105 protein-coding genes, 1 tRNA gene and 1 pseudogene (1 of these 107 running past the window's edge) are annotated in these 112,702 nt (G+C 70.5%); 71 read left to right on the forward strand and 36 right to left on the reverse strand.

Annotation, left to right across the window (positions count from 1 at the left end):
* The first annotated feature begins 162 nt into the window (after positions 1-162).
* From ACZ6CL_RS02760 to ACZ6CL_RS02770, 3 genes are all read left to right on the forward strand, one after another.
* Positions 163-1,395: an NAD(P)-dependent malic enzyme gene (locus tag ACZ6CL_RS02760; RefSeq protein WP_468930284.1), complete on the forward strand. Its 1,233-nt coding sequence runs from the start codon at positions 163-165 to the stop codon at positions 1,393-1,395.
* Between the two features lie 167 nt (positions 1,396-1,562).
* The gene (locus tag ACZ6CL_RS02765; RefSeq protein WP_468930286.1) at positions 1,563-2,525 is read left to right on the forward strand and encodes a zinc-binding dehydrogenase; all 963 of its coding nucleotides are present in this window, start codon (positions 1,563-1,565) and stop codon (positions 2,523-2,525) included.
* A 172-nt stretch (positions 2,526-2,697) separates the two neighbouring features.
* Positions 2,698-5,466 (forward strand): type 1 periplasmic-binding domain-containing protein, encoded by a 2,769-nt coding sequence (locus tag ACZ6CL_RS02770; RefSeq protein ID WP_468930288.1) that lies wholly within the window; start codon positions 2,698-2,700, stop codon positions 5,464-5,466.
* 23 nt (positions 5,467-5,489) lie between these two features.
* On the opposite strand, the gene ACZ6CL_RS02775 is transcribed toward ACZ6CL_RS02770, so the two are convergent.
* The 3 genes from ACZ6CL_RS02775 to ACZ6CL_RS02785 form a co-directional block, all read right to left on the reverse strand.
* Positions 5,490-5,942 carry a TIGR03668 family PPOX class F420-dependent oxidoreductase gene (locus ACZ6CL_RS02775; RefSeq protein ID WP_468930291.1) on the reverse strand — a complete coding sequence of 151 codons (453 nt, stop codon included), beginning with the start codon at positions 5,940-5,942 and terminating at the stop codon, positions 5,490-5,492.
* Positions 5,943-6,015: 73 nt separating this feature from the next.
* Positions 6,016-7,140, reverse strand: a complete 1,125-nt coding sequence (locus tag ACZ6CL_RS02780) for a helix-turn-helix transcriptional regulator (RefSeq protein ID WP_468930294.1) — start codon at positions 7,138-7,140, stop codon at positions 6,016-6,018.
* The gene (locus tag ACZ6CL_RS02785; protein WP_468930296.1) at positions 7,140-8,069 is read right to left on the reverse strand and encodes a DUF4097 family beta strand repeat-containing protein; all 930 of its coding nucleotides are present in this window, start codon (positions 8,067-8,069) and stop codon (positions 7,140-7,142) included. Before ACZ6CL_RS02785 ends, ACZ6CL_RS02780 begins: the two co-directional genes overlap by 1 nt.
* Before the next feature lie 254 nt (positions 8,070-8,323).
* Between ACZ6CL_RS02785 and ACZ6CL_RS02790 the strand changes: the two genes are divergently transcribed.
* Genes ACZ6CL_RS02790 through ACZ6CL_RS02800 form a run of 3 tightly spaced genes read left to right on the forward strand, consistent with a single transcriptional unit; the run spans position 8,324 to position 12,551 of the window.
* Positions 8,324-11,143: an AMP-binding protein gene (locus tag ACZ6CL_RS02790; RefSeq protein ID WP_468930299.1), complete on the forward strand. Its 2,820-nt coding sequence runs from the start codon at positions 8,324-8,326 to the stop codon at positions 11,141-11,143.
* Complete coding sequence (locus ACZ6CL_RS02795) at positions 11,140-12,147, forward strand: NAD-dependent epimerase/dehydratase family protein (protein ID WP_468930302.1); 1,008 nt, start codon at positions 11,140-11,142, stop codon at positions 12,145-12,147. Before ACZ6CL_RS02790 ends, ACZ6CL_RS02795 begins: the two co-directional genes overlap by 4 nt.
* Before the next feature lie 5 nt (positions 12,148-12,152).
* The gene (locus tag ACZ6CL_RS02800; RefSeq protein ID WP_468930305.1) at positions 12,153-12,551 is read left to right on the forward strand and encodes a nuclear transport factor 2 family protein; all 399 of its coding nucleotides are present in this window, start codon (positions 12,153-12,155) and stop codon (positions 12,549-12,551) included.
* A gap of 159 nt (positions 12,552-12,710) precedes the next feature.
* Here ACZ6CL_RS02800 and ACZ6CL_RS02805 read toward each other — a convergent pair whose 3' ends face one another.
* Complete coding sequence (locus ACZ6CL_RS02805; protein WP_468930308.1) at positions 12,711-13,331, reverse strand: malonic semialdehyde reductase; 621 nt, start codon at positions 13,329-13,331, stop codon at positions 12,711-12,713.
* Positions 13,332-13,463: 132 nt separating this feature from the next.
* Between ACZ6CL_RS02805 and ACZ6CL_RS02810 the strand changes: the two genes are divergently transcribed.
* Positions 13,464-14,126: a TetR/AcrR family transcriptional regulator gene (locus ACZ6CL_RS02810; RefSeq protein ID WP_468930309.1), complete on the forward strand. Its 663-nt coding sequence runs from the start codon at positions 13,464-13,466 to the stop codon at positions 14,124-14,126.
* A 20-nt stretch (positions 14,127-14,146) separates the two neighbouring features.
* A complete protein-coding gene (locus ACZ6CL_RS02815; protein ID WP_468930311.1) occupies positions 14,147-14,962 on the forward strand; it encodes an AfsR/SARP family transcriptional regulator in 816 nt (271 codons plus the stop codon).
* A gap of 3 nt (positions 14,963-14,965) precedes the next feature.
* Here ACZ6CL_RS02815 and ACZ6CL_RS02820 read toward each other — a convergent pair whose 3' ends face one another.
* Positions 14,966-15,568: a TetR/AcrR family transcriptional regulator gene (locus ACZ6CL_RS02820; protein WP_468930314.1), complete on the reverse strand. Its 603-nt coding sequence runs from the start codon at positions 15,566-15,568 to the stop codon at positions 14,966-14,968.
* 99 nt (positions 15,569-15,667) lie between these two features.
* Here ACZ6CL_RS02820 and ACZ6CL_RS02825 point away from each other — a divergent pair, with 99 nt between their 5' ends.
* Positions 15,668-16,411 carry a 3-oxoacyl-ACP reductase family protein gene (locus ACZ6CL_RS02825; protein ID WP_468930316.1) on the forward strand — a complete coding sequence of 248 codons (744 nt, stop codon included), beginning with the start codon at positions 15,668-15,670 and terminating at the stop codon, positions 16,409-16,411.
* A gap of 18 nt (positions 16,412-16,429) precedes the next feature.
* Here the strand turns inward: ACZ6CL_RS02825 and ACZ6CL_RS02830 are convergent, their stop codons facing one another.
* Positions 16,430-16,612: a DUF6104 family protein gene (locus tag ACZ6CL_RS02830; protein ID WP_468930319.1), complete on the reverse strand. Its 183-nt coding sequence runs from the start codon at positions 16,610-16,612 to the stop codon at positions 16,430-16,432.
* A gap of 64 nt (positions 16,613-16,676) precedes the next feature.
* The gene (locus ACZ6CL_RS02835; RefSeq protein ID WP_468930322.1) at positions 16,677-17,417 is read right to left on the reverse strand and encodes a tetratricopeptide repeat protein; all 741 of its coding nucleotides are present in this window, start codon (positions 17,415-17,417) and stop codon (positions 16,677-16,679) included.
* A 584-nt stretch (positions 17,418-18,001) separates the two neighbouring features.
* Here ACZ6CL_RS02835 and ACZ6CL_RS02840 point away from each other — a divergent pair.
* From ACZ6CL_RS02840 to ACZ6CL_RS02850, 3 genes are all read left to right on the forward strand, one after another.
* A complete protein-coding gene (locus ACZ6CL_RS02840) occupies positions 18,002-19,111 on the forward strand; it encodes a methyltransferase domain-containing protein (protein WP_468930324.1) in 1,110 nt (369 codons plus the stop codon).
* Positions 19,112-19,133: 22 nt separating this feature from the next.
* The gene (locus tag ACZ6CL_RS02845; protein WP_468930327.1) at positions 19,134-19,691 is read left to right on the forward strand and encodes a tetratricopeptide repeat protein; all 558 of its coding nucleotides are present in this window, start codon (positions 19,134-19,136) and stop codon (positions 19,689-19,691) included.
* An 85-nt stretch (positions 19,692-19,776) separates the two neighbouring features.
* A complete protein-coding gene (locus tag ACZ6CL_RS02850; protein ID WP_468930329.1) occupies positions 19,777-20,022 on the forward strand; it encodes a hypothetical protein in 246 nt (81 codons plus the stop codon).
* Between the two features lie 71 nt (positions 20,023-20,093).
* Here ACZ6CL_RS02850 and ACZ6CL_RS02855 read toward each other — a convergent pair whose 3' ends face one another.
* The 4 genes from ACZ6CL_RS02855 to ACZ6CL_RS02870 all read right to left on the reverse strand — a co-directional run bounded on the left by ACZ6CL_RS02855 (position 20,094) and on the right by ACZ6CL_RS02870 (position 26,994).
* On the reverse strand, positions 20,094-23,939 hold the full coding sequence (locus tag ACZ6CL_RS02855; protein WP_468930332.1) for a multifunctional oxoglutarate decarboxylase/oxoglutarate dehydrogenase thiamine pyrophosphate-binding subunit/dihydrolipoyllysine-residue succinyltransferase subunit: 3,846 nt from the start codon (positions 23,937-23,939) through the stop codon (positions 20,094-20,096).
* 233 nt (positions 23,940-24,172) lie between these two features.
* Positions 24,173-25,381 carry a sensor histidine kinase gene (locus tag ACZ6CL_RS02860; RefSeq protein WP_468930335.1) on the reverse strand — a complete coding sequence of 403 codons (1,209 nt, stop codon included), beginning with the start codon at positions 25,379-25,381 and terminating at the stop codon, positions 24,173-24,175.
* Entirely contained in the window at positions 25,378-26,118 is a 741-nt protein-coding gene (locus tag ACZ6CL_RS02865; protein WP_358623761.1) for a response regulator transcription factor, read from the reverse strand. The genes ACZ6CL_RS02860 and ACZ6CL_RS02865 overlap by 4 nt, the downstream gene beginning before the upstream one ends.
* A 141-nt stretch (positions 26,119-26,259) precedes the next feature.
* Positions 26,260-26,994, reverse strand: coding sequence for a spermidine synthase family protein (locus ACZ6CL_RS02870; protein ID WP_468930338.1), 735 nt, complete (start codon positions 26,992-26,994; stop codon positions 26,260-26,262).
* 291 nt (positions 26,995-27,285) lie between these two features.
* On the opposite strand from ACZ6CL_RS02870, the gene ACZ6CL_RS02875 reads away from it, so the two are divergent.
* The 3 genes from ACZ6CL_RS02875 to ACZ6CL_RS02885 all read left to right on the forward strand — a co-directional run bounded on the left by ACZ6CL_RS02875 (position 27,286) and on the right by ACZ6CL_RS02885 (position 31,058).
* Positions 27,286-27,882, forward strand: coding sequence for a rhomboid-like protein (locus ACZ6CL_RS02875; RefSeq protein WP_468930340.1), 597 nt, complete (start codon positions 27,286-27,288; stop codon positions 27,880-27,882).
* Between the two features lie 107 nt (positions 27,883-27,989).
* Positions 27,990-30,398: an endopeptidase La gene (gene lon, locus ACZ6CL_RS02880; protein ID WP_468930343.1), complete on the forward strand. Its 2,409-nt coding sequence runs from the start codon at positions 27,990-27,992 to the stop codon at positions 30,396-30,398.
* 108 nt (positions 30,399-30,506) lie between these two features.
* On the forward strand, positions 30,507-31,058 hold the full coding sequence (locus tag ACZ6CL_RS02885) for an NAD(P)H-dependent oxidoreductase (protein ID WP_468930345.1): 552 nt from the start codon (positions 30,507-30,509) through the stop codon (positions 31,056-31,058).
* 68 nt (positions 31,059-31,126) lie between these two features.
* Here ACZ6CL_RS02885 and ACZ6CL_RS02890 read toward each other — a convergent pair whose 3' ends face one another.
* Positions 31,127-31,705 (reverse strand): TetR/AcrR family transcriptional regulator, encoded by a 579-nt coding sequence (locus ACZ6CL_RS02890; protein ID WP_468930348.1) that lies wholly within the window; start codon positions 31,703-31,705, stop codon positions 31,127-31,129.
* Positions 31,706-31,812: 107 nt separating this feature from the next.
* Positions 31,813-32,700: a lysozyme gene (locus ACZ6CL_RS02895; protein ID WP_468930350.1), complete on the reverse strand. Its 888-nt coding sequence runs from the start codon at positions 32,698-32,700 to the stop codon at positions 31,813-31,815.
* Positions 32,701-32,916: 216 nt separating this feature from the next.
* Here ACZ6CL_RS02895 and ACZ6CL_RS02900 point away from each other — a divergent pair, with 216 nt between their 5' ends.
* Entirely contained in the window at positions 32,917-33,450 is a 534-nt protein-coding gene (locus ACZ6CL_RS02900) for a MarR family winged helix-turn-helix transcriptional regulator (RefSeq protein ID WP_468930353.1), read from the forward strand.
* A 141-nt stretch (positions 33,451-33,591) separates the two neighbouring features.
* On the opposite strand, the gene ACZ6CL_RS02905 is transcribed toward ACZ6CL_RS02900, so the two are convergent.
* Complete coding sequence (locus tag ACZ6CL_RS02905) at positions 33,592-34,365, reverse strand: protein phosphatase 2C domain-containing protein (RefSeq protein WP_468930356.1); 774 nt, start codon at positions 34,363-34,365, stop codon at positions 33,592-33,594.
* 318 nt (positions 34,366-34,683) lie between these two features.
* On the opposite strand from ACZ6CL_RS02905, the gene ACZ6CL_RS02910 reads away from it, so the two are divergent.
* The 5 genes from ACZ6CL_RS02910 to ACZ6CL_RS02930 all read left to right on the forward strand — a co-directional run bounded on the left by ACZ6CL_RS02910 (position 34,684) and on the right by ACZ6CL_RS02930 (position 40,671).
* Positions 34,684-37,818 carry a sensor histidine kinase gene (locus tag ACZ6CL_RS02910; RefSeq protein ID WP_468930359.1) on the forward strand — a complete coding sequence of 1,045 codons (3,135 nt, stop codon included), beginning with the start codon at positions 34,684-34,686 and terminating at the stop codon, positions 37,816-37,818.
* Positions 37,815-38,300, forward strand: coding sequence for a roadblock/LC7 domain-containing protein (locus tag ACZ6CL_RS02915; RefSeq protein WP_468930361.1), 486 nt, complete (start codon positions 37,815-37,817; stop codon positions 38,298-38,300). Before ACZ6CL_RS02910 ends, ACZ6CL_RS02915 begins: the two co-directional genes overlap by 4 nt.
* On the forward strand, positions 38,297-38,701 hold the full coding sequence (locus ACZ6CL_RS02920) for a DUF742 domain-containing protein (protein ID WP_468930363.1): 405 nt from the start codon (positions 38,297-38,299) through the stop codon (positions 38,699-38,701). Before ACZ6CL_RS02915 ends, ACZ6CL_RS02920 begins: the two co-directional genes overlap by 4 nt.
* 4 nt (positions 38,702-38,705) lie before the next feature.
* Positions 38,706-39,347 carry a GTP-binding protein gene (locus ACZ6CL_RS02925; protein ID WP_468930366.1) on the forward strand — a complete coding sequence of 214 codons (642 nt, stop codon included), beginning with the start codon at positions 38,706-38,708 and terminating at the stop codon, positions 39,345-39,347.
* 76 nt (positions 39,348-39,423) lie between these two features.
* Positions 39,424-40,671 carry a styrene monooxygenase/indole monooxygenase family protein gene (locus ACZ6CL_RS02930; RefSeq protein WP_468930369.1) on the forward strand — a complete coding sequence of 416 codons (1,248 nt, stop codon included), beginning with the start codon at positions 39,424-39,426 and terminating at the stop codon, positions 40,669-40,671.
* Here ACZ6CL_RS02930 and ACZ6CL_RS02935 read toward each other — a convergent pair.
* The 4 genes from ACZ6CL_RS02935 to ACZ6CL_RS02950 form a co-directional block, all read right to left on the reverse strand.
* Positions 40,668-41,939 (reverse strand): C40 family peptidase, encoded by a 1,272-nt coding sequence (locus ACZ6CL_RS02935; protein ID WP_468930371.1) that lies wholly within the window; start codon positions 41,937-41,939, stop codon positions 40,668-40,670. The genes ACZ6CL_RS02930 and ACZ6CL_RS02935 overlap by 4 nt on opposite strands.
* Positions 41,940-42,270: 331 nt before the next feature.
* Positions 42,271-42,534 (reverse strand): hypothetical protein, encoded by a 264-nt coding sequence (locus ACZ6CL_RS02940; protein WP_468930374.1) that lies wholly within the window; start codon positions 42,532-42,534, stop codon positions 42,271-42,273.
* A 10-nt stretch (positions 42,535-42,544) separates the two neighbouring features.
* The gene (locus ACZ6CL_RS02945; protein WP_468930375.1) at positions 42,545-43,366 is read right to left on the reverse strand and encodes a TetR/AcrR family transcriptional regulator; all 822 of its coding nucleotides are present in this window, start codon (positions 43,364-43,366) and stop codon (positions 42,545-42,547) included.
* Between the two features lie 74 nt (positions 43,367-43,440).
* Positions 43,441-44,367, reverse strand: coding sequence for an AurF N-oxygenase family protein (locus tag ACZ6CL_RS02950; RefSeq protein ID WP_468930377.1), 927 nt, complete (start codon positions 44,365-44,367; stop codon positions 43,441-43,443).
* A 117-nt stretch (positions 44,368-44,484) separates the two neighbouring features.
* Here ACZ6CL_RS02950 and ACZ6CL_RS02955 point away from each other — a divergent pair, with 117 nt between their 5' ends.
* Positions 44,485-45,594 carry a ferritin-like domain-containing protein gene (locus tag ACZ6CL_RS02955; protein WP_468930379.1) on the forward strand — a complete coding sequence of 370 codons (1,110 nt, stop codon included), beginning with the start codon at positions 44,485-44,487 and terminating at the stop codon, positions 45,592-45,594.
* 6 nt (positions 45,595-45,600) lie between these two features.
* Here ACZ6CL_RS02955 and ACZ6CL_RS02960 read toward each other — a convergent pair whose 3' ends face one another.
* A complete protein-coding gene (locus tag ACZ6CL_RS02960) occupies positions 45,601-46,170 on the reverse strand; it encodes a hypothetical protein (protein WP_468930382.1) in 570 nt (189 codons plus the stop codon).
* Positions 46,171-46,274: 104 nt separating this feature from the next.
* Between ACZ6CL_RS02960 and ACZ6CL_RS02965 the strand changes: the two genes are divergently transcribed.
* Positions 46,275-47,114: an isocitrate lyase/PEP mutase family protein gene (locus ACZ6CL_RS02965; protein ID WP_468930383.1), complete on the forward strand. Its 840-nt coding sequence runs from the start codon at positions 46,275-46,277 to the stop codon at positions 47,112-47,114.
* A gap of 19 nt (positions 47,115-47,133) precedes the next feature.
* Here ACZ6CL_RS02965 and speB read toward each other — a convergent pair whose 3' ends face one another.
* Positions 47,134-48,138: an agmatinase gene (gene speB, locus ACZ6CL_RS02970; protein ID WP_468930386.1), complete on the reverse strand. Its 1,005-nt coding sequence runs from the start codon at positions 48,136-48,138 to the stop codon at positions 47,134-47,136.
* Between the two features lie 323 nt (positions 48,139-48,461).
* Here speB and ACZ6CL_RS02975 point away from each other — a divergent pair, with 323 nt between their 5' ends.
* The gene (locus ACZ6CL_RS02975) at positions 48,462-48,977 is read left to right on the forward strand and encodes a GNAT family N-acetyltransferase (RefSeq protein WP_468930389.1); all 516 of its coding nucleotides are present in this window, start codon (positions 48,462-48,464) and stop codon (positions 48,975-48,977) included.
* 88 nt (positions 48,978-49,065) lie between these two features.
* Here ACZ6CL_RS02975 and ACZ6CL_RS02980 read toward each other — a convergent pair whose 3' ends face one another.
* On the reverse strand, positions 49,066-50,049 hold the full coding sequence (locus tag ACZ6CL_RS02980; RefSeq protein WP_468930391.1) for a LysR family transcriptional regulator: 984 nt from the start codon (positions 50,047-50,049) through the stop codon (positions 49,066-49,068).
* Between the two features lie 101 nt (positions 50,050-50,150).
* Between ACZ6CL_RS02980 and ACZ6CL_RS02985 the strand changes: the two genes are divergently transcribed.
* Both ACZ6CL_RS02985 and ACZ6CL_RS02990 read left to right on the forward strand, forming a co-directional pair.
* The gene (locus ACZ6CL_RS02985) at positions 50,151-51,383 is read left to right on the forward strand and encodes an MFS transporter (protein WP_468930394.1); all 1,233 of its coding nucleotides are present in this window, start codon (positions 50,151-50,153) and stop codon (positions 51,381-51,383) included.
* Positions 51,384-51,435: 52 nt separating this feature from the next.
* Positions 51,436-51,666 carry a hypothetical protein gene (locus ACZ6CL_RS02990; RefSeq protein WP_468930397.1) on the forward strand — a complete coding sequence of 77 codons (231 nt, stop codon included), beginning with the start codon at positions 51,436-51,438 and terminating at the stop codon, positions 51,664-51,666.
* A 293-nt stretch (positions 51,667-51,959) separates the two neighbouring features.
* On the opposite strand, the gene ACZ6CL_RS02995 is transcribed toward ACZ6CL_RS02990, so the two are convergent.
* Positions 51,960-54,287 carry an MFS transporter gene (locus tag ACZ6CL_RS02995; protein ID WP_468930400.1) on the reverse strand — a complete coding sequence of 776 codons (2,328 nt, stop codon included), beginning with the start codon at positions 54,285-54,287 and terminating at the stop codon, positions 51,960-51,962.
* A gap of 113 nt (positions 54,288-54,400) precedes the next feature.
* Between ACZ6CL_RS02995 and ACZ6CL_RS03000 the strand changes: the two genes are divergently transcribed.
* From ACZ6CL_RS03000 to ACZ6CL_RS03015, 4 genes are all read left to right on the forward strand, one after another.
* Complete coding sequence (locus ACZ6CL_RS03000; RefSeq protein ID WP_468930401.1) at positions 54,401-54,898, forward strand: MarR family winged helix-turn-helix transcriptional regulator; 498 nt, start codon at positions 54,401-54,403, stop codon at positions 54,896-54,898.
* A gap of 34 nt (positions 54,899-54,932) precedes the next feature.
* On the forward strand, positions 54,933-55,322 hold the full coding sequence (locus ACZ6CL_RS03005) for a DUF427 domain-containing protein (RefSeq protein ID WP_468930403.1): 390 nt from the start codon (positions 54,933-54,935) through the stop codon (positions 55,320-55,322).
* A gap of 102 nt (positions 55,323-55,424) precedes the next feature.
* On the forward strand, positions 55,425-55,907 hold the full coding sequence (locus tag ACZ6CL_RS03010; RefSeq protein WP_468930406.1) for a hypothetical protein: 483 nt from the start codon (positions 55,425-55,427) through the stop codon (positions 55,905-55,907).
* 187 nt (positions 55,908-56,094) lie between these two features.
* Positions 56,095-56,316: a hypothetical protein gene (locus tag ACZ6CL_RS03015; protein ID WP_468930408.1), complete on the forward strand. Its 222-nt coding sequence runs from the start codon at positions 56,095-56,097 to the stop codon at positions 56,314-56,316.
* Between the two features lie 6 nt (positions 56,317-56,322).
* On the opposite strand, the gene ACZ6CL_RS03020 is transcribed toward ACZ6CL_RS03015, so the two are convergent.
* From ACZ6CL_RS03020 to ACZ6CL_RS03030, 3 genes are all read right to left on the reverse strand, one after another.
* Complete coding sequence (locus ACZ6CL_RS03020) at positions 56,323-57,192, reverse strand: SCO4651 family lipoprotein (protein ID WP_468930411.1); 870 nt, start codon at positions 57,190-57,192, stop codon at positions 56,323-56,325.
* A 110-nt stretch (positions 57,193-57,302) separates the two neighbouring features.
* Complete coding sequence (locus tag ACZ6CL_RS03025) at positions 57,303-57,974, reverse strand: lytic polysaccharide monooxygenase auxiliary activity family 9 protein (RefSeq protein ID WP_468930414.1); 672 nt, start codon at positions 57,972-57,974, stop codon at positions 57,303-57,305.
* Positions 57,975-58,084: 110 nt separating this feature from the next.
* Positions 58,085-58,906, reverse strand: coding sequence for a hypothetical protein (locus tag ACZ6CL_RS03030; RefSeq protein WP_468930417.1), 822 nt, complete (start codon positions 58,904-58,906; stop codon positions 58,085-58,087).
* 79 nt (positions 58,907-58,985) lie between these two features.
* On the opposite strand from ACZ6CL_RS03030, the gene ACZ6CL_RS03035 reads away from it, so the two are divergent.
* Positions 58,986-59,867 (forward strand): DUF72 domain-containing protein, encoded by an 882-nt coding sequence (locus ACZ6CL_RS03035; protein ID WP_468930420.1) that lies wholly within the window; start codon positions 58,986-58,988, stop codon positions 59,865-59,867.
* Positions 59,868-59,973: 106 nt separating this feature from the next.
* On the opposite strand, the pseudogene ACZ6CL_RS03040 reads toward ACZ6CL_RS03035, so the two are convergent.
* Positions 59,974-60,060 (reverse strand): annotated as a pseudogene (locus tag ACZ6CL_RS03040) (CopG family transcriptional regulator); the annotation flags it as partial.
* A 150-nt stretch (positions 60,061-60,210) separates the two neighbouring features.
* Here ACZ6CL_RS03040 and ACZ6CL_RS03045 point away from each other — a divergent pair.
* The 3 genes from ACZ6CL_RS03045 (at position 60,211) to ACZ6CL_RS03055 (ending at position 63,530) form a co-directional block, all read left to right on the forward strand.
* Complete coding sequence (locus ACZ6CL_RS03045; protein WP_468930422.1) at positions 60,211-60,480, forward strand: hypothetical protein; 270 nt, start codon at positions 60,211-60,213, stop codon at positions 60,478-60,480.
* Complete coding sequence (locus ACZ6CL_RS03050) at positions 60,473-61,108, forward strand: DUF6879 family protein (protein WP_468930425.1); 636 nt, start codon at positions 60,473-60,475, stop codon at positions 61,106-61,108. The genes ACZ6CL_RS03045 and ACZ6CL_RS03050 overlap by 8 nt, the downstream gene beginning before the upstream one ends.
* Before the next feature lie 502 nt (positions 61,109-61,610).
* Positions 61,611-63,530 carry an ATP-binding protein gene (locus ACZ6CL_RS03055; protein WP_468931256.1) on the forward strand — a complete coding sequence of 640 codons (1,920 nt, stop codon included), beginning with the start codon at positions 61,611-61,613 and terminating at the stop codon, positions 63,528-63,530.
* A 1-nt stretch (position 63,531) separates the two neighbouring features.
* Here the strand turns inward: ACZ6CL_RS03055 and ACZ6CL_RS03060 are convergent, their stop codons facing one another.
* A complete protein-coding gene (locus ACZ6CL_RS03060) occupies positions 63,532-64,011 on the reverse strand; it encodes an ATP-binding protein (RefSeq protein ID WP_468930428.1) in 480 nt (159 codons plus the stop codon).
* Positions 64,012-64,150: 139 nt separating this feature from the next.
* Here ACZ6CL_RS03060 and ACZ6CL_RS03065 point away from each other — a divergent pair, with 139 nt between their 5' ends.
* Together ACZ6CL_RS03065 and ACZ6CL_RS03070 are read left to right on the forward strand one after the other, a co-directional pair.
* On the forward strand, positions 64,151-65,029 hold the full coding sequence (locus ACZ6CL_RS03065) for a helix-turn-helix domain-containing protein (protein WP_468930431.1): 879 nt from the start codon (positions 64,151-64,153) through the stop codon (positions 65,027-65,029).
* Complete coding sequence (locus tag ACZ6CL_RS03070; RefSeq protein WP_468930433.1) at positions 65,026-65,220, forward strand: DUF397 domain-containing protein; 195 nt, start codon at positions 65,026-65,028, stop codon at positions 65,218-65,220. Before ACZ6CL_RS03065 ends, ACZ6CL_RS03070 begins: the two co-directional genes overlap by 4 nt.
* A 529-nt stretch (positions 65,221-65,749) precedes the next feature.
* On the opposite strand, the gene ACZ6CL_RS03075 is transcribed toward ACZ6CL_RS03070, so the two are convergent.
* Positions 65,750-66,751, reverse strand: a complete 1,002-nt coding sequence (locus ACZ6CL_RS03075) for a DUF3800 domain-containing protein (RefSeq protein ID WP_468930435.1) — start codon at positions 66,749-66,751, stop codon at positions 65,750-65,752.
* A gap of 447 nt (positions 66,752-67,198) precedes the next feature.
* Here ACZ6CL_RS03075 and ACZ6CL_RS03080 point away from each other — a divergent pair, with 447 nt between their 5' ends.
* The 3 genes from ACZ6CL_RS03080 (at position 67,199) to ACZ6CL_RS03090 (ending at position 73,681) form a co-directional block, all read left to right on the forward strand.
* Positions 67,199-68,719 carry a type I restriction-modification system subunit M gene (locus ACZ6CL_RS03080; RefSeq protein WP_468930438.1) on the forward strand — a complete coding sequence of 507 codons (1,521 nt, stop codon included), beginning with the start codon at positions 67,199-67,201 and terminating at the stop codon, positions 68,717-68,719.
* Positions 68,716-69,882 (forward strand): restriction endonuclease subunit S, encoded by a 1,167-nt coding sequence (locus tag ACZ6CL_RS03085; RefSeq protein ID WP_468930440.1) that lies wholly within the window; start codon positions 68,716-68,718, stop codon positions 69,880-69,882. The genes ACZ6CL_RS03080 and ACZ6CL_RS03085 overlap by 4 nt, the downstream gene beginning before the upstream one ends.
* Positions 69,883-70,084: 202 nt before the next feature.
* Entirely contained in the window at positions 70,085-73,681 is a 3,597-nt protein-coding gene (locus ACZ6CL_RS03090) for a DEAD/DEAH box helicase family protein (RefSeq protein WP_468930443.1), read from the forward strand.
* Positions 73,682-74,021: 340 nt separating this feature from the next.
* Here ACZ6CL_RS03090 and ACZ6CL_RS03095 read toward each other — a convergent pair.
* Positions 74,022-74,093: transfer RNA gene (locus ACZ6CL_RS03095), tRNA-Arg, on the reverse strand.
* 227 nt (positions 74,094-74,320) lie between these two features.
* Here ACZ6CL_RS03095 and ACZ6CL_RS03100 point away from each other — a divergent pair.
* The 26 genes from ACZ6CL_RS03100 to ACZ6CL_RS03225 all read left to right on the forward strand — a co-directional run bounded on the left by ACZ6CL_RS03100 (position 74,321) and on the right by ACZ6CL_RS03225 (position 101,329).
* Positions 74,321-74,752, forward strand: coding sequence for a response regulator (locus tag ACZ6CL_RS03100; RefSeq protein ID WP_468930445.1), 432 nt, complete (start codon positions 74,321-74,323; stop codon positions 74,750-74,752).
* A 114-nt stretch (positions 74,753-74,866) separates the two neighbouring features.
* Positions 74,867-75,775 (forward strand): ArgS family protein, encoded by a 909-nt coding sequence (locus ACZ6CL_RS03105; protein WP_468930447.1) that lies wholly within the window; start codon positions 74,867-74,869, stop codon positions 75,773-75,775.
* Between the two features lie 17 nt (positions 75,776-75,792).
* The gene (lysA, locus tag ACZ6CL_RS03110) at positions 75,793-77,184 is read left to right on the forward strand and encodes a diaminopimelate decarboxylase (protein WP_468930450.1); all 1,392 of its coding nucleotides are present in this window, start codon (positions 75,793-75,795) and stop codon (positions 77,182-77,184) included.
* Between the two features lie 160 nt (positions 77,185-77,344).
* Positions 77,345-78,637 (forward strand): homoserine dehydrogenase, encoded by a 1,293-nt coding sequence (locus tag ACZ6CL_RS03115; protein ID WP_468930453.1) that lies wholly within the window; start codon positions 77,345-77,347, stop codon positions 78,635-78,637.
* 70 nt (positions 78,638-78,707) lie between these two features.
* Positions 78,708-79,814, forward strand: coding sequence for a threonine synthase (thrC, locus tag ACZ6CL_RS03120; RefSeq protein WP_468930455.1), 1,107 nt, complete (start codon positions 78,708-78,710; stop codon positions 79,812-79,814).
* A 455-nt stretch (positions 79,815-80,269) separates the two neighbouring features.
* Complete coding sequence (gene thrB, locus ACZ6CL_RS03125) at positions 80,270-81,184, forward strand: homoserine kinase (RefSeq protein ID WP_468930457.1); 915 nt, start codon at positions 80,270-80,272, stop codon at positions 81,182-81,184.
* Positions 81,185-81,584: 400 nt separating this feature from the next.
* The gene (rho, locus tag ACZ6CL_RS03130; protein WP_468930459.1) at positions 81,585-83,723 is read left to right on the forward strand and encodes a transcription termination factor Rho; all 2,139 of its coding nucleotides are present in this window, start codon (positions 81,585-81,587) and stop codon (positions 83,721-83,723) included.
* Positions 83,724-84,039: 316 nt separating this feature from the next.
* Positions 84,040-85,164 carry an LCP family protein gene (locus ACZ6CL_RS03135; protein WP_468930462.1) on the forward strand — a complete coding sequence of 375 codons (1,125 nt, stop codon included), beginning with the start codon at positions 84,040-84,042 and terminating at the stop codon, positions 85,162-85,164.
* A gap of 160 nt (positions 85,165-85,324) precedes the next feature.
* Positions 85,325-85,549, forward strand: coding sequence for a 50S ribosomal protein L31 (rpmE, locus tag ACZ6CL_RS03140; RefSeq protein ID WP_385440252.1), 225 nt, complete (start codon positions 85,325-85,327; stop codon positions 85,547-85,549).
* Positions 85,550-85,684: 135 nt separating this feature from the next.
* Positions 85,685-86,755: a peptide chain release factor 1 gene (gene prfA, locus ACZ6CL_RS03145; RefSeq protein ID WP_468930466.1), complete on the forward strand. Its 1,071-nt coding sequence runs from the start codon at positions 85,685-85,687 to the stop codon at positions 86,753-86,755.
* Positions 86,756-86,802: 47 nt separating this feature from the next.
* Positions 86,803-87,648 carry a peptide chain release factor N(5)-glutamine methyltransferase gene (gene prmC, locus ACZ6CL_RS03150; protein ID WP_385440248.1) on the forward strand — a complete coding sequence of 282 codons (846 nt, stop codon included), beginning with the start codon at positions 86,803-86,805 and terminating at the stop codon, positions 87,646-87,648.
* 49 nt (positions 87,649-87,697) lie between these two features.
* Positions 87,698-88,345 (forward strand): L-threonylcarbamoyladenylate synthase, encoded by a 648-nt coding sequence (locus tag ACZ6CL_RS03155; protein WP_468930469.1) that lies wholly within the window; start codon positions 87,698-87,700, stop codon positions 88,343-88,345.
* Positions 88,342-89,004 (forward strand): arsenate reductase/protein-tyrosine-phosphatase family protein, encoded by a 663-nt coding sequence (locus ACZ6CL_RS03160; RefSeq protein WP_123099801.1) that lies wholly within the window; start codon positions 88,342-88,344, stop codon positions 89,002-89,004. The genes ACZ6CL_RS03155 and ACZ6CL_RS03160 overlap by 4 nt, the downstream gene beginning before the upstream one ends.
* A gap of 82 nt (positions 89,005-89,086) precedes the next feature.
* Positions 89,087-90,361: a serine hydroxymethyltransferase gene (locus ACZ6CL_RS03165; protein ID WP_468930471.1), complete on the forward strand. Its 1,275-nt coding sequence runs from the start codon at positions 89,087-89,089 to the stop codon at positions 90,359-90,361.
* Positions 90,362-90,427: 66 nt separating this feature from the next.
* Positions 90,428-91,105, forward strand: coding sequence for an O-methyltransferase (locus ACZ6CL_RS03170; RefSeq protein WP_468930472.1), 678 nt, complete (start codon positions 90,428-90,430; stop codon positions 91,103-91,105).
* Positions 91,106-91,381: 276 nt separating this feature from the next.
* Positions 91,382-92,734, forward strand: coding sequence for an MraY family glycosyltransferase (locus ACZ6CL_RS03175; RefSeq protein ID WP_468930474.1), 1,353 nt, complete (start codon positions 91,382-91,384; stop codon positions 92,732-92,734).
* 233 nt (positions 92,735-92,967) lie between these two features.
* On the forward strand, positions 92,968-93,423 hold the full coding sequence (locus ACZ6CL_RS03180) for a hypothetical protein (protein ID WP_468930475.1): 456 nt from the start codon (positions 92,968-92,970) through the stop codon (positions 93,421-93,423).
* A gap of 262 nt (positions 93,424-93,685) precedes the next feature.
* Complete coding sequence (gene atpB, locus ACZ6CL_RS03185) at positions 93,686-94,495, forward strand: F0F1 ATP synthase subunit A (protein WP_468930477.1); 810 nt, start codon at positions 93,686-93,688, stop codon at positions 94,493-94,495.
* Positions 94,496-94,573: 78 nt separating this feature from the next.
* Entirely contained in the window at positions 94,574-94,822 is a 249-nt protein-coding gene (atpE, locus tag ACZ6CL_RS03190; protein ID WP_450880814.1) for an ATP synthase F0 subunit C, read from the forward strand.
* Between the two features lie 43 nt (positions 94,823-94,865).
* Complete coding sequence (locus ACZ6CL_RS03195) at positions 94,866-95,429, forward strand: F0F1 ATP synthase subunit B (RefSeq protein ID WP_468930479.1); 564 nt, start codon at positions 94,866-94,868, stop codon at positions 95,427-95,429.
* Positions 95,426-96,241, forward strand: coding sequence for a F0F1 ATP synthase subunit delta (locus ACZ6CL_RS03200; protein WP_468930482.1), 816 nt, complete (start codon positions 95,426-95,428; stop codon positions 96,239-96,241). Before ACZ6CL_RS03195 ends, ACZ6CL_RS03200 begins: the two co-directional genes overlap by 4 nt.
* Before the next feature lie 90 nt (positions 96,242-96,331).
* On the forward strand, positions 96,332-97,903 hold the full coding sequence (atpA, locus tag ACZ6CL_RS03205) for a F0F1 ATP synthase subunit alpha (protein WP_468930484.1): 1,572 nt from the start codon (positions 96,332-96,334) through the stop codon (positions 97,901-97,903).
* Positions 97,904-97,905: 2 nt separating this feature from the next.
* Positions 97,906-98,820 (forward strand): F0F1 ATP synthase subunit gamma, encoded by a 915-nt coding sequence (locus ACZ6CL_RS03210; protein WP_468930487.1) that lies wholly within the window; start codon positions 97,906-97,908, stop codon positions 98,818-98,820.
* A gap of 4 nt (positions 98,821-98,824) precedes the next feature.
* Positions 98,825-100,267 (forward strand): F0F1 ATP synthase subunit beta, encoded by a 1,443-nt coding sequence (gene atpD, locus ACZ6CL_RS03215; protein ID WP_468930489.1) that lies wholly within the window; start codon positions 98,825-98,827, stop codon positions 100,265-100,267.
* 114 nt (positions 100,268-100,381) lie between these two features.
* The gene (locus tag ACZ6CL_RS03220) at positions 100,382-100,759 is read left to right on the forward strand and encodes a F0F1 ATP synthase subunit epsilon (RefSeq protein ID WP_385440221.1); all 378 of its coding nucleotides are present in this window, start codon (positions 100,382-100,384) and stop codon (positions 100,757-100,759) included.
* A 120-nt stretch (positions 100,760-100,879) separates the two neighbouring features.
* Complete coding sequence (locus ACZ6CL_RS03225; protein WP_385440220.1) at positions 100,880-101,329, forward strand: DUF2550 domain-containing protein; 450 nt, start codon at positions 100,880-100,882, stop codon at positions 101,327-101,329.
* Between the two features lie 21 nt (positions 101,330-101,350).
* Here the strand turns inward: ACZ6CL_RS03225 and ACZ6CL_RS03230 are convergent, their stop codons facing one another.
* Positions 101,351-101,995 (reverse strand): response regulator, encoded by a 645-nt coding sequence (locus ACZ6CL_RS03230; protein WP_468931258.1) that lies wholly within the window; start codon positions 101,993-101,995, stop codon positions 101,351-101,353.
* A 45-nt stretch (positions 101,996-102,040) separates the two neighbouring features.
* Complete coding sequence (locus tag ACZ6CL_RS03235) at positions 102,041-103,270, reverse strand: sensor histidine kinase (protein ID WP_468930492.1); 1,230 nt, start codon at positions 103,268-103,270, stop codon at positions 102,041-102,043.
* A 151-nt stretch (positions 103,271-103,421) separates the two neighbouring features.
* Between ACZ6CL_RS03235 and ACZ6CL_RS03240 the strand changes: the two genes are divergently transcribed.
* Positions 103,422-103,973 carry a hypothetical protein gene (locus ACZ6CL_RS03240; RefSeq protein WP_468930493.1) on the forward strand — a complete coding sequence of 184 codons (552 nt, stop codon included), beginning with the start codon at positions 103,422-103,424 and terminating at the stop codon, positions 103,971-103,973.
* 8 nt (positions 103,974-103,981) lie between these two features.
* Here the strand turns inward: ACZ6CL_RS03240 and ACZ6CL_RS03245 are convergent, their stop codons facing one another.
* The 3 genes from ACZ6CL_RS03245 to ACZ6CL_RS03255 are packed head-to-tail and all read right to left on the reverse strand — an operon-like array spanning position 103,982 to position 106,130.
* Positions 103,982-104,554 carry a cob(I)yrinic acid a,c-diamide adenosyltransferase gene (locus ACZ6CL_RS03245; RefSeq protein ID WP_468930495.1) on the reverse strand — a complete coding sequence of 191 codons (573 nt, stop codon included), beginning with the start codon at positions 104,552-104,554 and terminating at the stop codon, positions 103,982-103,984.
* A 23-nt stretch (positions 104,555-104,577) separates the two neighbouring features.
* Entirely contained in the window at positions 104,578-105,333 is a 756-nt protein-coding gene (locus ACZ6CL_RS03250; RefSeq protein ID WP_468930498.1) for an ABC transporter permease, read from the reverse strand.
* A gap of 14 nt (positions 105,334-105,347) precedes the next feature.
* Positions 105,348-106,130, reverse strand: a complete 783-nt coding sequence (locus tag ACZ6CL_RS03255; RefSeq protein ID WP_468930501.1) for an ABC transporter ATP-binding protein — start codon at positions 106,128-106,130, stop codon at positions 105,348-105,350.
* Positions 106,131-106,210: 80 nt separating this feature from the next.
* Between ACZ6CL_RS03255 and ACZ6CL_RS03260 the strand changes: the two genes are divergently transcribed.
* From ACZ6CL_RS03260 to ACZ6CL_RS03275, 4 genes are all read left to right on the forward strand, one after another.
* Positions 106,211-106,852 (forward strand): TetR/AcrR family transcriptional regulator, encoded by a 642-nt coding sequence (locus ACZ6CL_RS03260; RefSeq protein WP_468930503.1) that lies wholly within the window; start codon positions 106,211-106,213, stop codon positions 106,850-106,852.
* Between the two features lie 82 nt (positions 106,853-106,934).
* The gene (locus tag ACZ6CL_RS03265; RefSeq protein ID WP_468930505.1) at positions 106,935-107,783 is read left to right on the forward strand and encodes a 3-hydroxyacyl-CoA dehydrogenase family protein; all 849 of its coding nucleotides are present in this window, start codon (positions 106,935-106,937) and stop codon (positions 107,781-107,783) included.
* A 161-nt stretch (positions 107,784-107,944) separates the two neighbouring features.
* Positions 107,945-108,268 carry an STAS domain-containing protein gene (locus tag ACZ6CL_RS03270; protein WP_358623993.1) on the forward strand — a complete coding sequence of 108 codons (324 nt, stop codon included), beginning with the start codon at positions 107,945-107,947 and terminating at the stop codon, positions 108,266-108,268.
* A 136-nt stretch (positions 108,269-108,404) separates the two neighbouring features.
* A complete protein-coding gene (locus tag ACZ6CL_RS03275) occupies positions 108,405-111,062 on the forward strand; it encodes an ATP-binding protein (RefSeq protein WP_468930507.1) in 2,658 nt (885 codons plus the stop codon).
* Positions 111,063-111,184: 122 nt separating this feature from the next.
* Here the strand turns inward: ACZ6CL_RS03275 and nucS are convergent, their stop codons facing one another.
* Entirely contained in the window at positions 111,185-111,847 is a 663-nt protein-coding gene (nucS, locus tag ACZ6CL_RS03280) for an endonuclease NucS (protein ID WP_398294935.1), read from the reverse strand.
* Between the two features lie 211 nt (positions 111,848-112,058).
* On the opposite strand from nucS, the gene ACZ6CL_RS03285 reads away from it, so the two are divergent.
* Positions 112,059-112,451 (forward strand): SCO5389 family protein, encoded by a 393-nt coding sequence (locus tag ACZ6CL_RS03285; protein WP_468930510.1) that lies wholly within the window; start codon positions 112,059-112,061, stop codon positions 112,449-112,451.
* Positions 112,452-112,488: 37 nt separating this feature from the next.
* Here ACZ6CL_RS03285 and ACZ6CL_RS03290 read toward each other — a convergent pair whose 3' ends face one another.
* A protein-coding gene (locus tag ACZ6CL_RS03290; protein WP_468930512.1) for an LLM class flavin-dependent oxidoreductase crosses the window boundary here: on the reverse strand, positions 112,489-112,702 show its 3' portion. It continues 818 nt past the right edge of the window; the window shows 214 of its 1,032 coding nt (coding positions 819-1,032); the start codon falls outside the window, past its right edge; its stop codon occupies positions 112,489-112,491.

The raw sequence follows: 112,702 nt of genomic DNA on the forward strand, positions 1-112,702 counted from the left end.
GTTACACCCCTCATCCGGGGCTCAGGGCGCGAGTGCGACGCGCCCGGCGTCCGTATCTGATTCCGCGAGGCAGGAATCTGCCGCGCTGGACCGGATGCGGTGCCCGCCCGCTCCCAACCCGGGGCGGTTACCCTCGACAGAAAACGACAAAGGGGTCTAAAAGTGGCAGCGGAGATGGTGAATCCTCGCAGCGACAACGCAAGCGACAGCGGCGAAGGAGCCGACGGAGTGACCGACGGAGAGCCCTTCGACCCCGCGTTCGCGCTGCACCGCGGCGGCAAGATGGCCGTGCAGGCGACCGTGCCCGTGCGCGACCGGGACGATCTGTCCCTCGCCTACACGCCGGGCGTCGCGAAGGTCTGCAGCGCGATCGCCGAGCAGCCCGAACTCGTTCATGACTACACCTGGAAGTCCCAGGTCGTGGCCGTGGTGACGGACGGCAGCGCCGTCCTCGGGCTCGGCGACATCGGTCCGGAGGCATCCCTTCCGGTCATGGAGGGCAAGGCGATCCTCTTCAAGCAGTTCGGCGGTGTGGACGCGGTGCCGATCGCGCTCGACTGCCGGGACGTGGACGAGATCGTCGAGACCGTCGTCCGGCTCGCGCCCTCGTTCGGCGGCGTCAATCTGGAGGACATCTCCGCGCCTCGCTGCTTCGAGATCGAGCGCAAGCTCCAGGAGCGCGTCGACATCCCGATCTTCCATGACGACCAGCACGGCACGGCGGTCGTCACGCTGGCCGCGCTGCGCAACGCGGCCAAGCTGACCGACCGCTCCCTCGGCCAGCTGCGCGCCGTCATCTCCGGCGCGGGTGCCGCCGGTGTGGCCATCGCCCGGATCCTCACCGAGGCGGGCATCGGAGACGTCGCGGTCTGCGACCGCAAGGGCGTCGTCTCCGCGGACCGCGACGACCTGACCGAGGTCAAGCGCGAGCTGGCGGGCTTCACCAACAAGGCGGGGCTCACCGGTTCGCTGGAGGCCGCGATGGACGGCGCCGACGTCTTCATCGGCGTCAGCGGTGGCACGGTGGCGGAGGAAGCGGTCGCGAAGATGGCGCCCGGCGCCTTCATCTTCGCGATGGCCAACCCCAACCCGGAGATCCACCCCGAGGTCGCGCACCAGCACGCGGCCGTGGTCGCCACCGGGCGCAGCGACTTCCCGAACCAGATCAACAACGTGCTCGCCTTCCCCGGCATCTTCGCCGGTGCCCTCCAGGTCCGGGCCTCCCGGATCACCGAGGGCATGAAGCTCGCCGCCGCCGAGGCGCTGGCCTCCGTCGTGGCCGACGAGCTGAGCGCGGACAAGGTCATCCCGTCGCCGTTCGACGAGCGGGTCGCCCCGGCCGTGACCGCGGCCGTGGCCGCCGCCGCCCGCGCGGAGGGCGTGGCACGCCGCTGACCCAGCGGCAGTGCCGGAGCAGCTGTACGGGCCGGGCCGTCCATCGGGGCGGCCCGGCTCCGCTGTCGCGGGGCGGGGGTACGGCTTCGCCTGTCGTGGGGGCGGGCGGTGTGACTCACATCGCGGTGTGGTTCCGTCGCTTCTTCCCGCGGCCTATGGTCGGGATCATGTTCGCTGCCTACGCCGCACGTATCGACCGCGACCAGCCGCTCAGCGGCCTCGAACTGGGCGAGCGCCCCGAGCCGGAGACGCGCCCAGGCTGGACGACCGTCAACGTCAAGGCCGCCTCGCTCAACCACCACGACCTGTGGTCGCTGCGCGGGGTCGGTCTCGGCGAGGAGTCGCTGCCGATGATCCTCGGCTGTGACGCCGCCGGGATCGACGAGGACGGCAACGAGGTCGTCCTCCACTCGGTCATCGGCCAGAGCGGTCACGGCGTCGGACCGCGTGAGCCCCGCACCATCCTCACCGAGCGCTACCAGGGCACGTTCGCGGAGAAGGTCACCGTCCCCACCTGGAACCTGCTGCCCAAGCCCAAGGAGCTGTCGTTCGAGGAGGCCGCCTGCCTCCCGACGGCCTGGCTGACCGCCTACCGCATGCTGTTCACCAACGCTGGCGTACGGCCCGGCGACAGCGTGCTGGTGCAGGGCGCGGGCGGCGGCGTGGCCACCGCCGCGATCGTGCTGGGCGCCGCCGCCGGGCTGCGGATGGTCGCGACCAGCCGGGACGAGGCCAAGCGCAAGCGCGCGGTCGAGCTGGGCGCCGAGGGGGCGTACGAGCCGGGGGAGCGGCTGCCGCGACGGGTGGACGCGGTGATCGAGACGGTCGGCGCCGCGACCTGGTCGCATTCGGTGAAGTCGCTCAAGCCGGGCGGCACCCTGGTCATCTCGGGCGCCACCAGCGGCCCCAACCCGCAGGCCACCGAGCTGAACAGGATCTTCTTCCTGGAGCTGAAGGTCGTCGGGTCGACGATGGGCGGCAAGGACGAGCTGGAGGACCTGCTGAGCTTCTGCGCCGCGCGGGGAGTGCGGCCGGTGATCGACTCGGCGCTGCCGCTGGACCGGGCGCGCGAGGGGTTCGAGAAGATGGCGGGCGGGGATCTCTTCGGCAAGGTGGTGCTGACGGTCTGACCGCCGGGCAGGCTGACGGGCGGTCATTTTCGGCGCGTATTGCACAGCGGTTCGATCGTTCGAAGTCGAGAGCGATGCATTGCCGTCACTCTGAGTAAAAGGTCTGGTGCTCTCCGGAGTTGGCGCGGATAATCGTGCCGGGGGGATGCACATGACTGCTTCAGTACCGCCTTTGCCCAGAATCGAGTTGCTGGTCGACGCGCTCGAACAGCTCGTCACCCTGCCGCCGGGCCGCCGCGGCCCGGCGCCGCAGATCCTGCTCACCCAGTTGGCCGAGGGGCCCGAGGCCGGGCGGATCGCGGACGGCCTGTGCGCGCGCTTCAGCGCGGGCGGCCGCGCCCGCGTTCCGTTCGCGCAGGTGGCGGGCGAGGCCGAGGCCCCGCGCCAGGAGCACGTGGGGGTGACGTTCCAGAAGATCGAGGAAGAGCTGCTGCGCAACCGGCCGGGCGGCTTTGGCCGACTGCGGCTGCCTCAGTTCCGGCTGATGTGCGGCATCGTCGAGTCCGACCTCGCCGGATGCCCGCCCGGAGCACAGGCCACCGCGTTGCGCGACCGGAGCTACGAGGCGCGCTGCGCCGGGTCGGTCTTCCTGCGTGCCCTGCAGGCCGTGAGCGGCGGGGAGGAGCCGCCGCCGAGCATTCCGGGCACCGCCTGGTACTGGCTGCGCCGCCCGCTGTTCGGCCTGCTGCCGCGCTGGTGGTACGGGCGGCGCCATGCCCGCCGGATGACCCGCAAGGGCAGCTGGTACCGCGCCTGGGCCGAACTGCCCGAGGGCGGGCCCGGGTTCTTCGCCGACGCCTGTCGGCTGACCGTGGGCGCGCCCGGCGCCGCGCGGCGCGAGCCGATCGTCGATGTGCTGCTGCGGGCCCTGCTCGCCGACCTTGAGCGGGCCTTCCGCCATCCCCGGCTCTCGCCCTGGGGGCGGCGCCGCCGCCATCGCCTCGTGCTCGTCTTCCCGCAGCCCCCGGCCATCGGTGACGACACCGGGCGGCTGCTGGAGCAGTTCCCCCGGGCGGTCGAGCAGACGGGGTGCACCGGGGTGATGCTGGTGGCCGCGGTGCGCCCGGGCCGGGAGCGTACGGAGAGCTTCGCCGAAGCCGCCATCACGCTGAAGTCCTGGATCGGGGCCACCGGCGCGGGCGGCGCCAGGGTGGTCCGCGTGCTCGTCGAGCCGCAGGGGGACGACGAGGACGCGGCCCGCTGGCTCGGCCGCTATCCGGAGATCGCCGTCGGCAGGAGCCGTTCCGATGGGGCGCCGCTGGTGGAGGCCGCCGTCGCGGCGGTGGCGGGCGTCACCGTGCTCGGGCTGCTCGGCGGCTACGCCCTGGCCCGGCTGACGGAGCGCAGTGACACCGCCTGTCTCGGCGGTAGCGGCGCGTCGGCGTCCCCGGCCGCGTCGGCGTCCGGTTCGCCGTCCGCCTCCGGCGCCTCGTCGAAGGCCGGTGGTGACGGCGGCGGGCGGAGCAGACCTCCGAAGCGGAGCCCGCGGGAGGTCTACGGCGACGCGGTGGACGCCATCACCCGGCAGAACGGGCGGGCCGACAAGGCGGCCCGGTCCGGCGCCGTGGTCCGGACGGTCGGCTATCTGGGCGTGCCGGTGACCGCCGACGACTGGGACGAGGCCAAGTACAGCGGCGCCATCCCCGAGGTGCGCGGCATCGCGCTGGCCCAGGAGGAGATCAACGAACAGGCGGACCAGCAGAAGGGCAGCAAGGTCTGGCTGAAGGTCCGCCTGATGGACGCGGGAGAGCGCTTCGCACAGGCGCCCGCGGTGGCCGAGGCACTCAAGAAGGAGGTCGAGGCCGCCGAGCGCGCTGGGGACGGGGAGCAGTTCCTGGGCGTGGTGGGCCTCGGCCAGAGCCGCCCGGGCACGGTGAAGGCCCGGGACAAGCTCGCCGAGGCCGGGCTGCCGATGGTCGGCACCGCCGCGACCGCCGAGGAGATGCAGCGTTCGCCGATGTACCGGCAGGTCGCTCCCGACAACCACCGGGAGGCGCGTGTCGCGGCGAACTTCGCGCGGCACGCCAATATCGTGCAGACCGCGCCCGGGACCTGCGCCCCCGCCAGGAGGGCGGTGGTGATTGGGGATCCGACCGACATCTACAGCGCGAATCTGAGCGACCGGTTCGCGGAGGAGTTCAAGGACGTCCACCGCATCTGGTATCCGGTCCAGCGCCCCTCTGCCGCGCCACCGCCCGGGCACAAAGGCCAGGGGGAGGAATGGGTCTCCCACACCTCACAGATGGCCGACAGCATATGCCGGAGGCTCAAGGAGGAACCGCGCACGGTGGTGTACTGGGCCGCCCGCGCCCATGAGTTCGAGAATCTCCTCGACGACTTCGACCGCCGCACCAGCTGCAACGGCCAGTCGACCGTGCTCGGCGGCAACGACCTGGACAACGCGGTGGTCGAGCAGCAGCGCCCCAGCGAGAAGCACCTCAGACTGCGGCTGTACTACGCGGCACAGGCTCTGGCGGAGGACAACTCGCCCAATGTGAAGGGTGACGACTTCCACCGGAGGTACGCGGCCGCCTACGGGAGCGACCTGTGGAGCAACGACGCCCGGGTGCCGCTCGCCGGGGATGCGCTCGGTGTGCTGTCCGAGGGGATCAACGCGGCCTACCAGAGCGCGGGCACGGCGCCCTTCGGGCGGGGCGGGGTGCAGTCGGAGCTGGAGCAGGGGGTGGGCGGAGCGGAGGGGCTGCGCGGGGCCACCGGTTCGCTGATCTTCGGCCAGGGTGCCAAGGTGCCCGTCAACAAGCGGCTGCTCATCCTGCACGACACCAGGGACGCGTCCCCGGAGGTCGCGCTGGAGTGCGGGATACGGGACAGCGGCGACGAGGCGAAGACCTGGGGGCCCAGGAACGCGTTCGACTGTCCGCGCGACCAAGACGACAGCAAGGACGGCAAGGGCGACGGGGAGGGCAAGGGGGACGACTGAGCCGAGGGGAGGGGGGGAACTGATCAGCGGTCCGCCGGGGCCTCGGCGAACGCCCAGCCCGACCAGCGGGTGACCTCGATGGCGATCACCGGTCCGCGCGGCGGCTGGTCGGCGTACTGCGGGTACTTGCCGACCAGCTGTCGCACCGGGTCCGCCCGTTCGGCCGCCGCCTCGGCCGGAATGACGCGGGCCCGGCCATCGGCCCGCACCCACCACAGCTGCCGCCAGTCCTCGTCATAGTGGTCGACCAGGAGGGAGACCGCCGGGTTGGCGTGGATGTTGCGCAGCCGCTTCAGGTCCTGGTGGCGCTTGGGCTTGTGGTCCACAGCGGTGACCACGGTGTCCACGCCGTCCGGGGTGGTGAGGGCGAAGGTGGCGGGCACCAGATGCGGTCGGCCGTCCTCGTCGGTGGTGGCCAGCCGCAGCACCCGGGCGCGGGCGAAGCGCCGCCGCGCCTCGGGGGTCTCCAGTCGCATACCGGCGAGGCTACTGCGGGGCGCGTCCGGCGGCCGTACGAAGCGCCGCCGGACGCGCGCCCGGGGCCCGGGGCTACTCCTTGGCCGGGCCGCCGCGCAGTTGGCCGGTGATCCGGGCCGCCGTCGCCGCCAGTCGGCGGTGGGCGTCGGCCAGTTGGGCACCGGTCACCCCGTGGTCCCGGGCGGTGTCGCGGATGTCGTCGCGGAAGCGGTCGAGCAGCCGGTCCAGATCGCGGGCGGGGTCGCCTGACGGGGTGAACTCCCCGGCCCACGCGGGCTCGGCCGGCGCGCCGCCGCCGTCACCGTCGCCGCCGCGCACATCGGCACCGGCACCGGCTTGGGCGTCGGCATCCGCGGCGGTCTGCTGGGCGGTGCCGGGGGCCGGTTCCGGTGCGTCCGCGCGCGGGGCGGTGGGGGCGGCGGTTTTCGTCGCGTCGCCCGCGTCCGTCCGGCCCGACGGGGTCATGCCCTGCCGGGAGAGACGGCTCACGCTGCGCGACACCTCGGCCAGACCGTCCCGCACCGCCTGCTGCCAGTCGCCCGCCCGGATGTGCTCCTGGGTCTGCTCCTGGACGCGCCGGGCGACCCGCTGGACCTCTTCGAGCGCGAACTCCTGGGCGTCCTTGGCCTGCTTACGGGCGCGCTGGGCGTCCTGCCGGGCGCGGCGGCTCTCCTCCTTGGCGCGGCGGGCCTGCTCCTTCCACTCGTCCTTGGCGCGCCGCAGCTCCTCCTTCGCCTGCCGCCAGCCCTCGGCGTTGTCCCACGGGCCCTCCCAGGGGCCGGGTTTGCCCTCGCCGGTACCACCGGAGGTGCGGGCCTTCTGGGCGGCCTCCCGCATCTCCCGCCGCAGATCGTCGGCGGAGCCGCGCACGTCCTCGCGGATCTCGGCGGCGAGTTCGGCCACCGATTCGCGGATCTCCAGCTCCAGCTCGGCCAGTTCCCCACTGCGGTCGGCCAGTTCGGCGCGTCCGGCGTCGGTGATGGAGTAGACCTTGCGGCCGCCTTCGGTGGTGTGGGTGACCAGGCCTTCGGCCTCCAGCTTGGCCAGGCGCGGGTAGACGGTGCCCGCGGAGGGCGCGTACAGCCCCTGGAAGCGTTCCTCCAGCAGCCGGATGACCTCGTAGCCGTGGCGCGGGGCCTCATCGAGCAGCTTGAGCAGGTACAGGCGGAGTCGGCCGTGGGCGAATACGGGGGGCATCAGAGGACCTTTCCCTGCGGGCCGCCGGTGCTGTCGGTGCTGTCAGTGCTGTCAGTACTGGTGGTTCTGGTGGTGCTGGTGGTGCGGCCGCTGACATCGTCGCCGTCCCCGTCGGCGGGCGGGCGCCGCAGCAGCGCTATCGCGCCGGAGACGGTGGTGGCCTTCAGGCGGCCCTGGCCCGAGCCCAGGTGCCCGGTGATCCGCTTGGCGCCCCACTGACCGGTGACCCGCAGATCCTCGAAGGCGTTGGCGACGGGCCCGCTCGCGGTGTTCGCCTCGACCCTGGCGTCGGCGGGGTGCGGCAGCCGGATGGCGATCTCACCGGAGACGGTGGTGAGGCTGATGTCCGCGCGCTGCGAGGCGGGGGCGAGGTCGAGCACCATATCGCCGCTGACGGAGTCGGCCTTGACGACCGGGCCCGAGCCCTCGATCACGGTGAGGTCGCCGGATACGGAGTTGAAGCGCAGATCGCCGGTGACGGCCTGGGCCTCGACCCGGCCGGAGACGGTGTCGGCGCGCACCGGACCGGTCAGCCCGACGAGGGTGGCGTCGCCCGATACGCCGCGCAGATCCGTCCGGCCGCCCAGCCCGGAGGCGACGGCCGAGGCGGTGACGACGCCGATCGAGGCGGCCGTGCCCGTGGGCACCGCGAGGGTGACATGGACGCTGCGGTGCCACGCCTTGCGGTCGAGCCAGGAGAGCAGACCCTTCCAGGGGAGGTCGTCGTACGCGACGCTCAGGGTTCCGTCGTCCAGGGTCACCCTCAGCGGTGGGCCCTCGATGGCGGACAGCTCCAGCCGGGCCGGGCCGCCGTCGGTCCCGACCACGTTGACCGTGCCGTCCACGATGCGTACGTGGAGTGCGGAGACGGGCTCGTCGAAGGTGAGCTTCTGTGGTTCGCCGAACGACCACTCTGACCGGGCTGACATCCCTGGCCTCCCCTGGCTGGATGCGGCCACGCAACATATCGTGTCCGTACAGACACGATATATCGTGGATCGCTGGAGTCAAGCCCGTCACGGGCGCGAGCGCGGCCCCGGGCGAAGACGCCTGGCCGAGGTGTGTTTATCGAGAATTTCCACTAGAGCATCACTAGTGTGCTGCTAGAGCGTCATGGAGTGCGAATGTTCGAGGCTGTTACCTTCGTGCCTTCGATTCGAGAAGAAAGAGGGCAGTGAAGGTAATGGCGTCACAACCCTTGAAATACTCGGTATCAAGTGATTCTCAAGACCTGTGCTCCGTTGCCCAGGTGCTCCTGAGGGCCGCGCACCACTACGCCGATTCCGGGGTACGTTACGTGACCGCCGAGGCGGGGCGTGACACAACACGCCAGTCCTACCCGGAACTTCTGCAATCCTCGTCACGGCTCCTCGCACCGCTCCGCGGGCGCGGGCTGCGGCCGGGCGCCAGGGTGGCCCTGCTGCTGGACGATCAGCGGGAATTCCTGACGGTCTTCTGGGCCTGCCTGCTCGGCGGCTTCGTACCCTGCCCGATGGTTTCCGTCCGCGGCGACCCGGCCCGCTGGGCCGCCCAGCTGGCGCATCTCAACCAGCTGTTGGGCGGCCCGTTGCTGGTCACCACCGAGGTGATGAGCGCCGAGCTGCCGCATGTGCCCGGGCTCGACACCGCCACGGTGGAGCAGCTGCGGGACGCGGAGAGCGCGTCCGGCCCGGAGGGCGGCGCGCCACGGGGGGTGCACATCGCCGCACCGGACGATCTCGCCCTGCTGGTGCTGACCTCCGGTTCCACCGGGAATTCCAAAGCGGTCATGCTCACCCACGCAAACATTCTCACCTCCATGGCGGGAAAGGCCGGGAAGCAGCGGCTCACGGCCGCCGATACAACCTTCAACTGGATTTCCTACGACCATGTCGCCGCGCTCCTGGAAGCGCATATGCTGCCGCTCTATGTCGGCGCCGAGCAATTGCATGCGGAAGCATCTCTCGTTCTGGAGGAGCCGCTGAATTTCCTCCGTATCGCCTCCCGCCACAAGGTCACGATGACCTTCACCCCGAATTTCCTCCTCGGTCCGCTGAATGCCTCCGCGCGAGATCTGGCCGAGGAGATATCGGCGGGCGGTGAAGGGCTCGACCTCAGCTCTCTGCGGCATATCGTGAGCGGCGGCGAGGCCAATGTCGTCGCCACCGGCCAGGCGTTCCTGGCCCACTACGCCCCGTACGGACTGCGGCCCTCCGCCCTCTGGCCCGCCTTCGGGATGACCGAAACCTGCGCGGGGTCGGTCTACAACCGCGCCTTTCCCCTCACCGACGTGGGCCAGGAGTTCGCCAACCTCGGCACCCCCGTCGAGGGGCTGAGCATCCGGGTCGCCGACGACGACCACCGGCCGCTGCCCCCGGGCGAGGTCGGGGAACTCCAGCTCAGCGGGCCGATGATCACCAGCGGCTACTACAACGACGAGGCGGCCACCAAGGAGGCCTTCACCCCTGACGGCTGGTTCCGCAGCGGCGACCTCGGCCGTATCGACGACGGGCGGCTGACCCTCGTCGGACGCAGCAAGGACAGCGTCATCGTCAACGGCGTCAACTACTTCAGCCATGAGATAGAGGCCGCGCTGGAGCAGCTCGACGGAGTGGCGGGCGGCTATGTGGCGGCGTTCCCCACCCGCCGGCCGGGCAGCGACACCGAGCAGCTGGTGATCGCCGTCCACCCCGAACTCGCGGACGACGACGAGCCCGGACTGCACCGTCTGATCACCGCCGTGCGCTCCACCGTGGTGATCCACTGGGGCTTCCGGCCGTCCCTCATCCTGCCGCTTCCCAAGGACGCGTTCCCCAAGACCAGCCTGGGCAAGACGCTGCGCCGCAGGATGCGGAAGCGGCTGGAGTCCGGCGGCTTCGACGACGTCATCGGGCGGGTAACGGAGCTGACCACCCGGCGGCTGGGCGGGCACACCCCGCCGGAGGGCGAGACGGAACGGGTCCTCGCCGAGATCTACGCCGAGATGTTCGACACCGCGCCGGAGCGGATCAGCGCGACGGCCAGCTTCTTCGACCTCGGCGGCACCTCCCTGGACATCCTGCGGCTGCGGCACCAGGTCACCCGGCGGCTCGGGGTGGCGGACCTGTCGATCATCACCGTGCTCACGGCGCCCTCGGTGCGGCAGCTCGCCGCCCGGCTGACCGGGGGCGGTTCGCCCGCTGCCGAGGCGTACGACCCGGTCGTGCCGCTGCAGACGGGCGGCGCGAAGACCCCGCTGTTCTGTGTGCACCCGGGCGTCGGCGAGGTCCTGGTCTTCGTCAACCTCGCCAAGTACTTCGTCGGCGACCGGCCGTTCTACGCCCTGCGCGCGCGTGGGTTCAACGAGGGGGAGAAGCCCTTCGAGAGCTTCGAGGAGATGGTGGACTGCTATGTGCGGGCCATCCGCGCCAGGCAGCCGCACGGCCCGTACGCGGTCGCCGGGTATTCGTACGGCGGCGCCGTGGCCTTCGAGATCGCCAAGGCACTGGAGGCGGAGGGCGAGCGCGTCGACTTCACCGGCAGCTTCAACCTGCCACCGCACATCAAGTACCGCATGGACGAACTCGACTTCATCGAGACCGCCGTCAACCTGGCCTTCTTCCTCGACCTGATCAACAAGAGGCAGTCCCTCGACCTTCCGGGAGAGCTGCGCGCACTGCCCCGGCGGGAACAGCTCGCGCGTCTGCTGCGGATCGCCCCCCAGCGGCGGCTGGCCGAACTCGACCTGGACACGGAAAGGTTCGGCGCCTGGGCGGAGCTGGCCCACGGGCTCACCGGCCTCGGCCGCACCTACCGGCCCGGCGGCACCACCCGCTCCATGACGGTCTTCTGCGCCATCCCGCTGCGCGGCACCAAGGAGGACTGGCTGAACAACGAACTCCGCAGGTGGGACGAGCACACCACGGAGCCGAACCGATACCTCGACGTACCCGGTGAGCACTACACCCTCATGGGTCCCCAGCATGTCGCGGCCTTCCAGGCCATCCTCCGCAAGGAGCTGGACCGCGCGCTGGGCGACGGATGACCAGGACCGCTGCCCGCGACGGCGGCACGGAAGAGGAGAAGAACACGGTGGAAGGCAAGAAGATCCTGGTCACCGGCGGCAGCGGGCAGGTCGCCGGGCCGGTGGCAAAGGCGCTGGCGGCCCACAACGAGGTGTGGTGCCTGGGCCGGTTCGGCGCCCCCGGCGTCGAGGAGGCGCTGCGCGCCCGGGGCATCACCACCCATCGCTGGGACATGAACGACCTGGGGGAGTCGGGGTACGAGGGGCTGCCGGACGACTTCACCCATGTCTTCCACTCGGCGGTGCGGCGCGGCGAGGACGGCGACTACAACGCCGCCGTCGAGGTCAACTCCCTCGCCTGCGGACGGCTGATGACCCATTGCCGCACCGCCGAATCGTTCCTGTTCGTCTCGACCGGCGCCCTCTACAAGCGGCAGACCCTCGACCACCCGTACGCCGAGAACGACCCCATCGACGGAGTGGCCGACTGGCTGCCCTGCTACCCCGTGGGCAAGATCGCCGCCGAGGGCGCGGTGCGGGCGTTCGCCGGGGTGCTGAACCTGCCGACCACCATCGCCCGGCTCAACATCGCGTACGGCCCGGGCGGTTACGGCGGGGTGCCGATGCTGTACTTCAAGCGGATGCTCGCGGGCGAGCCGATCCCGGTGCCGGCCGAGGGCCAGAACTGGTGCTCACTGCTGCACACCGACGACCTGGTCTCCCAGGTGCCCGCGCTGTGGGCGGCCGCGTCGTCCCCCGCCACCCTCGTCAACTGGGGCGGTGATGAGCCGGTCGGGATAACCGATCTGGTGCGGTACCTGGAGGAGCTGAGCGGGGTGGAGGCGCGGCTCGTACCCAGTGAGGTGACCAGGGAGACGTACCAGTTCGCCCCCACCCGCCGCCGGGAGATCACCGGGCCCTGCCGGGTGCCGTGGCGCGAGGGCGTACGCCGCACGCTCCAGGCCCTCCATCCCGAGCACATCAAGCCGCAGTACGCCGTCCGACAGCCGCCTGAGGAGAGATGAAAGCCGTGGCATCACCGAACATCGAGGTCATCCGCGCGTGCTACGCGGGATTCCGGGACCGCGACATCGAGGGAATCCTGTCGGGCATGCACCCGGACGTCGCATGGGTCCACCCGGCCGGGATGGCGAAGTACGGCCTCGGGGGCACCAAGCTGGGCCACGCGGGGATCAAGGAGTTCCTGGCGCGTGTCCCGAGCGTGCTGGGCGGGATGAGACTCGCGCCCGAGGAGTTCATCGAGCAGGGGGACCGGGTCGTGGTGTTCGGCACCCGGGAGGTGACGTCGCGCGGCGGCCGTACCGCGACCCTGGACTTCGTCCACTCGTGGACGATGCGGGACGGCAAGGCGGTGAGGATGGAGGACATCTTCGACACCGTGGCCTTCCACGACCTGATCGAAAGCTGACGCCGACCGCTTCCGTACGGACCCAGGTGCGGACCCGGGCCGCCCGCTCTTCTGACGGACCCAGGTGCGGACCCGGGCCGCCCGCTCTTCTGACGGACCCAGGCCGCCCGCCCTCGTTGCCGCGAGAGCGGGCGGCCCGTCTGTGGGGTGTATCCGGTGTCAGACGGTGGTGACGACCTCGTCGTACTCCAGGCGCGGCAGGCGGCCCATCCAGGCGTCCGGGCCCGGCTTGCCGATGTTGACCACGCAGACCGCCTGGTGGCGGCCGTCGCTGAAGAACTCCTTGGAGACGGCCACGGGGTCGAAGCCGCTCATGGGCCCGGCCGCGAGCCCGGCGGCGCGCACGGCCAGGATGAAGTAGCCCACCTGCAGCGCCGTGTTGAACTTCGCCGACGCCTCCCGCATGACCGGCTCAGCGAAGATGGCCTGCGGGTTCTCCATGAACGGTACGAGCTTGGGCAGCTCCTCGTGGAAGTCCAGGTCCGCGGCGAGGATCGCCACCAGCGGCGCCTTCGCGGTCTTCTCCTGGTTCGCTCCCATCATGTGCGGCACGAGCCGGCCGCGGGCCTCTTCCGACCGCACCATGACGATGCGCAGCGGCTGCTGGTTCATCGAGGTGGGCGCGTACTTCACCAGCTCGTAGATGGCGCGGACCTGCTCCTCCGTCACCGGCTCGTCGGTGAAGGTGTTGGCCGTGCGGGCCTCCAGGAACAGCTGGTTCTGCGCCTCCGGCGCGAGGGTGAGGTGCCGCAGGGCATCGCCGTTCTCCGGTGCGCTCATGGAGCTTCTCCTCAAGGTGCGTACGCTATGGGAATTAAATGGACTAGACGGGCTAGTCCACTACAGTGACGGAAGGCTAGACTCACAGGTCCATCGAGGGCAAGACCGGCTCACAGCGAGGAGGTTGGACCGTTGCGGACGGACAACGGTCCGCGGCGCGGCGCCGCGGGACGGCCGGGGGGCCCGCAGCCCGCCAAGCGCCAGGCGATATTGGAGGCGGCCGTCGCCGTCTTCCTGCGCGAGGGCTACACCCGGGCGGGTGTCGACGTCATCGCGGACCAGGCGCGGGTCTCCAAGCAGACCGTCTACAACCACTTCGGCGACAAGGAACGGCTGTTCCTCGCCGCCGTGGACGGCGAACGGGAACGGGTCGCCGCGGGCTTCGCCCCCGAGTCGCCGCGCACCCCCGCAGCCGAGGACGACGGCGCGGACGTCCGCGCGGCACTCACCGCCTTCGGCCACCGCGTCCTCGACGTCCTCCTCGACGAACGGGCCTCCGCGCTGCGCCGCCTGATCATCGCCGAGGTCGCCCGCCACCCCGCGCTGCGCCCGGCCTGCGCCGAGGGCGAGCCCCAGCAGCTGGTGAAGTACCTCGCCGAAATGCTCGGCCGCCGCACCGACCGGGGCGAGCTGGACGTCCCCGACCCCGCCTCCGCCGCCCAGCAGTTCGTGGCCCTGATCGTCCAGCAGGGCCTGTACCAGTCGATGTACGGCACCCGTCCGATCGCCGCCGTCGATGCCACGGCCATCTGCGAGAAGGCCGCCGACCTGATTGTCCGCGCGTACCGCACATGACGTGCGAGGAGGTGGCACCCATGCGTGCGAACGTTCTCGGACCGCTGACCCTGCGCCACGGCGCTCTGTCCGGAGTCCCCAGCGCGATGAAACCGCGCAAAGTCCTGTCCCTGCTGCTGCTCAGCGACGGCCGCATGGTGCCGGTGCAGTCCCTGATGACCGAGCTGTGGGGAGACCAGCCGCCGCGCACCGGGCTCACCACCCTCCAGACGTACATCCTGCACCTGCGCAAACTGCTCGCCCAGGTGCTCGGCACGTCCTCCGCCGCGGTCACCCGTGACGTCCTGCAGACCCGGCCCGGCGGCTACGCGTTAGTCCTGCGCTCCGGCCAGCTCGACGTCCACGACTACCGCACCCTCGTCACCCAGGCCGAGTGCGCCCTGGAGATCGGCGACGAACGGGCCGCCGACGCCGCCTTCCGGCAGGCCCTCGCCCTCTGGCAGGGCCCCGCCCTCGTCGACGTCACGCCGCACGGGCGACCGCTGCAGGCCGAGGTCGCCCGGCTGGAGCAGTCCCGGCTCACCGCCACCGAGCGCGGCATCGAGACCCGGCTGCGGCTCGGCGGCCATCTGGAAGTGCTGAGCGATCTCGCCTCGCTCGTCGTCGAGCACCGCTTCCACGAGGGCCTGCACAGCCAGTACATGCTGGCCCTCCACCGCTCCGGCCAGCGCACCCGGGCCCTCGCCGTTTACCAGCGGCTGCGCATGACCATGGCCGAGGAACTGGGCCTGGAACCCTCCGCCAAGCTCCAGCGCCTCCAGCAGGCCGTCCTGGTCTCCGACCCCCGCCTCGACCACGAGGCGGGCACCCCGGGACGCGGCCCGGTGGTGGCGTAGCGGCTACGCCGTTTCCTGTTCCCAGGGCAGCCGGATCAGGGCCAGCTCCGCGAGCCGTTCCAGATCGGCGCGGCAGGCGCCGTACGCGGCCTGGACGGCGATCCCCTCGGTGAGCGCGAGGACATAGCGCGCCGCATCCCGCGGCTCGACGGTCCCGGGCAGATCGCCGGACCGCCGGGCGTCGGCGAAGCGCTCGGTCAGCATGACCTCCCCCGCCGCGCGGCGGGTGCGTACCTCTGCCTTCGCCTCGCTCGCCGCGTCCCCGGTGGCCAGCGCGCCGTGGACCATCAGACACCCGGCCGGGGTGTCGGCACCGGTCGTGGCCTCGACCGCGCCCCTCAGCCACCGGCGCACGACCTCCCGTACGCTCCCGGCCTCCAGGGCCTGCGGGCCGTACGCGAAGACGGTGCGGGCGTAGTGGTCGACGACCTGCCCGAACAGGCCCGCCTTCGAGCCGAACGCGCCGTAGATGCTGCCCGGCTTCAGGCCGGTGGCGGCGGACAGATCCGCCATCGTGGCGCCCTCGTACCCCTTGGCCCAGAAGACGCCGAGCGCCGCCGACAGGGTCTGCTCGGCATCGAATTCGCGGGGCCGTCCCTTCGCCATGCCGGTCCTCCCATTTATTTAGCGCCCGTTCAAGATAGCACTTGCGCGGCCGCGGGGCGCATGACATCTTGAACGCTCACTCAAGAAATAGGGGTCGCCATGTCACAGCCGCTGAACGGCAAGGTCGCACTGGTCACGGGCGGTTCGCGGGGAATCGGCGAGGGCATCGCACGCCGCCTCGCCCGCGAGGGCGCCGCGGTCGCCCTCACCTACAACGCCTCCGCGGACCGCGCGGAAGCGCTGGTGAAGGAGATCGTCGCGGACGGAGGGCAGGCGCTGGCCCTCCAGGCCGACGCCGCGGACCGCGCGTCCCTCCGTACGGCCGTCACCGAGGTCGCCGAACGGCTCGGGCGGCTCGACATCCTGGTCAACAACGCGGGAGTCGGCGTCATACGGCCGATCGAGGAGCTGACCGACGTGGACTACGACCACGTCGCCGCCGTGAATCTGCGCGCCGTCTTCGCCGCCACGCAGGAGGCCCTGCGCCACATCGGCGACGGTGGCCGCATCATCACGATCGGCAGCATCAACGCCGACCGCGTCCCCTTCGCCGGCGGCAGCCTCTACGCGCTGACCAAGGCGGGCGTGGCGGGGTTCACCCGCGCTCTGGCCCGCGAGGTCGGCGGCCGCGGTATCACCGTCAACACCGTCCAGCCCGGCCCCGTCGACACCGACATGAACCCGGCCGACGGCCCGTGGGCCGCAGCCGCCCTCCCGCACCTGGCGGTCGGCCGCTACGGCACGGCCGACGAGGTGGCCGGTCTCGTCGCCCATCTGGCAGGCCCCGACGCCGCGTACATCACCGGCGCCACCCTCGACGTCGACGGAGGCTACGCGGCCTGAGGCCGCCCGCCCCTCGCGTCAGATGTCGTCGTCCTCGTCATCGAGCCGCGCCAGCCACGTCGCCAGCCGCTCCATCGGAACCTCGAAGTCCGGGTTCAGGTCGACGAACGTCCGCAGCTGCTCGGCGAGCCACTCGAACGTGACCTGCTCGTCGCCGCGTCGCTGCTCCAGCTCCTCGATGCCGCGGTCGGTGAAGTACAAGGGTCGCTCCGGGGGTGGGTGTGGTGGATCTACCGGCCCAGGATATGCGGCCCTGCCCGGACGCTCAGCCGCAGTCGGCCAGTGCGTCCACCAGCCCCCGCGCCTGGGGCGCCCCGCGCCGGAGGAGCAGCGCGGCGGTGGTGTGCAACTCGTTCCAGGCGTGAGGCCGCCCCACGTCCGAGGCGTCGGCGGTGCAGCCGAGCGCGGTGTGCGCGGCCGCGTCGGCATGACCGGCCGCGGCGAGCGCGTGCGCGAGGCACGCGCTGTACCAGGACCGATCGCGTCGGTACGAAACTGGGAGGGCGTCGATGCCGGTGCGCAGCAGGTCGGCGGCGGCGTCCCAGCGACCGAGATGTATCGCGGCCATGCCGCGCTGGAGGGTGAACCAGTTCTCGCCGTAGAAGTACATCCACGGCGGCTCGTCCTCCGGCCGCTCGGCCGCGCGGGCGATGAGGCGCTGCGCCTCGTCGAGGAGACGGTGGGCCGCGTCGGCCTCGCCGCCCAGCGCGTATCCGCGTGCCTCCATCTGGGCCGCCATGCCCTGGATGCCCAGTGACGTCCCGGGGGATGCCCAGCGGGCGGCCTGTGCCAGCCGGGCGCAGCGGCGGCCGTCGCCCACTGACCAGGCCACGTGTGCCTTCATGCTGAGCGTCGTGGCCGCCATGTCGCCGTCGGCCGCTTCCATGGCCCATTCGTGAGAACGGTCGTACCAGGCGAGAGCGGTCGATGAGTTCCCCTGGTCCTGCGCCATCCAGGCCAGGAATTGCGCGTGCTCGGACGCGAGTCGTACGACACGGGTGGCCACGTCACCCGAAGCTGCGTCGTGGAGGCCGACCACGGTGGCCAACTGCTGTCGAGACCCACCAGGTGGCCTGGGATGCGTAATGCGTCGGCGATCTGCGTGATCTTCTCGTACGTCGTGATCGAGTCCTCGCCCCGGGCCAGCTCGCCCACGCGTTCCGGCTTGATGTCGCAGGCATCCGCGATCTTCGAGAAGCTGATTCCGCCCCATTGCCGGGCCAGCTTGAAGACGGCCCCGAAATCATGGCGCTCCAGAGCCCTCCGTACGTCGGATCGATCGAGGACGTGGGGAGGAAGCGCGGCGGGGGAGAAGTAGCTGGACATGTGATTCCCAAGTTTCGGTGACGAGAAGGGGATATCAGCAGTCTCAAGCCGGATTGTACCCATCGTGGGGATACTCCTGATGGGGAATCGGAAGCTTCCCCTTCAGCGGCACGCTGACGACACGGGACAGATAGAGGGAACCCATTCCATGGGCAATCACGGGAAGCAGCCGGCGCCGAACCCGCAGCCTCAGCAGCCGTCGCCCCGCGACAGCGACAGTCAGCATCCGGATGTGTCGAAGCCCGGAGGCGGGACGCACCGGAAATGAGTCCCGATGACCTGCGGGGCCGGGCCGCCGAGACCCTCGACGGCTTGGACGGGTTCGCCGAGCCGTGGATGCGGGAGGCTTTTCTCAAGGTGCCGCGCCATGCGTTCGTTCCCGACACGGTGTGGGTCTGGCGGGACGACGCCTATCGCCCGCTGCGTGCCGCCGACGACCCCGGCGCATGGGCCGCGCTGGTCCACGATCCGCTGGCGTCCGTCGTCACCCAGGTCGACGACGGGGCGGCCGAGACCGAGGGCACGCTGCCGACCAGCTCCATCAGCGCCCCCAACGCCGTGTTCACCATGCTCGCCGCCGCGGATGTGCGCCCCGGCATGCGGGTGTTGGAGATCGGCACCGGCACGGGGTACAACGCCGCCCTGCTGTGCGAACGGGCCGGTGCGGCGAACGTGACGTCCGTGGAGGTGGACGCCGGACTGGCGGAGGTGGCCGCCCGGCGGCTGGCCGAAGCCGGGTATCACCCCCGCGTGGTGGCCGCGGACGGGGAGGACGGCTGGGCGCCCGACGCCCCGTACGACCGGGTGCTGTGCACGGCCTCGCTCCAGCGCGTCCCCTTCGCCTGGGTGGAGCAGACCCGCCCCGGCGGGCTCATCGTCACGCCGTGGAAGACGACGCTCCAGCCGCACGGGATGGTGCGCCTGCGCGTCGCTGACGACGGCGCCTCGGCGAGCGGCCACTTCGACCAGCCGATGTCGTTCATGGATCTGCGCGGCCAGCGGCGGCCGGATTCGCCGCTCGGTGAGGTGTACTCCGCCGCGTCGTGGGAGGAGAGCCGCGACAGCCGTACCGCGCTCGATCCGTCGTCCCTGGACACCGACTTCCATGCCCGCTTCGCCCTGGGGCTCCGGCTTCCCGGAGTGCACTGGGCCGACGACGGATGGCTCGCCACCACCGACTCGTGGGCGTATGTACGGGAGGGCAGCGCCTACCAGTGGGGCCCGCGTGAACTGTTCAGCGAGCTGGAGCGGGCGTATCGGTGGTGGCGGGAAGCCGGTTCGCCGGAGGTGTACGACTTCGGCCTCACCGTGACCGCCCACCGCCAGACCGCCTGGCTCGGCACTCCCGACACCGTCATTCCAGCGTCCGGCTGATGCACCGGGTGCACTCGCTGCAATGGCCAGACTCGCCGATGACCTGCGGGGACTAGGCCGCTATGACGAGGCCCATACGCTGTCCTGCCAGGAACGCGACCTCCGCGCCGCGCGCTTCCCGGACGGCGGCTTGGAAGCGCGGATCGCCCACCGGAGCATGGCCCGCTCGCTGCGGATGCTCGGCCACTACGCCGAGGCCGCGGAGATGTCCGGAATGGTTCTGGAAAGCGTCCAGGATGAGCTGGGCACGACGGCCTTGTCGACCCTGTCGTCCGAGACCGACCACGCCTACGACCTGCGGCTGTCCGGCCGCTACGAGGACGCCCTGATCTTGCAGGCGGCCAGCGTCGAGCGGCATCGCGAAATCCTGGGTGACGACCACCCGTGGACGCTGGTGGCCGCGTACCACCGTGGGCTGTGCGCATGCTGGTGCGGGGACGCTTGGCCGCCTGTTACGACGCATGTCTGGGGGCACGGCACCCCTACACCATCGGGGCCCGGACGAACCGCGCGCTCACTCTGGTGCTGGCGGGAACACACAGGGCGGCACCGGAGTGGGAGAAGGTCCTGGCGGACATGACCGCCGCGCTCGGCCCCCGCCCCCCTGGACGCTGGGCACCGCGCTCAACGCGTCGGCGGTTCAAGAGGCCACCGACGCCTGTGCGATGAGCCGCGAGACCGCGCGGCGAGCCGCCAAGGTGCTGGGGGAGCGGCATCCGCTGACCCTGCTGGCCCAGGTCGCGCTGGCCGCGGACCTGCGCGCGATCCGGGGCGGACGGGACGAGGCGGATGTGGTCGAGGAGGTGGCCGTAAGCGCGCTGGGCGCCGTCCTGGGGCCGGACCACCCCGAGACCGTGGCGGCCCGCGACCGCATCCGGCCCGTCTGGGACTTCGAGCCGCTGCCCATCTGACCACCCGTACGGCCGGAAGGCCCGGCCCCGCGCGATGCGGGAGCCGGGCCTTCCGTACGAAGCGAGGTGGCTCAGATCTCGAAGGCCTCGCTCACCAGCGCCTGCTGCTCCGTCTGGTGCCGCTTGTTCGACCCCACCGCGGGCGAGGACGAGTGCGAGCGCGACACGCGGACCAGCCGCTCGGCCGCCGGGACGTCGGCGCCGACCGCCAGCTCCAGGTGGTCGATCAGGTTGAGGGCCATGAACGGCCAGCCGCCCTGGTTGGCCGGTTCCTCCTGCGCCCAGACGAACTTCTCGACGCCCGAGTACTTGGCGATCTCGGCCTGGACCTCGGCGCCCGGCAGCGGGTACAGCCGCTCCAGCCGGATGATCGCCGTGTCCTTCGCACCGCGCTTCTCACGCTCCGCGTCCAGGTCGTAGTAGACCTTGCCGGAGCAGAAGATCACCTTGCGGACGCCCGCCGGGTCCACCGTCTCGTCGCCGATGACGGGGCGGAAGGCGCCGGTGGTGAACTCCTCGGTCTTCGAGGCCGCGGCCTTCAGGCGCAGCATCGACTTCGGGGTGAAGACGACCAGCGGCCTGTGGTGCGGGTTGTGGACCTGCCAGCGCAGCAGGTGGAAGTAGTTCGACGGCAGCGTCGGCATGGCGACCGTCATGTTGTTCTGCGCGCACAGCTGGAGGAAGCGCTCGATGCGGGCGGACGAGTGGTCCGGCCCCTGGCCCTCGTAACCGTGCGGCAGCAGCAGCGTGACGCCAGAGGTCTGGCCCCACTTCTGCTCGGCGGACGAGATGAACTCGTCGACGATGGTCTGCGCGCCGTTGACGAAGTCACCGAACTGCGCCTCCCACAGGACCAGCGACTCCGGGCGGGCCAGCGAGTAGCCGTACTCGAAGCCCATCGCCGCGTACTCGCTGAGCAGCGAGTCGTAGACGTTGTAGCGGGCCTGGTCGTCGGAGAGGTAGAGCAGCGGGGTGTAGTCGTCGCCGGTCTCGCGGTCGACGAGCACCGCGTGGCGCTGGCCGAAGGTGCCGCGGCGGGAGTCCTGTCCGGCGAGCCGGACCGGGGTGCCCTCCATGAGCAGCGAGCCGATGGCGAGGGTCTCGCCCATGCCCCAGTCGATCGTGTCGTCCTCGATCATCGCCGCGCGCCGCTGGAGCTGCGGGAACAGCCGCGGGTGGACGGTGATCCGGTCGGGGGTGTTGACCTGGGACTCGGCGATCCGCTTGACGACCTCCTGGGAGACCGCCGTGTTCACCGCGACCGGGAACTCCGGCTGCGGCTCGGGGACCTCGGGCTGGGCCGGGGTCGAGACCGCGTCGCGGACCTCGGTGAAGACCTTCTCCAGCTGCCCCTGGAAGTCCTGCAGGGCCTGCTCGGCCTCTTCCAGGGTGATGTCGCCGCGCCCGATCAGAGACTCGGTGTAGAGCTTGCGCACCGAGCGCTTCTTGTCGATCAGGTCGTACATCAGCGGCTGGGTGAAACCGGGGTTGTCGGTCTCGTTGTGGCCGCGGCGGCGGTAGCAGATGAGGTCGATGACCACGTCCTTGTTGAACGCCTGGCGGAACTCGAAGGCCAGCCGGGCGACGCGGACGACGGCCTCGGGGTCGTCGCCGTTGACGTGGAAGATCGGCGCCTCGATCATGCGCGCCACGTCGGTGGCGTACATCGAGGAGCGGGACGCGGCCGGGGCGGCGGTGAAGCCGACCTGGTTGTTGATGACGATGTGCACGGTGCCGCCGGTGCGGTAGCCGCGCAGCTGCGACATGTTCAGCGTCTCGGCGACCACGCCCTGACCGGCGAAGGCGGCGTCGCCGTGGAGGGCGACGGGCAGGACGGTGAAGTCCGTGCCGGCCTTGCCGATGATGTCCTGCTTGGCGCGGGCGACGCCCTCCAGGACCGGGTCCACCGCCTCCAGGTGGGAGGGGTTGGCGGTCAGCGAGACCTGGATCTGCTCGCCGTCGAGACCGGTGAAGGTGCCCTCGGCGCCCAGGTGGTACTTGACGTCACCGGAGCCGTGCATCGACTTCGGGTCGAGGTTGCCCTCGAACTCGCGGAAGATCTGCGCGTACGACTTGCCGACGATGTTGGCGAGGACGTTGAGGCGGCCGCGGTGGGCCATGCCGATGACGACCTCGTCCAGCCGCGACTCGGCGGCCGCGTCCAGCACCGCGTCCAGCAGCGGGATGACGGACTCGCCGCCCTCCAGGGAGAACCGCTTCTGGCCGACGTACTTCGTCTGCAGGAAGGTCTCGAACGCCTCGGCCGCGTTCAGGCGGCGCAGGATGCGCAGCTGCTCCTCGCGCTCCGGCTTGTCGTGGCTGCGCTCGACGCGGTCCTGGATCCACTTGCGCTGCTTCGGGTCCTGGATGTGCATGAACTCGATGCCGGTGGTGCGGCAGTACGAGTCGCGCAGCACGCCCAGGATGTCGCGCAGCTTCATCATGGACTTGCTCGCGAAGCCGCCGACCGCGAACTCGCGCTCCAGGTCCCACAGGGTGAGCCCGTGCTCGATGATGTCGAGGTCGGGGTGCTTGCGCTGGCGGTACTCCAGCGGGTCGGTGTCGGCCATGACGTGGCCGCGGACCCGGTAGGCGTGGATCAGGTCGAAGACCCGGGCCGCCTTGGTGACGTCGTCGTCGTGGCTGACGTCGATGTCCTTGAGCCAGCGGACCGGCTCGTAGGGGATGCGCAGCGCCTTGAAGATCTCGTCGTAGAAGTCGTTCTCGCCGAGCAGTAGCTGGTTCATGATCCGCAGGAACTCGCCGGAGGCGGCGCCCTGGATCACCCGGTGGTCATAGGTGCTGGTCAGCGTCATGACCTTGGAGACGCCCAGCTTGTTCAGGGTGTCCTGGGAGGTGCCCTGGAACTCGGCCGGGTACTCCATCGCGCCGACGCCCACGATCAGGCCCTGGCCGGGCATCAGCCGCGGCACGGAGTGCACGGTGCCGATGCCGCCGGGGTTGGTGAGGGAGGCGGTGACGCCGGTGAAGTCCTCCATCGTCAGCTTGTTCGCGCGGGCGCGGCGGACGATGTCCTCGTAGGCCTGCCAGAACTCGAAGAAGTTCAGCGTCTCGGCCTTCTTGATCGCCGCGACGACGAGCTGGCGGTCGCCGTTGGGCTTGACCAGGTCGATGGCGAGGCCGAGGTTGATGTGCTCCGGCTTGACCAGGGTCGGCTTGCCGTCCTTCTCGGTGAACGAGTAGTTCATCGAGGGCATCGCCTTCAGCGCCTGCACCATGGCGTAGCCGATGAGGTGCGTGAAGGACACCTTGCCGCCACGGGCGCGCTTGAGGTGGTTGTTGATGACGATGCGCTGGTCGAACAGCAGCTTGACCGGAACCGCGCGGACCGAGGTGGCCGTCGGCAGCTCCAGCGACGCGTTCATGTTCTTCGCGACCGCGGCGGACGGGCCGCGCAGCGTGACCAGCTCGGGACCGGCGGCGGGCTCGGCCTTCGCGGGCTTCGCGGAGGCCGTGGGCTCGGCGGGGGTCGGCTTGGCCGGTGCGGGCTTGGCCGGGGCCGGAGCCTTCGCGGCAGGGGCCGCAGCGGGCTTCGCGGGCGCCGGGGCGGCCGCGGCGGGCTTGGCGTCCGCGGGCTTGGCGTCCGCGGGCTTGGCCGGGGCCGGGGCCTTCGCGGGCTGAGCGTCGGCGGGCGCCGGCGCGGCGGGAGCCGGGGCAGCGCCTCCGGTCACTCCCTGTGGTGGCGCGGCCACCGCTGAACCGGTGTCCTGGCCCGGCTTGTAGTCGGCGAAGAAGTCCCACCAGGCTCGGTCGACCGAGTTCGGGTCCTGGAGGTACTGCTGGTAGATCTCGTCGACGAGCCACTCATTGGGGCCGAAGGCAGCGGCAGGGCTAGTTCCCTGCCCGTCCTGCTCGTCGGTCGAGACGCTCGAGGTGTTGGGGGACTGTGGCGACACGGCGGTAACCGCCCTCTTCCGCTTCACAAGGTGGTGGACAGCGGGAATAAAGGCTACGCCCCTTGACCCCTTACGTGCAGGCCGCACTGGTCATCGTCGTCTAAGTCACACTCATCGGCGGGTTTCAGCGCATGGCGTGGCGGGAAACACACGTGGTTCCGCTATGACCGTCCGGGATGTGGATACGCAAAAGTGCACCCACACCGCTCAGATGTGCGCTTCCGTCACCGACTTTACGTCAATTTTGATCTCTGGACGTCCCCCGGAAGGGTGACTTTGATCCGGCAGCCCCGAGGGGATTCAGCCACCCCGATGCGTCCGCCGTGCAGATCGACCGCCCAGCGCGCGATGGCCAGGCCCAGACCGGTCCCGCCGTCGCTGCCCTGACCGGGCCGCGGGCGGGCGCCGGGCGCCGGGCCTCCGGGGTTGGGGGAGAGGCTGCCCCGGTTGAAGCGTTCGAACACCCGGTGCCGCTCCGCCTCCGGAATGCCCGGGCCCTCGTCCTGCACCTCCAGCTCCAGGCCCCCCGGCCCCTCACCGCGCCGCGCCCGCACGCTGACCCGGCCGTGCGCCGGGCTGTGCTTCATCGCGTTGTCGATCAGGTTGGCCATGACCTGGTGCAGTCGCTCGGCGTCCGCGTACGCGGTCAGCTCCGGCGGGGAGACGTCGAGGTCGAGATGGACGTCCTTACGGGTGTGCTTGCCCGAGCCCGCGTCCGCCCCCTTGGCCATGCTGGCCTCCTTGAGGATCCCGGCCAGATACGGCCAGACCTCGAAGGTGCGGGCGTGCAGCGGCACCACCCCGTTGTCCAGCCGGGACAGGTCCAGCAGCTGTTCGACCAGCCGCCCCAGCCGCTCCGTCTGGCGCAGCGCGACCCGCATCGTCTCCGGATCCGCCTCCGAGACGCCGTCCACGACGTTCTCCAGCACCGCCCGCAGCGCCGCGATCGGCGTGCGCAGCTCGTGCGAGACGTTGGCGACCAGCTCCTTGCGGTGGGTGTCCACCGCCTCCAGGTCGGCCGCCATCCGGTTGAACGAACTCGCCAGGTCGCCGAACTCGTCCCGGCGCTGCGCCGCCCGCACCCGCTGGGTGTAGTCGCCGTGCGCCATCGCCTTGGTGACCTCGGTCATCTCGTCCAGCGGGGCGGTCAGCCCGTGCGCCACGAACTGGGTGATCAGCAGCGAGGCGATGATCGAGAAGACCGTGATCACGCGCAGCTCGGTGTCCGAGTGCATCGCCGCGAACACCAGCAGGGTCGTGATGATGACCGACCCGATGACCAGCGCGCCGAGCGCCGCCTTGACCGAGCGGTACGGGTCGAACGGCCGCAGCGCCTCCCACGCCCTGCGCCAGGTGGTGCGGACGCGCTCGCTCCGGGACAGGCTCCGGACCCGCCGGATGTGCCGGTCCAGAGCCCATGTGGTCCCGGGGGGCTTCTTCATGCCGCGGGCGTCTCCAGGGCGTAGCCGACGCCGTGCACCGTACGGATCCGCTCCGCGCCGATCTTCCGGCGCAGCGCCTTGATGTGGCTGTCCACGGTCCGGGTGCCGGAGGCGTCCGCCCAGTCCCACACCTCGGCCAGCAGCTGTTCCCGGGAGAGCACCGCGCGCGGGGTGTTCGCCAGACAGACCAGCAGGTCGAACTCGGTCGGCGTCAGGTGGACGTCCGAGCCGCGCACCCGCACCCGGCGCTGGGCGTGGTCGATCTCCAGCTCGCCCAGGCGCAGGATCCCGCTGCGCGGGGTGTTGGCGGCCAGCGCCGCCCGCTCGACCCGCCGCAGCAGCACGTGCACCCGGGCCGCCACCTCGCGCATCGAGAACGGCTTGGTCATGTAGTCGTCGGCGCCGACTCCGAGCCCCACGAGCATGTCGGTCTCGTCGTCCCGCGCGGTCAGCATCAGGACCGGCACCGGCCGCCGCGCCTGCACCCGGCGGCAGACCTCCAGGCCGTCGAAGCCCGGCAGCATCACGTCGAGGACCAGCAGGTCCGGCTGCCACGCCTCGGCCGTGTCCACGGCCGCCGGGCCGTCCGCGGCCGTCTGCACCTGGAAGCCCTCGGCGCGCAGCCGGGCCGCGATGGCGTCCACTATGGTCGGATCATCCTCGACGACGAGAATCCGGCGCTGCGCGCCCGGGGTGGTCGTGGCGCCCCCGTTGTGGCCGTTGTGCATCTGCTCCATACGCCCGCCCCTGCGTCGTTCTCATGAATCCGCGGCCGCCTACCGTTCGCGCGCGTGCCGAAACCCACGCCTTCCGCGCCTGGTCATTAACCGGCCACTTTTCGTAGGCAAGCAAGCGTAAGGGCAGCCTACGCGGCTCGGCTACGCGCCTCGAATCCCAAGATGCACCACGTCCGGCACACCCCGGGCAACGGTGATCTCTTCCGTACGCACCGATGTGAACCCGGCATTCCGGAGGGCCCGTTCGAACGCGGGCGACGGCTGGGCAGACCAGACGGCCAGCACCCCGCCGGGGGTGAGACGGGCCGCGCAGGCGGCGAGCCCGGCGGGGGAGTACAGCCCGCCGTTGTCCTCGGTGACGGTCCAGTCGGGGCCGTTGTCGATGTCCAGACACAGCGCGTCGTAGGGCCGCGCGCCCTCTGCGGGGCGTCGCAGATGCGCGACGAGATCGGCGTGGACGATCTCCGTCCGGGGGTCGGCCAGCGCCTCGCCGGAGAGCGCCGCCAGCGGTCCGTCCCGGTGCCAGTCGATCACCGCCGCCTCCCGCTCGACGACCGCTATCCGTCCCCACCGGGGCTCGGAAACCGCCTCGACCAGCGAAAACCCCACGCCGAGGCCGCCGATGAGCAGTGCGGGCGAGATGCGGCCGGGCGGCAGCGCGTCGAGCGCGGCGCGGATCAGCCGACGCTCGGAGCGGCCGTCGGAGGTGTCCATGAGGAAGCACCCATTGGCGATGATCTCGAAGACGGCCCCGTCGCCGGTGCCGCCCTCGCCCGTGCCGCCACCCCGCTGCCGCAGCACCACCTCGCCGTACGGGCCCTCCCGGCGGTCGACGGTCACCGGCCGGTCGTCGGCGATGTCGTACGGCGACTGCATGGGGCGGGTCCTCCCGGGCTTTCTCGTATGAGCTGGCGCCCTCATCCTCGCGCCGAGGCGACCCGCCGGTCCAACCGATAAAGGGCGCGGAGATGTGACGCGAATGTGGCGGCCTTCACATCGCGGGACCGGTGAGATGACTCACGGGGGCGCGTGTGTTGAGAGGTCTGCGCGGATATACGCCACCCGCGCGTGACAGCCCGGGAAAGGGGGCCAGCGGTGACGACCTCGGCCTCCCGGACCCCGGCCCGCCGCTCCGGTGCGCGCCCGTGGTCCCCGCTCCGGAGCCACGTGGCGCATCTCGGGGGCGTGCCGTTCACCCTCTGCTACTCGCTGATCCTCCTCGGCACCGGCCTCTACGCCCACCTCGGCGACCCCCGCACCGTCCACGCCCTGCTCGCGGGCTCCAGCACCGACGTCTCCCACCTCTCCCAACGGCCGCTGCTGACCCTGCTGGCCAGCGCGCTGTGGGTGGTCGGCGGCATCACCTCCCCCTACCTCGTCGCCTTCCTCCTCGTGCTCGGCGCGCTGGAGCGCCGCGTCGGCGGGCCGCGCACCGCCGGGGTCTTCCTGCTCGGCCACGTCCTGGCGACGCTGCTCACCGAGATCCCGGTCGCCGCGTCCGTCGCCGTCGGCCACCTCCCGGACAGCTCGCTGCGCCGCCTCGACTACGGCGTCAGCTACGGCCTGATCGCCTGCGCCGGAGCCCTCGCCGGACTCCTGCCGCCCCGCCCCCGGTGGGTGCTGACCGGCGGGATCGGCGCCGCGCTGATCGCCGGAAGCCTGGCGCACTTCGACCCCCTCACCGACTGGGGTCACGCCCTGGCCCTGCTGATCGGCGTCGCCTGCTGGCCGTACGCCCGCCGGGCCGCTCGGCGGCGCGGGTGATCGCCCACGGCGGGATGATCGCTCACAGCGAACACCGGTCCGGGAACACCTGAGCCCTCGCACGCATTGAGTCTGCATAGCTCAACTTGCCTGCCGAAGGGGAGATCATGGCTTCGCTGTCTACACCGCTCACCCTGCCCGTATTGCCCCTCGATGACGAGGTCGTGCTGCCCGGCATGGTGGTCCCGCTGGACCTTTCCGATACCGATGTGCGCGCCGCCGTGGAGGCCGCGCAGGCCGCTGCCCGGGCCGATGGGGGGAAGCCGCGGGTGCTGCTGGTGCCGCGTATCGACGGGACGTACGCGGGCATCGGCACGCTCGGCACCGTCGAGCAGGTGGGCCGGCTGTCCGATGGCGATCCCGGGGCGCTCATCCGTGGAGTGCGACGTGTGCGGGTCGGAGCCGGGACGACCGGGCCCGGGGCCGCGCTGTGGATCGAGGGCACCGCGGTCGAGGAGATCGTGCCCGATCCGCTGCCGGGCGCCGTCACCGAACTGATGACGGAGTACAAGGCGCTGGCCACCAGCTGGCTGCGCAAGCGCGGCGCCTGGCAGGTCGTGGACCGGGTGCAGCAGATCGACGATGTCTCGCAGCTCGCCGACAACTCCGGATACTCACCCTTCCTCAGCGTCGCCCAGCGCGTGGAGCTGCTGGAGACGGCCGACCCGGTGGCGCGGCTCAAGCTGGCCGTCGGCTGGTTGGGCGATCACATGGCCGAGCAGGACGTGGCCGAGTCGATCGCCAAGGACGTCCAGGAGGGCGTCGACAAGCAGCAGCGCGAGTTCCTGCTGCGGCGGCAGATGGAGGCCGTGCGCAAGGAGCTGGCCGAGCTGAACGGCGATCCGGAGGACGAGTCCGATGACTACCGGGCCCGGGTCGAGGCCGCCGAGCTGCCCGAGAAGGTGCGCGAGGCGGCGCTGAAGGAGGTCGACAAGCTGGAGCGGGCCAGCGACCAGAGCCCCGAGGGCAGCTGGATCCGCACCTGGCTGGACACCGTCCTGGAGCTGCCGTGGAACGAGCGCACCGAGGACGCGTACGACATCCCGGGCGCCCAGGCGGTGCTCGACGCGGACCACGCGGGCCTGGCGGACGTGAAGGAGCGGATCACCGAGTACCTGGCGGTGCGCAAGCGCCGCAGCGACCGCGGCCTCGGGGTCGTGGGAGGCCGGCGCGGCGGGGCCGTGCTGGCGCTCGTCGGCCCGCCCGGCGTCGGGAAGACCAGCCTCGGCGAGAGCGTGGCCCGCGCGATGGGGCGCACGTTCGTCCGGGTCGCGCTCGGCGGCGTCCGCGACGAGGCGGAGATCCGCGGCCACCGGCGTACGTACGTGGGCGCGCTGCCCGGCCGGATCGTACGGGCCATCAAGGAGGCGGGCTCGATGAACCCGGTGGTCCTCCTGGACGAGATCGACAAGGTCGGCTCCGACTTCCGCGGCGACCCGGCCGCGGCCCTGCTGGAGGTCCTGGACCCGGCGCAGAACCACACCTTCCGGGACCACTACCTGGAGGTCGAACTCGACCTGTCCGACGTGGTCTTCCTGGCCACGGCCAACGTCCTGGAGGCCATTCCGGAGGCGCTGCTGGACCGCATGGAGCTGGTGCGCCTGGACGGCTACACCGAGGACGAGAAGGTCACCATCGCCCGCGACCACCTGCTGCCCCGGCAGCTGGAGCGCGCCGGTCTGGAGCCGGGCGAGGTCGAGGTGGCGGACGAGGCGCTGCGCAAGCTCGCCGGGGAGTACACCCGCGAGGCGGGCGTACGGACCCTGGAGCGCTCGATCGCGCGGCTGCTGCGCAAGGTGGCGGCCCAGCACGAGCTGGGGACGCGCGAACTGCCCTTCACCGTCGGAGTGGAGAGCTTGCGTCCGCTGATCGGGCGGCCGCACCACACCCCGGAGTCCGCGCAGGACCCCGCCGAACGCCGCACCTCCGTCCCCGGGGTGGCGACCGGGCTCGCGGTGACGGGCGCGGGCGGCGACGTGCTGTACGTGGAGGCGTCGCTCGCTGACGCCGAGACGGGCGGCGCGGGGCTGACGCTGACCGGCCAGCTGGGCGACGTCATGAAGGAGTCCGCCCAGATCGCCCTGTCCTTCCTGCGCTCCCACGGCGCGGAGCTGGAGCTTCCGGTCGCCGATCTGAAGGAACGCGGCATCCACCTCCACGTCCCGGCGGGCGCGGTGCCCAAGGACGGCCCGAGCGCGGGCATCACCATGACCACCGCGCTGGCCTCGCTGCTGTCGGGCCGCCAGGTGCGGCCGGACGTGGCGATGACGGGCGAGGTCTCGCTGACCGGGCGGGTGCTGCCGATCGGCGGCGTCAAGCAGAAGCTGCTGGCGGCGCACCGGGCCGGGGTGACCACCGTGATCATCCCCAAGCGGAATGAGCCGGACCTGGACGATGTGCCCGCCGAGGTTCTGGAGAAGCTCGACGTCCACCCGGTCTCGGACGTCCGCCAGGTCCTGGAACTGGCCCTCCAGCCCGCCTCGGCGAGCGCCCCGGAGGTCCCGGTGGCGGCGTAACGAACACACCTCGTTGAGGGTAGACAGGTCTGTCTGGTAGCGTGAGCGGCGCACCAGACAGACCTGTCTGTTCACTTCATGCTTCAGTTGCCCTCGCGGAGGAAAACCGTGCGCACCCTCGTCGTCCTCGCCCACCCCGGCCTCGCCGCCTCACGCGTCAACGCCGCCCTCGCCGAGGCCGCCCGGCCGGTGGACGGCGTCACGTTCCACGATCTGTACGCCACCTACCCGGACCTGCGCATCGACGTCGAGCGGGAGCAGCGGCTGCTGCTGGAGCACGACCGGATCGTGCTCCAGTTCCCCTTCTACTGGTACTCGGCGCCGCCGCTGCTGAAGAAGTGGCTGGACGAGGTGTTCCTGTACGGCTTCGCGTACGGCTCGAACGGCACCTCGCTGCGGGGCAAGGCGCTGCTCGTCGTCACCACGGCGGGGGCCGCGGAGGAGATGTACCGGCCCGGCGGGTTCAACCGCTTCACGGTCGCCGAGCTCCTCAAGCCCTTCGACGCGACGGCGAACATCTCCGGGATGGCGTACGAGGAGCCGTTCGTCGTCTACGGCGCGAACGCGGTGGACGACGCGGCGCTCGCCGCGTACCAGGAGGACTACCGCGCGCTGCTGGCGTCCGGGGTGCCGCGCGAGCGCGACCTCGCCGCCGTGTGAGGCGGAGGGAAAGAGGGAGGGCCCGGCCGCTCGCGCGCGGCCGGGCCCTTCGCCGTGTCCGAGGGCGGCTACACCCGGGCCGGGCACGCCTCCGCGATCAGTACCCGCGCCGTCTCCCGCGCCGCCTCCACGAACTCCGGCCGGGGCTCCAGCGCCGCCGCGGCCATCGCGCCGTCGATGAGGAGCGAGATCCGCAGGGCGAGTCGCGCGGGGTCGGCGGCCCCGGCCGCCCGGGCCAGCTCGGTCAGCCAGGTCCGTACGGCGCGCTTGTGCTCGGCGGTCGCGGTGTGCGCGGCGGTGCCCGGCTCCGTCTCGCCCGCGGTCCGGGTGAACGCGCAGCCGCGGAAGCCGTCCCGCCGGGCCGCGGCGCTCAGCGCGTCGAAGACGCCGGTGAGCTGGTCGCGCGGATCGGGCCCGGCGGCCTCAGCGGCCTCGGTCAGCTCCCCGCGCCAGTGGATGTCCGTGGCGTGCAGATAGGCCAGGACGAGATCGTCCTTGCAGCGGAAGTGCGCGTACAGCGTCGCCTTGGCCACGCCCGACTCGGAGATGATCCGGTCCACTCCGACGCCTCGTATCCCATGGGCGTTGAACAGCCCGGTCGCCGTGGACAGGATGCGGTCGCGGGCGGAGGGCCGGGTACTGCTCATGGTCATGCTCCTCGGAAGGGGCCGCCTTCATGCTGGGGATACGGCCGGTGCCCTCCAGCGTACAGACAGACCTGTCCGTGCACTGGAGGGCGAGGAACGAGTGGGGGTCAGCCGTTGGCGAGCGCCTTCAGCCGGTCGATGGCGCCGTTGAAGAGGTTGTGGTCGCCGACCGTCGGGCCGGAGGAGGTGTACTGCCAGATGGTGTGGAAGCCCCAGCCCGCGGGCAGCTCGCCGACGGAGGAGCCGTAGCGCGGGATCCACAGCGGGTTGACGCCGCCGAAGGCGCTGGAGTTGCCGGTGCAGGTCGTCCACCAGTTGGTGGAGGTGTAGATCACCGGGTCGCGGCCGGTGCGCGACTTGTAGGTGCTGGTGAAGTCCTTGATCCAGCTGACCATCGCGCTGGCGCTCTTGCCGTAGCAGGTGGCACCGTAGGGGTTGTACTCCATGTCCAGCGCGCCCGGCAGCGTCTTGCCGTCCTTGCTCCAGCCGCCGCCGTGGTCGACGAAGTAGTTGGCCTGGGCGGCGCCGGAGGAGTTGTCCGGCAGCGCGAAGTGGTACGAGCCGCGGATCATGCCGACGTCGTACGAGCCGGTGTACTGCTGGGCGAAGTACGGATTGGTGTAGCTGGTGCCCTCGGTCGCCTTGACGTAGGCGAACTTGACCCCGCTGCCCCAGAGGGTCGACCAGGCGACGTTGCCCTGGTGGCTGCTGACGTCCACGCCTTCGACGGTGGCGAGCAGATCGGACGGCGACGGGGGCTCTCCGGTCGTCGAGCCGCCCTCGTGTTTGAGGATCTGCGAACCCGCCCAGTCGTCCTCGGGGTGGGGGATGGCCTTCGTGCCGCCGTTCACGGCCGGATCGTCCTGGCCGCTGTCGGCGAGCGCGGGAGCGGACAGCGCGAAGACCGCGGTGAGGAGGGCGGTGAGGAGGGTGGCGAGCAGGCCGGTCAGCGCGCGGGGGGTGCGCCGGGTGGGGCCGGGTCTGTGCACAGGCATGGCGTGCCTCCGAAGCCTCGGTGGGGAGAGCGGGGGGAGCGGGGGGATGTCATTGGAATGGCCATGTCAGCAATGACGCTACGGGCGTAGATCGTGAGGGGGAAGGGCCGGGGTGGGCTGCCGTTGGTCTAATCCTGCGAAATACTGATGGAGCTGCGGTAACAGCCGCGCGCGCAAGAAACTTTCACGATGTGAAAACCCGGAGAGGGCTCTGACGTGCACAACAACGGGGCAACGCCCCCCGAGGAGGGTACGGGCGGCACCGTAGGTGGAATTGGTGTGGACCATGCGTTTCTGGCGCTGGAGCGCGAATTGGCGGTCTTCCTCCGCCGCGCCCGCGCCTCCTCGGGCGAATTGGCCCGCGAGGTCCACCCCGACCTGGAATCCGCCGCGTACGGGCTGCTGATGCGCCTGGAGGACGCGGGGGAGCAGCGTGCGACGGACCTCGCGGCCTACATCGGCGTGGGCAAGGCGACGATGAGCCGTCAGCTGCGCGCGCTGGAGGGGCTCGGACTGGTGACCCGGGCGCCCGACCCGGCGGACGGCCGCGCCTTCCTGGTGCAGCTGACGGACGAGGGCCGGGCCCGCTTCCGGCGGGTCCGCATCGCCCGGCGCGCGCGGTACGCCCGCCGTCTCGCCGCCTGGGAGCGCAGCGAGGTCGCCGAACTCGCGCGGCTGCTGCACCAGTTGAACAGCACGCAGGAAGCCGACGAGCCCGGGCAGACGGCCCGCGCGGAGGGGGACCAGTAGGGCGCTCATGTACGTCAGGATCGGCGAGCCGCGCCGATCCGGCGACGTGGGTGTGGCGACTGCGGTACCCACCCCCTGAAGGCGGCGGCGTCCGGCGCCCGCTGATGACCCGGCGGCGGGCCGTCGCGCGAGCGCGGGCCGCTACGGCTCGACGAAGACCGCCGCCGCGTCGTCGTGGGTCTTGCCGCGCGGGAAGGCCGCCCGGTCCGGGTCGGCGTGCTCCGCCGCCCGGACCCGGTCGATCAGCGCCTGCGGCCCCTCCTTGCGCAGCAGCCCGAGGCAGGCGGCCCAGTCGCCCTCGTGGAACACCTCGACCCAGCGCGACGCCCCGTCGGTGAGCGCCGCCAGCGCTCGTACCTCCGTGCGCGGCAGGCTGCCGGTGACCGCCTTGGCGGTCACCGCGGGGTCGGCCGCGGCGGTGAAGAAGCCGCCCTCGATGTTGCGCAGCGGGCCGACCCGCCGCCCCTCGGCGCGCAGCCGGTCGATGCGGTCGTCGAGCACGGCCGTCACCGCGCCCCCGGTCCGCTCGATGAGCAGGGCGGAGTCGGAGAGCACCAGGTACTCGACCCGGTCCGCGCCCCAGCGCGCCACGACGGCGGTCGCCTGGGGAGTGAGGGGGTGAGAAAGGTCACATGTTGAACTATGTGCCTCGGCGGTGCGCTCGATCGCGTACGCGAGGCAGTCGGCGAGTGTCGTGTCCCGCCGCGAACCGGCCAGTTCGAGCAGCGCGCCGCCCAGCCGGGCGGTGTACCAGGGCACGCCGTGGGCGCATCCGGCGTCGCCCTCGGGCGGCGGCGTCACCCCGTCCAGGACCACGAGCGCGCCCCCGTGCCCCGACGCGGGCAGGGCCACGGACGCGTAGTCCTCGTTGGGGCGCTGCGGATCGCCGGGGGCGGTCGCGAGTTCGATGCGCATGCCGTCATTCTGCCGCTCACGCCGTGCGCGGGTGTGGGCAGGGGGATGGGCATCCTGCCAGGACGGGCAAGCGTTTTCCAGCCCGGGAAATTCGGGCGCCGGGTATGGTCCGTGACGAAAGTTGGTGCTCAACTACGCAATGCGGTTCACTCGTTCGGGTGGGCCGGGTGGGTGATGCGTACCCGTCCCGGAGCCGTCCCTGGAAGGGTCGGAATCCCTGCCGGGGGTGGGGAAAGACAAGGGTTGATCCGTCGTCACCTCTGGAACCACAGCGGTCTGGAACCACAGCGGTCGGGCGAGAAAAGATGGTGAGCACCGGTGCGGAAGAAGCGGCTTCGGGGCACCAAGCGCGAGCACGTCAGTGAGTCCCGTGATCAGCAGGAGCAGGGGTCGGCCGGGCCCCTTCCGGCGGCCGGGTCCCCTCCGGGCGCCCCGGAACCCCCGGCGCCAAAATCCTTAGCTCCGGAACCCACGGCCCCGGAATCCCCGGTCCCGGAATCCCCGGCGCCTGAGCCACCGCGGGGGCGCCCCGCGCGCGTCCGCAACCGGCTGACCGCGTCCGTCGCCCTCGTCTCCGTCGCCGTCCTCGCCGCCGGCGCCCCCGCCGTCCTCAGCGCCCTCGACGACACCACCGAGACCCAGAAGCTGGTCGAGCTGGCCGAGGCCAACCGCGGCACGGTGGCCCTCGCCCACTCCCTCGCCGACGAACGCGACGCCATGACCGCGTTCGTCGCCGCGGGCCGCACCACCACCGCCGCCGCCGGGGGCGGCCTCTCCGAGGACCAGCGCGCCCGGGTCGACCGGCAGGTCGCGGAGGTGCGCGGGCAGGTTCCGGCCGCCCTCGCCGCGCGCTTAAGCACCCTCCCCGAGATCCGCCAGCAGGCGCTGACCGGAAAGGGCTCGTCCCTCGACGTCTTCGACGCGTACACCGAGGCCGTCCAGGCGCTGAACCGGGTCGCCGACACCCTCGCCCGCAAGCTCCCGGCCGACGCCGACACGGGCCCCGCCCCCGCGCTCGCCCCGCTCGGCCGCGCCGTGGAGCAGGCGTCCGCCACCCGCGGGTTGCTGCTCGCCGCGCTCGCCGACCGCGGCGGCCGGTCCCGGCTGACCGTGGTCGCCCAGCGCACCGAGGTGCGCGAGCAGGCCGCGCTCGCCGATTTCCGGCAGCTCGCCCCGGGCTCCGCGAGCGACGCCTACGACCGCACCGTCAACGGCACCGAGGTCACCACCGCCGAGCGCTACCTCGCCCGGCTCACCGATCAGCCCCAGCTCTCCGGCCAGGACCTGTTCGTCGACAAGCGCCGCCTCGACGCGGCCCTGACCGCCCGCATCGACCGGATGCGCGGGGCCGAGTCCGCGCTCGCCTCCGCCGAGATCACCCGGCTCGGGCAGCTGCGCGACGACGAGGTCACCGCCCTTGAGGTGAGCATCGCCCTGGCCGGTGCCTGTCTGCTGCTCGCCCTCGGCACCAGCGTCCACAGCGCCCGCTCGATGACCCGCCCGCTGTCCGCGCTGCGGCGCGGCGCCCGCCGGGTCGCCGCCAGCCCGGCCGCCGAGCAGCCGATCGCCTTCAAGGGCCGCAACGACGAGTTCGCCGACGCCGTACGGGCCGTCAACGAACTCCACCAGGCCGCGCTGCGCCAGCACGAGCGCCTGACCCGGCTCGACGGCGAACGCACCCAGTGGGCCGGTGAGCGGCGGCGACTGGCCGACGAGGCGGCCGAGCTGCGTGCCGAGCGGGACGCGGTCGCCACCCGGCTGGAGGGGTTGCGGGCCCGGGTCCACAGCAGCTTCGTCAACCTGGCGCTGCGCAGCCTCGGGCTGATCGAGCGACAGCTGGCGATCATCGAGTCCATGGAGGAGCAGGAGCAGGACCCTGACCGGCTCGAAACGCTGTTCCAGCTCGACCACCTCGCCACCGGCATGCGCCGCTACGGCGAGAACCTGCTGATCGTCGCGGGCTCCGAGCACCAGGCGAACCACCCCGGCCCGGTGCCGCTGCTGGACGTGCTGCGCGCCTCGATCAGCGAGGTCGAGCGGTACGACCGAGTGCACATCCAGTCGCTGCCGCCGCACGCCCAGGTGGCCGGGTTCGCCGCGGACAGCGTCAGCCACCTGATCGCCGAACTGCTGGAAAACGCCACGGCGTTCTCGCCGCCGGACGCCGCGGTGCAGGTGTCCGGCTGGCTGCTGGAGAGCGGCGAGGTCATGCTCTCCGTCCAGGACGAGGGCATCGGCATGACGCCCGAGCGCCTCGCCGAGCTGAACGAACGGCTCGCCGACCCGGTCCCCGAGTACTGCCAGGGCCCGCAGCCGGACGATCCGCTGGGGCTCGGCCTGTACGTGGTGACCCGGCTCGCCGCGCGGCACGGCGTACGGGTGTCGCTGCGCGAGCAGCAGCCGGGCGGGGTGGCCGCCGCCGTCGTCCTGCCGGTCAAGATCCTCCCGGCGGGCCCGCCCGGCGCCGGACTCCCGTCCGCCCCGCCCGCCGCCGCGAGCGGCCCCCTCGGCGGCACCGGCCTGCCCGCCTTCCCGGGCGCCGCGGCCGAGGCCAACGGCAACGCCCTCCCGGACCACGGCCGGGTCGCCGGTGGCAGCGGCGTACCGGGCCAGCGCCGCGCGGCGGCTGAGGCGGCCGACGCGGCGGACTTCGGCGGTACGGACCGTACGGAGCCCGCCCCCGAGCGCGCGCCGGAACCGGAGCCCGTCGCGCAGGACGCGGGCCCCGAGACCATGGCCCCCCAAATCTCGGGTCCCGAGATCGCGGGTCCCGAGACGGTGTCGTGGGCGGCCCCCGGCGAGGCCTGGGCGGGCGGCGCGGACGAGGACCCGTACCTCATGGAACCGACGCCGCCGCGCGGGCATCCGGCCCCCGGTCCGGCGGCGGAGGAGCTGCCGGTCCTGCCGAAGCGCACCCCGAAGACGGCCCAGGCCACCGAGCGCACCATGGAACTGACCGTTCCCGGCGTCGTTCCGGGGGACCATCCGCGGGAAGCGCCGGGCAGCGAGCAGCCGTTCGACACCCGCGCCGTGCGGCCCGCCGCGGCGGACGCCTGGGGCCCGGCGGAACCGGCCGGTCCGGTGGAGCGGCCGGAGCCTCACGACCCGTACGCCATCGGCCCCGACCAGCACACCCGCGCCCCGGAGGCGACCGGCCAACTGCCCCGCACCGACAAGGGACTTCCCAAGCGGACCCCGCGGAGCGTGGCCCGCCGCGACCCCGACCCGCGGGAGCGCACCGGGTCGGTGAACGCGGAGGAATTGCGGCGTAGGCTGGGCGGGTTTCAGCGCGGCGCGCGGGACGGCCGCCGGGACGCGGAGGCCGAGATCGCCGCGCACGGTACGGCAGAACAGCGCGGTACGGCAGAACAGCGCGGTACGGCCGGGCAACGGGGCACGGCGCAAACGGGGGCGCAGGACGGGGGCGGCATGGTTGAGGAGGCACGTGGGTGAATGCGCCCAGTAGTACCTACGGGTTGAGTTCCGAGGCCCGTAATCTGCACTGGCTGCTGTCCAACCTGGTCGAGGAGGTGCCGGGGGTCCGCTCGGTGGCCGTCGTCTCGTCCGACGGGCTGATGCTGCTGTCCTCCGACGCGCGGCACGTCGCCGCTCCCACGGGCCCGGCGGTCCAGGACGGCCCGAAGGGTTCCACCGCGGACCTCGCGACGATCGTGTCGGGACTCGGCAGCCTGACGCTCGGCGCGGCGAAGCTGATGGACGGCGGCGGCGTCAAGCAGACGGTGGTGGCGATGGACGAGGGCAGTCTGTTCGTCATGTCGATCAGCGATGGTTCGCTGCTGGGGGTGCACGCCACTCCGGACTGCGACATGTCGGTGGTCGCGTACCACATGGCGCTGTTCGTGGGCCGGGCCGGACATGTGCTCACCCCCGAACTGCGTTCCGAACTACGGAGGTCGCTGGAGACGGCGCGGTGACGGCAGCGTCCGGCCGGGCCGCTCGCAGACCGGGGCGGGTGCGTCCGTACTCGCTCACCGGAGGCCGCACCCGCACGGAGCACGTGCTGCTGGTGGAGACGTTCGTGGCGTCGCTGGAGCCCGCTGACGGACCGGCGGACGGACCGGTCGAGCCGTTACCGGACGGCGCTCCGGGGGCGCGGATGCTGCCGGAGATACGGGCCATCATCGACCTGTGCCGCAGGATGCGTTCGGTCGCGGAGGTCTCCGCGATGCTCAAGATTCCGCTGGGCGTGGTCCGCGTCCTGCTCAGCGATCTCGCCGATCAGGGAAAGATCCGTGTGTACGGCACCGGGCGGGGCCCGGGACAGCCGGAGCGCGCGTTGCTCGAAAGGGTGCTCGTTGGACTTCGCAGACTCTGAGACGATGACGGTGACCCCGCCGCATGTGTCGGAGATACCCGGTGTCGGTATACCCGGTGCCGAAGAACGGCTTCAGAGCTGGCAGACGGACCGCTCCCGGGCGCCGATCGCCACGAAGATAGTGATAGCGGGGGGTTTCGGCGTCGGGAAGACGACGTTCGTGGGCTCGGTCTCGGAGATCACTCCGCTGCAGACCGAGGCCCTGATGACGCAGGCCAGCGAGGACGTGGACGACCTCGGTGCGACGCCCGAGAAGCTGACCACGACCGTCGCGATGGACTTCGGGCGGATCACGCTCGAATCCGATCTGGTGCTCTATCTCTTCGGCACCCCGGGCCAGCAGCGGTTCTGGTTCATGTGGGACGACCTGATGCGCGGGGCGATCGGAGCGGTCGTGATGGCCGACACCCGGCGGCTGGAGGACAGTTTCCCGGCGCTGGACTACTTCGAGAGCCTCGGCCTGCCGTATGTGGTGGCGGTCAACCACTTCGAGGGGACCCCGCTCTACGGTCCCGAGGACGTCCGGGACGCGCTCTCCGTAAAGCCCGAGGTGCCCGTGGTGACCATGGACGCGCGGCAGCGGGTGACGGTGGTGGACGCGCTGCTCGCCTTGGTGGGCCACGCCGTTGACGTCTCACCGGAGTGAACTAACCTCAGCTCCGCTCGGGGAATGGAATGCCCCGTTCCTCTTCCTGTCCTGAGCCTGAGAGAGAGTCACGGTCATGCGGAAAATACTCATCGTCGGATCCGGCCAGTCCGGCCTCCAACTCGCCCTCGGTCTCCAGGCCGAGGGTTACGAGGTCACCCTGATGGCCAACCGCACGGCTGACGAGATCCGCTCCGGGCGCGTCATGTCCACGCAGTGCATGTTCCACACCGCGCTGCAGCACGAGCGCGACCTGGAGCTCAACTTCTGGGAGGAGCGGGCGCCGCGCATCGAGGGCCTCGGCGTGTCCGTCGCCGGACCGCCGACGCCCGAGGGCCCGCACGCCCGCGCCATCGACTGGGTCGGGCGGCTCGACGGCTACGCCCAGTCCGTCGACCAGCGCATCAAGATGGCGGGCTGGATGGAGCTGTTCGAACAGCGCGGCGGCCGGCTGGTCATCCACGGCGTGGCCGTCTCCGACCTGGATTTCTTCACCCAGAGCCACGATCTGGTGCTGGTGGCGGCGGGCAAGGGCGAACTGGTCTCGCTCTTCGGCCGGGACGCCGCCCGCTCCCCGTACGACACCCCGCAGCGCGCGCTGGCCGTCTCGTATGTGCACGGGCTGGGCCCGCGTCCCGAGCACCCGGACTACGACGCGGTGCGCTGCAATCTGGTCCCCGGTGTCGGCGAGCTGTTCGTCATGCCGACCCTCACCACCAGCGGGCGCGCCGACATCCTCTTCTGGGAGGGCGTCCCGGGCGGCCCGGCCGATGTGTTCCAGGGCGTCACCGACCCGTCCGCGCACCTGGCCACCACGCTGGAGCTGATGGAGCGGTTCACCCCGTGGGAGTACGCGCGGGCCACCAAGGTCGAGCTGACCGACGCGGGCGGCACGCTCGCCGGGCGGTACGCGCCGACCGTACGCAACCCCATCGGCGAGCTGCCCGGCGGCGGCCTGGTCCTCGGCGTCGCGGACGTCGTGGTCGCCAACGACCCGATCACCGGGCAGGGCTCCAACTCGGCCGCCAAGTGCGCCGCCTCCTACCTGGAGAGCATCGTCGCCCACGGCGACCGGCCGTTCGACGCCGCCTGGATGCGGGAGACGTTCGACCGCTACTGGGCGACCGCCCGGCACGTCACCAAGTGGACCAACGCGATGCTCGCCCCGCCGCCCGAGCACATCGTGGAACTGCTGGGCGCGGCGAGCGGTCTGCCGCCGGTGGCCGACCGGATCGCCAACGGCTTCGACGACCCGTCCGATTTCGAGCACTTCTTCTACGAGCCGGAGAAGGCGTCGGCCTATCTGGCCTCCGTGGGGGCTTAGCCCCGGGCCGGGCCCGGACGGACCACGCCCTGCACCGGATTGGACGCGAGCGCGGAGAGGCGGACCGTGGTGCCGGGCCGGGGCGCCTGCACCACCTGGCCGCCTCCCGCGTAGATCGCCACGTGGCTCGCGCCCTTGTTGTAGATCACCAGGTCACCCGGGCGGATCTGGCTGAGCGAGATCCTCGGCAGCTGGCGCCACTGCTCCTGGCTGGTGCGCGGAATGGTCCGGCCCGCGTGCGCCCACGCCTGGGAGGTCAGGCCCGAGCAGTCGAAGGAGTTCGGCCCCTCGGCGCCCCACACGTACGGTTTGCCGATCTGGTTGAGTGCCCACCGCAGCGCCCGCTGCCCGGCCGACGCCGAGGCCATCGGGAGCCGCCCGGGGGTCTTGGGCCCGGCGCCGTTGGCGGCCGTACCACCACCCGCGCCCTGGGCCGGGCGGCCCGGCACCGTCCCGTCACCCTGCCCCGCGCCCTGACCGCCGCCGGTGTCCTGACCGCCGCCCGCGTCCGTCCCCTGGGCCGGACCGGGGCCCGGGGCGGGCGGCGGCGGGGCGACGCCCTGGGCGCGGCTCGTGGCGCCGCCGAGCACCCCGGAGGCGACCAGCTTGCGCTGTGCCTTGTCGGTTTCCTCGCGCTCCTTCTCCGCCACCTGGGCGATCTGGCGGGCGGTCAGCGAGGCGAGCATCTTCTCGATCTTCGTGAGCCGCTTCTTGACCTTGTCGCGCTGTTTCTTCTTCTTCGCGCTCAGCGACAGCTGCTTGTCCAGGGCGGTCCGGGCCTTGGTGGCGAGGGCGTCGGCATGCCGCTCACCCTTGGTCAGCCGCTCCACGACGGCCGCCTCCCGGCCCGCCGCCCGGTCCAGCTCCCGCGCCTGGTCGGCGGCCTTCTCCGGGTGCGGGGTGAGCAGTGTCAGCAGGAAGGTGTACGAGGAGAGCTGGGTGTGGCCCTGGTACTGCTGACGGGCCAGCCGCCCCGCGTCCTCCCGGCTGGCGGCCAGGTCGGTGCGGCTGCGGGCGAGGTCGTCGGTCAGATCCCGGGTCTTCGCCCGCTGTTTGCGCAGCTTCTCCTCGGTCGCGTTGTACGCCTCGGTCGCCTCTTCCGCCTTCCGGTACAGCGTCTTGAGCTGGGTGAGCAGCCCGGCGACGGACCGGTCGGCGGGCCGGTCAGGCTGGGCGGGGGCGGCCGTGGCCGCCGGGACGGGCGGGACGAGCGCGACGGCCGCGGTGATCGCCGCCGCGCACACCGAGCCTACGATCCGTCCTGACACGGGCTCACACCTCCGGCTGCGGGAACGGGGTCCGACGACCACCTCAGCAGGAACGCGGCGTGACAGTCGTACTTTCGGGAGAATGATGGGCAAGTCGGCCCAACACGGTCACCCGTCCGGAGGGCCCCGAACCACCCTCCCCGCCCACCCACCTTGGCCCGGCCCCGGCGCACACGCGCAAGCCCGGTCGCGTGCCTCGGTGCGACTCGGCGCGGGTAACGGCTGCGCACGCCTCGGCTCGGCCGCGCGCCTGGGCCCGTCCGCGTCCGCGCGAGCCCCGCCACGCGCGCGACGGCCCGACCGGGCGTGCCTCGGCCTGGTCGCGGGCGGCTCAGCCCGGCTTGGACCACGGCCATTTCGGTCCGCCGCGCGGCTTGCCCTCCGGGGCGTACTCGTACCGCCAGCCCCGGATCAGGCCCAGCCGCGACGTGCCCGCCGGGACGCGGAGGTAGACGTGCACGGTCGGCGGGCCGCCCGCCTCGTCCGGGACCGGGACCTCGTACGTCTTCGGCGGCTGGCCCGTGGCGCCGACCAGGACCGGCAGCACCCGGCCGTCCAGCGGCCCGCCGGCGAACGGCGTCTCCTCGCTTCTCACCGCACCACCCTCACAACAGGTGCCGCGCCTCGCCGAACACCGGTGCCACGCGCCGCACCAGCGCGCCCACCGGGCCGTGCGCGGGCTCCGTGGCGAGGGCCGCCCGTATCACGCGGGCCGCCTGCGGATCGGTCGCCGCGGTGGCGGTCAGCAGTGCCACGAAGTGGTCCACCAGCCAGTCCCGCAGCTCCCGGGCCGACGGCTGCTTGTTCTCGTCCAGCCAGATCAGCGAGGCCGCCTCGACCGCCGTGATCCAGGTGCGCACCATCATCCGCAGCCGGGCGCCGGGTTCCTCGGCGGGCTCATCGGCCGCGTCGGCCGCGTCGGCCGCCACGTGCAGCAGGATCTGCTCGGCCGCGGCCCGCCGCACCTCGTCCACGATGGCGTTCGTCCGCGACGTCTCGGCCACGCTGCCGCCGTGCAGCAGCGCGCTGAACCCCGCGTCGTGCTCGTCGACGAAGGTGAGATAGCGGTCCAGTACGTTGCCCAGGCGGGCGCTGAGCGGGCCGGTGCGCGGCTCCTCGAAGCACCCCTCCAGCTCATCGGCGGCGCTGCGCAGCGCCGCCTCGTACAACTGCTGCTTGCCGCCGGGGAAGTAGCGGTAGACGAGCGGGCGGGAGGCGCCCGCGGCCGAGGCGACGTCGTCAAGCGACACGTCCTCGGGCGCGTGGTGGGCGAACAGGCCGAGCGCGGCGGTGATCAGTTCGGCGCGCCGCGCCTCGACGCTGAGCCTGCGGTACGCCCCACGGCGCACGGTGGCCGGGGGCGCCGCGATCGCCCGGTCCGCGTCCGCCTCCGTATCCGCCGGGGCGGTGCCACTGCTCGTCGTCATGCCTGGCAGCGTAACCGCCCTGGGGCGGATACCGAGGGGCGGGCCATTGACGAAGGCGCCCGCGCGGACACGCCCTACAGCAGGCCGCTGCTCTGCCACAGCTTGCGTCCCGCACCGCGCAGCACCCCGACGTCGTCGAGGAATTCGGTCAGCCGCCGGGCCCCGCTGCGCATCACCTCGCGGCGGTGGCCGCTCGCCCGCACCTGGGCGACGGCCGCCCGCCGGTCGAGCCCGACGTCCGTGTACACCCGCGGGTTGACGAAGGCGAGCGAGAACAGCCGGGCGAACTCGCCCGAACCGACCCGGGTCAGCTCCTTCTCCCAGCGCGACGCCCGCACCATCTGGCGGCGCAGCTCCTCCCGGGCGTACCGCACATGGCGCGCCTCCTCCACCACATGGATCCGGGTCACGCCGCGCACCAGCGGCTGGACGCGCTCATCGGGGAACGTCAGCCGCTGCATCCAGTCCAGCACCTCCTCGCCCAGCAGGGTGGCGGTGAACGAACCGGGCGTGGTGGAGAACGTCTTGAAGAACCGGCCCAGGTTCTGGTGGAGCCGGGACACCGGGTACGCGGGGGTGCCGCCCTTGGCGATCAGCCGCGCGAACATCTGGGAGTGGCGGCACTCGTCGGCGATTTCGGTGAGCGCGTAGCGGACATGGGCACTGGTCGCGGGCTTGTCGTAGATGTGCCGGGTGAGCAGCTGGATCAGGATGATCTCGAACCAGATGCCGAGCGACGCCAGCGCCGCGGCCTCGTGCCGCGACAGCAGCATCCGCTGCTCCTCGGACATCCGCCGCCACATCGGGGTGTCGTAGAGGGAGACCAGCTCCGGCGGCCAGAACCACTTGTCCGGCTCGTGCGGCGCGTCCCAGTCCAGCTCGGTGTCGGGGTCGAACGAGTGCCGGGCGGAGGCTCGCAGCAGCCGCTCCGCCACCCGTTCCCGGTCCTTGAGGAGCCCGAGCGCGTCCCGGGGCGCGGCTGATTCGGTCGGGGTCGTCATCGCTGGGGACACCTCGCGCAAGTGGTCGCGGCCGGACACCCCTTATGAGACTCTGTGTCAGCAAGCCCGTCAATCCCCCGCGGATGGGTTGGCGCGCAGCGAGGCGAAGGAGACGACGTGTCGACGCAGGACCTCTACGCCATGGACCCCGGCGACCCGACGTGGCAGGTGCCCGCCGCCGGCGCCGCCCGATTCAGCTGGGAGTACGACGACCACCGGGCCCGGCTGCTCGCCCTGTACCAGAAGGGCAAGGACAAGCAGTGGGACGCGACCAAGCGGATCGACTGGGACCTGGAGGTCGACCCGTACGACCCGCTCGGCACCCCCGACGAAGCCCTGGCCCTCTACGGCACGCCCCACTGGGACCGGATGTCCGACCGGGAGCGGGCCGAACTGCGCCGCCACGCCGCCTCCTGGCAGTTCAGCCAGTTCCTGCACGGCGAGCAGGGCGCGATGGTGTGCGCCGCCCGCATCGTCGAATCGGCGCCCGACCTCGACGCCAAGTTCTACTCGGCCACCCAGACCATGGACGAGGCCCGCCACGCCGAGCTGTACGGCCGCTTCCTGCACGAGAAGGTCGGCATGGTCTACCCGATCAACGACAACCTCCAGGCGCTGCTCGGCGACACCCTCCGCGACTCCCGCTGGGACATGGCCTACCTGGGCATGCAGGTCCTCATCGAGGGCCTGGCCCTCGCCGCCTTCGGCCTCATCCGCGACACCACCGACAAGCCCCTGCCGAAGCAGCTCCTCGCCTACGTCATGCAGGACGAGGCCCGCCACGTGGCCTTCGGCCGGATGGCGCTGCGCGACTACTACCGCGACCTGACCGACGCGGAGCTGCGCGAGCGCGAGGAGTTCGTCATCGAGGGCTGCTACCTCATGCGTGACCGGCTGCGCGGCGTCGAGGTCCTGGAGAACCTGGGCATCCCGAAGGCCGAGGCCGAGGAGTACGCGGAGCGTAACCCGTATCTGCACATGTTCCGCAAGCTGCTGTTCAGCCGCATCGTGCCGTGCGTGAAGGACATCGGCCTGTGGGGCGAACGGCTCCAGCGCGCCTACGTCGACATGGGCGTCCTGGAGCTCGGCGACAGCAACCTGGACCTGCTGATGAACCAGGACGAGGAGGTGGCACAGCGCCTGGACGCCCAGCGCTTCGCCGCCGAGGAGGCCGCCCGTACCGGCGAGGTCGAGGAGGCCATCGCGCAGGGCGCGGCGGACGACTGAGGCGGCTCAGGCGTCTGCTGTACGGGCCGGACGGATGGCCTCGGCGGCCGCCGCCGCGAATCCGGCGAGGGTGCGGGGGCAGCGCCAGCGGGATTCCGTCTCGGCGGGGGAGAGTTCGCCTTCGCCGGAGTCGGACCCGCCGGACCGCTCGGCGAGGTCGTCCCAGGACACGTCCTCGGCCGCGGGGTCGCCGATCAGCTCCAGGGCCGTGGGGAAGTTCTCCAACTGCTCGATGTCGAGGCCCTCGTCGCTCGGGTGCCCCGGATGGCCGCAGGGCGCCTGGGGTCCGTCCGCCCCGTCCGCCCCGGTCGCCACGTCCGCCGCGACGGCGCGCAGCGCGGCGGCGGCCCGGTCCGCGACGCCGGGGGCCGAGTGCCACATCACGTGCCCGTGCATCAGGACCAGGCCGAGGACCGGGAACGCCACGTCGGCGGAGCCGGTGCCGTGCGCCGTCCGGGCCTCTTCGAGCCGGTCCACGCACGCGGTCACCACCGCGTCGATCTCCTCGTCCTCGCCCAGGTAGTAGCCGTGGTGGATGCACTCATAGTCGTCGATCAGGTCCTGCAGCTGATTCATGATCGCTGCGACGCGTTGTCGGTGGCGTGTGGTTCCCTCAGTGGACGAGCACGAGCACGAGCACCAGCGACGAGCACGAGCACCAGCGCGAGAGGACCCGCCCCATGGCCACCCGCCACGCCGCCGCCTTCCGCCGTCTTCACGACGGCCGCACCGGCTTCCTGATGCCGAACGCCTGGGACGCCGGGAGCGCGATCGTGCTGGCGGAGGCGGGCTTCGAGGCGCTCGCGACGACCAGCGCCGGGATCGCCTTCTCTCTGGGCAGGCCCGACCACACCATCCCGGCGGGCGGCAAGGCGGTCTCCCGGGCCGAGATGTTCGACCGCGTCCATCAGATCACCGCGGCCGTGGACCTGCCCGTCAACGGAGACCTGGAGGACGGGTACGGGGCGGAGCCCGAGGCGGTCGCCGAGACCATCAGGCTGGCCGTCGCCGCGGGCCTCGCGGGCGGCAACGTCGAGGACTTCGCGGACGGCGCCCTGTACGACGAGGAGCTGGCCGTCGCCCGGATCGCCGCCGCCCGCGAGGCCGCCGACGCCGACGGCACCGACTTCGTGCTCACCGCCCGCACCGACGGCCTGATGCTGCGCTCCCCGGCCCCGCTCGCCGACGCGATCCGGCGCGCCAGCCGGTACCGGGAGGCGGGCGCGGACTGCCTCTACGTACCGGGCGTCAACGACCTCGCGAGCATCACCACCCTGGTCGCCGAGATCGACGGCCCGCTCAACGTGGTGATGGGCCTCGGCGCCACCAGCCTCACCGCGGACGCCCTCCGCTCCGCCGGTGTCGCCCGCCTCAGCCTCGGCGGCAGCATCGCGCGCGCCGCGCTGGGCTTCGTACGGGACAGCGCCCGGGAGTTGCTGGAGCGGGGGACGCTGACGTTCGCCGAGGGGCAGATCCCGCAGGGCGAGCTGAACGAGCTGTTCGCCCGCGACCGCCCCTGACCGACTCCGACTGGGTGTCCTACGCCTGCGCCTGCTGCTGCTCCTCCACCCAGCGCAGGAAGGCGATCTGCCGCGACATGAGGGTGACCAGCTCGTACGCGGTGTGCGAGGCGGCCACGGAGGTGATGTCGGCGTGGTCGTACGCCGGGGCGACCTCGACCAGGTCGGCGGAGACCAGGTGGCAGTCGGCCAGCCCGCGCACGATCTCCAGCAGTTCGCGGGAGGTGAGGCCGCCCGCCTCGGGGGTGCCGGTGCCGGGGGCGTGCGAGGGGTCCAGGACGTCGATGTCCACCGATATGTAGAGCGGCCGCTTGCCTATGCGCTCCTTGAGCTGCTGGATGACCTCGTCGACCCCGCGCCGCATCACATCGGCCGAGGTGACGATCCCGAAGCCCAGTTTGGTGTCCTCGTCCAGGTCGCCCTTGCTGTACAGCGGGCCGCGGGTGCCGACGTGGGAGAGGGCGGAGGTGTCGAGGATGCCCTCCTCGACCGCGCGGCGGAACGGCGTTCCGTGGGTGTACTGGGCGCCGAAGTGGTTGTCCCAGGTGTCCAGGTGCGCGTCGAAGTGCAGCAGCGCCACCGGGCCGTGCTTGCGGGCCACCGCGCGCAGGATCGGCAGCGCGATGGTGTGGTCGCCGCCCAGCGTCATCAGCTGCGCGCCCGTGGACAGCAGCTCCTCCGCGCCCGCCTCGATGTTCTCGATGGCCTCGTCGAGGTTGTGCGGGTTGGCGGTGATGTCACCGGCGTCCGCGACCTGGACGTAGTGGAACGGGTACGCGTCCTGCGCCGGGTTGTAGGGCCGCAGCTGCCGCGACGCCTCCCGGATCGCGTTCCCGCCGAACCGGGCGCCCGGCCGGTAGGAGACACCCGCGTCGAACGGGACCCCGACCACGGCGATGTCCGTGGTGCCGACCTGGTCCAGGCGCGGGACGCGGCCGAACGTCGCGGGCCCCGCGAAGCGCAGCGTGCGCTCGGTCTCCTCGGGCGGAACGGGCATGGCGGGGTCGCGATCGGTCGCGCTCATGGCGGAACTGGGCCTTTCACATGGGGGGTTGCTCAGCAGTGATCTCCTACATCACCCATTCAATCCCTCGAATGGGTGATTGCCCACTGCGGCCTCCCCCTATAAAGGAACCACGCCCCTATGGGGCAGCCGGTATACCCCTCCAACTTCGCCCCGATGCCGAGGGCTTGCTAGGTTCTTGATCACCGCCACCGGAAAGGCCGAGGTCATGTGGGGATGGCCCGGGCTGCCGGGGGCGGTCGTGTGAAGGAACGGCCAAAGGGTGCTCTCCACGGCGGTGGGGGGCACCCCTTTGTCTGTCGATTCCGGAGGATGATGGTGGGGTGCGGATTCGAACGAGCACCATCGAGGAACTTCCCCATCTCCAGGACATAGAGCGCGCCGCCGGACGGTGCTTCCGGGACATCGGGATGGACGAGATCGCCGACGACGAGCCCCTGAGCCTGGCCGAGCTGGAGCGCTATCAGCGCGCCGGACGGGCCTTCGTGGCGGTGGACGGCACGGACCGGCCCATGGCCTACGTGATCACCGATCCCGTCGACGGCAACACGCACATCGAGCAGATCTCGGTGCACCCGGACAGCGCCCGCCGCGGAGTGGGCCGCACGCTGATCGAGTACGTCGCGGCGCGCGCCGCCGCCGACGGCGTCCCCGCGCTGACCCTGACCACCTTCGTGGACGTCGCGTGGAACGCCCCGTACTACGCGGCCCGCTGCGGCTTCCGGACCCTGGCGGAGGACGAACTGACCCCCGGGCTGTGGGAGATCCGCCGCAGCGAGGCCGGGCACGGGCTGGACCGCTGGCCACGGGTGTGCATGCGCAGGGAGACCGGCCGATGACCCCTGCCGACCTCACGGCCACCGAGCTGCTGGGCCATCCGCGATCTGACGCTCGCCCCGGCCGCGCACCGACCACGCCTTCCTGACCTCACCGCAGGCCCGCGACTGCCTTCACGAGGAGGGCATCGCCGTGGTCGGCTCCCGGGCGCCGCGACGGATCTGGGTCACCCGACCTGGCGGGCGCGCCGCACAGCTCGGCCACGGCCCGCCGCAGCGCCCGTATCCGCGCCGTCTCCCCGCCCCGCCGCCACACCAGGCCGAGCCGCGAGTCCGGCAGCCCCTCCACCGGCACGAACGTGATGTCGCGGCGGCCGTGGTACTCGGCGGTCGGCGCGCACAGCAGCATCCCGCCCCGGCCCGCCGCGACCGCCGTCAGCCCCTCCTGCAGGGTGCGCACCCGCGGCCCGTCCGGGATCGGGCGGCCGCCGGGGGTGACGGGCGGGGCCATGAACTCCCGCCAGTAGCGGGGCGCGGGGTCGGACGGCGCGACGAGCGGGCAGCCCGCCAGCTCCTCGGCGTCCACCGCGCCCCGCCCCGCGAAGGCGTGCCCGGCGCGGACCACCAGCGTCTGCGGCTGCCGGGAGAACACCGGGCCGAGGACCAGATCCGGTTCCTCGACCGGCAGGAGGACGATCGCCGCGTCCACCTCACCGCCGCGCACCGCGCCGAACGGATCGGCCATCGGGATCTCCACCGTCTCCGGTTCGCAGCCGGGATGCCGCTCCCGGAAGGCCGCCAGCGCGGCCATCACCCGCTCGTCCGCGGCCCCTTGGAAGCCGACGCGCAGCACCCCCGTCAGGCCGCGCGCCGCGCCCCGCGCTCCCTCGACCGCCCCGTACAGCGCGTCGTACGCGGGCCGCAGTTCGGCCAGGAATCGCTCACCCAGCGGGGTCAGCCGTACCCGTCGGCTGGTGCGGTCCAGCAGCCGGGCGCCGATGCGCCCCTCCAGCGCCCGCAGCAACTGGCTGATCCTGCTCTGCGATACGTACAGCCGCTCCGCCGCGCGGCCGAAGTGCAGCTCCTCGCTGAGCGCGAGAAAACACTCCAATTCGCGGATCTCCAGCCCGGACATCGGCCGCCTCCCGCATTCCTCCACCGATCGATGAGTCTCGCTCATAGAAGACTGAGGACTTCGGCGTTGTTCCCGGCCGGGGGCGGCGGTTCATTTGAGTCATGTCGAATTCCACGCCCCCTACCACGGAACTCACCGCTCCGGCAGGCGCATCCGGGTCAGCCGCCCCCGGGGTGGCCGCCCCCGCGCACTCGCCGCTCAGAGCCTGGCTCGCCGTCGTCGCCGTGGCGTTCGGCACCTTCTCCGTCGTCACCACCGAGATGCTCCCGGTCGGCCTCCTCACCTCCATCGGCTCCGCGCTGGGCGTCTCGCCCGGTACGGCGGGCCTGGCCATGACCATTCCCGGACTGGTCGCCGCGGTCGCAGCCCCCCTCCTGACCGTCACCGTCGGCCGCCTCGACCGGCGGCTGGTGCTGTGCGGCCTGCTGGGACTCCTCGCGGCGGCCAACCTGGCCTCCGCCCTCGCCCCCACCTTCGCCGTGCTGCTGCTGGCCCGGGTGGTGGTCGGGGTGTGCATCGGCGGGGTGTGGTCCCTGGCCGCGGGGCTCGCGGTGCGGCTGGTGCCGGAGAAGTCCGCGGGTTCCGCGACCTCGCTGATCTTCAGCGGGATCGCCGTCGCCTCCGTCCTCGGCGTACCGGTCGGAACGCTCGTCGGCGACCTGTTCCACTGGCGCGCCGCGTTCGCCGGGATGGGCGCGCTGGCGCTGGCGACCGCCGCGGCCCTCGCCGTCACCCTGCCGCCGCTGCCCGCCACCGAGACCATCCGGCTGCGCGAGGTGCCGGGACTCTTCCGCAACGCCCGGCTGCGGGTCGGGCTGATCACCACGGCGCTGCTGGTCACCGGCCACTTCGGCGCGTACACCTACGTCCGCCCGGTGCTGGAGGACGTCTCGGGCGTACGGCCGGGGCTGATCAGCACCCTGCTGCTGGCGTACGGCGTGGCGGGCATCGCAGGGAACTTCCTGGCGGGCGCCACTGCCCACCGCGACCCGCGCCGCACCCTCATGGTCATCTTCACCGTCCTTGCCGCCTCGGTCCTGCTCGTACCCGTAGCGGGCGGCACCCTCGGCGGGGCGGTCACGCTGCTGGTGCTGTGGGGGCTGGCGTACGGCGGGGTCTCGGTGACCTCGCAGACCTGGGTCCTGCACGCGGCGCCGGACGCGCGGGAGGCCGCCTCGGCGCTGTTCGTCGGCGTCTTCAACATCGCGATATCCCTGGGCGCGCTGCTCGGCGGCCGGGCGGCGGACGGGATCGCGCTCGTCGGCGTGATGTGGTTCGGCGGGGCGCTCGCGGTGCTCGCCCTGGCGCATGTGGCGATCTTCGGAAGGCGGTAGCGGCGTGCCGTGAGACCCTGAAACCAGGGGGCTCGTCTTCGGGAGTGATCCGATGGCAGTGAGCATGCACGTGGTCTGGAGCAAGGCCGAGCCGGGGCGCGTCATCTACGAGACGCACTCGATCGAGACGATCACCGACGGCAAGGGTGTCCACGCGACCGTCGACAGTCATACGTACGAGATCTCTGTCAGCAGCCGCGCGGAGGCGGAATCGATCGCGGACGCGGAGGGATACGAACTGTTCCGCAAGGGCGATGCGTGGGAGAGCCTGCCCGAGGAATGAACCCGGGCAGCACACCGCCGGGGGTGAGTGCGAGCTGCGCCCGCGTCCGCGCCCAGTCCCGCTCGCGCCCGTGCTCAGTCCCGCCCGCGCCCAGCCCGGGCCTCGTGCTCAGGCCCGTTCGTGCTCAACCGGGGCCTCGTGCTCAGGCTGCCCGTAGTCAGCTCCGCCCTCGTGCTCAGCCCCGCCCTCGCTCATGACCGCCGACAGCCGTCCAGCCCGGCCCGTGACCACGGACCGGGCTGGACGGCAGGCACATCGACTCAGCCGCGACGCACACGCGCCTCAACCGCACCTCAACCGTGGCTCAGCAAGAAATCCACGTCCCGGGCGTCCGACGACGCGTCGCCGCCGACCGTGACCGGCCGGGTGGCCGGTGCGTAACCGCTGGCGACGACCGTGTAGTGCTCACCGGTCAGCCCCTCGAAGCCGAAGGCCCCGTCCGTCCCCGTGACGCACTGCCCGACGACGTCGCCGGAGGCGTCCAGCAGCGCCACGCGGGCGTCCTCCAGCGGGCGTCCGCCCTGGTCACGTACGGTGCCGCCGACCCGGGCCGCGGGCCGCAGCGACACCTCGACCCGCACCGGCTCACCGGCGGTCAGCTCGACCTGGGTGGCGTGCGGACGGTGTCCGTCCGCGCTGAGCGTCAGCGTGTACGGGCCGGAGGCCAGCTCCGGGAGCGCGAACTCACCCTTCTCGTCGGCCGTCGCCGAACCCGCCACCTCGCCGTCCGCGCCGGTCGCGGTAGCGGTGGCACCGGCCAGCGGCCCGCCACCCTCGGCCCGGACGGCCCCGGTCAGCCCGCCGCCTCCGGCCAGCCGCAGGTCGCAGAGGACCGGGACGTCCGACACCAGCAGCGTGGCGGCCTGCGGCTGGTGGCCGGGGGCCGAGCCGATGAGGACGACGCTCGCGCTGCCGGGCGCGGTCACGGTGTAGCTGCCGTCGCGCCCGGTGACCGTACGGCCGAGCTGGCGGCCGCCGGTGTCGATCAGGGTGACGGCGGCGTCGGCCAGCGGGGTGCCGTCGGGACCGAGGACCCGGCCGTGGATGACGCTGCCGATGAGGTCGGCGACGACGTCCTCCGCAACGTCCTTCTCGGCGACGGCGACAGGCTCCGGCGCGGTCGGCGCGGAGACACCCGCAGGCGCGGAGACACCCGCAGGGGCGGATGTGACGGCGGCAGGACGCCGCCCCGGCAGACAGAAGGCGATGAGCAGACCCACGACCGAGGCCGCGCACGCCACCATGAACGAGGTCTGGAAACCCTCCTTGCTCGGCAGCGCGACCCCGCCGAAGTCCGTCGTCTGACGGGCCAGGATCACCCCCACCACTGCGCTGGAGGTGGACATGCCGATGGACCGCATCAGGGTGTTCAGACCGTTCGCCGCGCCCGTCTCCCGGGCCGGTACGGCGCTGACGATCAGGGTCGGCATGGCCGAGTACGCGATGCCGATGCCGACGCCGAGCGCGGTGGCCAGCACCACGATCTGCCAGATCTCGTCGATCATCACCAGGCCCGCGCCGTACGTCGCGCCGATCACGATGATGCCGCTGATCAGCGAGACCTTGGGGCCGCGAGCGGCGTTGATACGCGCGGACAGTGGCGAGACCAGCATCATCGCCACGCCCATCGGGGCGAAGTACAGACCCGCCATGACCATCGACTGGCCGAGGCCGTAGCCGGTGGCCTCCGGCAGCTGCAGCAGCTGCGGGAAGATCAGCGACATGGCGTAGAACGAGAAGCCGACCATGATCGAGGCGAGGTTGGTCAGCAGCACCTGGCGGCGCGCCGTGGTCCGCAGGTCGACCAGCGGCTCGGCGGTGCGCAGCTCGAAGACGCCCCACAGGAGCAGGATCACCACGGCCGCGCCGAACAGCCCGAGCGTCGTACCGCTCGCCCAGCCCCAGTCGCCGCCCTTGGTGATGGGCAGCAGCAGACAGACGAGACCGGCCGTAAGACCGAGCGCGCCGATCAGGTCGAAGCGGCTGGGGGTGCGTACGGCGGACTCCGGAACGACGGCGAGCACCAGCGCGATCGATATCGCGCCCAGCCCGGCGGCCCCGTAGAACAGCACGTGCCAGCTGGTGTGCTGCGCGACGAACGCGGCGGCGGGCAGCCCCAGCGCACCGCCGATGCCGAGCGAGGAACTCATCAGGGCCATCGCCGAGCCCAGCCGCTGCGGCGGCAGCTCGTCCCGCATGATGCTGATGCCGAGCGGAATGGCGCCCATCGCCCCGCCCTGGATGGCCCGGCCGATCACCATCACCACCAGATCGGAGGTGACGGCGCAGGTCAGCGACCCGACGACGAGCAGCGTCAGCGCGACCATCAGCATCCGGCGCTTGCCGAACATGTCCCCGAGCCGCCCCATGACGGGAGTCGAGACCGCCCCGGCGAGCAGGGTCGAGGTGACCACCCAGGACGCGTTCGAGCTGGTGGTGTGCAGCAGCTGCGGCAGCTCGCTCACGAGCGGGACGACCAGCGTCTGCATCACCGATACGGCGATGCCGCAGAACGCGAGCACCGCCACGAAACCGCCACCGACCTCGCGCTGCGGGAGCGAGGCGCCGGTCGGCGCGGCTCTGGTGGGCTCCTCGACGCGAGCTGGGGCTGACTGGGCCATGCGGATGAGGCCTCCAAGCGGTACAACAGGGATGAGTGGGAGATGTGCATCCTACACATGATGTGTATCGTGCACACTTCTGTTTCATGGAGCGGGGGCGACGAGGAGGAAGCGTGCTGGAACGGCTGGAACGCGAGCTGATGCTGGTCGCGAGGTGTCACGTACTGACACCGAGGGACCGCAAAGCGTCGGAAGACGAGCCGTCCACAACTGATCGTCTGGACCGCTCGGCCTACCTGCTCCTCTCCCGCCTGGACGCGGAGGGCGCGATGTCGATCGGCCAGCTCGCCGACGCGTTCCAGCTCGACGTCTCGACCGTCAACCGCCAGACCGGCACCCTGCTGCGCGGCGGCCTGGCCGAGCGCATCCCCGACCCCGACGGCGGCCTCGCCCGCAAGCTCCGCGTCACCGCCCTGGGCAGCGAACGCCTCACCGCCGAACGCGAATGCCGCCGCAGCAGCCTGGCCCGCATCCTCGAAGACTGGTCTCCGGAGGACGTGTCCCGCTTCGGCGAGGCCCTGACCCGCTTCAACCGCGAGGTGGAAGCGCACGACGGCCGCCCGTGGCCCCGCGAGGAAGAATCGGAATCAGCGTCCCCGGGAACGCGTTGACCTGAAGTACGGACCCATCCGAGGAGGCCGAACGATGCCATCCCCCACCCCACACCCTCACACCAGCACCGGCTCCGGCCACCGAGTAGAGGTGGCGCGCGGCACCCAGCACGTCAAGGTCACCATCGACGGCCAGGTCGTCGCCGAGACGGACCGCCCGCTGCTGCTCCACGAGACCGGCCTGCCGGTGCGCTACTACCTCCCGCCGGAGGACGTGGACCTCACCCTGTTCGAGCCCACCGACACCCGCACCACCTGCCCCTTCAAGGGCGAGGCGGCGTACTGGACGTACATAGGCCCGGACAGCGGCGCCCAACTGCGCCCCGACGTCGTCTGGGCGTACCCGCAGCCGATCGACGCGGTACCGGAGATCAAGAACCACCTGTGCTTCTACGACGAGGTAGCCGATATAACGGTCACCTGACCCCTGGAGGACTGACCCCCCGGGGCTAACGCCCCTCCGCCCCAGCCCCCATCACCCCATCAGCGGACCTTCCCCCGCACCCCCAGGGGGAACGGCTGACGCGTGCATCTCCACGCGTACTCCTGGCTGGGCGAGAAGGAGCTGTTCGACCACGAAATCCTCCGCCGCCTCCCCGACCGCCCCCTGCCCCCGGTCACGGCGGAGGACGAGGAGCACTACCGCGCCCTCCTCGACACCTTCCGCCGCGCCGAGCTGCCTCCCATGGAAACGGCGTACTGGCTCCTCAAATCCCCGGCCCTCATCCGCGCCACCTTCCACGAACCCAAGGACGCCGCCACCTGGCTGGGCCAACAACTCACCGACCACGCCCCCGGCTTCCTCTCCCGCCAGGAAGCCGACACGGCCCGCCTCTCCCGCCTGGTAGCCACCGCCACGGACCGCCTGACCCAGGGCGGCGACGTCTCCCTGGGCTTCTACACAGGCCGCACGTCCTTCCTCTCCCTGGCCGTAGTCACGTGCGCCCCCAACCCCACGTCCCCAGACCTCCCCTGCCCCCAGCTGAGCCCTCCTACCCAGGGGAACTGAGTACCCGACGCGATCCCTCCACGCCTGGCCCGCGATTGGCTGGAGCGGTGAACGAGACACCTGCCGCCGAACCGAGCGCCGCGGCCGACACACCCGACGAGGCACACGACCGAAGCTCCGCACAGCGGCGAAGGTCGGCGTCGGCCTGCTGATCCCCACCGCCGTCATCAGCATCGTCCTCTCCCTCATGACGGAGCGCGCCGCCGACTGCGTCATGTACGGGAACCAGTGCTCCGCAACCCCCGGTTCGGTGATCTGGGGCGCACTTCTCGCATCGGCGGCGCTGGGCCTGTACGCCGCAAGCTGCCCCCGGAACCGGCTGCCGTTCCCCACGGCCCGCTCCTGGGCGGTCAAGGGACAGTGGCTCGCTCAGCTGATGATGGCGATGCTGCTCCTCACCTCTCCCTGAGCCCGGTCAGCTCTGCTGGTTGCCGACCTTGCCCGTCATGTCGGTGGTCTGCCCGGCCGGTGGGGCGTCCGTATCCACCTCGGTGCCGAAGTCGGAGAACACGATCAGCGTGCGCACCGTCATCTTCCGCGGGACGGCGGTGCTCTTGTCCGCCTGATCCGGCTGGCCGGTCGGCTTGAGGTTCATGGTGACCTGCTGGCGGCGAATGCGGCCCTGGTCGTCCAGCCAGATGTCCATCGGAACGGTGGGACCGACCTGGAGCTTCAGCGCAGCGGAGTCGGAGAGCTTGTCGACGTCGACCGTGACCCGGTAGCGCGTGGTCTTTACGCCGTCGACCGTGGCCGTGCCGACCTTCTTGGTGTTCCGGTCGGTGATGCCCTTGGCGAGACCGGCAGACTGCGCGGGGTCGTTGATCTGATTGCTGCTGCCGCTGTTCTGCTCGGCGGCGGCCTTCTTCAGGTCGATCTTGATCCACGGCTTGTCACCGGGCACCTGCGCCCGCTGCCGAGGGGGAAGCTTCTGGTACACCACCTGGTCGACGACGCGCTGCTCGACCTTCTGGCCCTCGGCGCTGATGGTCATGGTGCTGTCGCCGTCCTCAAGGTCGATGACGCCCTGGCCCTCCGCGGCAGCCGACTTCCCCGCGGCCGAGGTCTCCGTCCGGAGCGTCATCCGCGCCGTTTCCTCCTCGGCGGTCCTTGCGTACGCGGTACGAACCGCCGCCGTACCCCCAGCGCCAGCCGCCGCCGACGACGAGGTCTCCCCGCCCTTGCCCTTGGAGTCCCCGTCGCTCCCGCACCCGGTCAGCACCCCGCACGCGAGGAGGCCCACGGCCCCGATCGCACCCGCTCGTATCCCGCTGGCTAAGTGAGTCATGTCTCCAACTCCCCTCAACGATGGGGATACCGAGTGCCCCGGATCCGCCGGACGAGACCGCCGAACGGTGAATCCCCGCCGGACGCGGGTCGTCCGGCGGGGCGTGCGGCTCAGGAGAAGGTCACGTCGCTGCACAGGAAGTACGTCTGGTCCATGTGTGAGGCCTGCCAGATCGTGTAGACGACGTGGCGGCCGGTGTAGCCGGAGGTGCTGACGTTGATCGAGTAGTTCTGGCTGGGCCCGTACTTGCCGGTCGTGGTGACCAGTTGCAGGTCACTCCACTTCAGCGGCTGCGTGGTGGGGTCGTAGCCCTGCCGGGTGACGTAGACCTTGAAGTAGTCCGCTCCGTGGCTGGCCTGGTCGTACAGCTTCACGGTGAAGTTCCGGCTGATGGTCGTGGTCTTCCAGGCGCCAGGCGTGTCGAGGGAGTTGTAGCGGCCGCCTTCGGTGCGGCCGCCGCTGCACAGCTGCCCGTCGGGGACGGCGGCCGGGAAGTTGCCTGCGGAGCCGTTGCGGTAGAGGCCGTTCCAGTTCCACATGGCGTTCGGGTTGTCCTGCCAGGCCTGCCAGCACATGGGGTCTTTCTGTGCCATCTCCGGGTTCAGGTGGTCGCTGCCCCAGCGCAGCCAGCAGCCGTAGTTGCGGGAGGCGGGATCGATGACCGATCCGTGCGCGCTGGCGGTGCCCGACCAGGGGATCAGGCCGAGCAGCAGCGCGGACAGCAGTCCGAGGGTGCGAGAGGCCCAGCGGCGTAAGGAATTGCCGCGTTCATGACAAAACATTGGGTGATCTTCCTCCATCGTCCGTGGGGGAGTGGGAGAGGTGTGGGAGCGCTCCCAGATGCCAGCTTGCCCGAGGGTGCCAACGCGAAACGTTCCGTTGCCGATGCGGACTACGCCGGTGGGGACGCCAACGAGGCCGTCACCACAACCGGTGCCAACCGCCCCGCCCTCCGCAGTCCGTCCGCGACCATCTCCACCAGCCACACCGCGATATCCGGTGACCACTCCCGCGTACGGCAGCTCAGCCGCATCACCTCACGCATCCCCTCGGTGTGCAGCACCCGGTCGAGATCAAGTTCCAACCCTGGAAGGCCGCTTTCCGCCGCGCAGACGGAGACATCCACCGCCCCCTGCGCCATGTCCCGTACCGCCGCACAGACGGCCACCGCATCACGCTCACCCGCCCCGCCCTCCCGAGGCTGGCGGGAGACGGTGACCACCACCTCGTGCCGGGCATCCGGATCCGCCAGGCCGAACCACGGCGCCAACTCAATCTGGTGGAAAGCGGTGTTGTGTTTGGCCGCCTGCAGCGGCAGCAGAGCATGCAACCCGGTGAACGTCACCGTCCCCACCCGGGCCAACGCCTCGGACAACACCAAAGAAATCGGCCGGACGGGAAGGCCGAGACGCGGAGGATCAGTCAGAATCCCCGCCTGCAGCCAGGCCAGCTGGTGCACTCGTCCATCCTGGGTCCAATCACCGCCGACCTCCTCATGGGCCCAGGAAGTGGGCTCATGCCGAGCCGTGACCTTTCCGTCTTCATGGAGCGAGCCACTCACGGATTGCCAGCCGTACGCCCCGGCCCGATCGATCGCGAAACCGAGAAGATCCTCCTCGACGGAACCCTCGTCGTCCTGCTCCACAACCCGGTCGAACCACGGATTGCGTTCGAGGATCCCGTGCAGACCAACAATGACAGTGGGCGGAATCACGGGCGAAGCGTATGCGATGTGCGACGCTTCGGCCCAGCCCGATGCCTCTCCTCCCGACCTGCGGGGTAGTCGGCGGGCCATGGGCGAGATTCTGGTCGGCACCTGTTCATGGACGGACCGCGCGCTGCTCTCCAGCGGCTGGTACCCGCCGGGGCTGCGCGACGCGGCGGGGAGGCTACGGCATTACGCCACCCAGTTCCCGGTGGTGGAGGTCGACGCCACGTACTACAACCTGCTCAGCACCCGTAACAGCGTCCTCTGGGCCGAACGCACCCCGGACGGCTTCCGCTTCAACTTCAAGGCGTTCTCCTTGCTCACCGGCCACCCCACAGCGCCGAACGCCCTGCCCGCTGATCTGCGGCCCGCCCTGTCCAGGCGGCGCTACGAGGTTGACCCGGGACTGCTCGACGACGTCTGGCAGCGCTTCACCGGAGCGCTCGAACCGCTGAAGAAGGCCCAGCGCCTCGGCACCCTGCTCTTCCAGTTCCCACCCTGGTTCGCCCCTGGCGACGGCCGGGCGAAGGCGTTCCTCGACCAATGCGCGCGCCGTACGGCGGGCTGGCCCGTGGCCGTGGAATTCCGCCACCCCGGCTGGTGGGCGGACGATGAGCGGGCCACGACCGAGGCGGCGCTCAGGGACTGGGGCATGTCGGCCGTAGCCGTGGACATGACCCAGACGCTGCCCACCTCCATCCCCCCGGTCACCCCAGTCACCTCACCCCACCTGGCGGTGGCCCGCTTCCACGGCCGCAACGACGCCTGGGGTACCGGCACCAAGGAGGAGCGCTTCCGCCACACCTACACGCCCGAGGAACTGGAGGAATGGGCTCCGCGCCTTCGCGGCATGGCCGAACGCACCGACGAGGTCCACGTCGTGTTCAACAACTGCTGCGCGGATGCGGCCGTCCGGGCAGCGGAGTCGATGCGGCACCTGCTCGGCGCGCCCACGGGTCCGGGCTGACGGCACCACCGCGCGCGTCGCCTGCGCGAGCCAGAGCCATCAAAAGCGAGCTGACACCTAAGTAAGATTCAATCTACGTAAGATCGAACCTGAGGTTGTGGTCGGCCTTAATGAGTTCGTTGAGGTTGTCGCGCTCGATCTGGCGGGCGACAGGCGCGGCCACGTAGGACAGCCCGGATGGCCCCCTGCGCGCGAGCGGGTTTACGCACGAGGCAGCCGTTGAACAGCGGCGCGCACCAGACCGGCAAGGGCGGAGGGCCGTGGCGCAACCCCTCACCTCCTGGTGCGGCCCTGGATACAGTGGGTAGCCACAGCGTGCACGACCCCTCAACCGGAGGCAGCCATGGCCCGCGCTTGGGAGGCCGACCCGTCCGCGTTATTCGAGCGTCGGCTGGGGAAATCCGCCGCAGAGCTCGGCAACTCCGACGGAAATGACGAGTGCCCGGACATCTGGCAGCTCGACAACGGTGATGTGGCCGTGATCGGCAGAGACCTGACGGCCGTCTACGGCACCCGCCTGCCGCCGGGCGTGAACCTCGCTCCGGACGAGCGGCTGGTCGTCATCCCAGGCAACATGCTCAGCGCCGCGAAGAAGGACATCCCCGATGCCTGACCTTTTCGCTCCCGTTCTCGACCCCGAGCGGGGCGACCGGCTTACCCGGCCCGCCTACAAGCAGGACTTCCGGCAACGAGAGGACGCCATCCGAAATGGCAGTTCCTGGAAGCTGGAGCGCCGACAGCACTTCGAGGAGCAGGGCAGCCCAAGCCGGGACGCCCTGCGCCGCGGCGACTGGTCGGAGGCGCTTCGGCTCCTCGCCGACCGGCACGACAACCTGGCCGCGGCCGCCCAGGAGGAGAAGCGCAGGGGGTACGCCTTTCACCGCGTACGGGTGGTCGAGAAGCCGCTGACACCGTACGTGCAGTGGGAACTCCACTCCCAGCGGCAGCGTGCGGAGCACGGGCAGCGGATCAGGATCGTCCCCGCCGAGCAGGTGGCCGCGTCGGAGAACTCCGGCCCGCTCCCGGAACTGGTCGTGCTCGGCGGCCACACCCTCTTCCAGGTCCTCTACACCGAGGCAGGAGTCGCGGACGGAGCGATCCGCTACACCGACCCTGATCTCGTCGAGCGCTGGGAGAACTACATCAAGGCGCTCTACGCGGCGGGTGAAGAGGTGATCCCCTACTTCGACCGCGAGGTGGCACCCCTCGATCCACCGAAACTGAGCGAAGGAGGGGAGTAGGCCGATCGCAGCGTCAGACGGACAAGACGAGCAAGTCGGCAACACCCACTCCGAGCTGTCGGGCTCCTCGCGTGACGTCGTTCAGGCAAGAGATGTCCACGGAGGCATCCACTTCCACACCCAGCACACACCGGACACGGGTAGGGCCTCCGGCCCCGTCCCACGCCAGTTACCGGCCGACGTAAGCGGATTCGTCAACCGGACCGATGAACTGGCCCAGATGAACGCCGTCCTCACCAGCCAAGACGGCAGTCCGCTGGTCGTCTGCGTATACGTCATCGCCGGTACCGCCGGCGCCGGAAAGACATCGCTGGCCCTGCGCTGGGCCCACCAGGTCCGGGACCGCTTTCCTGACGGTCAGCTGTACGCCAACCTGCGTGGCTACGATCCCGGAGAACCGGTCCCGGCACGCGAGGCCCTGCACCGCCTGCTGACCTCGCTCGGCGTCCCGGCCGCATCCGTACCCCAGGACCTCGACGCGGCCGCCGCGCTGTACCGCTCGTTGCTGGCCGATCGCCGAGTCCTGGTCGTCCTGGACAACGCGGCCACCGTAGGCCAGGTTCGACCACTGCTCCCCGGAAGCGCACACAGCCTGGTCCTGGTCACCAGTCGCAGCCGCCTGTCCGGCCTCGCCGTCCGTGACGGTGCCCGTCGACTCACGCTCGGCGTGCTGCCGGAGCCCGAGGCGGTTGCCCTGCTGCGCGCCGTCACCGCGGGATACCGACCGGCCGACGACGAACGGCAGCTCGCCGAACTGGCCCGCCTGTGCGCACGACTCCCGCTCGCCCTACGCATAGCCGCGGAACGCGCCGCCAGCCACCCCCACCTGCGGCTGGACGACCTGATCGCCGACCTGCGCGACGAATCCGCTCTCTGGGACACCCTGAGCACGGGCGACGACGAGGAGGCCGAAGCCATCCGCACCGTCTTCGCGTGGTCCTATCGCGCACTGTCGCCGCCAGCTGCCCGCCTGTTCCGCCTTCTCGGCCTGCACCCCGGCCCCGAGTTCGGATTGCGCGCCGCCGCAGCCCTGGCGGGATCGACCAGCATCAGCCGCTTCCGTCAGCTGCTGGACTCCTTGGTCGGCGCCCACCTGCTGGAACAGACCGCCCCGGACCGCTACCAGTTCCACGATCTGCTACGCGCCTACGCCATCGACCAGGCCCAGCACGAGGAGCCGCCGGCCGAACGGGAAGAAGCCCTGCTCCGCGTGCTGGAGTGGTACCTGCACACCGCCGATGCTGCGCAGAGCTGGATCAACCCCGCCGAGGACCGCGTACCCCTCACGCCCGCCTCGGATGACATCAGCCTGCTGACGTTCTCCGACTACGACGCCGCCGTGGACTGGGCCGAGCGGGAGCACGACAACCTCCTCCAGGCCGTTCGTACGGCCGCCGACGCCGGGCACGACCGCCTGGCGTGGCAGTTGGCCACAGTGCTGTGGAACGCCCAGTTCCCCTCCGCCTCAGGCACCAGCTGGCCAGCCGTGGGCCGCATCGGACTGGAGGCAGCCGAACGGCTGGAGGAACGCGCCGCACAAGGCGCACTCCACACCTACCTCGGCATGGCCTACACCCGGATCAACCGCCGAACCGACAGCCTCGAAAGCCACGAGAACGCGCTGAGGATCCGACGCGACCTGGGCGATCGCCTGGGCGAAGCGCGCTCACTCAACCTGATCGGCCTGAACCACCTCCGCACCAGACGACTCGATGCCGCCGCCCACCACTTCGAGCAGGCCATCTCCGCCTTCCAGGAGCAGGACGCAACCCACTGGGCCGCCACCGCCCTGTCGAACCTCGCGACGACCCACTACCGCGCCGGACGTCTCCCGGAGGCGGCCACCGTCATCGACCAGGCCCTAATCGCGCATCGAGCCCTCGGCGACCAGCGCGGCGAGGGCAACATCCTGCGCGTGCTGAGCGATGTCCAACGCGAGCAGGGCGACACCGACGCATCCCTGGCCTCAGCCCACGCCGCCCTAGACATCGCCCTCAGCCTCCGCAACCTCCGCCTGGAAGGCTTCTGGCTGCTGACGCTGGGCGGCGCCCAGCAGGCGGCGGGCCAGTATGCCGAGGCCCTGACCTCCTACCAACGGTCCGCCACCCTGCACCGCCGCCTGGCCGACCGCAGCCGAGAGGCCCTGGCCTGGCAGGGCGCAGGCGAGGTGTACCACCGCCTCGGACGTCATGCCGAAGCAGCCGACTTCCACCGCCAGGCCGCCTCGGCACAACGCGACCTGGGCGACACGTGGCACCAGGCCCTGGCCCTGGACGGCCTGGCCTCGGCGGTACTCGACGAACGCCCGGAGGAAGCCCACCGACACTGGGCGCAGGCGCTGACGCTCCTCGCGGACTTCAGCGACCCACGAGCAGTAGCAGCGCGCGAGGCCATCGAACGCAGGCTGACCGAAACAAGCTGAATCAGCACTCGGACTGCGAACCGGCGCTGAGCTGGATCTCGGCCCACACGGTCTTGCCGCACGGGTGCCGGGGATCGATGCCCCACCGCGTCGCCAGCGAATGGATGAGAAGCAGACCTCGCCCATGCTCGTCGTCGGCGCCCGGCGGCGTGACGTCGGCTGGCCGGGGAAGCCGCTCGTCCCGACAATCAGCGACCTCGATACGCAAGGTCGCGGCCTCTGATGTAGGCCTCGCCAGGACGAGAGCCAGCAGAAAGTCCCGACCGGGCACACGCCCGTGCTGCACAGCATTTGCGGCAAGCTCGGCAACGAGCAGCGCGGCGTTGTGCGTGGACTCGTCGTCGTGGCTCCAGCCCCAGTCGGAGAGTTGCTGCACGGCGAGACGACGGGCGAGTCGTGCACCCCGCCGCGTGGGGCTGAGGCGCTGACTGAAGCGGTCGGAGCCCTGTACGAGTTGGTGAGAGTGATTTTCGTGCGACATGTCACAGAGCGTGGCCGCAGGCTCCTACGCTGACCAGCAAGACGGCCAGTACACAGCGTGCTGGTACCGGCACGCTCGGCTGCCTGTCAGGGGCGGCGGGCGTGACCGTACGGGCGTACGACACGGGGTGGTGACTCGGGTGACGGATACGGGTATCGGCCGAGTTGGGGAACGGCGGCCTGAACCACAGGAGGACACGGACAGCTGGGCGGACCTCAACCGTGCCGTGGGAAAGCAGATCAAGCTGCTTCGCGAACGCGCGGGCTGGACGCAGAAGGAACTCGGTGACCGGCTCGGCTATAGCGAGGACCAGATCGCGTCGCTGGAGCGTGGGCGCCGGACACCGCAGCCGGAGTTCCTGGACGCCGCAGACGAACTTCTCGGCGCGGGCGGATTGTTGAGCGTTCTGAAGGAGGACATCGCCCAGGCGAAGGCGAAGGCACGAGTCCGGCATCCAGCCTGGTTCAGGGACTACGCCCGCCTGGAGGCGCAGGCTGTCGAGATCAACGATTACAGCAGCCACGACATCCCCGGCCTCTTCCAGACCGAACGCCGTGCGTGGGCCCTGTACGAGATGCGAAAGCCGTTGCTGGACGAGGAGACCATCGAGCAACGAGTGGCCTCTCGCCTCGATCGACAGAAGATCCTGACCCGCTGGCCCCCACCGATGGTGACCGCTGTTGTGGAGGAGGCCGTACTGCGGAGGCCACTCGGCGGCTGGGAGGTACACAACGAGCAGCTGGACCAGTTGCTCCGGCTGGGCCGGCTGCGCAACGTCGAACTTCAGGTGATGCCGCTGGAGCGCACGGAGCACGCCGGGATGGGCGGGCCCTTCATCCTGCTGACCCCCAAGGGAAAACCGCAGGTCGGATACATGGAGGCTCAGAACCACGCGCGACTGGCGACGGATGCCGAAGAGGTCCGTATCCTGGCCGCACGCTACGGCACCATCAGGGCCCAGGCACTCACGCCACGTGAGTCCTTGGAGCTGATCGAGAGGATGCAGACGCAACGATGAGCACTGAGGATTCCGCGCGACTCGCTTGGTTCAAGAGCAGCTACAGCGGCAACGAGGGCGGTGCGTGTGTGGAGGTCGCCACCACACCCGAAGCTGTGCACGTGCGGGACTCCAAGGAGCCAACAAGGCCCCACCTCGTCTTCCCCCAGCAGACCTGGGCAACGTTCGTGCCCTTCGCGACGCGACCCTGACGCACGAGTCCGGGACCTCCACTTTGAGCCGTGTGGTTCGAACAGCGCTCAACCTCCTTGCTTCAAGAGCGAAGGGCAACAAAGAAGCATGCTCCCCTGCGTCCGGGAGGAGAATCAGCTGCTCCAGGGGCGACAGCCCCCGGACGAAGGTCGCGCGCAGTTCTGGACGTTTCCCCGTCATGCCAGCGAGAGGGCTCGGCGGGCACCGTTCAGGAAGATCCGCAGAAGGGAGCTGGTGGCACACGCAAAGACCTCACTGTCAGCGGCTGGGCTGAGGGCGGGGTCTGCTGACACCTTTTGCGAGGTGCCCCCGGCAGGATTCGAACTTGCGCACGCTGAGGGGGATTGCCTTCCAGACATCGTCGCAGGCCACAGCCCTATAGGCGGCTGTTAGGCGAGTATGGGTCCGTGGTAGTCCACAGCTCGCAGCATGCGTATGAGCGTTGCTCTGATCAGAGCAACACCCCGGGTCGTCAGGGCGGAACACGACGCGGCGCTGGTTGGGCTCGCGGCGACGTAACCGCCCCTGTCACATTTCGTCCCACTGCGGGAGAAGGGGCAGACCGGCGTTCGGCTCGGCCTCGGGCCGCTTCGAGGCTGGCGCTCCCGGCTGTCCCGGGATCGCAGTAGTCGGCACGGTGACCGTCTTCTTAGGTCCGAACATCAGGCTGGACGACTGCTGGGTCCTCCGATCCGATACGACGATCCCGCCGCGCCACTTGCCTACGGGGTCCTGGTACCGGAACTGCAACTTCCTGAGCCTTGCGCCGAACTCCTCTCGCAGCGGCTCGTAAGCATCGTCGCAGTGCACGTTCCACCTGACGTCGTTGAGGTAAGCGTGACAGGCGATGGGGAACAGCAGTGACGAGACCAAGAGATCCGCAAGCTGGAGAAGAGTGTGCGTGTCGCTGTGACCGAAAACCGGTGACTCGATGATTCCGCGCAGGCTGTCGCCGCCCGTACGGTACTTACGCGTGGTCACACAGTGCACGTTGGGTGCGTTCTTCACCTTCGTGCGGCTGTCGAGCATCATCATGCCGCGCGAGTGTTCGTGGGCGAGCTGGGCTTGGAAGGTCTCGTTCAGCGCGGCGACGGAGGCGGGATAAACCCCGGACTCGTCGAACGCCAGTCCCTCCTCCTTGATCCATACACGGGCGAGGATGCGGGTCTCATGGGCCTCCAGTATCTCGAGCAGTGAAGCCACCAGCTCCATGGCCGCACGCCGCCAGTTGTGGTTGCCGACCCGGAGGTTCTTACGGACGTCCGCGCCCTTGATCTCGTGCTGGATCACCTCAGAAAGCTGTTCCGCGTTCCGTAGCTGTGGCCGGTAGTGCTTCTTGACGTCGAGGAAAGCCCAGGTGAGTGGCCTGACCTGGGCTCGGGGCACGGTGAATCCGCCGACGACGAGCACCGGAGGAGCGTCAGGTCTCGCAGGGTCGAGCGTCTGCCCATTGCCCGCCTCGTCGATGTAGCACAGATGCACCGAACCTCCCGGAAACACGTCTGTGGCCGCCCCCGAAGGGACGGCCACAGGGTCTGCGCAGTCATATGCGCGGTGTTTTGCTTGCTGAGCCCGATCCTGCCAAGACGGCTACGGACGGTCAAGCGAGACGTCACATACGGTCGACCGGCGAGTCAGCTTTCGGTCGGCGCCGCGGGGGCCGGGCCTAGGAAAGCTGACCAAGTGGCGTGGCAGCAGTGTCCCACTGCCCGGTGGGCTGGTAGGTCTCCTCACCGCAGCAGCTGTTCTCGGGACGGCCGCGTGCCGCCGGAGTCGTCCTCGCTGCTGCCTGAGCCGAACGCGGAGTCGAGCCGTGACCTGTACATCCGGCTTTGGCGAGCCGGTGGGTGATGGCCGCGCGTACCGGGGCGGGCATGGCGGTCCATGCGGAGGTCGACGTCTGAAGGGTCAGGTCGGGCTGTCTCAGAGACCGCAAGCCGATGCGTCCTGGGGCTCGGGGGTCGTAGGATCCTCCGTGTGATTACGGGCGAACTGAAGAGCAAGGTGGGGCGTGTCTGGGACGCGTTCTGGTCCGGCGGCATCGCCAATCCGCTGGAGGTGATGGAGCAGATCACGTATCTCCTCTTCATCAAGCGGCTGGACGAGATCCAGACGCGCAAGGACCGCAAGGCGACCGCAACGGGCAAGCCCGATCCGGACCCCTTCTTCTCGGACGACCAGCAAGATCTGCGCTGGCAGAACTTCAAAGTCAAGGACCCCGAGATCATGTACGGGATTGTCGCCGACGGCGTCTTCCCGTACCTGCGCCGCATGGGCGGGGACGAATCGACGTACTCTCACCACATGAAGGGAGCCCGGTTCACGATCCCGGGGCCTAACCTGCTGGCAAAGGTCGTCGACCTGCTCGACCACATCTCCATGGACAGCAGCGACACCAAGGGCGACATCTACGAGTACCTGCTCGCGAAGATCGCCACGGCTGGCCAGAACGGCCAGTTCCGCACTCCGCGCCACATTATCGACCTGATGGTCGAGATGACCCAGCCGGGGCCGCGCGACGAGATCTGTGACCCGGCGTGCGGCACGGCCGGCTTCCTGGTGCAGGCGGCGTCGTACATGCAGCGGGTGCACCGCGAGGCGCTCCTGGGTGTCGAGCAGCGCAAGCGCTTCAATGAGAAGACGTTCCATGGCTTCGACTTCGACAACACGATGCTCCGCATCGGCTCCATGAACATGTTGCTTCACGGCGTGGAGAACCCGGACATCCGGCACCGTGACTCGCTTGCGGAGAGCGCGGCCGGCGAGGCCGAGCGCTACTCCTTGATCCTCGCGAACCCGCCCTTCGCTGGGAGCCTGGACTACGAGTCCACGGCGGTGGACCTCCAGCGCATCGTCAAGACGAGGAAGACGGAACTGCTGTTCCTGGCCCTGTTCTTGCGACTCCTGAAGCCTGGTGGCCGGGCGGCCGTCATCGTCCCTGACGGGGTGCTGTTCGGCTCGACCAAGGCGCACAAGGAGCTGCGCCGCATCCTGGTGGAGGAACAGCAACTCCAAGCGGTGGTCAAGCTCCCGAGCGGGGTCTTCAAGCCGTACGCCGGTGTGTCGACGGCGATTCTGTTCTTCACGAAGACGGACTCGGGCGGCACGGAGCACGTCTGGTTCTACGACGTGCGGGCGGACGGCCTGAGCCTGGACGACAAGCGCAACCCGCTGCTTCCGGAGGAGCGCCTGGGCGTCCGCCCGCAGGGCGACCCGCTGACGCCGGACGAACTTTTGAAGAACAACCTCCCGGACGTCTTGGCCCGCTGGCAGGAACGAGACGGCACGGAGAGGGACCGGGCGAGGACCGAACAGAGCTTCTGCGTACCCAAGGTGGACATCGCTGCCCAGGGCTACGAGCTGTCCCTGAACCGCTACAAGGAGATCGTCCACGAGGAAATCGTGACGCGGACGCCGAAGGAAATCCTGGCAGATCTGGAGCAACTGAACGAGGAGATCGTCAAGGGGACGGCGGAGCTGAAGGGGATGCTGGCGTGAGTGCGCAGCGGCTCGACTCGGTTTGCCTAATCACCATGGGGCAAGCGCCTCCAGGCGACTCGTACAATACGGACGGGCGCGGGTACCCGCTTATCGCGGGAGCAGGTGATTTCAACGAAGGGGGAATCGCATCGAAGAAGTTTACGACGGCGCCTGGGAAGATTTCAGACGAAGGGGATGTGATCCTTGGGATCCGAGCGTCGATCGGCGACAAGGCCCTATCCAACGGCCGTTACTGTCTCGGTCGAGGTGTAGCCGGCCTGAGACCGATGACGGGGTTGGACCACCGCTATTTGTGGCAGTGGCTCGGTTTCAGTAAGGGTGAGCTGGCGGCAAAAGGGCGGGGGGCTACATTCCTGCAAGTCAATCGCAACGACATTGGTGAGATGGAGATTCCTCTACCGCCCGTGGCCCAACAGAAGCGCATCGCTGCCGTTCTCGACCAGGTCGACACCCTCCGCGCCAAGCGCCGAGAGGCCATCGCCCTTCTCGACGATCTGACCCAGTCCATCTTCCTCGACATGTTCGGCGACCCTGCTCGTAACCCATTGGGCTGGCCTGTGGGGAAGGTTGGCGACTTGCTGATCTCTGCGAACTACGGAAGTTCGGCCAAAGCGGACGTGGAGGGTGACATTCCGGTCCTTCGCATGAACAACGTCAGAGCCTCTGGTGACGTTGACATGCGTGATTTGAAGTACTTGCCGAAAGAGCAGGCGCCAGAAAAGCACCTGGTTCGAGCGGGGGACGTGCTGTTCAACAGGACAAATAGTGCTGAACTGGTCGGTAAGACGGCTATCTACCGGCTCGCCGAAGAAGTCGCCTACGCAGGCTACTTGGTGCGCCTTCGGGTGAGTGAGGAAAATCATCCAGAGTACCTGGCGGCTTTCCTGAACAGTCGATATGCGAAGCGGGTGCTGCGCTCGATGAGTAAGAGCATCGTCGGCATGGCAAACATCAACGCTAAAGAGGTTCAGGGTATGAAGATTCTCATCCCCCCGTTGGCTGAACAGAAGCGATTCGCAGCGGCGATCACGCAGGTCGAAGCGGCCAAGGAACCTCACCGCGCCCACCTCGCCACCCTCAATGAATTCTTTACCTCCCTCCAGCACCGTGCCTTCTCTGGCACTCTCTGGGATCACGAAGCCCCCGGCGAAGCCGCGTAAGCCGCTCCCGCCGTACCCGGTGCGCAGCACCGACCGCACCACCAGCACCACACGCCGCCCGTGCGGCCGGGCAGGGGAGCCTGGCCCCGGGCGGTTCTGCCATAGCAGACAGCCGGATATGTCGGCCTCGTGCGGGCCGGGGGACGCCGAGCCCCGGGCCCGTTCGGCAGGGCCGCCACAGGGGAGAGGGACACCGCACCGCATGGGTAGCGACCAGAACGATCAGAGCAGCCAGAACAGCGACGGCCAGGGCCAGGCCGACTACGGCAAAAACACCCGCGATCGCGACGCAGCCGACAACGTTGGCCGTACCGCAGGTGGCAACTTCGCCTTCCTCCGCGCCGAGTGGCCCGCCCTCTACGACGAGGCGATCCGCGCCGAGCGGTTGATCCACCACGACCCCCGTGCCGCCTGTTTCTACGCACGACGTGCCATCGAGGTCACAGCGCGCTGGATGTACGACAAGGACAGCAGCCTCAGTGAGCCCTACAAGAAGGACCTCGCGGCGATGCTCCACGAGCCGAGCTTCCGGCAGCTCGTCGGGCCGACGGTCAACGCCAAGATGGACCTCATCCGTCGGCACGGCAACAACGCCGTGCACAAGGCCGCCCCGGTTCCGAAGACCGTCGCCGAGGCCAGCGTCAAGGAGCTGTTCCACTCCCTCTACTGGTTCGCCCGCACCTACACCCGCCAGGCTTCGGTTCTGCCGCCCGCCGGGTTGGAGTTCGACACCAGCGCCGTACCGCGCCCTCTCTCCCCCCAAGCCCGTGCGCTGAAGCAGGCCGAGCTCAAGGCCAAGGAAGCGGAGGACGAGGCACGCTTCAAGGAGCAGGCGGAGCAGCTCGCTGCCGAGCGGGCCCAGAACGCGGACCTCGCCCGGCAGCTCGAAGAGCTCAAGGCGCAGATCGCCGCGGCCAAGGCCGCCAACCAGGCCGTGCGGGACACCCATGACTACGACGAGAAGACGACCCGGGACGCCTTCATCGACCTGCTCCTCAAGGAAGCGGGCTGGGACCTCCTCACCCGGGGCAAGGACACCGAGTACCCGATAGCAACCGGGATGCCCACCAAGACGGGCAAGGGGTTTGTCGACTACGTGCTCTGGGGCGACGACGGCAAGCCCCTCGCCGTCGTCGAGGCCAAACGGACCCAGCGGGACGCCCGCGACGGGCAGCAGCAGGCGAAGCTGTACGCCGACGCGCTCCAGGAACAGTTCAACCGCCGCCCGGTGATCTTCTACACTAACGGGTACGAGACCTACCTCTGGGATGACGGCCTCGGCTACCCGCCCCGCCAGGTGCAGGGCTTCTTCACCAAGGACGAGCTGCACTGGCACATCCGCCAGCGCGCCGGACGCCTCTCCCTCACGGCCACGCCGGTGAACGAGAAGATCGCTGGCCGCCCCTACCAGCTCCGCGCTATCAAGCGAGTGGGCGAGGCCTTCGAACGGGACCGGGATCGTCAGGCGCTGCTCGTCATGGCGACCGGCACCGGCAAAACCCGTACCACCGTGGCCCTCGTGGACCAGCTGATGAAGGCGGGCTGGGCGCAGCGGGTGCTGTTCCTCGCCGACCGGCAGGCGCTGGTCACCCAGGCGATGAAGGCGTTCAAGGAGAACCTGCCGAACACCCCCGCGGTCAGCCTCCTCGACGACAAGGCCGCCTCGGCCCGCGTCTACCTCTCCACGTATCAGACGATGGTGAAGCAGATCGACGTCACTGACGGTGCGGGCCGCCGGCGTTTCGGTCCCGGCTACTTCGACCTGATCGTCATCGACGAGGCGCACCGCTCCGTGTACGCGAAGTATGGCGAGCTGTTCCGCTACTTCGACTCACTGCTGCTTGGTCTGACCGCCACGCCCAAGGATGAGATCGACTACAACACGTACAAGCTGTTCGCCATGGAGGACGGGGTCCCGACCGACTCCTACGACCTCCACGAAGCCGCCGCCGAGGGGTACCTCGTCCTCCCCAAGTCGGTGAAGGTACCGCTGAAGTTCATGGAGCAGGGTATTCGGTACGACGACCTCTCGGAGGAGGAGAAGGCCGAGTGGGACGCCAAGGAGTGGACCGAGGACGGCGACATCCCGGACGCGGTGGGTCGGCACGAGATGAACAAGTTCCTCTTCAACGAGGACACTGTGGACAAGATGTTGGAGACGCTGATGACGCGCGGACACCGCGTCGAGGGCGGCGACCGGCTCGGTAAGACGATCATTTTCGCGAAGAACAACGACCACGCCCGGTACATCGAGAAGCGCTACAACGCGAATTACCCGCAGGGTGCCGGCCACACGGCGCGCGTGATCACGTACAAGGAAACGTACGCCCAGTCCCTCATCGACGACTTCTCCAACCCGAAGAACCCGCCGAGCGCCCCCGACATCGCCATCTCCGTCGACATGCTCGACACCGGCATCGACGTGCCCGAGGTGGTGAACCTGGTCTTCGCCAAGCCCGTCTTCTCCAAGACCAAGTTCTGGCAGATGATCGGCCGCGGTACCCGTCTGCGTCCCGCCCTTTATGGCCCCGACCCCGACAACCCCGAGCACAGAAAGCAGAACTTTTACGTCTTCGACTTCTGCGGCAACATCGACTTCTTCAACAGCCAGCTCGATCGGTCGGAGGGACGCAGGGCCGTCACCCTCGCTGAAAAGCTCCTCCAGCGCCAGCTCGACCTCGTACGGGTACTGGACAAGCGGCAACAGCCCGATCCGGCACGGGACGCCGGCCCCGACGCGATCGGCACCGAGGCGGAGATCCGCTGGTCGTTGGCCCACCGGCTGCACCACACCGTCACCTGCATGAACCTGGACAACTTCCTGGTCCGCCCGCACCGCCGGGAGATCGAGGTCTTCAGTGACTTCGGCAGCTGGCACCGGGTGGACGACGACGCGGACACCGCGATCCGTGACCACCTGCTCGGATTGCCCAGCGAGTTCCGCCCGGACGACGAGGAGACGGGCGAGGAGGCCAAGCGGTTCGACCTGATGGCGTACGGTCTCCAGCTCGCCGCGCTGGAAGGCGGCAAGGAGTTCGCCAAGCTGCGCACGAAGATCCAGGACATCGCTTCCAACCTGCTCACCAAGACCAACATCCCGGCGGTCGGCGAACAGGCCGAGCTGCTGGAAGCGGTGGCGGGCGACGAATGGTGGGACGGCGTCACGCTCCCGCTGTTGGAGGACATGCGACGCCGTATGCGCCGACTGGCCCGCCTCACCGACCCCAAGGTCAAGCGGAACGTTGTCTACACCGACTTCGCCGACACGCTCGGCGACATCACCGAGGCAGAGATCCAGGGGATGCCCCAGGGCACGGACGAGCAGCGCTTCAAGCAGAAGGCCCGGGCTTACCTCTTGCGCCACGAGGACCAGCCGGTGGTGCGCAAACTGCGTCTCAACGAGCAGATCACCGAGCTCGATCTCTCGGACTTGGAGGAGATCTTCCTTGCAGAAGCCATCGCCTCCCCGGAGGACCTCGACGAGGTGCGGTCCTCTGGCGGCCTCGGCCTGTTCGTCCGCGGGTTGTGCGGGCTGGACCGGCAGGCGGCGCAGAAGGCGTTCGAGGCCTTCTGCACCGTCAAGCAGCTAAGCTCCCGCCAGCTCGACTTCCTGACGCTGATCATCGACACGGTCGTCAGGCGCGGAATCCTGAGCCTGGGGGACCTCTACGAGGATTCGTTCGCCGACCTCGCTCCCGGCGGTCCGAACGACCTGTTCACAGGTGACGAACTCGAACAACTCAAGGTTATCTTCAACAAACTGGAGCGGACAGCCAGGCCCACTACCTTGGCGGCCTAGGCTCGGCGCCGCGGCGATCAAGCAGTTAGGGAGCTGCCCGGCACAGCCACTGCCAGATCTATGGCCGTTGCTGGCTAGTCCTGAGAGGGGAGAAAGCGCGGCAGGCGGAACGGGACGGGCCGGAGCCGCCTCCCGCCCTCTGAGCGGTGGCCGGACGCCGGCTGACGGGTACTTGGGAAACGCGGGGCCTGGTCAGGGAGAATGTCCCAAGTACCTGTTCATGAATAGTCCACAGACCCCGTCCTGGGGCCACCCAGCGCTGCATACGCCTGCACATACGCGAAGACCCCGCACTCAGCCGCTGGGCTGATGGCGGGGTCTGCTGGCACCTTCTGCGAGGTGCCCCCGGCAGGATTCGAACCTGCGCACACGGCTCCGGAGGCCGTTGCTCTATCCCCTGAGCTACGGGGGCTTGCGCCCGTCGCTGCTGTCTCGCTGCGACGAGTAGAACACTACCAGCTCGCTGAGGGTGGTCATGAACGTTTATCGGGAGAGGGGGAGGGAGGCGCGGCGGGGAGCGGAGGGGGTATAGCGCATGGAGTGGGTGGGGTGCAGGGGAGTGGAGGGAAGGTCCCTCGGACGGGGTGGAAGTGGGCAAAACGCGGACGCGGGGGCGGGGGCGCGCCTACTCTTCAGGGTGTGCCTGGCTTGTCCGGCCGGGTCCTTGTCGTCGACGACAACAAGGTCATCCGGCAGCTGATCAGGGTCAACCTCGAGCTGGAGGGTCTCGAGGTCGTGACCGCGGCCGATGGTGCCGAGTGCCTGGAGATCGTTCACCAGGTGCGGCCCGATGTGATCACTCTCGATGTCGTGATGCCCAGACTGGACGGGCTGCAGACGGCGTCCAGGTTGCGTGCTGATGCGCGCACCCGGCAGTTGCCGGTGGCGATGATCAGTGCGAGTACGCAGGTGGAGGTGGACCGGGGGCGGGCGCTGGGGGTGGATGCCTTTCTGGCGAAACCCTTCGAGCCCGCTGAGCTGGTGAAGCTCGTGGGGCGGCTGATGCGTGAAGGGGCTGCTGGGGCGGCGGCGCCCGGTGATGCTGAGCCGGCTGTGGGGCCCACCGGCTAGCCGAGGTCGTGGGTTGGTCGGTGGGCGCCGGTCTGAAGGGTGAGGTGGGGGGCGTTCGTCCGAGGGGCGAAACCGGTTCGCGGAGGCACCCCCCTCCTCCCATACGCTGGTGCCGTGACACCCGCCCAGCTCTCCCGCACTGTGCTGCACACCGTGCGTCGCGCCGTCGAGGCCGACGAGCTGTGCGTCGCCGTGCCGGAGCGGGTGAAGGTGCGGACCCCGCCGCGGCCCGGGTGCGGGGATTACGCCACGAATGTCGCGTTGCAGCTTGCTCGGGGGCGTGGTGAGGGAGCTGCCGCGCGGATCGCCGAGGTGCTGCGGCGGCGGCTCGTCGGTACGCCCGGGATCGCCGCTGTGGATATCGCCGGGCCTGGGTTCTTGAACATCACCCTTGATGCGCACTCCCATGAGCAGATGGTCGGGGTCGTGCTGGAGCAGGGGGATGCGTACGGGCTGGGGGACGGGCTCGCTGGGGTGCACTCACGCTTCGCGCCCGCCGATGAGGTGCGGGCCGCGCTGGTGCTGCATGTGGTTGCTGGGCTTGTTGAGGGGTGTGGGGGAACCGCTGCCGTAGAGGTCGGCGGGGAGGTTATTTCCGTGCGCGGTGCCGGGGTCGACGGCCGGGAGCTGCTTACTCGGCTTGGCGGCGATGCCGCTCGGTGGGCACTGTTGCGGCCTGCCGCGCATGATGTTCCCGATCTGGATCCCGCGCACCTGCTGTCGCAGCGGGAGGGGAATCCGCTCTTCCGGGTGCGGTACGCGCATGCTCTCGCTCATCGGTCCGTCGATGACGGCGTAGAGGGTGCCGACGACGCGGCGCTGCTGGGGTTGCTGGGGGACTTTCCCCGTGCCGTCGAGGCCGCCGCCCGGCACCGCGCGCCCGATCGGGTTGCGCGGCACCTCGTTGCCACTGCTGATGCCTTCCTTCCTGGTACGCGGCGAAAACGTCTCGCCGAGGCCACCGGCATCGTGCTCGCCAATGGTCTCCGCCTGCTTGGCATCAGCGCTCCAGAACGCATTTGATCAATGAGAGAGACAGCATGAGCCGTTCCGCCCACCCCGCCGGGCCCCGTCACGCCGATGTTCTGCCCGAGGGGCACTACGCCGCGCCGCCCGCCGATCTCAATCAGCTCGATGCCCGGGTCTGGTCCCGCACCGTGACACGGAACGCCCAGGGCGTCGTCACCGTCGGCGGGATCGACGTCGGGACGCTCGCCGAGCAGTTCGGGACGCCCGCGTACTTCCTCGACGAGGACGACTTCCGCGCCCGCTGCCGGGCCTGGCGGGAGGCGTTCGGGGACGACGCGGACGTGTTCTACGCCGGGAAGGCGTTCCTGTCCCGCGCCGTTGTGCGCTGGCTGCACGAGGAGGGGCTGAACCTCGACGTCTGCTCCGAGGGGGAGCTGGCCACCGCGCTCGCGGCCGGGATGCCCGCCGAGCGGATCGCCCTGCATGGGAACAACAAGAGCAGCAGGGAGATTCAGAGGGCGGTCGAGGCAGGGGTCGGGCGCATTGTGCTCGACTCCTTCCAGGAGATCGTCCGCGTCGCGCACATCGCGCAGGGGCTCGGCAAGCGGCAGCCGGTCCAGATCCGGGTCACGGTCGGTGTCGAGGCGCATACGCACGAGTTCATCGCGACCGCGCACGAGGACCAGAAGTTCGGCATTCCGCTCGCGGGCGGGCTGGCCGCCGAGGCGGTGCGGCGGGCGCTGAAGCTCGATGGGATCGAGCTGATCGGCGTCCACTCGCACATCGGGTCGCAGATCTTCGACACCTCGGGCTTCGAGGTGGCCGCCCACCGCGTCGTCGGGCTGCTCAAGGAGGTCCGGGACGAGCACGGGGTCGAGCTGCCCGAGATCGACCTCGGCGGCGGTCTCGGCATCGCGTACACGCCGGACGACGACCCGAGTGAGCCGCACGACATCGCCAAGGCGCTGCGGGAGATCGTCACCCGGGAGTGCGCGAGTGCCGGGCTCTCGGTGCCGCGGCTGTCCGTCGAGCCGGGGCGGGCGATCGTCGGGCCGACCGCTTTCACCCTGTACGAAGTGGGTACGGTCAAGGAGCTGCCAGGGCTGCGTACGTACGTCAGCGTCGACGGGGGCATGTCCGACAACATCCGTACGGCGCTCTACGATGCGGAGTACTCGGTCGCGCTGGTCTCCCGGTCGTCGACGGCCGAGCCGATGGTGTCCCGGGTGGTCGGCAAGCACTGCGAGTCGGGCGACATCGTCGTACGGGACGCCTTCCTGCCCGCCGATCTGGCGCCCGGCGATCTGCTCGCCGTCCCGGCCACCGGCGCGTACTGCCGCTCGATGGCCAGCAACTACAACCATGCGCTGCGGCCGCCGGTCGTCGCCGTCCGGGACGGTCAGGCGCGGGAAATCGTCCGGCGGGAGACGGAGGAGGACCTCCTTCGCCTCGATGTCGGCTAGCGATCTCGGCAGCGATGCCGGTTCGGTGATGTTCGCTGGCGATGTCGGTTAGCGATGTCGGTTAGCGAGAAGTAAATCTCGGATACTGGACCCGGGGCGGGAAACCCCGACCAGTGCAAGAGACTGGTGCACCACCTAGATGGATGAGAAGCGAGGTCGGATGATGCGTACGCGTCCGCTGAAAGTGGCGCTGCTGGGCTGTGGAGTCGTCGGCTCAGAGGTGACGCGCATCATGACGACGCACGCGGACGACCTCGCGGCGCGCATCGGCGCCCCGGTCGAGCTGGCCGGGATCGCCGTGCGCCGCCCGGGCCGGGTCCGTGAGGGCGTGCCGCCCGAGCTGGTGACCACCGACGCCACCGCCCTGGTCAAGCGCGGGGACATCGACGTGGTCGTCGAGGTCATCGGCGGCATCGAGCCCGCCCGCTCGCTGATCACCACCGCCTTCGAGCACGGTGCGAGCGTGGTGTCGGCCAACAAGGCGCTGGTCGCCAAGGACGGCGCGGCGCTGCACGCCGCCGCCCAGGAGCGCGGCGCGGACCTCTACTACGAGGCGGCGGTCGCGGGCGCGATTCCGCTGGTGCGGCCGCTGCGCGAGTCGCTCGCGGGCGACAACATCAACCGCGTCCTCGGCATCGTCAACGGCACCACGAACTTCATCCTCGACCGGATGGACGGCAGCGGAGCCGGGTATTCCGAGGCGCTGGACGAGGCCACCGCCCTCGGGTACGCCGAGGCCGACCCGACCGCCGACGTCGAGGGCTTCGACGCCGCCGCCAAGGCCGCGATCCTGGCCGGGATCGCCTTCCACACCCGGGTCACGCTCGATGATGTGCACCGTGAGGGCATCACCGAGGTGACCGCGGCAGACATCGCGTCCGCCAAGCGCATGGGGTGCACCGTCAAGCTGCTCGCGATCTGCGAGCGGGCCGCGGACGGCCGGTCGGTGACCGCGCGGGTGCATCCGGCGATGATTCCGCTGGCCCATCCGCTGGCCTCGGTCCGCGAGGCGTACAACGCGGTCTTCGTGGAGGCCGACGCGGCCGGTCAGCTGATGTTCTACGGGCCGGGCGCGGGCGGTTCGCCGACCGCCTCGGCGGTCCTCGGGGACCTGGTCGCGGCCTGCCGCAACAAGCTGGCGGGCACCGCCGGGCCGGGCGAGTCCGCGTACAGCCAGCTGCCCGTGAGCCCCATGGGGCAGGTCGTCACGCGGTACCACATCAGCCTCGACGTCGCCGACAAACCGGGTGTCCTCGCCCAGGTCGCGACAGTCTTCGCCGAACACGGCGTGTCGATCGATACGGTCCGGCAGCAGGGTAAGGACGGCGAGGCGTCCCTCGTCGTCGTGACCCACCGCGCGAGCGATGCCGCGCTCTCGGCGACCGTCGAGACACTGCGCCAGCTCGACACCGTCCGCGATGTCGCGAGCATCATGCGGGTCGAGGGCGAGTAGCGGGCCGGTAGCAGGCCGACAGAGGCGGAGCAGAGGCCGAGTAGAGGGCGAGCGGAGAAAAAGGGAAATCATGAACGCAATTGCTGACGCCGGGCCTCGAATGTCCGGCACCCGCCAGTGGCACGGATGGCGGGGCATCATCGAGGAGTACCGCGACCGGCTCCCGGTCGGCGAGTCGAGCCCCGTCGTCACCCTCCGCGAGGGCGGGACGCCCCTCGTGCCCGCGCAGGTGCTCTCCGAGCGCACCGGCTGCGAGGTCCACCTCAAGGTCGAGGGCGCCAACCCCACCGGGTCCTTCAAGGACCGCGGGATGACGATGGCCATCAGCGCGGCCAAGGAGGCGGGCGCCAAGGCCGTCATCTGCGCCTCCACCGGAAACACCTCGGCCTCGGCGGCGGCGTACGCCGTGCGGGCCGGGATGGTCTGCGCGGTGCTGGTCCCGCAGGGCAAGATCGCGCTGGGCAAGATGGGCCAGGCGCTGGTGCACGGCGCGAAGATCCTCCAGGTCGACGGAAACTTCGACGACTGTCTGACGCTCGCGCGCGGACTCTCCGAGAAGTACCCGGTGGCGCTGGTCAATTCGGTCAACCCGGCCCGCATCGAGGGGCAGAAGACCGCGGCCTTCGAGATCGTCGACATGCTCGGCGACGCGCCCGACATCCACGTCCTGCCGGTCGGGAACGCGGGCAACATCACCGCCTACTGGAAGGGCTACCAGGAGTACGCGGCCGAGGGCGGCCCGTCCTCCCGCACCCCCCGGATGTGGGGCTTCCAGGCGGCGGGCTCCGCGCCCTTCGTGCGCGGTGAGCCGGTCAAGGAGCCGGCCACCATCGCCACCGCGATCCGGATCGGCAACCCGGCCTCCTGGACGCAGGCCGAGCGGGCGCGGGACGAGTCGGGCGGCTTCATCGACGAGGTGACCGACCGTCAGATCCTCGCCGCCTACCGGATGCTCGCCTCCCAGGAGGGCGTCTTCGTCGAGCCCGCCTCCGCGGCGAGCGTGGCCGGACTGCTGAAGGCGGCCGAGGAGGGCAAGGTCGACCCGGGCCAGCGCATCGTGTGCACGGTGACCGGCAACGGCCTGAAGGACCCGGACTGGGCGGTCGCGGGCGCCCCGCAGCCGGTCATCGTGCCGGTGGACGCCGACGCGGCGGCCGTACGGCTCGGACTGGCGTAACGGCGCAACGACGTAACGGCGCAACGGCGTAACGCGCGAGGCGGGTCGGGGTGCGACGACGGCACCCCGGCCCGGCCCGTAGATCCCGCGTCAGAGCCCCGCGGAACCTCGCGACAGCGCCCGTAGAACCCCACGTCAGCGCCCCCGTGTCCGGTTCCCGGCAGAACCGCCCGAGACCGCCGTCTAAAGATCCACTCGAGTGGTGGACGAGATGTGCGGGAACGATGAGGGCGCGCGAAACCCTCCAGTAGAGTGGACCTGGTCGACGACAGGGAGTGCGACACGCATCGTGCGCCTCCCGTGCGCCCTATGTCGCCACAGAACCTTCCTTCGATAGGCTGTACTGAATCCGCCCCGACGCAGAGCGTTCATGGCGTCGCCGTCCTGTCACGGCCCCCGCGGTGTTCCGTACGTCTTCGAGCAATCGCACGTCACACAAGGAGAGTCATCGAGCGATGGCCGGTCCAGCGTTCCGCGCCGCCGCCGTCCGAGTGCGCGTCCCCGCCTCGAGCGCCAATCTCGGTCCCGGCTATGACGCCTTCGGTCTCGCCCTGGGGCTCTACGACGACGTGGTGGTCCGGGTCGCCGACTCCGGTCTGCACGTCGACATCGCGGGCGAGGGCGCCGAGGGCCTGCCGCGCGACGAGAGCCACCTGCTCGTACGCTCCCTCCGCACCGCCTTCGACCTGCTGGGCGGGCAGCCGCGCGGCCTCGAGGTGGTCTGCGCCAACCGCATTCCGCACGGCCGCGGGCTCGGCTCCTCCTCCGCCGCCATCTGCGCCGGGATCACCGCCGCGCGCGCCGTGACGATAGGCGGCGCCGAGAAGCTCGACGACGAGGCGCTGGTGGAGCTGGCCACCGAGATCGAGGGCCACCCCGACAACGTCGCCGCCTGTCTGCTCGGCGGCTTCACCCTCGCCTGGACGGACGCGGGCGCCGCCCGGGCGATCAGGATGGACCCTGCCGATTCCATCGTTCCGGTGGTCTTCGTGCCCGGGAAGCCGGTGCTCACGGAGACCGCCCGCGGACTGCTGCCGCGCACCGTCCCGCACGTGGACGCGGCCGTCAACGCGGGGCGGGCGGCCCTGCTCGTGGAGGCCCTGACCAGGCGTCCCGAGCTGCTGCTCGCGGCGACGGAGGACCGGCTCCACCAGGAATACCGCGCTCCGGCGATGCCCGACAGCGTGAGCCTGGTGCACCGACTGCGCGCGGACGGCGTCCCCGCGGTCGTCTCCGGCGCGGGCCCCACGGTGCTCGCGCTGGTCGAGGACGGTGCGGCCGACAAGGTCGCACGACTGGCGGGCGAGGGGTGGGCGGCCAACCGGCTGGCTCTCGACGCCGGGGGGGCGAGCGTCCTGCCGCTCAGCTGACTCAGCCGCCCGGGGCGTTCCCCGGGCGCCGCACAACCCGATTGCCGGTTGGAGAGGGGGAATGTTTGTTGGATCCGGTAGTGTTAACCTCAAGTCTGCACTTGAAGCCTCTTGGATGTACTCGGAGGCGCAGTGCTCAGTGTCCCCGTCCGGGACCACCCTTCTTCCGGGAGCCTCCCACACTGCCTGAGCAGCCTGCCTGAGCAGTGTCGTGCACGCTCCGGAATCGGCGTGGCGGATTCAAGCGAACCTTTCTGCCGCGTCGGAACCATGAATGTTCTCTCCGCCGTACCGGCGGACCACCGCCCCGGCCCGGTCCGTAACGGAAGGACCACAGCCGGACAGCACAACCGGTCGCCGAGCCAGACAGGCCGACGCCCGCTCCAGGGAAGGACCCTTCGTGAGCGACACCACCGATCTGATGGGCGTGAACGCCTCCGGCACCTCCGACAGCGGTGTCGGCAATGCCGCCGCGCCCGCTACGGACGCTTCCGCGCCTGCCACCGGTGCTGCCACTGGCACTGCCCCGCGGCGACGCCGCTCGGGCACCGGCCTTGACGCCATGGTTCTGGCAGAGCTGCAGCAGCTCGCCTCGAGCCTGGGCATCAAGGGCACCGCGCGGATGCGCAAGAGCCAGCTGATCGAGGTCATCAAGGAGAAGCAGGCCGCATCCGGCGGCGGAGCCCAGGGCTCCGAGGCCGCCCCGTCCACCGCCGAGGGGGTGACCAAGCCGAAGCGTCGTGCGACCTCCAAGGCCCGTACGGGCGACGACAGCGCGGACGCGGGGAACCAGAGCAAGGCCGACAAGGCCGACAAGGACGACCAGGCCGCGGAGGCCGAGAAGTCCGGCAAGGCCGGCCGGGGCGGCAAGGCGGACAAGGCCGCCTCGCAGGGGCAGATCGACATCCCGGGCCAGTCCGGGGAGTCGGCCGCCGACGAGCAGCCGGCCGGTGAGCGCCGTCGCCGCCGGGCGACCGCGCCGGCCACCGCCACCGCCGAGTCGGGGGGCACGGCGACCGCCGTCGACACCCGTACGGAGACCCGGACCGAGACCAAGGCCGACGCCAAGGGCGAGGCCGTGGCGGACACCGCCGAGGGCAAGGGCGCGAAGGGCGGCGACCGTCAGGACCGCCAGGAGCGCGGCCAGAAGGGCGACCGCCGTGAGCGCGGCGGCCAGCGTGACCGCGGCCGCGGCGGCAAGGGCGACGACGGCCAGCAGGGCGGCGGTGGCCGCCAGCAGCGCGACGGCGGGCGCGGCCAGGGCCAGCAGCAGCGCCCCGACGACGGTGACGACGACTTCGAGGGCGGGCGCCGCGGGCGCCGCGGCCGTTACCGGGACCGCCGTGGCCGTCGTGGCCGCGACGACTTCGGCAACGAGCCGCAGGTCTCCGACGACGACGTCCTGATCCCGGTCGCGGGCATCCTCGACATCCTCGACAACTACGCGTTCATCCGGACCTCCGGCTACCTGCCGGGCCCGAACGACGTGTACGTCTCGCTCGCCCAGGTCCGCAAGAACGGTCTGCGCAAGGGCGATCACGTCACCGGTGCGGTCCGTCAGCCGCGCGAGGGCGAGCGCCGCGAGAAGTTCAACGCGCTGGTGCGGCTCGACTCGGTCAACGGCATGGCGCCCGAAACCGGCCGTGGGCGGCCCGAGTTCGGGAAGCTGACGCCGCTTTACCCGCAGGACCGGCTGCGTCTGGAGAGTGAGGCCGGCGGCCTGACGACCCGGATCATCGACCTGGTCGCGCCGATCGGCAAGGGCCAGCGCGGTCTGATCGTGGCTCCGCCGAAGACCGGTAAGACCATGATCATGCAGGCGATCGCCAACGCGATCACCCGCAACAGCCCCGAGTGCCATCTGATGGTCGTCCTCGTCGACGAGCGGCCGGAAGAGGTCACCGACATGCAGCGCTCGGTCAAGGGCGAGGTCATCTCCTCGACCTTCGACCGTCCCGCCGAGGACCACACCACCGTCGCCGAGCTGGCGATCGAGCGGGCCAAGCGGCTGGTGGAGCTGGGCCACGACGTGGTCGTGCTGCTGGACTCGATCACCCGTCTGGGCCGCGCGTACAACCTGGCGGCGCCCGCCTCCGGCCGCATCCTGTCCGGTGGTGTCGACTCGACCGCGCTCTACCCGCCGAAGAAGTTCTTCGGTGCCGCGCGGAACATCGAGGACGGCGGCTCGCTGACCATCCTGGCCACCGCGCTGGTCGAGACCGGCTCGCGGATGGACGAGGTGATCTTCGAGGAGTTCAAGGGCACCGGCAACATGGAGCTCAAGCTCGACCGGAAGCTCGCCGACAAGCGCATCTTCCCGGCGGTCGACGTCGACCCGTCGAGCACCCGTAAGGAAGAGATCCTGCTGGCGCCGGACGAGCTGAACATCGTCTGGAAGCTGCGCCGGGTGCTGCACGCGCTCGACTCGCAGCAGGCGATCGAGCTGCTGCTCGACAAGATGAAGCAGACGAAGTCGAACGCCGAGTTCCTGATGCAGATCGCCAAGACCACGCCCAGCCCGGGCAACAACGGCGACTGACCGCATACAGATCAGCCACGCTCCGTCAGCCGAGGCCTCCCCGCACTGCGGGGAGGCCTCGGTTTTTTGAGAGGTGAACCACACCAAATGGGACAGTCACGGAACGGTCTCGATGCCCTTATCACCTGCGAAAGCGCAGGTGAGAGCGGTAAGGCGGACGAACGGGACGAACGGCGTCCGGGCTGCCCCAGCTGAAAACGGGGGTGGCTTGATATGCAACCCTGGCGCTCGGCCTGTCATCTGTCAGGTCGGATCCGCGACGCCACGCCTGACCGTGACGGCAGGGGGTACCCGGGATACGAGGACTGAGGAGCACATGGCTGACGACCAGCAGAGCACGCCGGTGAACCCGGGCCGCCACCGAGCCCGCGGAGGCTCCTCCGGCGGCCGCCGCCGCAAGCGTCCCAGCGCGCGCCGCAGGGCCACGCACATCACCGTCTGGTCGGTCGCCTCCGTCCTGATCCTCGGCGGCGCCGGGGCGGGCTATCTCTACTTCAAGCTCAACGGCAACCTCACCGGCGTCGACGTCGACGCGGCCCTGGGCTCCGACCGCCCCAAGAACGTCGACAACGGCTCGATGGACATCCTCGTCCTCGGCTCCGACTCCCGGGCCGGGAAGAACGCCAAGTACGGCACGGACGAGGGCACCTCGCGCTCCGACACCGCGATGATCGTGCACGTCTACAAGGGCCGCAAGAAGGCCAGCGTGGTCAGCGTCCCGCGCGACACGATCGTCAAGCGCCCCTCGTGCGAGAAGGACGGCAAGGAGAGCCCCGCCGTCCAGGAGGCGATGTTCAACAGCGCCTACGAGGCGGGCGGCCCGGCCTGCACCATCAAGACCGTCGAGGACATGAGCGGCATACGCATGGACCACTTCCTGGAGGTCGACTTCTCCGGCTTCCAGCAGCTGATCGACGACCTCGGCGGCGTCAACATCACCACCACCCAGGCGATCCACGACCCGAAGAGCCACCTCGACCTGGAGCCCGGCGCGCACACCCTCAACGGCGAGCAGTCGCTGGGCCTCGTACGGACCCGGCACGGCGTCGGCGACGGCAGTGACCTCGGCCGGATCAAGCTCCAGCAGGCGTTCGTCAAGGCGCTCCTCGACCAGATCAAGAGCGTCAACCTCTTCGGCAACCCGAAGAAGCTGTACGACCTCGCCAACACCTCCACCAAGGCGCTCACCACCGACTCCGAGCTGGCCTCGGTCAACAAGCTGTCGGGCTTCGCCAAGAGCCTCCAGGGCATCGGCTCGGGCAACATGAAGATGACCACGCTGCCCGTCCAGTACGACCCGAACGACCCGGCGCGGGTGCTGCCGATGGAGTCGAAGACCAAGCTGATCTGGAAGGCGCTGCGGGCGGACAAGCCCATTCCGAAGGCCGCCACCAAGGGCTCCGCGGGCGACGCGAACGACGCGGGCAACGTGGTCAAGTAGGACCACCGGGCGGATGTCGGACGGGGCCGGGAATATCCCGGCCCCACCCCCGGTTTTGGGTGATGCGGCCAGTGCTGGCAAACTGGATCGTCGGCCCCGGTTCACGACGTGCAAACCCGCCCGTCGACCCGGCGCCCTCCCGAGACACCAGGAGACTCCCTTGAAGCGCGACATCCACCCCGAGTACGTCGAGACCCAGGTCAGCTGCACCTGTGGCGCGTCCTTCACCACCCGCAGCACCATGAGCGGCGGCACCGTCCGTGCCGACATCTGCTCCGAGTGCCACCCGTTCTACACGGGCAAGCAGAAGATCCTCGACACCGGTGGCCGTGTGGCGCGGTTCGAGGCCCGCTTCGGCAAGAGCGCAGGGTCCGCCAAGAAGTAGCGGCCCGCACGGCGCCGGTCCTCGGTCGCCCCCGCGCAGGGGCGACCCGGACCGGCGTTTTGCGTCAACGGCCCGTCGGCCGTCCCGTCCGGCCCGTACCCCACGCGTCCACGCAGACCCACTCAGGGAGCCCTCATGTTCGAGGCGGTCGAGGAACTGATCGGCGAACACGCCGACCTCGAGAAGCGGCTCGCCGACCCCGCGGTCCACGCCGACCAGCGCGAGGCGAAGCGGCTCAACAAGCGCTACGCCGAGCTGACGCCGATCATCGGCACCTACCGCGACTGGAAGCAGACCGGGGACGACATCGAGACGGCCCAGGAGCTGGCCCAGGACGATCCGGACTTCGCAGACGAGGTCAAGGAGCTGGAGCTGCGCCGCCAGGAGCTGACCGACCGGCTGCGGCTGCTGCTGGTCCCGCGCGACCCCAGCGACGACAAGGACGTCATCCTGGAGGTCAAGGCGGGCGAGGGCGGCGAGGAGTCCGCGCTGTTCGCCGGAGACCTGCTGCGGATGTATCTGCGGTACGCCGAGCGGATCGGCTGGAGGACCGAGATCATCGACGCCAACGAGTCCGACCTCGGCGGCTACAAGGACGTCCAGGTGGCCGTGAAGGCCAAGGGCACCATCGAGCCCGGCCAGGGCGTATGGGCCCGGCTGAAGTACGAGGGCGGGGTGCACCGCGTCCAGCGGGTGCCCGCGACCGAGTCCCAGGGCCGTATCCACACCTCCGCCGCCGGTGTGCTGGTCACGCCCGAGGCCGAGGAGGTCGAGGTCGAGATCGGCCCCAACGACCTGCGGATCGACGTCTACCGCTCCTCCGGCCCCGGCGGCCAGTCGGTGAACACCACCGACTCCGCGGTGCGCATCACCCACCTGCCCACCGGCATCGTGGTCTCCTGCCAGAACGAGAAGAGCCAGCTCCAGAACAAGGAGCAGGCGCTGCGCATCCTGCGCTCGCGGCTGCTGGCCGCCGCCCAGGAGGAGGCCGAGCGGGAGGCGTCGGACGCCCGCCGCAGCCAGGTCCGCACCGTCGACCGCTCCGAGCGCATCCGTACCTACAACTTCCCGGAGAACCGCATCTCGGACCACCGGGTGGGTTTCAAGGCGTACAACCTGGACCAGGTGCTCGACGGAGAGCTGGCGCCCGTCATCCAGGCGTGCGTCGACGCCGACGCGGCGGCGAAGCTCGCGGCGGCACAGTAGGACCTTTCCTCTTCGCAACGACGGACGAGACCGGCTGGAGGAATTCAGTGAATGTGCTGCTCGCCGAGGTGGCTCAGGCCACCCAGCGGCTGGCCGACGCGGGCGTGCCCTCCCCGCGCTTCGACGCGGAGGAGCTGGCCGCCTTCGTGCACGGCGTCAAGCGGGGGGAGCTGCACGGCGTGCCCGACGCCGACTTCGACGCCCGCTACTGGGAGGCGGTCGCCCGCCGCGAGGCCCGCGAACCCCTGCAGCACATCACCGGCCGCGCCTTCTTCCGCTACCTGGAACTCCAGGTCGGCCCCGGCGTCTTCGTGCCCCGCCCGGAGACCGAGTCGGTCGTCGGCTGGGCCATAGACGCGGTCCGGGCCATGGACGTCGTCGAACCCCTCATCGTCGACCTGTGCAGCGGCTCCGGAGCCATCGCCCTGGCCCTCGCCCAGGAGGTGCCCCGCTCCCGGGTGCACGCCGTGGAGCTGGACGAGGGCGCCCTCCAGTGGGCCCGCAAGAACGTCGAGGGGTCCCGCGTCGTTCTCCAGCGAGGAGACGCGTTGACGGCGCTGCCCGAGCTGGACGGCCAGGTGGACCTCGTCATCAGCAACCCCCCGTACATCCCGCTGACCGAGTGGGAGTACGTGGCGCCGGAGGCGCGCGACCACGACCCCCAGCTCGCGCTCTTCTCCGGTGAGGACGGCCTCGATGTGATCCGCGGCCTGGAGCGCACGGCCCACCGGCTGCTGCGTCCGGGTGGCGTCGTCGTCATCGAGCACGCAGACACCCAGGGCGGCCAGGTGCCGTGGATCTTCACGGAGGAGCGTGGCTGGGCGGACGCCGCCGACCACCCCGACCTGAACAAACGGCCCCGATTCGCCACCGCGCGGAAGGCCATGCCGTGACCGCGGCACCGCACCACACACTGGCCACGTACGAGGAGGACCGTTAAAAATGGCACGGCGATACGACTGCGGGGACGCGACCGACCGCAAGACCGGCCTTCGCGAGGCCGCGTCCGCCGTCCGCCGCGGCGAACTGGTCGTGCTGCCCACCGACACCGTCTACGGGATCGGTGCGGACGCCTTCAGCGCGGAGGCGGTCGGCGATCTGCTGGAGGCCAAGGGCCGGGGCCGCAACATGCCGACCCCCGTCCTGGTCGGCTCCCCGAACACCCTGCACGGCCTGGTCACCGACTTCTCCGAGCAGGCCTGGGAGCTGGTCGACGCCTTCTGGCCCGGCGCGCTCACCCTCGTCGCCCGGCATCAGCCGTCGCTGACCTGGGACCTGGGCGAGACCCGGGGCACGGTCGCGGTACGGATGCCGCTGCACCCGGTCGCGATCGAGCTGCTGACCGACTTCGGCCCGATGGCGGTCTCCAGCGCCAACCTCACCGGACACCCGTCCCCGCAGGACTGCGATGCCGCGCAGGACATGCTGGGCGACTCCGTCTCGGTCTACCTCGACGGCGGCCCGACCCCGGCCGCGGTGCCGTCCTCCATCGTCGACGTCACCGGCAAGGTCCCGGTGCTGCTGCGGGCGGGCGCGCTCACCGCGGAGCAGCTCCGTGAGGTCGTACCCGACCTCGAGGTGGCGAATTGACAGCCCCTGAGACGGGCCGTGGCATAGCGGAACACCGTGCGAAGCACGCCGAGACCTCGTTCCGCATCCTCCACGTCAGCACCGGCAACGTCTGCCGCTCGCCGATCACCGAGCGGCTGACCCGGCATGCCCTCACCCACCGGCTCGGCACCGCCCGCACCAGCGGGCTGATCGTGGAGAGCGCCGGCACCTGGGGCCACGAGGGCGCGCCGATGGAGGCGCACGCCGCCACCGTCCTGACCGACTTCGGCGCCGACCCGGACGGCTTCATCGGCCGGGAGCTGCTGGACGAGCACGTCATCCGCGCCGACCTCGTGCTGACCGCGACCCGCGACCACCGGGCCCAGGTCATCTCGATGGGCCACTCGGCGGGTCTGCGCACCTTCACGCTCAAGGAGTTCACCCGGCTGGTACGGGCCATAGACCCCGCGACGCTGCCCGACCCGGAGGAGGCGGGCGGCGTGGTCGAGCGCGCCCGCTCCCTGGTCCAGGCGGCGGCCGCGCTGCGCGGCTGGCTGCTGGCGCCGAACGAGGAGGCCGACGAGGTGCACGACCCGTACGGGGCGCCGATCACCTTCTTCCGCTCCATCGGCGACGAGATCAACCAGGCGCTGGACCCGGTCGTGACCGCGTTGACGGGGGTTCCGGCTCCCGCGTAGCCCGGTGGCTCACGGTCGCGGCGCGCGCTGCTTCGGTCGCGGGCCTACATTGGGGGTGACGCCCGACGAAGGTGAGCACGCGATGGCCGTCAGCGCGGTTCCCTGGGGGCCCGACTTCGGCGAGCTGGCCCGGCAGGACCCGGAGCTGGCCGGGATCATCCTGAGCGAGCTGGAGCGGGTCCGGGACGGGCTGCAGCTGATCGCCGCGGAGAACTACACCTCGCGGGCCGTGCTAGCCGCCCTGGCGTCGCCGCTGGCCAACAAGTACGCCGAGGGCTACCCCGGGGCTCGCCACCACGGCGGCTGCGAGCAGGTGGACCTCGCCGAGCGGGTGGCCCAGGACCGGGCCACGGCGCTGTTCGGCGCCGAGCACGCCAACGTACAGCCGCATTCGGGCTCCTCCGCGGTGCTCGCCGCGTACGCCGCGCTGCTGCGGCCGGGCGACACCGTGCTGGCGATGGCGCTGACGCACGGCGGCCACCTCACCCACGGCTCCCCGGCGAACTTCTCCGGCCGCTGGTTCCACTTCATCGGCTACGGTGTCGACCCGGCCACCGGGCTGATCGACTACGACCGGCTGCGCGATCTCGCGCTCGCCCACCGCCCGAAGGCGATCGTGTGCGGCTCGATCTCGTACCCCCGGCATCCGGACTACGCCGCCTTCCGGGCCGTCGCGGACGAGGTGGACGCGTATCTCGTCGCCGACGCCGCGCACCCCATGGGCCTGGTGGCCGGGAAGGCGGCGCCGAGCCCGGTGCCGTACGCGGACGTCGTGTGCGCCACCACGCACAAGGTGCTGCGCGGGCCGCGCGGCGGAATGCTGCTGTGCGGGGCGGAGCTGGCCGAGCGGGTCGACCGCGCCGTGTTCCCCTTCACCCAGGGCGGCGCCCAGATGCACACCGTGGCGGCCAAGGCGGTCGCGTTCGGTGAGGCCGCGACGCCCGCGTTCGCCGCGTACGCCGGGCAGGTCGTCGCCAACGCGCGGGTGCTCGCCGACGGGCTGGCGGCGGAGGGGCTGACGGTGGCCACCGGAGGCACCGACACCCACATGATCACGGTCGATGTGTCCCCGCTGGGGCTCGACGGCCGTACGGCGAAGGCCCGTTGCGCGGCCGCCGGGATCATCCTGGACACCTGCGCGCTGGCCTCAGCCACCGAACCCGGCGGCTGCGTCCGGGGGTTGCGGCTGGGCAGCGCGGCGGTGACGACGCAGGGGATGGGCGAGGGCGAGATGGCGCGGATCGGCGCGCTGCTGACGACCGCTCTGCGCGAGGACGAGCCGGTGCCCGGGGCGGGCGGCGTGCGCGCGCAGGTCAGGGAGCTGGCCGCGGCTTTTCCTCCGTATCCGCGGTCGTAAACCCGGTAATGCGGAACGAAATAGGTGCCCTTGCGCCGTCGTGAGGTCCGGTAATATTTTGAGCGCATGGCGAATCAGGTCGAATCCTCATCGGAAATTCTGTCGTACGTACGCGACGTATCGCTGCGGGAAGACGATATTCTGCGCGACCTTCGTGAACTCACCGGTGAACTGCCCATGGGGCAGGCCATGCAGGTGATGGCCGAAGAGGGCCAGTTCCTGGCCTTTCTGGTCGGCCTGATCGGCGCCCGGAACGTCCTGGAGGTCGGGACGTTCACCGGCTACAGCACGCTGTGCATGGCGCGGGCGATCCCCGCGGGAGGGCGGCTGGTCACCTGTGACATCACCAGCAAATGGCCCGAGATCGGTGCCGAGTACTGGGCCAAGGCGGGCGTCGCCGGCCGTATTGACGTCCGTATCGGCAATGCTGTCGAGACGCTTTCCGGGCTTCTCACTGAAAGCGGTGCGAACTCATTCGACTTCGCGTTCATCGACGCCGACAAGGTGAGCTACCGCCAGTATTACGAGGCGGCTCTCGACCTGGTGCGGCCCGGCGGACTCATCGCCGTCGACAACACGCTGTTCTTCGGCCGGGTGATCGACCCCGCCGCTCAGGACCCCGACACCGTCGCCATTCGTGACCTGAACGCCTTCCTGCGCGACGACCACCGGGTGGAGCTGTCGCTCCTTCCGGTGGCCGACGGCGTCACCCTGCTGCACAAGAAGGGCGGCCGCCCTCACTGAGGCTGTACTGAATCTTCACCCGGTTGCGGGGGAGGCCCTGCCGCGCGCCTCCCGGGCGGACTATCCGGACATTCCGCACTGGCTGCATCCCGGCAACCGGGGAGAGGCCCGGGCCGGGCCGCGACGGCGGACGGCCATGTGCGGAAGGTGCGACGAGGTGGTCGTGGGGCACCGGCCGCCACTGCCGGTCCCCGGCACACCGGGAACCGGAGCAGGCTAGGGTGAGGTCTCCTAGGGTGTGGTTCCCTGATCTGCCTCGCGACGTCTGGGGAATAGGTGCGTGAATACCTGCTGACTCTGTGCATCGTGGCCGCGGTGACGTATCTGCTCACCGGACCGGTGCGGAAGTTCGCCATCGCCGCTGGTGCGATGCCGGAGATCCGGGCCCGCGATGTGCACCGTGAGCCGACTCCGCGGCTCGGAGGGATCGCCATGTTCGGCGGCCTCTGCGCGGGGTTGCTGGTGGCCGCTCACCTCACCAACCTCAAGGATGTCTTCGAGACGTCCAACGAGCCGCGCGCGCTGCTCTCCGGCGCCGGGCTCATCTGGCTGCTCGGGGTCCTGGACGACAAGTGGGGCGTGGACGCGCTCATCAAGCTGGGCGGCCAGATGATCGCCGCCGGTGTGATGGTGCTCCAGGGGCTGACCATCCTGTGGCTGCCGGTGCCCGGTGTGGGCCCGGTCTCGCTGACGCCCTGGCAGGGCACGCTGCTGACGGTGGCTCTGGTCGTCATCACCATCAACGCGGTCAACTTCGTTGACGGGCTGGACGGTTTGGCGTCCGGCATGGTGTGCATCGCCGCCGCCGCGTTCTTCATGTACGCGTACCGCATCTGGTTCGGCTACGGGCTGGAGGCCGCCGCCCCCGCGACCCTGTTCGCGGCTGTCCTCATGGGCATGTGCCTGGGCTTCCTGCCGCACAACGCCCACCCCGCGCGGATCTTCATGGGCGACTCGGGCTCGATGCTCATCGGGCTGGTGCTCGCGGCGGGCGCGATCTCCATCACGGGCCAGGTGGACCCGGACGCGATGAAGCTGTTCGCCGGGTCGGAGACGGCCGCGGTGCACGCCACCGTGCCGGTCTACATCCCGCTGCTGCTGCCGCTGACCGTCATCGCGGTGCCCTTCGCGGACCTGGTGCTCGCCATCGTCCGGCGCACCTGGCGGGGCCAGTCGCCGTTCGCGGCGGACCGCGGCCACCTGCACCACCGGCTGCTGGAGATCGGCCACTCGCACAGCCGGGCCGTGCTGATCATGTACTTCTGGTCGGCGCTGATCGCCTTCGGGGCGGTCGCGTACTCGGTGAACTCGGCGGGCGTGTGGTTCGTGCTCGCGATCGTCGTGCTGAGCGCGGTGGGACTGGTGCTGTTGCTGCTGCCGCGCTTCACCCCGCGGGTCCCGCGGTGGGCGGAGGCGTTCGTACCGCCGCGCTACCGGCGCCGGGTGGTGGCGACGGAGCAGGTCGCGCAGCCCACCACCGACCCGGTCACGGAGCAGGTCGAGCCGGAGCGTCGGGAACAGCCGGAGCAGCCCGCCCCGCAGCCGGTTCCGGCCGGGCTGAACGGCGCCACCGCGATCGGTGACCGGTCCCGTTTCCCGCACCGCAGGAAGATCGGAAGCCCTCAGTGACGGCTACGCGCTAGGTCAACTCCTATACGTTGCGTAACCCGCGCGTGTGACGTGCAGCACAAGGGGCGGGTAAAGACCTCATCAAATAGTTTGTGATACCGTTCACTAAACCCGGTGCTAGAGCCCAGGGACCGTAGTGCGACGGTCCTTCGCCGTGAGGTTCTTCCCTTCCCCGGGGATACGCTCGTCCACGACGAATCGTTTGCTTCCGACTCTTGCCGGAGAAACCCTTCATGCAGTCCAACGACGCCAGAACGCTGCTCAGTTGCGCCGTGCCCACCGCCGTGGTCGGTGTTGTCGCAGTCGTGCTCAGTGCTGTGCTTGCCGGTGGCAAGGGCGTGTTGGGAGCCGTTTTCGGTACGGTCCTCGTGGCCGCGGTCATGACAGTGGATCTGATCGTGTTGCTGCGGACGGCGAAGTACATGCCGCATCTCTTCCAGATGATGGGGCTCGCGCTCTACGCGGTGCAGTTCCTGCTGATCGCGGTCGTGCTCGCCGTCTTCAAGGACACCACCCTGTTCAACACCAGGGCTTTCGCCTTCGCACTGCTCGCCGCGACGCTGACGTGGGTTGCCGCGCAGACCCGGTCGCATATGAAGGCCAAGATTCTTTACGTGGAGCCGGAAGCCGAGGACGAACGGAAGCCGGCGGGGGAGAAGAGTGCCTCCCCCGCCGGGTCCCGGTCGTGAGCTGTAGGGCCGGTATAAGGGCACACGCGCTCACCTGCTATCGTCCGGTGCCATCTGAGGCACAGCGGGCGCAGGTGGCTGAACCCCCGGATTCCACGGGGCGGAATCGGCCGCCCATGCAGCTGCTGCCCACCAAGACCGCCGGGCTTGCGCAGACAAGCCGCCCCCACATTCGTAAGACGTCCAGTGCCGTTCCGCGGCAATGCCCCGCGCCGACACAACGAGGTTGCCGTACCCATGCGCCACGCAGAAGGAGCTCGCGGTGAGTTCTAACCAGACGCTCGCCTTCGAGACCGATTGCCACATCTTCGATGGGTGCGGCTTCCCGGCCCCGGGGCTTCATTCCTTCACCTTCGAGCCGATGTTCACGGTCGCCGGCATCGAGATCAACAAGCCGATGCTGCTGGCCCTCCTGGGGACCGTCGTCGTCGTGGCGTTCTTCTGGGCCGCCTTCGGGAAGGCCAAGGTCGTCCCCGGCAAGCTCCAGATGGTCGGTGAGGCGGGCTACGACTTCGTTCGCCGCGGCGTCGTCTACGAGGCCCTGGGGAAGAAGGAGGGCGACAAGTACGTCCCCCTCATGGTCTCCCTGTTCTTCTTCATCTGGATCATGAACCTCTGGTCCGTGATCCCGCTGGCCCAGTTCCCGGTGACGTCCATCATCGCCTTCCCGGTGGGACTCGCCGCGATCGTCTACATCCTGTGGGTCAGCCTCACCTTCAAGAAGCACGGCTTCGTCGGCGGCTGGAAGAACATCGCCGGTTACGACAAGTCGCTTGGCGGGGTCCTGCCGGTGGTCATGGCGCTGGAGCTGCTCTCCAACCTGATCATCCGGCCGTTCACCCACGCTGTCCGGCTCTTCGCCAACATGTTCGCGGGTCACGTGCTGCTGCTGATCTTCACGATCGCCAGCTGGTACCTGCTGAACGGCATCGGGATCGCCTACGCGAGCATCTCGTTCGTCATGACCATCCTGCTGACCGCCTTCGAGCTGTTCATCCAGGCCCTTCAGGCCTACGTCTTCGTCCTGCTGGCCTGCAGCTACATCCAGGGTGCTCTCGCCGAGCACCACTGAGTACCACGTCAGCTCCCGTCCTTAAGGGCGTCCGGTGGCCAATCCCCACCGGTCCGTGAAAGAGAAGGAAGAAACGGCATGTCCGCTCTCCAGACGACCCTCGCCGCTGTCGAGCTCAAGGGCAACCTCGGTTCGATCGGTTACGGTCTCGCCGCGATCGGCCCCGGTGTCGGCGTCGGCATCATCTTCGGTAACGGCACCCAGGCCATGGCCCGTCAGCCCGAGGCTGCCGGTCTGATCCGTGCCAACCAGATCCTCGGCTTCGTGCTCTGTGAGGCGCTGGCCCTGATCGGTCTGGTTATGCCGTTCGTCTACCCGACCAGCTGACGCCACGGCGTACGCCCAGCCCTATCCGACGAAAGGCAATGATGTGAACGCCCTGGTTAACCTGGCGGAGGAGGAAGCGCAGAACCCGCTCCTCCCCCCGATCCCAGAGCTTGTCATCGGCCTGATCGCCTTCGCCATCGTTTTCATCTTCTTCGCCAAGAAGCTCCTCCCGAACATCAACCGTGTTCTGGACGAGCGTCGCGCGGCGATCGAGGGCGGAATGGAGAAGGCCGAGGCAACTCAGGCAGAGGCCCAGCAGGTCCTCGAGGACTACCGCGCCCAGCTCGCCGACGCCCGTCACGAGGCCGCGCGACTGCGCCAGGAGGCGCAGGAGCAGGGTGCCGCGCTCATCGCTGAGATGCGCGCGGAGGGGCAGCGGCAGCGTGACGAGATCATCGCGGCCGGTCACGCCCAGATCGAGGCCGAGCGCAAGCAGGCCGGTACGGCGCTGCGCCAGGACGTGGGCAAGCTCGCCACCGACCTGGCCGGCAAGATCGTCGGCGAGTCGCTCGAGGACGTCGCCCGGCAGAGCCGCACCATCGACCGCTTCCTCGACGACCTCGAGGCCAAGGCGGCCGACGGCTCGAAGGCTGAGGCCGGACGATGAACGGAGCGAGCAGGGAGGCACTGGCTGCCGTGCGCGAGCGCTTCGACGCGCTGACGGACAACACGTCCGTCGACGCGGGGAAGCTCGCCGACGAGCTGGCCGCCGTCACCGCGCTGCTCGACCGTGAGGTCTCGCTGCGCCGGGTCCTCACCGACCCGGCGCAGCCCGGCGAGGCCAAGGCCGAGCTGGCCCAGCGGCTGCTGGGCGGGCAGGTCGGCGGCGAGGTCCTGGACCTGGTCTCCGGCATGGTCCGCTCCCGCTGGTCGCGCTCGCGCGACCTCGCGGACGCGGTCGAGGAGCTGGCGAGCAGCGCCGACCTGGTGGCGGCCCAGCGGGCCGGCACCCTCGACAACGTAGAGGACGAGCTGTTCCGGTTCGGCCGGATCGTCTCCTCCTCGTCCGAGCTGCGGTCGGCGCTGGCCGACCGGCGCGCGAGCGGTACGGCCAAGGCCGGACTGGTCCGCGAGCTGCTGGGCGGCCGGGCCGACCGGGTCACCGAGCGGCTCGTCGTGCGTCTGGTCACCCAGCCGCGCGGACGTAGCCTGGAGGCGGGTCTCGACGAGCTGTCCAAGCTCGCCGCGGCGCGCCGGGACCGGATGGTCGCGGTCGTCACCTCGGCGGTGCCGCTCAGCGACCGGCAGAAGGAGCGCCTCGGCGCCGCCCTGGCGGCGGTGTACGGACACCAGGTGCACCTCAACCTCGACGTGGACCCGGAGGTCCTCGGCGGGGTCGTGGTACGCATCGGCGACGAGGTCGTCAACGGGACCATCTCGGACCGCCTCGAAGAGGCGAGCCGACGGATGGCCGGCTGACTTAAGCCACCAACTCAACAAGCATGTAAGCGGCCCGAGTTGGGCCGTAGTCACTTACTTCGGGCCCAACAAGGAGAGCAGGGAACCCAGATGGCGGAGCTCACGATCCGGCCGGAGGAGATCCGGGACGCGCTGGAGAACTTTGTCCAGGCGTACAAGCCGGACGCGGCCTCGCGCGAGGAGGTCGGTACGGTCAGCGTTGCCGGCGACGGCATCGCGAGGGTCGAGGGTCTTCCCTCGGCCATGGCGAACGAACTGCTGAAGTTCGAGGACGGAACCCTCGGCCTCGCCCTCAACCTTGAGGAGCGCGAGATCGGTGCCGTTGTCCTCGGCGAGTTCAGCGGCATCGAAGAGGGCCAGCAGGTGCACCGCACCGGCGAGGTTCTCTCGGTAGCTGTCGGCGAGGGCTACCTCGGCCGCGTCGTCGACCCGCTGGGCAACCCGATCGACGGCCTCGGCGAGATCGAGACCGAGGGCCGCCGCGCCCTCGAGCTGCAGGCCCCCACGGTCATGGACCGCAAGTCGGTCCACGAGCCGATGGAGACCGGCTACAAGGCCGTCGACGCCATGACCCCGATCGGCCGCGGCCAGCGTCAGCTGGTCATCGGCGACCGGCAGACCGGCAAGACCGCGCTGTGCGTCGACACGATCATCAACCAGCGCGACAACTGGCGCTCCGGTGACCCGAAGAAGCAGGTCCGCTGCATCTACGTCGCCGTCGGCCAGAAGGGCTCCACCATCGCGTCCGTGCGCGGCGCGCTGGAAGAGGCCGGTGCGCTGGAGTACACGACGATCGTCGCCGCCCCGGCGTCCGACCCGGCGGGCTTCAAGTACCTCGCCCCCTACACCGGCTCGGCCATCGGTCAGCACTGGATGTACCAGGGCAAGCACGTCCTGATCGTTTTCGACGACCTGTCCAAGCAGGCCGACGCGTACCGCGCCGTGTCGCTGCTGCTGCGCCGCCCGCCGGGCCGTGAGGCCTACCCGGGTGACGTCTTCTACCTGCACTCCCGGCTGCTGGAGCGCTGCGCCAAGCTCTCCGACGAGATGGGCTCCGGTTCGATGACCGGTCTGCCGATCGTCGAGACCAAGGCGAACGACGTGTCGGCGTTCATTCCGACCAACGTCATCTCCATCACCGACGGTCAGTGCTTCCTCGAGTCCGACCTGTTCAACGCCAACCAGCGGCCGGCCCTCAACGTCGGTATCTCGGTCTCCCGAGTCGGTGGTTCCGCGCAGCACAAGGCGATGCGCCAGGTCTCCGGCCGGCTCCGCGTGGACCTCGCCCAGTACCGCGAGCTGGAGGCGTTCGCCGCCTTCGGTTCGGACCTGGACGCGGCCTCGAAGGCGTCGCTGGAGCGCGGTGCGCGTATGGTCGAGCTGCTGAAGCAGGGCCAGTACGCCCCGTACTCCACCGAGGACGAGATCGTCTCCATCTGGGCCGGCACCAACGGCAAGATGGACGATGTCCCGGTCGAGGACGTCCGCCGCTTCGAGCGTGAGCTGCTGGACCACCTGCACCGTGAGCACAAGGGTCTGCTGACCAGCATCGTCGAGGGCGGCAAGATGTCCAGCGACACGATCGCGGCGCTCGGCGAGGCCGTCGACGGCTTCAAGAAGCAGTTCGAGACCTCGGACGGCAAGCTGCTGGGCGAGGGCTGAGTATGGGTGCCCAGGTCAAGGTCTACAAGAGGCGGATCAAGTCCGTCTCCGCGACCAAGAAGATCACCAAGGCGATGGAGATGATCGCCGCCTCGCGCGTCGTCAAGGCGCAGCGTCAGGTGGCCGCGTCGACCCCGTACGCCACCGAGCTGACCCGCGCGGTCGGCGCTGTGGCCAAGGGCTCCACCACCCAGCACGCGCTGACCACGGAGGCCAAGAACCCGACCCGCGCCGCGGTGCTGCTCATCACGAGCGACCGCGGGCTCGCGGGCGGCTACTCCTCCAACGTCATCAAGTCGGCCGAGCAGCTCACCGAGCGGCTCACCGGTGAGGGCAAGGAGGTCGACACCTACATCGTCGGCCGCAAGGGCGTGGCCTACTACACCTTCCGTGAGCGCAAGGTCACGGAGTCGTGGACGGGCTTCACCGACAACCCGACCTACGCCGACGCCAAGAAGATCGCCGGACCGCTGATCGAGGCCGTGCTCCAGGAGACGGCCGACGGCGGCGTGGACGAGCTGCACATCGTGTCCACCGAGTTCGTCTCGATGCTGACGCAGAGCCCGGTCCAGGACCGGCTGCTGCCGCTCAGCCTCGAGGAGAAGGCGGAGGAGCAGCAGAAGAAGGGCGAGATCCTCCCGCTCTTCGAGTTCGAGCCGTCGGCCGAGGACGTCTTGGACGCCCTGCTGCCGCGGTACGTCGAGGCACGCATCTTCAACGCCCTCCTGCAGGCCGCCGCCTCCAAGCACGCGGCCACCCGGCGGGCGATGAAGTCGGCCACCGACAATGCCGATGAGCTCATCAAGTCGCTCACGCGGCTTGCCAACGCGGCCCGCCAGGCCGACATCACCCAGGAAATCAGCGAGATCGTCGGTGGCGCGAGCGCTCTGGCCGACGCCTCTGCGGGGAGTGACTGACAATATGACCACCACTGTTGAGACGGCCACGGCGACGGGCCGCGTCGCGCGGGTCATCGGCCCGGTCGTCGACGTGGAGTTCCCCGTCGACGCGATGCCGGAGATCTACAACGCCCTGACCGTCGAGGTCGCCGACCCGGCCCAGGACGGGGCGAAGAAGACCCTGACGCTCGAGGTCGCGCAGCACCTCGGCGAGGGCCTGGTGCGCGCCATCTCCATGGAGCCCACCGACGGCCTGGTCCGCCAGGCCCCGGTGACCGACACCGGCGCCGGTATCACCGTGCCCGTCGGTGACGTCACCAAGGGCCGGGTGTTCAACACCCTCGGCAAGATCCTCAACGAGCCCGAGGCCGAGTCCGAGGTCACCGAGCGCTGGCCCATCCACCGCAAGGCCCCGGCCTTCGACCAGCTCGAGTCCAAGACCGAGATGTTCGAGACCGGCCTCAAGGTCGTCGACCTGCTGACCCCGTACGTCAAGGGCGGCAAGATCGGCCTGTTCGGCGGCGCGGGCGTCGGCAAGACCGTCCTCATCCAGGAAATGATCATGCGTGTGGCCAAGCTGCACGAGGGCGTTTCCGTGTTCGCCGGTGTCGGCGAGCGCACCCGTGAGGGCAACGACCTGATCGAGGAGATGGCCGAGTCCGGCGTGCTCCCGCAGACCGCGCTGGTCTTCGGTCAGATGGACGAGCCCCCGGGCACCCGTCTGCGCGTCGCCCTGGCGGGGCTCACCATGGCGGAGTACTTCCGCGATGTGCAGAAGCAGGACGTGCTGTTCTTCATCGACAACATCTTCCGCTTCACCCAGGCCGGTTCCGAGGTCTCGACCCTGCTCGGCCGCATGCCCTCCGCGGTGGGCTACCAGCCGAACCTGGCCGACGAGATGGGCGTCCTCCAGGAGCGCATCACCTCGACCCGTGGTCACTCGATCACCTCCATGCAGGCGATCTACGTCCCCGCGGACGACCTCACCGACCCGGCCCCGGCGACCACCTTCGCGCACCTCGACGCGACCACGGTGCTCTCCCGGCCGATCTCGGAGAAGGGCATCTACCCGGCGGTGGACCCGCTGGACTCGACGTCCCGGATCCTGGACCCGCGCTACATCTCGCAGGACCACTACGACTGCGCCTCGCGCGTGAAGTCGATCCTGCAGAAGTACAAGGACCTCCAGGACATCATCAACATCCTGGGCATCGACGAGCTGGGCGAGGAAGACAAGCTCACCGTCTTCCGTGCCCGCCGCATCGAGCGCTTCCTGTCGCAGAACACCCACGCGGCGAAGCAGTTCACCGGGCTCGACGGATCGGACGTGCCGCTGGACGAGTCGATCGCCGCGTTCAACGCGATCGCCGACGGTGAGTACGACCACTTCCCCGAGCAGGCGTTCTTCATGTGCGGTGGCCTGGACGACCTGAAGGCGAAGGCCAAGGAGCTGGGCGTCTCCTGAGCCCTGTGCTCATGGGAGAGGGGTGGGCCCGGTCCCGCCCCTCTCCGCACGCCCGTTATTCTTTGACGGAAAGCCCTGTCGTTCCCCGGCAGGTTTCAGACCCGAGGAGCCACGTTGGCTGCTGAGCTGCACGTCGAGATGGTCGCGGCGGACCGTAGTGTCTGGTCCGGCACGGCCACCTTGGTCATCGCGCGCACCACATCGGGTGACATCGGCGTCATGCCCGGCCACCAGCCGCTGCTCGGTGTGCTGGAGTCCGGCCCGGTGACCATCCGTACGAGCGACGGCGGGACGGTCGTCGCCGCGGTGCACGGCGGGTTCATCTCGTTCGCGGAGGACAAGCTCTCGCTGCTGGCCGAGGTCGCGGAGCTGTCCGACGAGATCGATGTCAAGCGCGCGGAGCGGGCGCTGGAGCGCGCCAAGTCGGCGGCGGACGCCGCCGCCGAGCGGCGCGCCGACGTCCGGCTGCGTGCGGTGGCGGGAGTGCACTGAGCCTGTCACGTACGGTCGGAAAACCTCAGCCGCGGACCTCGCTGGAGCTCCTCTTCAGCGGTCCGCGGCTGAGGCGATGCAGGTGCGGTTTTTCCGGATGAGGCGAGGAGGTCGGTGAAGATGGTCCTCGCTCTGCTCGTGAGCGGCGTGGTCGTCGCGCTGGTGGTGGCGGGACTCTTCGTCTTCGGGCTGCGGCGGCGGCTGATCCAGCGGTCCGGCGGCACCTTCGACTGTTCCATGCGCTGGGGCGCGCCCGGACCCGAGGCGGAGCCCAGCGGCAAGGGGTGGGTGTACGGCATCGCCCGCTACAACGGTGACCGGATCGAGTGGTTCCGGGTCTTCTCGTACGCGTTCCGCCCCCGGCGCACCCTGGAGCGCGCCTCGATCGAGGTGCTGGAGCGGCGTACGCCCAAGGGTGAGGAAGAGCTGGCCCTGCTCTCCGACGCGGTGATCCTGGCCTGCCGGCACACCGGTACGCGGCTGGAGCTGGCGATGAGCGAGGACGCTCTGACCGGCTTCCTGGCCTGGCTGGAGGCCGCCCCGCCCGGCCAGCGCGTCAACGTCGCGTAGCCGTTTTCAACCCCCCGGCTCTCATACGCCCAGTTCCTGGGCCAGGACGGCCGCCTGCACCCGGCTGCGCAGCTCCAGCTTGGCGAGCACTCTGCTGACGTGGGTCTTCACCGTCGCCTCCGCCATGGTCAGATGCTCCGCGATGCGGGCGTTCGACATCCCCTGGCCCAGCGCGCCCAGCACCTCGCGCTCGCGCGGGGTGAGGACGGAGAGCACCGAGGGATCGGCCGTCCCGGCTCCCGAGCGGGCGAACTCCGCGATCAGCCGCCGGGTCACCGCGGGTGCGATCAGCCCCTCGCCGCGCGCGACCGTACGGACCGCCTCGACCAGCTGTGCCGCGTCGCTGTCCTTGAGCAGGAACCCGGCCGCCCCGGCGCGCAGCGCCCCGAAGACGTACTCGTCGAGGTCGAAGGTGGTCAGCACCAGGACGTCGGCCAGTCCCTCCTCGACCACCTGCCGGGTCGCGGAGACCCCGTCGAGCCGGGGCATCTGGACGTCCATCAGCACCACGTCGGGGCGCAGCTCCCGGGCCAGCTCCACGGCCTGCTGACCGTCGGTGGCCTCGCCGACCACCTCGACGCCGGGCGCCGACCGCAGGATGAGCACGAGCCCGGAGCGCACCGAGGCCTGGTCCTCGGCGACGAGCACCCTCGTCGTCTCCGGCATGGGCTGTAGCTGATGCACCGCGGCTCCTTCTGGATGGTGGGTTGCTCAGGCTCCGTCGCCCAGCGGCAGCGCGGCGCGGACCCGCCACACGGTGCCGGAGGGGCCGGGGACGGGGCCCGCGTCGAGGGTGCCGCCGAGCAGCGTCACGCGTTCCCGCATCCCGATCAGCCCGGTGCCGGAGCCGGGCACCCGCGGCGTGGGGTGTCCGCCGCCGTACGGGCTGGTCACCCTGACCTCCAGGGCGCCGCCGTCCGTACCGCCCGCGGGGTGGGTCAGCGTCACGTCCACCTGGCCGGGCCCGGCGTGCTTGAGGGCGTTGGTCAGGGACTCCTGGACGATGCGGTACGCGGCGAGTTCGACCGGGGCGGGCAGCGGGGCGGAGCCCGCCGGGCGCTCGTCGTACAGGACGAAGTCCTGGCCGCCGGGCGGCGGCGGGCTGGTGGCCCTGGCCTGCTCCAGCAGGGAGTCCAGGGCGCCGAGGGTGGGCGCGGCGGACGGCTGGTGTTCTTCCTCGCGCGCGTCGCGCAGCAGCCCGATCAGCCGCCGCATCTCGGCCAGTCCGCGCACGCTGTTCTCCCGGATGACGCCGAGGGCCTCCTCCGTCGCGGCCGGGTCCTTGAGGGTCTGGGCGGCGGTGGAGTGGATGGCGATCGCGGAGAGGTGGTTCGCGACCATGTCGTGCAGCTCGCGGGCCATCCGCGCGCGCTCGGCGGTGACCGCCTCCCGGCGGTCCAGCTCGGCCAGCAGCGCGGTGCGTTCGGCCTCCAGGCGGGCGGCCGCGGCCTCTTCGCGGTGGTTGCGGACCAGCACCCCGGTCCACGCCGGGCTGATGGTGAACACCGCGACGAGCATGCCGATCAGCAGCGTCCACGGCTCGCGGACGACCGCCAGCGGTACGGCTGTCGCCACTGCCGTGACCAGCACGCACAGCCGGGGGAGGCGGCGGGCGGTGACGGGGGTGCCGTACATGACGCACGCGTAGATCAGGTCCGTGTACATCAGCAGCGTCGCGGCGAGCCCGCCGCTGCACAGGTCCGCGGCCACGGCGGCGGTCCCGATGCCGAGCCCCGCGACCGGCGCCGTACGCCGCAGCAGCTCCGCGCCCGAGATGACGACCAGGGCGACGAGGCCGAGCCACTGGGGCGTGCCGAGGAACGGCGGATTGTTGTGCAGCCCCAGCGTCCACAGCAACGCCCCGCCGAGCACTCCGGCGAGGCCGATCAGCACGTCGTCGCGGTGGGGGCGCGGCAGGTGGCGGCGTGGACGGGACGGCATGCCTCCATCACAGCACGGGGTGCGGGGCCCGGGCCTCCCCACCCGGCCGCATCCTGCCTACATCGAAGGATGCAGCCGGGTCTCATCGCCCGCGACGAGGCGGCCGCCCGGAACGCACGGAAGGCTGAGGAGGAAACGAGGGGAGCGAACCGTGATTGTCGCGCTGATCATCGCCTGTGAGGTCGGCTTCTGGGTACTGCTGGCCGTGGGGCTCGCACTGCGGTACGTGGCGAAGATGCCGCGCGCGGGGGCGGCCGCGCTGCTGTGTGAACCGGCGCTGGAGCTGGTGCTGTTCGTGGCGACCGCGATCGACCTCAAGAACGGCGCCGAAGCGGACATGAGGCACGGCCTCGCCGCGGCCTACATCGGCTTCTCGGTCGCCCTGGGCCACGAGACGATCAAGTGGGTCGACGCGAGGGTGGCCCACCGCTTCTTCGGCGGCCCGCCGCCCGTGAAGCCCCCGAAGTACGGCATGGCCCGCGCGGCCCACGAATGGAAGACCGCCGCCCGCTGGATCCTGGCGGCGGTCATCGCGATGGCCCTGCTCCAGGGCGCGATCTGGTTCGTCGGCGACGACGGCGACGTGGGCTCGCTGCGCGAGTGGCAGGGCAAGATGCTGTTCGTCATGGGCATCAACGTGATCATCGCGCTGACCTACACCCTGTGGCCCAAGCAAGAACCCGCCAGGACAGAAGCCAAGTGAGGTCCGCGTCAGCGGTTTTCGCCGGGGACCCAGAGGACGTCGCCTTCCTCCTTGTTGGCCGTGCGGGCCAGGATGAAGAGGAGGTCCGAGAGGCGGTTGAGGTAGGTCGCGGTGAGCGGGTTCATGGTGTCGCCGTGCTCGGCGAAGGCCGCCCACGTCGACCGCTCCGCCCGCCGGACGACCGTGCACGCCTGGTGCAGCAGGGCCGCGCCCGGGGTACCGCCGGGGAGGATGAAGCTGCGGAGCTTCTCCAGGTCTTCCAGGAAGCTGTCGCAGTCCGCCTCCAGCTTGTCGATGTAGCTCTGCTCGACCCGCAGCGGCGGATGCTCGGGGTTCTCGACCACCGGGGTGGACAGGTCCGCGCCCACGTCGAACAGGTCGTTCTGCACGCGGACCAGGACCCGGGCGATCCCGTCCGGCAGCGAGCCCAGCGCGATGGCCACCCCGATCGCGGCGTTCGCCTCGTTCGCGTCGGCGTACGCGGCGATCCGCAGGTCGGTCTTGTCGGTGCGGCTCATGTCGCCCAGGGAGGTGGTGCCCTGGTCCCCGGTGCGCGTGTAGATGCGGGTGAGATTGACCATGGGTCCGAGCCTACGCGCAGGGTCTACGCCCCGGCCTGCCGGAAGAGGCGGGTGCCGAGCGTGAGGGCGACGGTGGCGAGCCCGGTGGCGACCAGGCAGGCGAGCCCGATCTTGCCGTCCCCGTAGTCCCCGGCGAAGGCGGCCCGTACGCCGTCCACGAGGTAGCGGAACGGCACGAAGTGCGAGGTGATGTCGAGCCAGCGCGGGCCGAGTGACATCGGCAGCAGGATGCCGGAGAGCAGCATCGCGGGCATGGTGACGGAGTTGATGACGGGGGCGAATCCCTGCGGCGACTCCACGCGCATGGCCAGCGCGTACGAGAGCGAGGCGAGCGAGACGGTGAGCGCGGCGACGAAGCCGAAGCCGATCAGGATGCCCGGCAGCGGCGCGCGCAGCCCCATGGCGATGGCGACGAGCACGACCACCACGGACTGGAGCAGGAGCTGGACGACGTCCTTGAGCACGCGGCCCATGAGCAGGGCCAGTCGGCTGACCGGCGTGACCCGCATCCGTTCGATGACGCCCATGCGCTTTTCGAAGATGATGCCGATCCCGGCGAACGAGGCGCTGAACATGCCTAGCTGGATGAGGATGCCGGGGACGATGGTCTGCCAGGAGTTGCCCTCGCCGCCCAGCGGTATGCCGGTGAGCAGCGGGCCGAAGAAGACCAGGAACAGCAGCGGCTGGACGAGGCCGAAGACCATGGCGGGCTTGGAGCGCAGGGTCTGGCGGAGGTGGCGGCGGAAGATCAGGGCCGTGTCGGAGATGACGTGAGGCATGGGGGATCCCGGGGTCAGACGGCGAGCGGGGCGGGGTCGCGCGGTGCGGCGCGGCGTCCGGTGATGGCGATGAAGGTGTCCTGGAGCGTGGCGTCCGGCGAGCCGCCGTACTCGGTCTTGAGCCGCTCCGCCGTGCCCTCGGCGGCTACCCGGCCCTGGTCGACGACCACGAGCCGGTCGGCGAGCGCGTCCGCCTCGTCGAGGTAGTGGGTGGTCAGGAAGACGGTCATGCCGTGCTCGGCACGCAGCCCGCGGATCAGGTCCCACAGATCGGCGCGCCCGGCCGGGTCCAGCCCCGTCGTCGGCTCGTCCAGGAACAGGATCCCGGGCCGGTGGACGAGGCCCAGCGCGATGTCCAGGCGGCGCCGCTGCCCGCCGGAGAGGGCGGCGCACGGGCGGTCGAGCAGCCCGGTCAGGCCCAGGTCGTGGGCCAGCTCGTCGGCGCGGGCCAGCGCCTCGGGCTTGGGGAGCCGGTAGAGCCGCCCCTGGGTGACCAGTTCTTCCCGTACGGAGACGGTGGGGTCGACCCCGCCGGACTGGGCGACGTACCCGATGCGGCGCCGCACCCCGGCCGGGTCGGCGGCGAGGTCATGGCCGGCGACCGTGGCGGTGCCGCCGGTGGGCGGCAGCAGCGTGGTGAGCATGCGGAGCGTGGTGGTCTTGCCCGCGCCGTTGGGGCCGAGGAAGCCCAGGATCTCCCCGGCTTCGACGGTCAGATCGATGCCGCGGACGGCCTCCACGGGGCCGCGCTTGGTCCGGAAGGTGCGGGCGAGCCCGCTCGTGGTGATGACTGGCATGGCCCCAAGAAAAGCAGGGTCGCTTAAATTTTGCAATGACCCCAAAGATCAAGCGAGTCCAGCGAAGCTAGGATGAGGGTATGGCGGAAGGGCTCAGGGAGCGGAAGAAGCGGCAGACCAGGCAGCACATCTCGGATGTCGCGACCGGGCTGTTCATGGAGCGCGGCTTCGAGACGGTCACGATCGCGGAGATCGCCGAGGCGGCAGAGGTCTCCGTGAACACGGTCTACAACTACTTCCCGGCCAAGGAGGACCTCTTCGTCGACCGCGAGGAGGAGATCGTCGACCGCCCCTCCCGGCTCGTGCGGGAGCGCGCAGTCGGCCAGTCGGCGGCGCGGGCGATCGTGGAACAGCTGCGCCAGGACATCCGGGAGCGGCACGCCTATGTCGGGCTGAGCGCGGGCCACGACCGGTTCCGGCAGGTCATCACGGAGTCGCCCGCCCTGATGGCCAGGCTGTTCACCATCCAGGGCAAGGCCGTCAGCCGGCTCGGTGGCACCCTGCGCGAGGAGGCGGCCACCGACCCGCAGGACCCGACCCCCGAGTTCGTCGCCCACCAACTGGTCGGGCTTCAGAACGCCATTCAGCGCTGCATCACGCACGGTCTCACGGAGGGCGGCGGCGTGGACGAGGTCGCCGAGGACGCCCTGCGGAAAGTCGACGTCATGGAGTCGCTCCTCAGCGACACGGTGCTCAACTATGCGGTGAAGAACACACCGTGACGCGCCTTACCAAGGGGTGCCCGAAGGGGTGAACGGGCGTTAAGGTCCACGCACACCGAACGTCGACGAAAGGGTGTGTGTCGTGGCCAAGAAGCTCGCGGTCATCGGAGCCGGACTCATGGGGTCCGGCATCGCGCAGGTCTCCGCCCAGGCGGGCTGGGACGTCGTACTGCGCGATGTGACCGATGAGGCGTTGCGGCGCGGCACCGACGGAATCCGCGCCTCTTACGAGAAGTTCGTCTCCAAGGGCAAGCTGGACGCCGCGGACGCCGAGCAGGCGCTCGCCCGCATCACCACCACGACCGACCTCGACGCCGCCGCCGACGCGGACGTCGTGGTCGAGGCCGTCTTCGAGCGGATCGACGTCAAGCGGGAGATCTTCCGCACCCTCGACGGCCTGGTCAAGGACGACACCATCCTCGCGTCCAACACCTCCGCCATCCCGATCACCAAGATCGCCGCCGCCACGGAGCGCCCGGAGCGGGTCGTCGGCACCCACTTCTTCTCGCCCGTCCCGATGATGCAGCTGTGCGAACTGGTGCGCGGCTACAAGACGAGCGACGAAACACTCGCCGCGGCACGGGAGTTCGCGGAGGGCGTGGGCAAGACCTGTATTGTCGTCAACCGCGATGTCGCGGGCTTCGTCACCACGCGCCTGATCTCGGCACTCGTGGTCGAGGCCGCCAAGCTGTACGAGTCCGGGGTCGCCACGGCCGAGGACATCGACATCGCCTGCAAACTGGGCTTCGGTCACGCGATGGGACCCCTCGCGACGGCCGACCTCACCGGCGTGGACATCCTGCTGCACGCCACCGACAACATCTACACCGAGTCCCAGGACGAGAAGTTCGCGCCACCGGAGATCATGCGCCGGATGGTCGACGCGGGTGACATCGGCCGCAAGAGCGGTGGGGGCTTTTACCGCTACTGAGGGCCCTGGTGCGGCGCCAGGCCCGCAACTCACCCTGACGGGTGAATTCGGTATCGGTTCGCTTACAGACGGCAACTTCCTCGGGTGCGGGGCAGTCAGTTCTGTAGAGAGAAATGGCGCATTGACGACACGACGACTCGCACCATCCAGGGGAGCGCATTATGCACATCAGGGGCGACCACGCCGAGCTGGTCGTCGGGGGCCGACTGGACGTCCGGAGCGCGGCGGACGCCCGTACGGCCCTGCATACCGCCGTTGACTCCGGTGGCGGGGATCTCGTACTCGACCTGACCGAGCTGGACTCCTGGGACGCCACCGGGCTCGGCGTGATCATGGGGGCGCACCGGAGAGCGGGCCGGGTGGGCCGGCGGCTCGTCCTGCGCGGGGTGCCGCCGCAGATGCAGCGGCTGCTGGTGGCCACCCGGCTGCACCGCATCCTGGCGATCGAGGGCGGGCTCGAAGCGGAGACGCTGCCGCGCGTCTGAAGTCCCGAATCCCCGGGGTGGCGCGGGCCGTTCCGGGGTCGGTGGATACTGTGACGAGGTCTTGTCCGGCACTCACCGGACATCATCCCTACGGCGGCACACACCGGCGCGCCACGCATCTGGGGGGCACAGGGCCATGGAGCAGCACCACCGCGCACCGCACGAGCACGGCCACGACGACCCGAGCCCGCGTCCCGCGGACGCCGCCGCCGCGCCGCAGCAGCCGCGGGACGCGGACGTGCCCGCGGCACCGCCCGCGGCCCTGCCCGCCCGGCCTGCGGCTTTGCCCGTGCGGGGCCCCGCCAGGGGCGGCGGTTCGGGTGCGGCGGAGGGCACCGCGGAGACCGGGCCCGCCAGCCCCGTCCGTACCGTACGCATCGTCACCGGCGACCATCTGCTGACCGTCAACCCGGTCGACGGCAGCGAGATAGAGCCCTGCCCGCCCGGCGAGCGGTCCGCCCCGTCCGCCCGGCCCGAGCGGCACACCCCCGACCAGCGCGCCGAGCTGCGCCGGGCCGCCGCCGCGCCCCGGCCGTCCGGCACGGTGGTGCCCGACCTGCCGATGCTGGAGCGGGACGAGGAGCGCGAGCGGCTGGCCCGGCTGCTGGCCCGCGGCCGCTCCGTACGGGTCACCGGACCCTCCGGCGCCGGGCGCAGCGCGCTGCTGGAGGCCGTCGCGGCGGACTGCGAACGCCTGGCGCCGGACGGCGTCGTACGGCTCTCCGGCTACCGCCGCACCCCCACCGACCTGCTGTACGACCTGTACGCCGCCGTCTACCGCGCCCCGCTGTACCGGCCCGAGCGGGCGGAACTGCTGGAGGTGGTGCAGGACATCGGCGCGGTCGTCGTCCTCGACGACATCGAGTTCGGCGGCGCCGCGCTCGACGAGTTCCTCGACGCGACCCCCGAATGCGCCTTCCTGATCTCCGCCACGCCGGACGTCGCGGCCCCGTCCGCCGATTCGCACCTCGAAGAGGTCTTCCTCTCCGGGCTCAGCCGCACCGCCGGTCTGGAGCTGCTGGAGCGGGCCGTGCGGCGCCCGTTGGAGGAGGACGAGGCGAGCTGGGCGGCGGACCTGTGGTTCGAGTCGGAGGGGCTGCCGCTGCGGTTCGTACAGGCGGGTGCGCTGCTGCGGCAGCGCGAGGCGGCTGTGGCCGACGCCTCGACTGCCGCCTCGACTGCCGCCTCGGCAGACGCCTCAGCCGACGCCTCAGCCGACGCCTCGGCAGACGCCTCAGCCGACGCCTCGGCAGACGCCGAACCGCATGACGCGGTGCCGCCCCTGCCCCCGATACCCGAGGCCGCGGCCCCGGCCGCGCTGCTCGCCGCGGGGCTGGGCGAAGCGGCCCGCGACGCCCTGCGGTTCGCGGTCGCGCTCGGCGGCGAATGCCCGCACCAGGCCCATCTGCCCGCCCTCATCGACGACCCGCACGCGGACGCGGCCCTCGGCGAACTGCTCGCCCACGGCCTGGTCACCACCGTCGGCCCGCACTACCGGCTGGCGGCCGGGGTCGCGGACCAGCTCGCGGCGGACGGGTACGCGGGCGACGCGGCCGAGTCCGCCGGGCGGGCGCACACCGTGGCCCAGCACTACACCTGGTGGGCCGCGCACCCCTCGGTGGCGCCCGAGCGCGTCGCCGTCGAGGCGGACGCGATACTCGCCGCGATGGCCGCCCTGGTCACGGGCCGGGAGGCCGGGCACACCGACGCCGCCGTGGATCTGGCCCGCGCCGCCGCCCCCGCCTTCGCCGCGGCGCTGCAGTGGGGTGCCTGGGAACGCGCCGTGCGGCACGGCCAGGAGTCGGCACGGCTGGCCGGGCAGGTCGCCGACGAGGCGTACTTCCACCACGAGCTGGGCGTCCTCGCCCTGTGCACCGGCAACCTCGACCGGGCCCGCGCCGAGCTGGAGGCGTCCATCGGGCTGCGCGGCGCGCTGGCGGACAAGCGCGGAACGGTCGCGGGACGCAGGGCGCTGGCGCTGGTGAGCGACCGTTCGGGCGCGGCCATGGCGGACGCGTTCGGGCCGGGCGTCGTGCGGACGCGGCCCCCGGCTCCGGCGCCGGGGGAGAACGCGACCACGACCATCACCCCGGTGGTGGCCGAGCCGGAGACGACGAAGATACCCCCGGTGGCGGCCACGGCGACGCTACCGGCACAAACCGCCCCCACCCCTGCTCCCGCTCCCACGCCCACTCCCGCCAAGCCACGCACTCCACGCGGCCCGAACGCCCTCCGAAAGCTGGCGTTGACCGGCGCCCGGCGCAACATGGCCGCCGCGGGAGCGGGGGTGCTGCTGGTGGCCGTGCTCGGCACCGTGGTGACTCTGGGCGCCATCGGCGGCGATGGCGAGAAGGGCGCGCCGGACCGGGTCAAGCCGCGGGAGTCGGCGTCGAAGCAGGACGACGACAAGGACCTGACGGCCGACGAGCCGTCGGACGCCCCCGGTCAGCAGGCGCCCCAGCCGGGGCTGAGCAATGTGCCGCTGTCGTCGCCGTCCTCGGTGCCGTCGAGCAGCGGGACCCCGAGCGGGTCGGCCGGACCGTCCGACCCGTCGACGACGGGTGAGCCGTCTCAGCCGCAGACCCCGTCCGCGCCGACGACGCCCCCGACCACGCACGAGCCCACGCATGCCCCGACGGGCGGTCCCACGACGGGCGGCCCCACGACCCCGCCCCCGTCTTCCACGCCGACGAGGCCCACGGCCCCGCCGACCACAGCGACATCCACCTCGACCACGGCCAGCGGTCCGCCGTCGGCAAGCGGTTCGGCGACCTCGCCGAGCGCCTCCGCGTAGCCGGGTTCCCTGCCCCGCCCCTTCCCGGTACCGGGGCTCCGCCCCGGGCCCCGGTGGCGGCGGGGTCCTGAACCGGCCGGGACGCTGTCGGCCACCGTGGCCAGAATGGGTGGGTTTGGGCGTCAGAAGAGCCGGAGCTTGTCGTCCTCGATGCCGCGCAGCGCGTCGTAGTCCAGGACGGCGCACCCGATGCCACGGTCGGTGGCGAGCACCCGGGCCTGCGGCTTGATCTCCTGCGCCGCGAACACGCCCTTCACCGGCGCCAGGTGCGGATCCCGGTTGAGCAGTTCGAGATAGCGCGTGAGCTGCTCGACGCCGTCGATCTCACCGCGCCGCTTGATCTCGACGGCCACCGTCGCGCCGTCCGCGTCCCGGCAGAGAATGTCCACGGGGCCAATGGCAGTGGGGTATTCACGCCGAATAAGCGTCCAGCCATCGCCCAGTGTCTCGATACGATCGGCGAGCAGCTCCTGCAGATGGGCCTCGACGCCATCCTTGATCAACCCGGGGTCCACGCCGAGTTCATGCGAGGAATCATGGAGAACGTCCTCCATGGTGATGATGAGCTTCTCGCCCGCTTTGTTCACGACCGTCCACACATTGTCATCGCCTTCCTTCAGCGTGCACGGCGGAGACATCCAGTTGAGGGGTTTGTAGGCCCTGTCGTCCGCGTGGATGGACACACTGCCGTCGGCTTTGACGAGGATCAGGCGGGGTGCCGAGGGAAGGTGGGCGGTGAGGCGGCCGGCGTAGTCGACGGAGCACCGGGCGATGACGAGACGCATGGTCCGCAACGCTACTCGACCGCGAAGGCTCCACGCGATTCGTCCGGCGATGGACCCGTTCAGCATTGGCTGGTTGTGTGCCCGTATCGGTGGTGCGGGCACAGTGGCCGGAATACCGTTGAAGCGGGTGGTCGCCGGGCGCGTACGCTGCGTCGCCGTCCGCCCATCCCATCCCTGAGACCCCGCATCCGGGGTCGCGAGAGGAGAACCCATGTCGCTCGACGTCTCACCGGCCCTTCTGGAACAGGCCGAGCGAGGCGAGGTCGACGAAGCCGCATTCGTCGACTGCGTCCGGAACTCCCTACCGTACGCATGGGAGATGATCAGCTCTCTGGTGGCCCAGCTGAAGGTCGACGGCGGGGAGTTCGCCGACAACCAGACGCCGCCGCCGGACGAGCAGGCCCGCGGGCAGTTGCTCCGCGCGCTGGCGAGTGACGCGATACGTGGGGCGCTGCAGCGCCACTTCGGGGTGCGGCTGGCCTTCCAGAACTGCCATCGGGTGGCGGTCTTTCCGCTCGACGCGTCGTCCGATGACCGCCTGGCCCGCTTCACCTCTGTCCGGGGCCAGCTGCTGAACCAGTCACCCGAGCTGCGCGACTGCTGACGCGATGTCCGCTGCCGCTCCACCAGGGGGAGGTGTCTCAGCGCAGGAGCGGCAGCACTTCACCACCGAGCCGCCGCACGTTCTGCTCGGTGGCGGCCAGATCGCCCGACCCCTCCACCATCAGCGCGAAGCGCGTGATGCCGGTGCGCTCGGCGGTCGCCGCCAGCCGGTCGGCGCACAGCCGGGGCGGGCCCACCGGGTGCAGCTCGCACAGCAGCTCCGCGTAGCCGACCGGGTCGCGCATCCGGCGT

The organism is Streptomyces sp. NPDC041200, assembly GCF_055591805.1.

Excerpts from the sequence above, each read along its gene's own strand:
- ACZ6CL_RS03015 (WP_468930408.1), top strand. The coding sequence starts at position 56,095 with ATGACGGAGCGCGCCGCCGACTGCGTCATGTACGGGAACCAGTGCTCC.
- ACZ6CL_RS02860 (WP_468930335.1), bottom strand. The coding sequence starts at position 25,381 with ATGAAGAAGCCCCCCGGGACCACATGGGCTCTGGACCGGCACATCCGG.
- ACZ6CL_RS02950 (WP_468930377.1), bottom strand. The coding sequence starts at position 44,367 with ATGACGACCCCGACCGAATCAGCCGCGCCCCGGGACGCGCTCGGGCTC.
- nucS (WP_398294935.1), bottom strand. The coding sequence starts at position 111,847 with ATGCGTCTCGTCATCGCCCGGTGCTCCGTCGACTACGCCGGCCGCCTC.
- thrB (WP_468930457.1), top strand. The coding sequence starts at position 80,270 with ATGGCCGGTCCAGCGTTCCGCGCCGCCGCCGTCCGAGTGCGCGTCCCC.
- ACZ6CL_RS02850 (WP_468930329.1), top strand. The coding sequence starts at position 19,777 with ATGAGCCGCGAGACCGCGCGGCGAGCCGCCAAGGTGCTGGGGGAGCGG.
- ACZ6CL_RS03180 (WP_468930475.1), top strand. The coding sequence starts at position 92,968 with ATGCAGTCCAACGACGCCAGAACGCTGCTCAGTTGCGCCGTGCCCACC.
- ACZ6CL_RS03245 (WP_468930495.1), bottom strand. The coding sequence starts at position 104,554 with ATGGTCAATCTCACCCGCATCTACACGCGCACCGGGGACCAGGGCACC.
- ACZ6CL_RS02890 (WP_468930348.1), bottom strand. The coding sequence starts at position 31,705 with ATGAGCAGTACCCGGCCCTCCGCCCGCGACCGCATCCTGTCCACGGCG.
- ACZ6CL_RS03045 (WP_468930422.1), top strand. The coding sequence starts at position 60,211 with ATGGCCCGCGCTTGGGAGGCCGACCCGTCCGCGTTATTCGAGCGTCGG.
- ACZ6CL_RS02765 (WP_468930286.1), top strand. The coding sequence starts at position 1,563 with ATGTTCGCTGCCTACGCCGCACGTATCGACCGCGACCAGCCGCTCAGC.
- ACZ6CL_RS03230 (WP_468931258.1), bottom strand. The coding sequence starts at position 101,995 with ATGCCGGAGACGACGAGGGTGCTCGTCGCCGAGGACCAGGCCTCGGTG.
- ACZ6CL_RS03020 (WP_468930411.1), bottom strand. The coding sequence starts at position 57,192 with ATGACTCACTTAGCCAGCGGGATACGAGCGGGTGCGATCGGGGCCGTG.
- ACZ6CL_RS03155 (WP_468930469.1), top strand. The coding sequence starts at position 87,698 with ATGGCACGGCGATACGACTGCGGGGACGCGACCGACCGCAAGACCGGC.
- ACZ6CL_RS03250 (WP_468930498.1), bottom strand. The coding sequence starts at position 105,333 with ATGCCTCACGTCATCTCCGACACGGCCCTGATCTTCCGCCGCCACCTC.
- ACZ6CL_RS03235 (WP_468930492.1), bottom strand. The coding sequence starts at position 103,270 with ATGCCGTCCCGTCCACGCCGCCACCTGCCGCGCCCCCACCGCGACGAC.
- ACZ6CL_RS03135 (WP_468930462.1), top strand. The coding sequence starts at position 84,040 with ATGGCTGACGACCAGCAGAGCACGCCGGTGAACCCGGGCCGCCACCGA.
- ACZ6CL_RS02930 (WP_468930369.1), top strand. The coding sequence starts at position 39,424 with ATGCGGAAAATACTCATCGTCGGATCCGGCCAGTCCGGCCTCCAACTC.
- atpA (WP_468930484.1), top strand. The coding sequence starts at position 96,332 with ATGGCGGAGCTCACGATCCGGCCGGAGGAGATCCGGGACGCGCTGGAG.
- ACZ6CL_RS02895 (WP_468930350.1), bottom strand. The coding sequence starts at position 32,700 with ATGCCTGTGCACAGACCCGGCCCCACCCGGCGCACCCCCCGCGCGCTG.
- ACZ6CL_RS03260 (WP_468930503.1), top strand. The coding sequence starts at position 106,211 with ATGGCGGAAGGGCTCAGGGAGCGGAAGAAGCGGCAGACCAGGCAGCAC.
- ACZ6CL_RS02825 (WP_468930316.1), top strand. The coding sequence starts at position 15,668 with ATGTCACAGCCGCTGAACGGCAAGGTCGCACTGGTCACGGGCGGTTCG.
- ACZ6CL_RS03060 (WP_468930428.1), bottom strand. The coding sequence starts at position 64,011 with ATGTCGCACGAAAATCACTCTCACCAACTCGTACAGGGCTCCGACCGC.
- ACZ6CL_RS03225 (WP_385440220.1), top strand. The coding sequence starts at position 100,880 with ATGGTCCTCGCTCTGCTCGTGAGCGGCGTGGTCGTCGCGCTGGTGGTG.
- ACZ6CL_RS02845 (WP_468930327.1), top strand. The coding sequence starts at position 19,134 with ATGGCCAGACTCGCCGATGACCTGCGGGGACTAGGCCGCTATGACGAG.
- ACZ6CL_RS03115 (WP_468930453.1), top strand. The coding sequence starts at position 77,345 with ATGATGCGTACGCGTCCGCTGAAAGTGGCGCTGCTGGGCTGTGGAGTC.
- lysA (WP_468930450.1), top strand. The coding sequence starts at position 75,793 with ATGAGCCGTTCCGCCCACCCCGCCGGGCCCCGTCACGCCGATGTTCTG.
- ACZ6CL_RS02980 (WP_468930391.1), bottom strand. The coding sequence starts at position 50,049 with ATGTCCGGGCTGGAGATCCGCGAATTGGAGTGTTTTCTCGCGCTCAGC.
- ACZ6CL_RS02925 (WP_468930366.1), top strand. The coding sequence starts at position 38,706 with ATGACGGTGACCCCGCCGCATGTGTCGGAGATACCCGGTGTCGGTATA.
- ACZ6CL_RS03025 (WP_468930414.1), bottom strand. The coding sequence starts at position 57,974 with ATGTTTTGTCATGAACGCGGCAATTCCTTACGCCGCTGGGCCTCTCGC.
- ACZ6CL_RS03090 (WP_468930443.1), top strand. The coding sequence starts at position 70,085 with ATGGGTAGCGACCAGAACGATCAGAGCAGCCAGAACAGCGACGGCCAG.
- ACZ6CL_RS03170 (WP_468930472.1), top strand. The coding sequence starts at position 90,428 with ATGGCGAATCAGGTCGAATCCTCATCGGAAATTCTGTCGTACGTACGC.
- ACZ6CL_RS02960 (WP_468930382.1), bottom strand. The coding sequence starts at position 46,170 with ATGAATCAGCTGCAGGACCTGATCGACGACTATGAGTGCATCCACCAC.
- ACZ6CL_RS02805 (WP_468930308.1), bottom strand. The coding sequence starts at position 13,331 with ATGAGCGCACCGGAGAACGGCGATGCCCTGCGGCACCTCACCCTCGCG.
- ACZ6CL_RS03050 (WP_468930425.1), top strand. The coding sequence starts at position 60,473 with ATGCCTGACCTTTTCGCTCCCGTTCTCGACCCCGAGCGGGGCGACCGG.
- ACZ6CL_RS02990 (WP_468930397.1), top strand. The coding sequence starts at position 51,436 with ATGGCAGTGAGCATGCACGTGGTCTGGAGCAAGGCCGAGCCGGGGCGC.
- ACZ6CL_RS02775 (WP_468930291.1), bottom strand. The coding sequence starts at position 5,942 with ATGCGACTGGAGACCCCCGAGGCGCGGCGGCGCTTCGCCCGCGCCCGG.
- ACZ6CL_RS02820 (WP_468930314.1), bottom strand. The coding sequence starts at position 15,568 with ATGGCGAAGGGACGGCCCCGCGAATTCGATGCCGAGCAGACCCTGTCG.
- ACZ6CL_RS03035 (WP_468930420.1), top strand. The coding sequence starts at position 58,986 with ATGGGCGAGATTCTGGTCGGCACCTGTTCATGGACGGACCGCGCGCTG.
- ACZ6CL_RS02795 (WP_468930302.1), top strand. The coding sequence starts at position 11,140 with ATGACCAGGACCGCTGCCCGCGACGGCGGCACGGAAGAGGAGAAGAAC.
- ACZ6CL_RS02965 (WP_468930383.1), top strand. The coding sequence starts at position 46,275 with ATGGCCACCCGCCACGCCGCCGCCTTCCGCCGTCTTCACGACGGCCGC.
- thrC (WP_468930455.1), top strand. The coding sequence starts at position 78,708 with ATGAACGCAATTGCTGACGCCGGGCCTCGAATGTCCGGCACCCGCCAG.
- ACZ6CL_RS02945 (WP_468930375.1), bottom strand. The coding sequence starts at position 43,366 with ATGACGACGAGCAGTGGCACCGCCCCGGCGGATACGGAGGCGGACGCG.
- atpD (WP_468930489.1), top strand. The coding sequence starts at position 98,825 with ATGACCACCACTGTTGAGACGGCCACGGCGACGGGCCGCGTCGCGCGG.
- ACZ6CL_RS03200 (WP_468930482.1), top strand. The coding sequence starts at position 95,426 with ATGAACGGAGCGAGCAGGGAGGCACTGGCTGCCGTGCGCGAGCGCTTC.
- ACZ6CL_RS03210 (WP_468930487.1), top strand. The coding sequence starts at position 97,906 with ATGGGTGCCCAGGTCAAGGTCTACAAGAGGCGGATCAAGTCCGTCTCC.
- prfA (WP_468930466.1), top strand. The coding sequence starts at position 85,685 with ATGTTCGAGGCGGTCGAGGAACTGATCGGCGAACACGCCGACCTCGAG.
- ACZ6CL_RS02840 (WP_468930324.1), top strand. The coding sequence starts at position 18,002 with ATGAGTCCCGATGACCTGCGGGGCCGGGCCGCCGAGACCCTCGACGGC.
- ACZ6CL_RS03285 (WP_468930510.1), top strand. The coding sequence starts at position 112,059 with ATGTCGCTCGACGTCTCACCGGCCCTTCTGGAACAGGCCGAGCGAGGC.
- ACZ6CL_RS02905 (WP_468930356.1), bottom strand. The coding sequence starts at position 34,365 with ATGCGCATCGAACTCGCGACCGCCCCCGGCGATCCGCAGCGCCCCAAC.
- ACZ6CL_RS03275 (WP_468930507.1), top strand. The coding sequence starts at position 108,405 with ATGGAGCAGCACCACCGCGCACCGCACGAGCACGGCCACGACGACCCG.
- ACZ6CL_RS02995 (WP_468930400.1), bottom strand. The coding sequence starts at position 54,287 with ATGGCCCAGTCAGCCCCAGCTCGCGTCGAGGAGCCCACCAGAGCCGCG.
- ACZ6CL_RS02790 (WP_468930299.1), top strand. The coding sequence starts at position 8,324 with ATGGCGTCACAACCCTTGAAATACTCGGTATCAAGTGATTCTCAAGAC.
- ACZ6CL_RS02870 (WP_468930338.1), bottom strand. The coding sequence starts at position 26,994 with ATGCAGTCGCCGTACGACATCGCCGACGACCGGCCGGTGACCGTCGAC.
- atpE (WP_450880814.1), top strand. The coding sequence starts at position 94,574 with ATGTCCGCTCTCCAGACGACCCTCGCCGCTGTCGAGCTCAAGGGCAAC.
- ACZ6CL_RS03070 (WP_468930433.1), top strand. The coding sequence starts at position 65,026 with ATGAGCACTGAGGATTCCGCGCGACTCGCTTGGTTCAAGAGCAGCTAC.
- ACZ6CL_RS03005 (WP_468930403.1), top strand. The coding sequence starts at position 54,933 with ATGCCATCCCCCACCCCACACCCTCACACCAGCACCGGCTCCGGCCAC.
- ACZ6CL_RS02815 (WP_468930311.1), top strand. The coding sequence starts at position 14,147 with ATGCGTGCGAACGTTCTCGGACCGCTGACCCTGCGCCACGGCGCTCTG.
- ACZ6CL_RS02985 (WP_468930394.1), top strand. The coding sequence starts at position 50,151 with ATGTCGAATTCCACGCCCCCTACCACGGAACTCACCGCTCCGGCAGGC.
- ACZ6CL_RS03270 (WP_358623993.1), top strand. The coding sequence starts at position 107,945 with ATGCACATCAGGGGCGACCACGCCGAGCTGGTCGTCGGGGGCCGACTG.
- ACZ6CL_RS02865 (WP_358623761.1), bottom strand. The coding sequence starts at position 26,118 with ATGGAGCAGATGCACAACGGCCACAACGGGGGCGCCACGACCACCCCG.
- ACZ6CL_RS02785 (WP_468930296.1), bottom strand. The coding sequence starts at position 8,069 with ATGTCAGCCCGGTCAGAGTGGTCGTTCGGCGAACCACAGAAGCTCACC.
- lon (WP_468930343.1), top strand. The coding sequence starts at position 27,990 with ATGGCTTCGCTGTCTACACCGCTCACCCTGCCCGTATTGCCCCTCGAT.
- ACZ6CL_RS03255 (WP_468930501.1), bottom strand. The coding sequence starts at position 106,130 with ATGCCAGTCATCACCACGAGCGGGCTCGCCCGCACCTTCCGGACCAAG.
- ACZ6CL_RS02780 (WP_468930294.1), bottom strand. The coding sequence starts at position 7,140 with ATGCCCCCCGTATTCGCCCACGGCCGACTCCGCCTGTACCTGCTCAAG.
- ACZ6CL_RS03165 (WP_468930471.1), top strand. The coding sequence starts at position 89,087 with ATGGCCGTCAGCGCGGTTCCCTGGGGGCCCGACTTCGGCGAGCTGGCC.
- speB (WP_468930386.1), bottom strand. The coding sequence starts at position 48,138 with ATGAGCGCGACCGATCGCGACCCCGCCATGCCCGTTCCGCCCGAGGAG.